Origin of the sequence: Serratia sp. CC22-02 (assembly GCF_900182895.1) — a bacterium.
Classification (GTDB): domain Bacteria; phylum Pseudomonadota; class Gammaproteobacteria; order Enterobacterales; family Enterobacteriaceae; genus Serratia; species Serratia nevei.
The window spans coordinates 1,225,333-1,336,853 of record NZ_FXUD01000001.1 but is presented as its reverse complement, the minus strand read 5'-3'; the positions used below and the strand labels follow the sequence as shown (position 1 = coordinate 1,336,853).

At 59.6% G+C, this 111,521-nt stretch carries 112 protein-coding genes and 1 tRNA gene (2 of these 113 only partly in view); 86 read left to right on the top strand and 27 right to left on the bottom strand.

The genetic code is table 11. From position 1 onward, the window contains the following. The 8 genes from QOL81_RS06380 to hxsA all read left to right on the top strand — a co-directional run. On the top strand, positions 1 to 740 hold the 3' portion of the coding sequence (locus tag QOL81_RS06380; RefSeq protein WP_169318651.1) for a hypothetical protein. 232 nt of this gene lie to the left of the window's left edge; the window shows 740 of its 972 coding nt (coding positions 233–972); its start codon lies off the left edge, out of view; its stop codon occupies positions 738 to 740. A 1-nt stretch (position 741) separates the two neighbouring features. Next, a complete protein-coding gene (locus QOL81_RS06375; RefSeq protein WP_004936288.1) occupies positions 742 to 963 on the top strand; it encodes a hypothetical protein in 222 nt (73 codons plus the stop codon). Between the two features lie 694 nt (positions 964 to 1,657). Further along, entirely contained in the window at positions 1,658 to 2,458 is an 801-nt protein-coding gene (locus QOL81_RS06370; RefSeq protein ID WP_060419953.1) for a helix-turn-helix domain-containing protein, read from the top strand. Positions 2,459 to 2,478: 20 nt separating this feature from the next. After that, on the top strand, positions 2,479 to 3,753 hold the full coding sequence (locus QOL81_RS06365) for a lactonase family protein (protein ID WP_283439726.1): 1,275 nt from the start codon (positions 2,479 to 2,481) through the stop codon (positions 3,751 to 3,753). A gap of 196 nt (positions 3,754 to 3,949) precedes the next feature. After that, complete coding sequence (hxsD, locus tag QOL81_RS06360) at positions 3,950 to 4,225, top strand: His-Xaa-Ser system protein HxsD (protein ID WP_087763453.1); 276 nt, start codon at positions 3,950 to 3,952, stop codon at positions 4,223 to 4,225. Then, on the top strand, positions 4,222 to 5,616 hold the full coding sequence (hxsB, locus tag QOL81_RS06355) for a His-Xaa-Ser system radical SAM maturase HxsB (protein WP_197757791.1): 1,395 nt from the start codon (positions 4,222 to 4,224) through the stop codon (positions 5,614 to 5,616). The genes hxsD and hxsB overlap by 4 nt, the downstream gene beginning before the upstream one ends. Further along, positions 5,609 to 6,721, top strand: a complete 1,113-nt coding sequence (hxsC, locus tag QOL81_RS06350) for a His-Xaa-Ser system radical SAM maturase HxsC (RefSeq protein WP_102984320.1) — start codon at positions 5,609 to 5,611, stop codon at positions 6,719 to 6,721. Before hxsB ends, hxsC begins: the two co-directional genes overlap by 8 nt. Beyond that, the gene (gene hxsA, locus QOL81_RS06345; RefSeq protein ID WP_072270026.1) at positions 6,718 to 7,347 is read left to right on the top strand and encodes a His-Xaa-Ser repeat protein HxsA; all 630 of its coding nucleotides are present in this window, start codon (positions 6,718 to 6,720) and stop codon (positions 7,345 to 7,347) included. Before hxsC ends, hxsA begins: the two co-directional genes overlap by 4 nt. A 76-nt stretch (positions 7,348 to 7,423) precedes the next feature. Here hxsA and QOL81_RS06340 read toward each other — a convergent pair whose 3' ends face one another. From QOL81_RS06340 to QOL81_RS06325, 4 genes are all read right to left on the bottom strand, one after another. Next, a complete protein-coding gene (locus QOL81_RS06340; protein WP_102984321.1) occupies positions 7,424 to 8,308 on the bottom strand; it encodes an MBL fold metallo-hydrolase in 885 nt (294 codons plus the stop codon). Between the two features lie 23 nt (positions 8,309 to 8,331). Beyond that, a complete protein-coding gene (locus tag QOL81_RS06335) occupies positions 8,332 to 8,937 on the bottom strand; it encodes a hypothetical protein (protein WP_087763427.1) in 606 nt (201 codons plus the stop codon). A gap of 435 nt (positions 8,938 to 9,372) precedes the next feature. Then, positions 9,373 to 9,447 (bottom strand) — tRNA-Arg (locus QOL81_RS06330). A gap of 129 nt (positions 9,448 to 9,576) precedes the next feature. Continuing rightward, a complete protein-coding gene (locus QOL81_RS06325; protein ID WP_283439725.1) occupies positions 9,577 to 10,503 on the bottom strand; it encodes a formate/nitrite transporter family protein in 927 nt (308 codons plus the stop codon). A 229-nt stretch (positions 10,504 to 10,732) separates the two neighbouring features. On the opposite strand from QOL81_RS06325, the gene ccmA reads away from it, so the two are divergent. From ccmA to mlaA, 10 genes are all read left to right on the top strand, one after another. After that, positions 10,733 to 11,365, top strand: a complete 633-nt coding sequence (ccmA, locus tag QOL81_RS06320) for a cytochrome c biogenesis heme-transporting ATPase CcmA (RefSeq protein WP_100396441.1) — start codon at positions 10,733 to 10,735, stop codon at positions 11,363 to 11,365. Then, complete coding sequence (ccmB, locus tag QOL81_RS06315) at positions 11,365 to 12,024, top strand: heme exporter protein CcmB (protein WP_197757789.1); 660 nt, start codon at positions 11,365 to 11,367, stop codon at positions 12,022 to 12,024. The genes ccmA and ccmB overlap by 1 nt, the downstream gene beginning before the upstream one ends. A gap of 120 nt (positions 12,025 to 12,144) precedes the next feature. Continuing rightward, on the top strand, positions 12,145 to 12,882 hold the full coding sequence (locus tag QOL81_RS06310; protein ID WP_004936270.1) for a heme ABC transporter permease: 738 nt from the start codon (positions 12,145 to 12,147) through the stop codon (positions 12,880 to 12,882). Further along, a complete protein-coding gene (gene ccmD, locus QOL81_RS06305; protein WP_004936267.1) occupies positions 12,879 to 13,115 on the top strand; it encodes a heme exporter protein CcmD in 237 nt (78 codons plus the stop codon). Before QOL81_RS06310 ends, ccmD begins: the two co-directional genes overlap by 4 nt. Beyond that, positions 13,112 to 13,606, top strand: a complete 495-nt coding sequence (ccmE, locus tag QOL81_RS06300; RefSeq protein WP_130017813.1) for a cytochrome c maturation protein CcmE — start codon at positions 13,112 to 13,114, stop codon at positions 13,604 to 13,606. The genes ccmD and ccmE overlap by 4 nt, the downstream gene beginning before the upstream one ends. Then, positions 13,603 to 15,573 (top strand): heme lyase CcmF/NrfE family subunit, encoded by a 1,971-nt coding sequence (locus tag QOL81_RS06295; protein WP_039564915.1) that lies wholly within the window; start codon positions 13,603 to 13,605, stop codon positions 15,571 to 15,573. Before ccmE ends, QOL81_RS06295 begins: the two co-directional genes overlap by 4 nt. Continuing rightward, positions 15,570 to 16,121 carry a DsbE family thiol:disulfide interchange protein gene (locus tag QOL81_RS06290; RefSeq protein ID WP_033653726.1) on the top strand — a complete coding sequence of 184 codons (552 nt, stop codon included), beginning with the start codon at positions 15,570 to 15,572 and terminating at the stop codon, positions 16,119 to 16,121. Before QOL81_RS06295 ends, QOL81_RS06290 begins: the two co-directional genes overlap by 4 nt. Then, entirely contained in the window at positions 16,118 to 16,585 is a 468-nt protein-coding gene (locus tag QOL81_RS06285) for a cytochrome c-type biogenesis protein (protein WP_060419972.1), read from the top strand. The genes QOL81_RS06290 and QOL81_RS06285 overlap by 4 nt, the downstream gene beginning before the upstream one ends. Then, positions 16,585 to 17,799 carry a c-type cytochrome biogenesis protein CcmI gene (ccmI, locus tag QOL81_RS06280; RefSeq protein ID WP_049270556.1) on the top strand — a complete coding sequence of 405 codons (1,215 nt, stop codon included), beginning with the start codon at positions 16,585 to 16,587 and terminating at the stop codon, positions 17,797 to 17,799. The genes QOL81_RS06285 and ccmI overlap by 1 nt, the downstream gene beginning before the upstream one ends. Before the next feature lie 28 nt (positions 17,800 to 17,827). Continuing rightward, positions 17,828 to 18,586: a phospholipid-binding lipoprotein MlaA gene (mlaA, locus tag QOL81_RS06275; protein WP_049200138.1), complete on the top strand. Its 759-nt coding sequence runs from the start codon at positions 17,828 to 17,830 to the stop codon at positions 18,584 to 18,586. A gap of 116 nt (positions 18,587 to 18,702) precedes the next feature. Here mlaA and fadL read toward each other — a convergent pair whose 3' ends face one another. Continuing rightward, on the bottom strand, positions 18,703 to 20,025 hold the full coding sequence (fadL, locus tag QOL81_RS06270; protein ID WP_060419975.1) for a long-chain fatty acid transporter FadL: 1,323 nt from the start codon (positions 20,023 to 20,025) through the stop codon (positions 18,703 to 18,705). Positions 20,026 to 20,429: 404 nt separating this feature from the next. On the opposite strand from fadL, the gene QOL81_RS06265 reads away from it, so the two are divergent. From QOL81_RS06265 to sixA, 4 genes are all read left to right on the top strand, one after another. Further along, a complete protein-coding gene (locus QOL81_RS06265; protein WP_072145088.1) occupies positions 20,430 to 20,726 on the top strand; it encodes a YfcZ/YiiS family protein in 297 nt (98 codons plus the stop codon). A gap of 197 nt (positions 20,727 to 20,923) precedes the next feature. Beyond that, on the top strand, positions 20,924 to 22,234 hold the full coding sequence (fadI, locus tag QOL81_RS06260) for an acetyl-CoA C-acyltransferase FadI (RefSeq protein WP_033653729.1): 1,311 nt from the start codon (positions 20,924 to 20,926) through the stop codon (positions 22,232 to 22,234). Next, a complete protein-coding gene (gene fadJ, locus QOL81_RS06255) occupies positions 22,234 to 24,399 on the top strand; it encodes a fatty acid oxidation complex subunit alpha FadJ (protein ID WP_283439747.1) in 2,166 nt (721 codons plus the stop codon). Before fadI ends, fadJ begins: the two co-directional genes overlap by 1 nt. Before the next feature lie 388 nt (positions 24,400 to 24,787). Then, positions 24,788 to 25,270, top strand: a complete 483-nt coding sequence (gene sixA / locus QOL81_RS06250; RefSeq protein ID WP_004936230.1) for a phosphohistidine phosphatase SixA — start codon at positions 24,788 to 24,790, stop codon at positions 25,268 to 25,270. Between the two features lie 67 nt (positions 25,271 to 25,337). Here sixA and smrB read toward each other — a convergent pair whose 3' ends face one another. Further along, a complete protein-coding gene (smrB, locus tag QOL81_RS06245; RefSeq protein WP_004936226.1) occupies positions 25,338 to 25,868 on the bottom strand; it encodes an endonuclease SmrB in 531 nt (176 codons plus the stop codon). A gap of 170 nt (positions 25,869 to 26,038) precedes the next feature. Here smrB and prmB point away from each other — a divergent pair, with 170 nt between their 5' ends. From prmB to QOL81_RS06215, 6 genes are all read left to right on the top strand, one after another. After that, a complete protein-coding gene (prmB, locus tag QOL81_RS06240) occupies positions 26,039 to 26,971 on the top strand; it encodes a 50S ribosomal protein L3 N(5)-glutamine methyltransferase (RefSeq protein WP_060420842.1) in 933 nt (310 codons plus the stop codon). Between the two features lie 65 nt (positions 26,972 to 27,036). Further along, the gene (gene aroC / locus QOL81_RS06235) at positions 27,037 to 28,122 is read left to right on the top strand and encodes a chorismate synthase (protein WP_033635387.1); all 1,086 of its coding nucleotides are present in this window, start codon (positions 27,037 to 27,039) and stop codon (positions 28,120 to 28,122) included. Positions 28,123 to 28,127: 5 nt separating this feature from the next. Next, positions 28,128 to 28,955: a penicillin-insensitive murein endopeptidase gene (gene mepA / locus QOL81_RS06230; protein WP_038876512.1), complete on the top strand. Its 828-nt coding sequence runs from the start codon at positions 28,128 to 28,130 to the stop codon at positions 28,953 to 28,955. A gap of 3 nt (positions 28,956 to 28,958) precedes the next feature. Continuing rightward, entirely contained in the window at positions 28,959 to 29,765 is an 807-nt protein-coding gene (locus QOL81_RS06225; RefSeq protein ID WP_025303718.1) for a sulfite exporter TauE/SafE family protein, read from the top strand. Positions 29,766 to 29,854: 89 nt separating this feature from the next. Beyond that, entirely contained in the window at positions 29,855 to 30,403 is a 549-nt protein-coding gene (locus QOL81_RS06220) for an elongation factor P hydroxylase (protein ID WP_169318894.1), read from the top strand. A gap of 32 nt (positions 30,404 to 30,435) precedes the next feature. Continuing rightward, complete coding sequence (locus QOL81_RS06215) at positions 30,436 to 30,717, top strand: YfcL family protein (protein WP_016926855.1); 282 nt, start codon at positions 30,436 to 30,438, stop codon at positions 30,715 to 30,717. Between the two features lie 41 nt (positions 30,718 to 30,758). On the opposite strand, the gene mnmC is transcribed toward QOL81_RS06215, so the two are convergent. Continuing rightward, entirely contained in the window at positions 30,759 to 32,780 is a 2,022-nt protein-coding gene (gene mnmC / locus QOL81_RS06210; RefSeq protein ID WP_197827378.1) for a bifunctional tRNA (5-methylaminomethyl-2-thiouridine)(34)-methyltransferase MnmC2/FAD-dependent 5-carboxymethylaminomethyl-2-thiouridine(34) oxidoreductase MnmC1, read from the bottom strand. 170 nt (positions 32,781 to 32,950) lie between these two features. Between mnmC and fabB the strand changes: the two genes are divergently transcribed. Then, the gene (gene fabB, locus QOL81_RS06205) at positions 32,951 to 34,171 is read left to right on the top strand and encodes a beta-ketoacyl-ACP synthase I (RefSeq protein ID WP_016926857.1); all 1,221 of its coding nucleotides are present in this window, start codon (positions 32,951 to 32,953) and stop codon (positions 34,169 to 34,171) included. 212 nt (positions 34,172 to 34,383) lie between these two features. Continuing rightward, the gene (locus QOL81_RS06200) at positions 34,384 to 34,605 is read left to right on the top strand and encodes a putative periplasmic lipoprotein (protein ID WP_004936201.1); all 222 of its coding nucleotides are present in this window, start codon (positions 34,384 to 34,386) and stop codon (positions 34,603 to 34,605) included. A gap of 62 nt (positions 34,606 to 34,667) precedes the next feature. On the opposite strand, the gene apbE is transcribed toward QOL81_RS06200, so the two are convergent. After that, entirely contained in the window at positions 34,668 to 35,699 is a 1,032-nt protein-coding gene (gene apbE / locus QOL81_RS06195; protein ID WP_070915272.1) for an FAD:protein FMN transferase ApbE, read from the bottom strand. A gap of 154 nt (positions 35,700 to 35,853) precedes the next feature. Between apbE and QOL81_RS06190 the strand changes: the two genes are divergently transcribed. Continuing rightward, a complete protein-coding gene (locus QOL81_RS06190; protein ID WP_283439724.1) occupies positions 35,854 to 36,966 on the top strand; it encodes an SLC13 family permease in 1,113 nt (370 codons plus the stop codon). Here QOL81_RS06190 and pepT read toward each other — a convergent pair. Next, a complete protein-coding gene (gene pepT, locus QOL81_RS06185) occupies positions 36,963 to 38,210 on the bottom strand; it encodes a peptidase T (protein ID WP_283439723.1) in 1,248 nt (415 codons plus the stop codon). The genes QOL81_RS06190 and pepT overlap by 4 nt on opposite strands. A 217-nt stretch (positions 38,211 to 38,427) precedes the next feature. Here pepT and QOL81_RS06180 point away from each other — a divergent pair, with 217 nt between their 5' ends. After that, complete coding sequence (locus QOL81_RS06180; RefSeq protein WP_142110291.1) at positions 38,428 to 39,324, top strand: endonuclease/exonuclease/phosphatase family protein; 897 nt, start codon at positions 38,428 to 38,430, stop codon at positions 39,322 to 39,324. A gap of 27 nt (positions 39,325 to 39,351) precedes the next feature. Here the strand turns inward: QOL81_RS06180 and pdxR (QOL81_RS06175) are convergent, their stop codons facing one another. Continuing rightward, the gene (gene pdxR / locus QOL81_RS06175; protein WP_197757788.1) at positions 39,352 to 40,785 is read right to left on the bottom strand and encodes a MocR-like pyridoxine biosynthesis transcription factor PdxR; all 1,434 of its coding nucleotides are present in this window, start codon (positions 40,783 to 40,785) and stop codon (positions 39,352 to 39,354) included. A gap of 93 nt (positions 40,786 to 40,878) precedes the next feature. On the opposite strand from pdxR (QOL81_RS06175), the gene QOL81_RS06170 reads away from it, so the two are divergent. Further along, positions 40,879 to 41,334 (top strand): rhodanese-like domain-containing protein, encoded by a 456-nt coding sequence (locus QOL81_RS06170; RefSeq protein WP_060420003.1) that lies wholly within the window; start codon positions 40,879 to 40,881, stop codon positions 41,332 to 41,334. A 4-nt stretch (positions 41,335 to 41,338) separates the two neighbouring features. Here QOL81_RS06170 and flk read toward each other — a convergent pair whose 3' ends face one another. Continuing rightward, the gene (gene flk, locus QOL81_RS06165; protein WP_060420006.1) at positions 41,339 to 42,367 is read right to left on the bottom strand and encodes a flagella biosynthesis regulator Flk; all 1,029 of its coding nucleotides are present in this window, start codon (positions 42,365 to 42,367) and stop codon (positions 41,339 to 41,341) included. Between the two features lie 205 nt (positions 42,368 to 42,572). Between flk and QOL81_RS06160 the strand changes: the two genes are divergently transcribed. The 4 genes from QOL81_RS06160 to QOL81_RS06145 are packed head-to-tail and all read left to right on the top strand — an operon-like array spanning position 42,573 to position 46,227. Continuing rightward, a complete protein-coding gene (locus tag QOL81_RS06160) occupies positions 42,573 to 42,935 on the top strand; it encodes a hypothetical protein (protein ID WP_047730175.1) in 363 nt (120 codons plus the stop codon). 49 nt (positions 42,936 to 42,984) lie between these two features. After that, entirely contained in the window at positions 42,985 to 45,021 is a 2,037-nt protein-coding gene (locus QOL81_RS06155; protein ID WP_060432135.1) for a protein-disulfide reductase DsbD family protein, read from the top strand. Continuing rightward, a complete protein-coding gene (locus QOL81_RS06150) occupies positions 45,018 to 45,734 on the top strand; it encodes a DsbA family protein (protein WP_038876482.1) in 717 nt (238 codons plus the stop codon). The genes QOL81_RS06155 and QOL81_RS06150 overlap by 4 nt, the downstream gene beginning before the upstream one ends. Continuing rightward, entirely contained in the window at positions 45,727 to 46,227 is a 501-nt protein-coding gene (locus QOL81_RS06145) for a protein disulfide oxidoreductase (protein ID WP_060420008.1), read from the top strand. The genes QOL81_RS06150 and QOL81_RS06145 overlap by 8 nt, the downstream gene beginning before the upstream one ends. Here the strand turns inward: QOL81_RS06145 and pdxR (QOL81_RS06140) are convergent. Then, positions 46,224 to 47,690 (bottom strand): MocR-like pyridoxine biosynthesis transcription factor PdxR, encoded by a 1,467-nt coding sequence (gene pdxR, locus QOL81_RS06140; protein ID WP_169318643.1) that lies wholly within the window; start codon positions 47,688 to 47,690, stop codon positions 46,224 to 46,226. The genes QOL81_RS06145 and pdxR (QOL81_RS06140) overlap by 4 nt on opposite strands. A gap of 172 nt (positions 47,691 to 47,862) precedes the next feature. Here pdxR (QOL81_RS06140) and QOL81_RS06135 point away from each other — a divergent pair, with 172 nt between their 5' ends. Further along, positions 47,863 to 48,858, top strand: coding sequence for a DMT family transporter (locus QOL81_RS06135; RefSeq protein ID WP_049200152.1), 996 nt, complete (start codon positions 47,863 to 47,865; stop codon positions 48,856 to 48,858). A gap of 155 nt (positions 48,859 to 49,013) precedes the next feature. After that, on the top strand, positions 49,014 to 49,643 hold the full coding sequence (locus tag QOL81_RS06130; protein WP_060420011.1) for a CatB-related O-acetyltransferase: 630 nt from the start codon (positions 49,014 to 49,016) through the stop codon (positions 49,641 to 49,643). A gap of 34 nt (positions 49,644 to 49,677) precedes the next feature. On the opposite strand, the gene QOL81_RS06125 is transcribed toward QOL81_RS06130, so the two are convergent. The 3 genes from QOL81_RS06125 to QOL81_RS06115 are packed head-to-tail and all read right to left on the bottom strand — an operon-like array spanning position 49,678 to position 52,634. Next, positions 49,678 to 51,195, bottom strand: coding sequence for a tripartite tricarboxylate transporter permease (locus QOL81_RS06125; protein ID WP_016926872.1), 1,518 nt, complete (start codon positions 51,193 to 51,195; stop codon positions 49,678 to 49,680). Positions 51,196 to 51,206: 11 nt separating this feature from the next. Beyond that, positions 51,207 to 51,638, bottom strand: coding sequence for a tripartite tricarboxylate transporter TctB family protein (locus tag QOL81_RS06120; protein ID WP_019453755.1), 432 nt, complete (start codon positions 51,636 to 51,638; stop codon positions 51,207 to 51,209). A 15-nt stretch (positions 51,639 to 51,653) separates the two neighbouring features. Continuing rightward, a complete protein-coding gene (locus tag QOL81_RS06115; protein ID WP_033635359.1) occupies positions 51,654 to 52,634 on the bottom strand; it encodes a Bug family tripartite tricarboxylate transporter substrate binding protein in 981 nt (326 codons plus the stop codon). A 308-nt stretch (positions 52,635 to 52,942) separates the two neighbouring features. Here QOL81_RS06115 and tctD point away from each other — a divergent pair, with 308 nt between their 5' ends. Together tctD and QOL81_RS06105 are read left to right on the top strand one after the other, a co-directional pair. After that, entirely contained in the window at positions 52,943 to 53,617 is a 675-nt protein-coding gene (gene tctD, locus QOL81_RS06110) for a transcriptional regulator TctD (protein WP_038876462.1), read from the top strand. Beyond that, a complete protein-coding gene (locus tag QOL81_RS06105) occupies positions 53,604 to 55,022 on the top strand; it encodes a sensor histidine kinase (protein ID WP_060420013.1) in 1,419 nt (472 codons plus the stop codon). The genes tctD and QOL81_RS06105 overlap by 14 nt, the downstream gene beginning before the upstream one ends. Here the strand turns inward: QOL81_RS06105 and QOL81_RS06100 are convergent. Further along, positions 55,019 to 55,939, bottom strand: coding sequence for a DMT family transporter (locus QOL81_RS06100; protein ID WP_055311859.1), 921 nt, complete (start codon positions 55,937 to 55,939; stop codon positions 55,019 to 55,021). The two genes, QOL81_RS06105 and QOL81_RS06100, sit on opposite strands and share 4 nt — an antisense overlap. A gap of 117 nt (positions 55,940 to 56,056) precedes the next feature. Between QOL81_RS06100 and QOL81_RS06095 the strand changes: the two genes are divergently transcribed. The 15 genes from QOL81_RS06095 to hisP all read left to right on the top strand — a co-directional run bounded on the left by QOL81_RS06095 (position 56,057) and on the right by hisP (position 70,365). Then, a complete protein-coding gene (locus QOL81_RS06095) occupies positions 56,057 to 56,830 on the top strand; it encodes an AraC family transcriptional regulator (protein ID WP_038876456.1) in 774 nt (257 codons plus the stop codon). A gap of 53 nt (positions 56,831 to 56,883) precedes the next feature. Continuing rightward, positions 56,884 to 58,005 (top strand): 4-phosphoerythronate dehydrogenase PdxB, encoded by a 1,122-nt coding sequence (gene pdxB / locus QOL81_RS06090; protein WP_060420017.1) that lies wholly within the window; start codon positions 56,884 to 56,886, stop codon positions 58,003 to 58,005. A 110-nt stretch (positions 58,006 to 58,115) separates the two neighbouring features. Next, complete coding sequence (locus QOL81_RS06085) at positions 58,116 to 59,126, top strand: aspartate-semialdehyde dehydrogenase (RefSeq protein WP_060420019.1); 1,011 nt, start codon at positions 58,116 to 58,118, stop codon at positions 59,124 to 59,126. Continuing rightward, positions 59,126 to 59,947 (top strand): tRNA pseudouridine(38-40) synthase TruA, encoded by an 822-nt coding sequence (gene truA / locus QOL81_RS06080; protein ID WP_060420021.1) that lies wholly within the window; start codon positions 59,126 to 59,128, stop codon positions 59,945 to 59,947. The genes QOL81_RS06085 and truA overlap by 1 nt, the downstream gene beginning before the upstream one ends. Before the next feature lie 78 nt (positions 59,948 to 60,025). Beyond that, positions 60,026 to 60,688 (top strand): DedA family protein, encoded by a 663-nt coding sequence (locus QOL81_RS06075; protein ID WP_019453745.1) that lies wholly within the window; start codon positions 60,026 to 60,028, stop codon positions 60,686 to 60,688. 232 nt (positions 60,689 to 60,920) lie between these two features. Beyond that, the gene (accD, locus tag QOL81_RS06070; protein ID WP_025303691.1) at positions 60,921 to 61,829 is read left to right on the top strand and encodes an acetyl-CoA carboxylase, carboxyltransferase subunit beta; all 909 of its coding nucleotides are present in this window, start codon (positions 60,921 to 60,923) and stop codon (positions 61,827 to 61,829) included. Between the two features lie 191 nt (positions 61,830 to 62,020). Next, positions 62,021 to 63,286 carry a bifunctional tetrahydrofolate synthase/dihydrofolate synthase gene (gene folC, locus QOL81_RS06065; RefSeq protein WP_047730185.1) on the top strand — a complete coding sequence of 422 codons (1,266 nt, stop codon included), beginning with the start codon at positions 62,021 to 62,023 and terminating at the stop codon, positions 63,284 to 63,286. Next, positions 63,287 to 64,036 carry a cell division protein DedD gene (dedD, locus tag QOL81_RS06060; RefSeq protein WP_038876445.1) on the top strand — a complete coding sequence of 250 codons (750 nt, stop codon included), beginning with the start codon at positions 63,287 to 63,289 and terminating at the stop codon, positions 64,034 to 64,036. It abuts the gene before it with no gap. 234 nt (positions 64,037 to 64,270) lie between these two features. Continuing rightward, positions 64,271 to 64,771 carry a colicin V production protein gene (gene cvpA, locus QOL81_RS06055; RefSeq protein WP_004936119.1) on the top strand — a complete coding sequence of 167 codons (501 nt, stop codon included), beginning with the start codon at positions 64,271 to 64,273 and terminating at the stop codon, positions 64,769 to 64,771. Positions 64,772 to 64,792: 21 nt separating this feature from the next. Continuing rightward, the gene (gene purF, locus QOL81_RS06050) at positions 64,793 to 66,310 is read left to right on the top strand and encodes an amidophosphoribosyltransferase (protein ID WP_049200165.1); all 1,518 of its coding nucleotides are present in this window, start codon (positions 64,793 to 64,795) and stop codon (positions 66,308 to 66,310) included. Positions 66,311 to 66,441: 131 nt separating this feature from the next. After that, positions 66,442 to 67,014, top strand: a complete 573-nt coding sequence (locus QOL81_RS06045; protein WP_060420024.1) for a UbiX family flavin prenyltransferase — start codon at positions 66,442 to 66,444, stop codon at positions 67,012 to 67,014. Positions 67,015 to 67,317: 303 nt separating this feature from the next. Further along, positions 67,318 to 68,100, top strand: coding sequence for a histidine ABC transporter substrate-binding protein HisJ (gene hisJ, locus QOL81_RS06040; protein WP_019453740.1), 783 nt, complete (start codon positions 67,318 to 67,320; stop codon positions 68,098 to 68,100). Positions 68,101 to 68,182: 82 nt separating this feature from the next. Then, positions 68,183 to 68,869 carry a histidine ABC transporter permease HisQ gene (locus QOL81_RS06035; protein WP_060439354.1) on the top strand — a complete coding sequence of 229 codons (687 nt, stop codon included), beginning with the start codon at positions 68,183 to 68,185 and terminating at the stop codon, positions 68,867 to 68,869. After that, the gene (locus QOL81_RS06030) at positions 68,866 to 69,570 is read left to right on the top strand and encodes an ABC transporter permease (protein WP_038876436.1); all 705 of its coding nucleotides are present in this window, start codon (positions 68,866 to 68,868) and stop codon (positions 69,568 to 69,570) included. Before QOL81_RS06035 ends, QOL81_RS06030 begins: the two co-directional genes overlap by 4 nt. A 21-nt stretch (positions 69,571 to 69,591) precedes the next feature. Next, complete coding sequence (hisP, locus tag QOL81_RS06025; RefSeq protein ID WP_038876434.1) at positions 69,592 to 70,365, top strand: histidine ABC transporter ATP-binding protein HisP; 774 nt, start codon at positions 69,592 to 69,594, stop codon at positions 70,363 to 70,365. 7 nt (positions 70,366 to 70,372) lie between these two features. Here the strand turns inward: hisP and QOL81_RS06020 are convergent, their stop codons facing one another. The 3 genes from QOL81_RS06020 to yfcG form a co-directional block, all read right to left on the bottom strand. Continuing rightward, complete coding sequence (locus tag QOL81_RS06020; protein ID WP_087763410.1) at positions 70,373 to 71,287, bottom strand: TIGR01777 family oxidoreductase; 915 nt, start codon at positions 71,285 to 71,287, stop codon at positions 70,373 to 70,375. Between the two features lie 16 nt (positions 71,288 to 71,303). After that, the gene (gene folX / locus QOL81_RS06015; RefSeq protein ID WP_025303682.1) at positions 71,304 to 71,675 is read right to left on the bottom strand and encodes a dihydroneopterin triphosphate 2'-epimerase; all 372 of its coding nucleotides are present in this window, start codon (positions 71,673 to 71,675) and stop codon (positions 71,304 to 71,306) included. A gap of 111 nt (positions 71,676 to 71,786) precedes the next feature. Next, entirely contained in the window at positions 71,787 to 72,416 is a 630-nt protein-coding gene (gene yfcG / locus QOL81_RS06010) for a GSH-dependent disulfide bond oxidoreductase (protein WP_055317045.1), read from the bottom strand. A 233-nt stretch (positions 72,417 to 72,649) separates the two neighbouring features. On the opposite strand from yfcG, the gene yfcE reads away from it, so the two are divergent. Next, the gene (gene yfcE, locus QOL81_RS06005) at positions 72,650 to 73,201 is read left to right on the top strand and encodes a phosphodiesterase (protein WP_033648055.1); all 552 of its coding nucleotides are present in this window, start codon (positions 72,650 to 72,652) and stop codon (positions 73,199 to 73,201) included. A gap of 99 nt (positions 73,202 to 73,300) precedes the next feature. Next, positions 73,301 to 73,846, top strand: coding sequence for an NUDIX hydrolase YfcD (yfcD, locus tag QOL81_RS06000; protein WP_004936086.1), 546 nt, complete (start codon positions 73,301 to 73,303; stop codon positions 73,844 to 73,846). A gap of 54 nt (positions 73,847 to 73,900) precedes the next feature. On the opposite strand, the gene QOL81_RS05995 is transcribed toward yfcD, so the two are convergent. After that, positions 73,901 to 74,920: a LacI family DNA-binding transcriptional regulator gene (locus tag QOL81_RS05995; protein ID WP_038876425.1), complete on the bottom strand. Its 1,020-nt coding sequence runs from the start codon at positions 74,918 to 74,920 to the stop codon at positions 73,901 to 73,903. A 310-nt stretch (positions 74,921 to 75,230) separates the two neighbouring features. Between QOL81_RS05995 and QOL81_RS05990 the strand changes: the two genes are divergently transcribed. From QOL81_RS05990 to QOL81_RS05955, 8 genes are all read left to right on the top strand, one after another. After that, positions 75,231 to 75,674 (top strand): PTS sugar transporter subunit IIA, encoded by a 444-nt coding sequence (locus QOL81_RS05990; protein ID WP_060420033.1) that lies wholly within the window; start codon positions 75,231 to 75,233, stop codon positions 75,672 to 75,674. Positions 75,675 to 75,766: 92 nt separating this feature from the next. Further along, positions 75,767 to 76,048: a PTS sugar transporter subunit IIB gene (locus QOL81_RS05985; protein WP_025303676.1), complete on the top strand. Its 282-nt coding sequence runs from the start codon at positions 75,767 to 75,769 to the stop codon at positions 76,046 to 76,048. Positions 76,049 to 76,071: 23 nt separating this feature from the next. Further along, entirely contained in the window at positions 76,072 to 77,451 is a 1,380-nt protein-coding gene (locus QOL81_RS05980; RefSeq protein WP_004936074.1) for a PTS ascorbate transporter subunit IIC, read from the top strand. 13 nt (positions 77,452 to 77,464) lie between these two features. After that, a complete protein-coding gene (locus tag QOL81_RS05975) occupies positions 77,465 to 78,316 on the top strand; it encodes a transketolase (RefSeq protein WP_060420036.1) in 852 nt (283 codons plus the stop codon). Then, a complete protein-coding gene (locus QOL81_RS05970; protein WP_060420040.1) occupies positions 78,309 to 79,283 on the top strand; it encodes a transketolase family protein in 975 nt (324 codons plus the stop codon). Before QOL81_RS05975 ends, QOL81_RS05970 begins: the two co-directional genes overlap by 8 nt. Before the next feature lie 208 nt (positions 79,284 to 79,491). After that, on the top strand, positions 79,492 to 79,968 hold the full coding sequence (locus tag QOL81_RS05965; RefSeq protein WP_230200951.1) for a putative T6SS immunity periplasmic lipoprotein: 477 nt from the start codon (positions 79,492 to 79,494) through the stop codon (positions 79,966 to 79,968). A gap of 132 nt (positions 79,969 to 80,100) precedes the next feature. Continuing rightward, positions 80,101 to 80,493, top strand: coding sequence for a polymorphic toxin type 44 domain-containing protein (locus QOL81_RS05960; RefSeq protein WP_072265427.1), 393 nt, complete (start codon positions 80,101 to 80,103; stop codon positions 80,491 to 80,493). Next, positions 80,471 to 80,917, top strand: a complete 447-nt coding sequence (locus tag QOL81_RS05955; protein WP_072265426.1) for a hypothetical protein — start codon at positions 80,471 to 80,473, stop codon at positions 80,915 to 80,917. Before QOL81_RS05960 ends, QOL81_RS05955 begins: the two co-directional genes overlap by 23 nt. A 111-nt stretch (positions 80,918 to 81,028) precedes the next feature. Here the strand turns inward: QOL81_RS05955 and pta are convergent, their stop codons facing one another. Next, complete coding sequence (gene pta, locus QOL81_RS05950) at positions 81,029 to 83,188, bottom strand: phosphate acetyltransferase (protein WP_049203683.1); 2,160 nt, start codon at positions 83,186 to 83,188, stop codon at positions 81,029 to 81,031. Positions 83,189 to 83,262: 74 nt separating this feature from the next. Beyond that, on the bottom strand, positions 83,263 to 84,465 hold the full coding sequence (gene ackA / locus QOL81_RS05945; protein ID WP_055312511.1) for an acetate kinase: 1,203 nt from the start codon (positions 84,463 to 84,465) through the stop codon (positions 83,263 to 83,265). A gap of 358 nt (positions 84,466 to 84,823) precedes the next feature. Between ackA and yfbV the strand changes: the two genes are divergently transcribed. The 4 genes from yfbV to QOL81_RS05925 all read left to right on the top strand — a co-directional run bounded on the left by yfbV (position 84,824) and on the right by QOL81_RS05925 (position 88,521). After that, entirely contained in the window at positions 84,824 to 85,279 is a 456-nt protein-coding gene (gene yfbV / locus QOL81_RS05940; RefSeq protein WP_004936061.1) for a terminus macrodomain insulation protein YfbV, read from the top strand. 143 nt (positions 85,280 to 85,422) lie between these two features. Next, positions 85,423 to 85,917 carry a YfbU family protein gene (locus QOL81_RS05935; protein ID WP_016926898.1) on the top strand — a complete coding sequence of 165 codons (495 nt, stop codon included), beginning with the start codon at positions 85,423 to 85,425 and terminating at the stop codon, positions 85,915 to 85,917. Positions 85,918 to 85,934: 17 nt separating this feature from the next. After that, positions 85,935 to 86,591, top strand: coding sequence for a sugar phosphatase (locus QOL81_RS05930; protein ID WP_060420045.1), 657 nt, complete (start codon positions 85,935 to 85,937; stop codon positions 86,589 to 86,591). A gap of 79 nt (positions 86,592 to 86,670) precedes the next feature. Beyond that, on the top strand, positions 86,671 to 88,521 hold the full coding sequence (locus tag QOL81_RS05925) for an SLC13 family permease (RefSeq protein WP_072270997.1): 1,851 nt from the start codon (positions 86,671 to 86,673) through the stop codon (positions 88,519 to 88,521). Positions 88,522 to 88,548: 27 nt separating this feature from the next. On the opposite strand, the gene yfbR is transcribed toward QOL81_RS05925, so the two are convergent. Both yfbR and QOL81_RS05915 read right to left on the bottom strand, forming a co-directional pair. Further along, positions 88,549 to 89,148 (bottom strand): 5'-deoxynucleotidase, encoded by a 600-nt coding sequence (gene yfbR / locus QOL81_RS05920; protein WP_025303666.1) that lies wholly within the window; start codon positions 89,146 to 89,148, stop codon positions 88,549 to 88,551. 107 nt (positions 89,149 to 89,255) lie between these two features. Beyond that, positions 89,256 to 90,470 (bottom strand): pyridoxal phosphate-dependent aminotransferase, encoded by a 1,215-nt coding sequence (locus QOL81_RS05915; protein ID WP_283439722.1) that lies wholly within the window; start codon positions 90,468 to 90,470, stop codon positions 89,256 to 89,258. Positions 90,471 to 91,326: 856 nt separating this feature from the next. Here QOL81_RS05915 and lrhA point away from each other — a divergent pair. The 14 genes from lrhA to nuoN all read left to right on the top strand — a co-directional run bounded on the left by lrhA (position 91,327) and on the right by nuoN (position 108,045). Beyond that, positions 91,327 to 92,271 carry a transcriptional regulator LrhA gene (gene lrhA / locus QOL81_RS05910; protein WP_004936045.1) on the top strand — a complete coding sequence of 315 codons (945 nt, stop codon included), beginning with the start codon at positions 91,327 to 91,329 and terminating at the stop codon, positions 92,269 to 92,271. Positions 92,272 to 92,978: 707 nt separating this feature from the next. Further along, positions 92,979 to 93,416 carry an NADH-quinone oxidoreductase subunit NuoA gene (gene nuoA, locus QOL81_RS05905; protein WP_025303663.1) on the top strand — a complete coding sequence of 146 codons (438 nt, stop codon included), beginning with the start codon at positions 92,979 to 92,981 and terminating at the stop codon, positions 93,414 to 93,416. 15 nt (positions 93,417 to 93,431) lie between these two features. Beyond that, positions 93,432 to 94,106 carry a NuoB/complex I 20 kDa subunit family protein gene (locus QOL81_RS05900; protein WP_004936039.1) on the top strand — a complete coding sequence of 225 codons (675 nt, stop codon included), beginning with the start codon at positions 93,432 to 93,434 and terminating at the stop codon, positions 94,104 to 94,106. Between the two features lie 96 nt (positions 94,107 to 94,202). After that, on the top strand, positions 94,203 to 95,999 hold the full coding sequence (gene nuoC / locus QOL81_RS05895) for an NADH-quinone oxidoreductase subunit C/D (protein WP_004936036.1): 1,797 nt from the start codon (positions 94,203 to 94,205) through the stop codon (positions 95,997 to 95,999). A gap of 2 nt (positions 96,000 to 96,001) precedes the next feature. Next, positions 96,002 to 96,553, top strand: coding sequence for an NADH-quinone oxidoreductase subunit NuoE (gene nuoE, locus QOL81_RS05890; RefSeq protein ID WP_015378580.1), 552 nt, complete (start codon positions 96,002 to 96,004; stop codon positions 96,551 to 96,553). Further along, the gene (nuoF, locus tag QOL81_RS05885) at positions 96,550 to 97,896 is read left to right on the top strand and encodes an NADH-quinone oxidoreductase subunit NuoF (RefSeq protein ID WP_015378579.1); all 1,347 of its coding nucleotides are present in this window, start codon (positions 96,550 to 96,552) and stop codon (positions 97,894 to 97,896) included. Before nuoE ends, nuoF begins: the two co-directional genes overlap by 4 nt. Positions 97,897 to 97,972: 76 nt before the next feature. After that, a complete protein-coding gene (gene nuoG / locus QOL81_RS05880; RefSeq protein ID WP_080480343.1) occupies positions 97,973 to 100,711 on the top strand; it encodes an NADH-quinone oxidoreductase subunit NuoG in 2,739 nt (912 codons plus the stop codon). Next, complete coding sequence (nuoH, locus tag QOL81_RS05875) at positions 100,708 to 101,685, top strand: NADH-quinone oxidoreductase subunit NuoH (RefSeq protein WP_004936022.1); 978 nt, start codon at positions 100,708 to 100,710, stop codon at positions 101,683 to 101,685. Before nuoG ends, nuoH begins: the two co-directional genes overlap by 4 nt. Positions 101,686 to 101,699: 14 nt before the next feature. Then, positions 101,700 to 102,242, top strand: a complete 543-nt coding sequence (nuoI, locus tag QOL81_RS05870) for an NADH-quinone oxidoreductase subunit NuoI (RefSeq protein WP_025160170.1) — start codon at positions 101,700 to 101,702, stop codon at positions 102,240 to 102,242. A gap of 13 nt (positions 102,243 to 102,255) precedes the next feature. After that, complete coding sequence (gene nuoJ / locus QOL81_RS05865; protein WP_019453717.1) at positions 102,256 to 102,813, top strand: NADH-quinone oxidoreductase subunit J; 558 nt, start codon at positions 102,256 to 102,258, stop codon at positions 102,811 to 102,813. Continuing rightward, entirely contained in the window at positions 102,810 to 103,112 is a 303-nt protein-coding gene (gene nuoK, locus QOL81_RS05860; RefSeq protein WP_004936014.1) for an NADH-quinone oxidoreductase subunit NuoK, read from the top strand. The genes nuoJ and nuoK overlap by 4 nt, the downstream gene beginning before the upstream one ends. After that, complete coding sequence (gene nuoL, locus QOL81_RS05855; protein ID WP_019453716.1) at positions 103,109 to 104,956, top strand: NADH-quinone oxidoreductase subunit L; 1,848 nt, start codon at positions 103,109 to 103,111, stop codon at positions 104,954 to 104,956. Before nuoK ends, nuoL begins: the two co-directional genes overlap by 4 nt. 95 nt (positions 104,957 to 105,051) lie before the next feature. After that, entirely contained in the window at positions 105,052 to 106,581 is a 1,530-nt protein-coding gene (gene nuoM, locus QOL81_RS05850) for an NADH-quinone oxidoreductase subunit M (RefSeq protein WP_025303660.1), read from the top strand. A 6-nt stretch (positions 106,582 to 106,587) separates the two neighbouring features. Continuing rightward, entirely contained in the window at positions 106,588 to 108,045 is a 1,458-nt protein-coding gene (gene nuoN, locus QOL81_RS05845; RefSeq protein ID WP_033635324.1) for an NADH-quinone oxidoreductase subunit NuoN, read from the top strand. A 65-nt stretch (positions 108,046 to 108,110) separates the two neighbouring features. Here the strand turns inward: nuoN and QOL81_RS05840 are convergent, their stop codons facing one another. The 3 genes from QOL81_RS05840 to QOL81_RS05830 form a co-directional block, all read right to left on the bottom strand. After that, a complete protein-coding gene (locus QOL81_RS05840) occupies positions 108,111 to 108,476 on the bottom strand; it encodes a helix-turn-helix domain-containing protein (RefSeq protein WP_072022352.1) in 366 nt (121 codons plus the stop codon). A gap of 18 nt (positions 108,477 to 108,494) precedes the next feature. Continuing rightward, a complete protein-coding gene (locus QOL81_RS05835) occupies positions 108,495 to 108,755 on the bottom strand; it encodes a type II toxin-antitoxin system RelE family toxin (protein ID WP_033635320.1) in 261 nt (86 codons plus the stop codon). Positions 108,756 to 108,880: 125 nt separating this feature from the next. Beyond that, positions 108,881 to 109,756: a LysR family transcriptional regulator gene (locus QOL81_RS05830; RefSeq protein WP_070915300.1), complete on the bottom strand. Its 876-nt coding sequence runs from the start codon at positions 109,754 to 109,756 to the stop codon at positions 108,881 to 108,883. A gap of 289 nt (positions 109,757 to 110,045) precedes the next feature. On the opposite strand from QOL81_RS05830, the gene QOL81_RS05825 reads away from it, so the two are divergent. Both QOL81_RS05825 and QOL81_RS05820 read left to right on the top strand, forming a co-directional pair. Next, the gene (locus QOL81_RS05825) at positions 110,046 to 111,281 is read left to right on the top strand and encodes an MFS transporter (protein ID WP_070915302.1); all 1,236 of its coding nucleotides are present in this window, start codon (positions 110,046 to 110,048) and stop codon (positions 111,279 to 111,281) included. Positions 111,282 to 111,411: 130 nt separating this feature from the next. Then, positions 111,412 to 111,521, top strand: the 5' portion of a protein-coding gene (locus QOL81_RS05820) for a DUF1097 domain-containing protein (RefSeq protein WP_070915304.1). It continues 400 nt past the right edge of the window; only the first 110 of its 510 coding nucleotides appear in the window; it begins with the start codon at positions 111,412 to 111,414; its stop codon lies beyond the right edge, outside the window.

Below are 111,521 nucleotides of genomic sequence, written 5' to 3'. Positions count from 1 at the left end.
TCGTCGCCGGCCGCACCGCACCGAATCGCGGCGGCTTGCATGGCCTGCTGAGCTGGGCGATCACCACCTTGCTGACCACCTGGCTGGTGGTTTCATTGGCGAGTGGCGTGGTGGGGCTGGCGGGTAGCGCGGTGGGCAAAGGGCTTTCGCTGGCGGGCAGCGGCCTGGCGGCGGCAGCGCCAAACGTGGGCGAAGGCCTCAAGCAACAGCTGGATAAAAAAGGCATCAGCCTTGACTGGGGAAGCCTGGAAAACCAGTTGAACGCCACGCTCAAGCAGACCGGCAAGCCGGAACTGGATCCGGCTCGGTTGGAACAGAAGGCCGATAGGGCGACCGCCGACGGCAAGCAATCGGCCATGGACGCGGCGGCCGATCCGGCGCGGGCCGCCTCCGAGCTCAAGCAGTGGTTCGACCGCGTCAAGCAGTCCGGTGAGCCGACGTTGAGCGCGGCCGATAAGGGTGCGTTGGTGAATATCGTTGCGGCGCGCACCGGCAAGAGCCGTGATGAAGCGAGCCAAATCGTCGATAACTACGCTCAGGCTTACCAGCAGGCGGTGCAGAAAGTGGAGAAACTCAAGGCTGAGGCCGAGCAGAAAGCGCGTGAAGCGGCCGATGAAGCGGCTAAACAGCTGTCGCGCGCCGCATGGGGGTCGCTGTTGGTGCTGCTGTTGGGCGCCGCGCTGAGCGCCGGCGTGGGGCGGATTGCCGAATCAACTCGCCGCACCCTCGCGGTAAGTTGAGATGAAAAAAAACCTGTCGTGCATTTCGCTGAATTATCGAAAAGTAGCCGGGGCCTCTGCGCCCGTGCTCGTCATCGATTTTTGCAACGAGAACAACGAGCGCTATACCCTGCGCTACAACCTGCCGCCGGATACCCCGGAACGCACCGAGCGGCGGGTGTCTTTGCTGCTGTATCTGTTGCGTAAGCACAGGTCCGCAGAGATCGACAACCTGGCTGATTGAGCAGCCCGTGAATGAAAAGCCCGGCTTTGCGAGCCGGGCTTTTTGCTGCGCTTGGTCAATAAAGCGTGGCACAAGCAGACGCGGCACTGTTACGAGGGAAGGGGAGGCGGTTCAGCGGGGGACCAGTGGCGATCCCATTGACATGGAGGGAAAATAGGGCATCGAACAGGGTGTGTTGAAACGTCGATTCTTCACCGTGCGGGAGAAGATAAAAAAGAAACTCGCAATGACGATCTGCGATTATCGGGCCCGAGGTTAAGATCTTGCGCTTATCCGCCGCATCTTCCTTCGCCACCGTTCATACTTTTTCGTATTCGGCTCAATAGTTTTATCAACCGGCCAAACAATAAAACACGATTTAATTTGTGATGATGAAATTCCTATTCGGCCATGCCCGTGGAGCGTAAAAAAACACTTTAAGATAAAACAATTAACATAAAGTGTGATTCACCCTGGCGGGGCAAATGCATCTTTAATGGATGCACTTTGCGTGGCGCATTTTTTATTCACGGATTTTTCGCAAGCGTATTTATATAACATGATCATTTTCAGTTATTTATATGATGACTTTTCCTATGCCGTAAAAATTGCATTGGCAGGGTGATTTTTTTTAGGATTAATCTTAATGACTTGATTTGAGAGGTTAACGATTTTAATAAAAAGGACACAATCTTTATAAAGGCAGGGAGCGCTCATGGATTATAGAAAGGATATTCTTGTACAGGTCTTGGAGTATATGGAGAAAAATATTATAGAGGGGCTTTCCGTTGAGAAGGTTTCCATTATCTCGGGTTACTCTAAATGGCATTTACAGCGGTTATTTAAACATTATTTTGGCATTACGTTAGGGACTTATATCAGGAATAGAAAGCTGAGCCGGTCCGCTGTCCTGCTCAAACAGCATCAAGGTAACATATTGGATGTTGCCCTGGCATCCGGGTTTGCTTCTCAGCAATGCTACACGCGGGCATTCAAACGTTTCTTTGGCGAAACGCCCAACAGCTTTAGGAACAGCCGGGGATGGGATTTCTCCACCCAGATTCCACCGTATGGCAGCGACAATAAACCCTATTTTTATCATACGGTCATGCCGGATGACATCGACATGTTGAAGCAGTACAAGGCATTGATTTTCCACTCCGTCAGGAAGTACAGAGATGCCAGTGACATTACCCAGACGAATGATAAATGGCTAAGTAAAAATGGGAGGGCTTATAGCGTAGAAAAAAGAAAAGGGGGGCGGCCGCATGCCAACGGCAAGGAGCAAGAGGTTTTTCATTCCATATTTAACTTCTATATACCCATGGGGAAATATATTGTCATTCCCTTTATCGGGGAGCTGCCTGAGTATATTGCCTTTTTTGAGGGTATCTATGACGCCCATCTGCCGGCTATTAATGTCAAAATGAGGGAGAGCTTTTTCATCGAATTATACAGGCACGAGCATTTAAACAGTAAGATCATCAATGTCGATATACTTATTCCTGTGGCGTAGTGTTGAGGAAAGGAGGCATCATGAGTAAAGAAAAATCCTCTGGCTCGATTAATAAACACCGCCGCGCGCTCTTTATGCTACCTTTAACGTTGCCTGCCTTTGGCAGAGTGAACGTTAAAGGTTTAGCCAGGCAGGCTATTCAATTAGCGCTGGCATTAACGCTCTTCATGTTTTCAGGAAATGCGATGGCAAATAATCGGGAACAGCATCAAATAGCGTTAGTCGGCACCTGGACCCATATTCCGGATGCGCCAACGGTGCAGAAACCGACGCGCCCCAGTGAAGGGCTCTATCGTCTGGCGGTTAATGGCGACGGCACGTTAACGCTGCTCGATGTCATTAAAATGAAAAGCCCGTCGTGGATCGTCACATCCCGCGATGGCCGCTTCGCCTATGCTACCAATGAGGAGGACGCGGGAACGGTGACCGCCTTGGCGATAGACCAGGCTGGCAGCCTGCGGGTGCTGAATACGGTGAGCAGCGCGGGTCGGCAGCCGACGCATGCCACCCTCAGCCCGGACGGCAAGTTTCTGTTGGTCGCCAACTATTCCGTCGCCAAAGGCGGCGCGGGAGTGACGGTATTGCCGATTGGCAGCGACGGCAGGCTGGGTGAACGCGTACAGCATTATCCGTTTACGCCCGGCTCCGGCATCGTGCAGGGGCGCCAGGAAGGCGGGCATGCGCACTCCACCACCTTCAGCCGCGATGGCCAATACCTGTACGCGGCGGACCTCGGCGGCGATAAGCTGCACGCCTACCGCTATCGTTCGGATAACGCGCAGCCGTTGCAGGCGGATGCTTCGCGCGATGTCGCCTTTGCGCCCGGCGCCGGCCCAAGGCACATGGTGTTCTCGCCGGCAGGCGACTATGCCTATGTCATCACCGAAATGGCGGGCGAGATCGAGGCGTTTGCCGTTAACGACAATCGATTGACGCGGCAAGGGAAAGTGAAACTGAACGGCGGCCTCGATTCGGCGGAGGCGAAAAGCGGTGGGGCCATTATCCTGAGCCCGAGCGGCAGATATCTTATTGCCACCCATCGCGGTACCGATAACCGCCTGCTGGTATTAAAAATAGGCAGGGACGGTCTGCCAGGCGTGCCGACGCGCTATGAGGCCGGCGGCATTGAGCCGCGTGCGCTCGCTTTCGATGCCGGGGGTAACCATCTCTATGTGACGAATGTATTCACCAATAGCGTGACGCTGTTCGATTTCGATGATGAGAAGGGCGAATTGCAGGCCAGAGGTGAAGCTGCGGCGATTTCAACGCCGACGGATATTAAGTTTTTTTACTGATGCCAACTGGGTACCTGAAATATCTGGCGGGTTTGATTATATTGCTTTTGACATGATACCAATTAGAGGGAGGGCATGAGTTATTTTTATCGAGCTGGATGAAAAACGCCAATCTGCAATGTATAATTGTCATAAAAATAAACGTTGTATTTAAAATTATTTCTTGTTGTTATTATTTTTTTGGCAGGTACTACACATGTGGCAAAAAAAAATTCTAAAAGAGCGGTGTTCAGAGTGGGTGATTCGAAGCTCTCTCTATTGGATAACGGCATATACACGCTGGAAACTTGATGAAGATGAGCTGAATTGGGTTATCACATTTGATGTTTTTACCGAAGAGAGCCAGTTCGAGTTTGAGCGGTTGCTGAATGACTATAAGATCAGGGAGTCACTTCAAAGACAAACTGGCCAAGTTAGGGCGTCGATCATAGATAACGTATTGAACAGTATCGATAAGAGGTTAGCGGAATGAAGCTCATGCCGTTCAACTTCGACCGGATAAACGATGATACGGTGTTCTTAAGCAACCTTGCAGGCTTTCATCAGCTCATTTCTGAGGACAGTTTCTCGCAACTTGTCAGACACTCACTTCCAGAAGACAAGAGTCTTGCTGATGCCCTTGAAAGTAAGCTCTTCATTTCTGAGGATGATGAACAGGCGTTTACAACTTCTGTTCTGAGTTCGGGCTTTGCAAAACGGATTATGAGTGATTTGGCCGTAAATCCAATCTTTATGATCGTTCCAACATTGAGATGCGATCACACCTGTAAGTATTGTCAGGTAAGCCGTGCTGCTGTTGGCGCAAATAATTATGACCTCGACCCCGCTCTAATTCCCGCAATCGTAAACCAGATCAAAAAGCTATCAGTTCCACCGTATAAAATTGAAGTGCAGGGTGGTGAGCCTCTACTACGCTTTGATCTCGTGAAATTACTTTATGAGCAATGCGAAGAGAATTTGGGCGCTGATGCATTTGAAATGGTTATTGCTACAAGCCTATCGTTACTTGATTCATCGATCCTAACTTGGGCGAAAGAGCGTAATATCACCTTTTCTGTATCATTGGATGGCAGCGAAACTATTCACAACAAGAACCGTGTGCTGACTGGCAATGAGTCGCATTCAAAAGCTGTGGAGGGGATTCGGCGAATTAAGGAGGATTTGGGCAATAGTCGAGTTTCTACGGTAACGACCGTAACGAAAGAACTTATTAAAAATCCATCTTCTATCATCGATGCACACCTGGTATTGGGGTTAACCGATCTTTTTGTCAGGCCTGTAAGTCCGTATGGTTTTGCACATAAAGACAATTTTTCATTTTCTATGGATGAGTACTATGGTTTTTATGAAAAACTCATAGAAGACATTGTGGAACATAACAAAAATGGGATACCTGTTGTTGAGCATTCTGCAGCGATACATCTGAAACGGATCTTCAACCCAGGCTTTAGCGGTTATGCCGACCTGAAATCTCCCAGCGGCGTTGTTCTTAACTGTATCCTGTTTAATTATGACGGCCGGGTATATGGAAGCGATGAAAGCCGTATGCTCCAGAAAGTGAATAGCGATGTTGACTTCAGTGCAGGGGAAATCGCCAGTATGTCGTTTTCAAAAAGCGACTACTATCGAACTGTTTTGACTTCGTCATTCAACTTCGCTTTACCTGGATGCGATACTTGTGCTTATCAGCCCTTCTGCGGTTCAGATCCTTGCCAAAATATCAGCATGCAAGGAGAACCTGTTGGAGACAGGAGTAAATCAACTTTTTGCCAATACCATAAAGGGATGTTCCGATTCCTGATAGACAAACTGGCAAAAGGTGGGGAAGTCGCTGATGTATTGAGAGGGTGGGCTTATGTCTGACGTTATCAGGAACGATATTTTCAGATATAATAGTGAAGATGATGTTCCGCCAGGCTTCTATCGTTTATGTAAACAAAAACCAGTGAATCCACAGTTTTATTTACCTAATCTCTTGGTAAGGGAAGAGTTTAAAGCGGAGAACATACTTCCTTGCTATAGCGCTTGCATTGAGAGTCGAGGCCTTTTCAACGCAATTGATGATGGAGACATTGCTGTTGTTAACAATGGTAATATGCTCAGAGTAATTCTGTCTCGCCGGGCTAACCATAACACTGTTTTGGTGACTGAAAGATGCAATAATCTCTGCTTATTCTGCTCACAACCCCCAAAAAAAGCGAATGATGATTGGTTGTTGACTCAATCCGCGTTAGCGATTGCTGCATTCAATCTTGATGGTGTCGTAGGTGTTAGTGGTGGTGAGCCTCTATTATATGGTGATGATTTTCTTGAATTTCTCGATTATGTTGCTGAAAACTCACCTGAAACATCACTACATGTACTCACTAATGGTAGAGCATTTGCAGATGGCAACTTCGCCAAACAAGTAAAGCAACGATGTGATCAGGTTAAAATTACGTTCGGTATTCCTTTGTATTCTTCTCGACAAACTGTCCATGACCAGCTTGTAGGGAGCGATGGAGCTTTCAAAGAAACTGTTTGCGGGTTAATTAATGCAGGGAACTTGGGTATCAATATTGAATTGCGAATAATACCAACGAAAGCCAACTATCTTGAATTACCTGACATTATTGAGTATGTAGGCCGCGTTTTTTCCAATATAAATCAAATATCAATCATGGGATTGGAGTCAATAGGGTGGGCAAGGAAAAACTGGCAAGACATATTCATAGATAATAATGAGGTTGCTAGTTATTTATTGGCGCCGATTGAAGTAGCATCCAGATCTAGGTTAGACGTAGTGATCTTTAATTATCCACTATGCCATTTACCCTATGCTCTATGGAAATATTCGGTACAATCGATTTCTGATTGGAAGAACTACTATCCTAAAGAGTGTGATGCTTGTACTGAAAAAAATAATTGCGCAGGATATTTTAGCTCGTCAAAAGGACGATTTCATCAAGATCCGAGACCAATACTATGAAAAAATTTAATTTCGCAGCATTACTTCCTGGGTTTTTAGCTCTAAATAATTCGGTGTGGGCAAGCGATTCCGCTATGGACATAGGGGATATCTCCAATATGTCCGTGAAAGATAATAATCTTATACTAGCGCCTCTGAATACTGATGTTCCGTTCTATATTGCTGGGCATCGTAGTCATAGTTCCCACAGAAGTCACAGTTCACATCGTTCGTCTTCAGGTGGTGGTTATTATAGCTCGCCGTATTACCCAAAGACGACAAGTTCATCATCAACGACTCGCAGTGGAAATTCATCTTCATCAAACTCGAATTCAGGAACATCTTCGTCTGTACGTTCATTCAGTTCTAGCAATGAAGCATCAAACGCTGGGGCGTCTAGATCTACAGCTACAACATCAGTAATGGGTACGGTAACAGCGGATAAAGAAAAACGGCGTAGATTGATAATGCGGGTTCAATTCGCCCTCTTCGATAAAGGCTATTATGATGGTGTAATTGACGGGGTTATGGGGCCAGCTACTAGAACATCAATAAGAAGCTTTAGAGTTGATAAAGGACTGGCACTTCCTCCATCTGAAACATTAGATGCGCAATTACTTAATGCTTTGGGTGTCATGGCTCGTTGATAGACGTAACATTAATGAATGAAAGTTTATGGAGGGGGATTTCCCCTCCTTGGGTGCTTGCTAAAGACAATGAGTCTTATACGGTAATGGATCCGATATAAAATCCAAGCTCTGTATCTTGAGCGTTTTCGTTATCAAACTTATTATTTGGATAATTTTCACTGGAAACATAGAAGTGAACTTTATTGCCGACGCAATCCATAGTGATATCACCGGCACGATTCTGCGTGATTTTCTTGTAGCCCGTGTAGTAGTTTAAATTACGGGAGGGGGCCTCGCCGATAATGATCACTTTAGGTTTGATTTTATCTAGCCAGGAGTTGGGTATTTTCCCCGAATCTCTACCATGATGAGACGCGAAAACGACGGTGGTTTCCTGTAATTCTACATCATTAATGATGTTTTCCATAAACTCTGTTTCCAGATCGCCGAGCCACATCACGCTGGCACCATCGTTCAGTTTATAGCGCACGACCGCCGAAATATTATTGTAACTTTCACCGCGCTCGCTGGCGTTCAATGCTTCAGCAAAATGCGGGTTGTCTATTTTTGGCCAAAGAATAGACAGGCCTGAGCTATCTCGCTGATCATCGCTAACGTTCATCCACTTGCGTGAACAGTCTTGTGATATATAGAACGCTTTCTCACCGTCTCGTAATGTACAGTATCGTTCAAATGAAGGGGTGCTATCCTCTTTGATGGCTTTGTTCTTGACCACATAGAAGTTGTATATCTTCATTGCGTCGTCGAGAAGATGAATTCCGCCGAAGTGATCCTCGTCAGGGTGCGTGCTGATAAATCTACTGATCCCTTTTCCTTTAGCCTGTGCTTGCATTTCTTTGATGATCGCATCTGCATTATCTTCGTTGATATAGCAGTCAATTATCGTGAAGTTATCACTGTTGTGTTTTATATAAAACATGTCGCCATTGCTGACGGAGAAGCTCTTTATTAATGACATGGACGTTCCTTTTTCCTGTAGGGTTATTTTTTCGAGGCCTCAATCGCCAGCGCCGTGCAGACCAGGCGGATGCCCATCTGCTGAGCGGCGATTGCGCTCATGAGATATTGAATCAGAAAGACGAGAATAATCGGCCAGACCGTCACTTCCGTATGGGTAGCGCGCAAGATCAATGGCAGAATAATGAGAAATAAAAACGATATTGTCGCCAGGTCGCGAAAAAGCAGAAAGCGTTTATTGATATCCTGAATGGCACCTTCATTATGATGCTTTCTGTAAATTCTATACCACTCAACATTTTGCTCTCTGGCTGTGGAAGGCAAGGGGATGATGTTTTCTCGCAGCCATCGGTCATCAATACGATTGTCACTATGCATATATTTGCTGAATGCCCGATGGCCCGGCAAGGCATGTTTAAGCCGCCAGAAGGCGAGTGATGCCTTGGCGTTCGGTGGGATCACCGTGGATAGCAAAAGCAATAAGGGCGGCGCTAAGAATGTACTGGCTATTTTGGCTATCTCTATACTTTCCGATAGCGAAACTTGTTGTAGCATGACTGAAGCCAATATGCTGATATCAAAGGCTAGGAATGCGCCAAGCCAGCCAATGAGTCCTTTCTTGATCGACATTTAAATACCAATGGTGTTTTAATGGGGGATATTTATTGCGGGAATATATCAGCGGGGCGTTTTTTTTCAATGAAATAAATCAGGTATTTTAAATTAAGGATTTAATTTTATCGCGGCCGTTTTTGGCTTGTTGTTAAATTTGGTTTTTAGCCGTTTGCTTTAGATTTCGACTATTTTTTATGGTGAAGGTGAAACTTAATTTTTTCTTTATGTTTTATTTGTCATGGTTAATTTGTTAATTAATTTTAAATTATTATGCTGTTCTCTTATTTATTATCTTGGTTTATTTTTCTGCCGTGAAATCATCGGCAATTTTAATGTTTTTTTCGTTAGCCTGATGTACGGTGAATTCTCTAAGGGGTATGTGTGGGCAGTATACGCCGGGATGCAGAGTGGTGATGGCCAGACCAGGGAATGGAAGGGGTATGGCAAGAATGGTGTCCCCGACTGGAATCGAACCAGTAACTAGCCCTTAGGAGGGGCTTGTTATATCCGTTTAACTACGGGGACGCTGCGGGCCGGCAACTGAAGCTGCCGGGGCATTATACCTTTTTTTACCCGCAGAATAAGCGCTTAGCGGCGCGTTTGCTCAATACCTCGCCAGTTCACGCCGAAATTTCCTCGGCTAACCGACCGCGATCACGGTTTTTCCCCGCCGTGGCGCCGCTTTTCCTCTTGCCGACGCGCGGCCTGGTTTTTGGCGCTCAAATCGTTGCGGATCTGCGCGTGGCTTATCAGCGCAAAGATAAAGGTGCCGCCGATGATGTTACCCGCCAGCGTCGGCAGAGCGAACGGGTAAATGAATTCTTGCCAGCCAATCGCGCCGTTGAACACCAGATACAGGATCTCGACCGAACCGACCACGATATGGGTCAAATCGCAAATCGCCACCAGGTAGGTCATCAGCACGATCACCCAGATTTTCGCCGCGCCGGCGGCCGGGAACATCCACACCATGGTGGCGATGATCCAGCCGGCCAGGATGCCGTTGGCGAACATTTCCCGCGGCGTATGGCGCATCACCTCTTCGCCCAGGCTGACGAAGGCGCCGCGCGTTTCGGTGTCGAACAGCGGCATATGGGTAAACGCCAGCGCCGCCAGCCCGGTGCCGATCAGGTTGCCGAGCAGCACCACGCCCCACAGGCGCAGCAGGATCAGCAGGTTGCGCGGCGTGGGCTTATGCATGATTGGTAATACCGCCGTGACGGTGTTTTCGGTAAACAACTGCTGGCGCGCCATGATGACAATGATGAAACCGAAGGTATAGCCGAGGTTCTCGATGAAAAAGCGGCTGGGATCGTCCGGCAGGCGGGCGTGGAAAATGCCTTTTGCCGCCAGCGAGGCGCCCATCGACAGCCCGGCGGCGATCGCCGACCACAGCAGCGCCAGCCCGTCGCGCTCCAGCTCTTTTTCGCCTTCCATCCGGATCTGTTCATGCACCGCCGCCGCGCGCGACGGCAGATTCTCTTCCCTGACTTCGATTTCGCGCTTGCCCTGTTCCTGCTCCTCGCTCTCTACCTGCATCGTCTCATCCGGCTCGTGATCCTGGCGTTGCTGCTCGCTCATGCTGTAGCTCCTGCTCATTAAAGGTGAGTTCACGTTATTAAGCGTAGTTGCCCGGCCCAAATGCGGCGAAATACAGAAAAAAGTAACAAGAGTTAAAATCCGCCGATTTTTTCCACGCATTCTTGATCCTGCTCGCCATATTGGTCCGTCGGCGCGCCCGCCGCGGGCTGCGTGCGGGGAAAGGCTTATGCTATGATTCGCTATCCCAAAGAAAAATATGAGTTCCCCGATGCTGGAAGCCAAAAGTCTGAGTTGCGTGCGCGATGAGCGCATCCTGTTTAGCGAGCTAAGCTTTTCAGTTCAGCCGGGCGATATCATTCAGGTAGAAGGGCCGAACGGCGCGGGTAAAACCAGTTTGCTGCGCATTCTCGCCGGCCTGGCGCGGCCGGACGGCGGCGAGGTGTGCTGGCGTGGGCGCAGCACGCTGCGCGATCGTGCGGGTTACCAGCAAGATTTGCTGTTTATCGGCCATCAGCCCGGCATCAAAGCCGTATTGACGCCCTTCGAAAATCTGCAGTTTTATCAAGCGGTGCGCGGCACAACCGATCATCCGGCCATCTGGCGCGCCCTGGAGCAGGTGGGGCTGGTGGGCTACGAAGATCTGCCGGTGGCGCAGCTGTCCGCCGGGCAGCAGCGGCGCGTGGCGCTGGCGCGGCTGTGGCTCAGCGCGGTGCCGCTGTGGATCCTCGATGAGCCGCTGACGGCGATCGACAAACAGGGCGTAGCCGAGTTGATTAGCCTTTTTGAACAACATGCACAGCGGGGCGGCATGGTATTGTTGACCACCCATCAGGATTTGGCCGGCGTCAGCCAAACGGTAGGTAAAGTTCGTTTGGCGGAACATGACGCGGGGAGCCTGTGATGTTTTTGACCCTGGTGCGCCGCGAACTGAAGATCGCCTGCCGTAAAGGTTCGGATATCGTCAACCCGCTGTGGTTTTTCCTGATTGTGATCACGCTGTTTCCGTTGGGGATTGGCCCGGAGCCGCAGCTGCTGGCGCGCATTGCGCCGGGCATCGTGTGGGTGGCGGCGCTGCTGGCCTCGCTGCTGTCGCTGGAGCGGCTGTTTCGCGACGACTTCCTCGACGGCTCGCTGGAGCAGCTGTTGCTGCTGCCGACGCCGCTGCCGATGACGGTGCTGGGCAAAGTGTGTGCTCACTGGGTCGTGACGGGTCTACCGCTGCTGATTCTGTCGCCGCTGGTGGCGCTGCTGCTGTCGCTCGATATGCAGACCTGGCTGGCGGTGGCGGGGACGCTGCTGCTCGGCACGCCGACGCTGAGCCTGATCGGCGCTATCGGCGTGGGGCTGACCGTCGGCCTGCGCAAAGGGGGCGTGCTGCTCAGCCTGCTGGTGCTGCCGCTGTATATCCCGGTGCTGATCTTCGCCACCGGCGCGATCGACGCCGCCTCGATGGGCATGCCGATCGACGGTTACCTGGCGATACTCGGCGCGATGCTGGCGGGCAGCGTGACATTGGCACCGTTTGCCACCGCGGCGGCGCTGCGAGTGAGCGTGCACTAGCTAACGTATTGAATGAACAGACGGGGCAAGGCCGACAAGAGCGTACCCCGCAGAAGATTTTCGCCGTTTCGATCGCTCGGGGCGGCCGACGCATAAAAATTACCGTGAGCACTGACGACAATGTGGAAATGGTTACATCAACTGGCGCGGCCTGAACGGCTGTATCACGTCTGCGGCCGCTTTATCCCCTGGCTGGGGCTGGCGGCGGCGGCCTGCCTGCTGCTTGGCTGGGCATGGGGCTTTGGTTTCGCGCCGAAGGATTATCAGCAGGGCGACAGCTTCCGCATCATTTATATTCACGTGCCGGCGGCCATGTGGTCGATGGGCATCTACGCCTCGATGGCGGTGGCGGCGTTTATCGGCCTGGTGTGGCAGATGAAAATGTCCGATACCGTGGTGGCGGCGATGGCGCCGATCGGCGCGGTGTTCACCTTTATCGCGCTGGTGACCGGCTCCGCCTGGGGCAAGCCGATGTGGGGCACCTGGTGGGTGTGGGATGCGCGTCTGACCTCCGAGCTGGTGCTGCTGTTCCTTTATATGGGCGTCATCGCGCTGTACAACGCCTTTGAAGACCGCCGTCTGGCGGGCCGCGCCGCCGGGATTCTGGTGCTGGTGGGCGTGGTGAATATCCCTATCATCCATTTTTCGGTCGAATGGTGGAATACGCTGCATCAGGGCTCGACCAATATGCAGCAGTCTATCGCGCCAAGCATGCGCACCCCGCTGCGCTGGGCGATCCTCGGTTACCTGCTGCTGTTCGTCACGCTGACGCTGATGCGCCTGCGCAATCTGATCCTGTTCCAGGAGCGCCAGCGCCCGTGGGTCGCCGGGCTGGTGAATAAGGAGCGTCAGTCATGAATGCCGCGTTCGATTCCTGGTCGGCGTTTTTCGCCATGGGCGGTTACGCCTTCTATGTTTGGCTGGCGGTCGCCGCCACGCTGATTTCGCTGTTGGGGCTGGTGGCGCACACCGTCTGGCAACGGCGGCAGTTGCTCGCCGAGATCGGCCGCCGTCAGGCGCGCGAGCGGCGCATTCGCCATGCGCAACAATCAAAACAAAAATCCGCCGCACCGCGGGAGAAATCATTGTGAATCCACGTCGTAAAAGCCGCCTTTATCTGGCGATCGTTGTGCTGATCGGCATCGCGCTGACCGCGACCCTGATGCTGTACGCGCTGCGCTCCAACATCGATCTGTTCTATACCCCGGGTGAAATCCTGCAGGGCAAGGGTGAAAATCATGAGAAGCCCGAGGTCGGCCAGCGGCTGCGCATCGGCGGCATGGTGATGCCGGGCTCGGTGAAACGCGATCCCAATACGCTGCAGGTCAGCTTCAAGATTTACGACGCGCGCGGCGCGATCGGCGTGACCTACACCGGCATTCTGCCGGACCTGTTCCGCGAAGGGCAGGGCGTGGTGGCGCAGGGCGTACTGGGCGAGGGCAACGTGGTCAATGCGCGCGAAGTGCTGGCCAAACACGACGAGAAATACACGCCGCCGGAAGTGGCCGACGCGATGAAAGAGAACCACAAAGGCCCGGCGGAAGCGTATAACGCGCCGCAGGCAGAGGGCACCAAGTCATGATGCCGGAACTGGGCAGTTTTCTGCTGTGCCTGGCGCTGGCGATTGCGCTGCTGCTGAGTATTTACCCGCAGTGGGGCGCGGCGCGGCAAGACAGCCGCATGATGGCGGTCGCCCGCCCGCTGACCTACGGCATGTTCGCCGCGATTGCGCTGGCGTTCCTGTGCCTGGTGCACGCCTTCGTGGTCAACGATTTTACCGTCGCCTACGTGGCCACCAACTCCAATACCCAACTGCCGGTGTATTACCGCATCGCCGCCACCTGGGGGGCGCATGAAGGTTCGCTGCTGCTGTGGGTGCTGCTGCTGAGCTGTTGGTCGCTGGCAGTGGCGTTGTGCAGCCGGGCGATGCCGCAGGATGCGGTGGCGCGGGTGCTGTCGGTGATGGGGATGATCACCGCCGGTTTCCTGCTGTTCATTATCATGACCTCCAACCCGTTCACTCGCACGCTACCGAATTTCCCGATCGACGGCAGCGATCTCAACCCGCTGCTGCAGGATATCGGCCTGATCTTCCACCCGCCGCTGCTGTATATGGGCTACGTCGGCTTCTCGGTCGCCTTCGCCTTCGCCATCGCCTCGCTGATGGCCGGCCGGCTCGACACCGCCTGGGCGCGCTGGTCACGCCCGTGGACCACCGCGGCCTGGGTGTTCCTCACGCTCGGCATCGTGCTCGGATCGGCCTGGGCCTACTATGAGCTGGGCTGGGGCGGTTGGTGGTTCTGGGATCCGGTGGAGAATGCCTCCTTTATGCCGTGGTTGGCCGGCACCGCGCTGATGCACTCGCTGGCGGTGACCGAAAAACGCGGCACGTTCAAAGCCTGGACGGTGTTGCTGGCGATCACCGCCTTCTCGCTGTGCCTGCTGGGCACCTTCCTGGTGCGCTCCGGCGTGCTGGTCTCGGTGCACTCCTTCGCCTCCGATCCGGCGCGCGGCATGTTTATCCTCGCCTATCTGGTGATCGTGATCGGCGGTTCGCTGCTGCTGTACGCGGTCAAGGGCGGCCAGGTGCGCAGCCGGGTGCAGCACGAGACCTTCTCGCGCGAGACCTTCCTGCTGGGCAACAACGTGCTGCTGATCGCCGCCATGCTGGTGGTGCTGTTGGGCACGCTGCTGCCGTTGGTGCACAAACAGCTGGGGCTGGGCAGCATCTCGATCGGCGAGCCGTTCTTCAACACCATGTTCACCTGGCTGATGGCGCCGTTGGCGCTGCTGTTGGGCATCGGGCCTTTGGTGCGCTGGCGCCGCGATGAGCCGAGCAAGCTGTGGCGCCGCCTCGGCGTGGCGCTGTTGGCGACGCTGGTGCTGTCAATCCTGCTGCCGTGGCTGCTGCAGGACAGCATCGCCGGCATGACGGTGGTGGGCCTGATCATGGCGCTGTGGGTGATCATCCTGACGCTGATGGAGCTGCATGAGCGCGCTACCCACCGTCACGGTTTCTGGCGCGGCCTGCGCCAGCTGTCCCGCAGCCACTGGGGTATGGTGCTCGGCCACCTCGGCGTGGCGGTGACGGTGATCGGCATTGCCTTCAGCCAGAACTACAGCGTAGAGCGCGACGTGCGGATGAAGGCCGGCGACAGCGTGGATATTCACAACTATCACTTCGTGTTCCGCGACGTGCACGACATTCGCGGCCCGAACTACAGCGGCGGCGTCGGCATCATCGACGTCACGCGCAACGGCAAGCCGGAGGCGACGCTGCACGCGGAGAAACGCTACTACAGCGTGGCGCGCAGCATGATGACCGAAGCGGCGATCGACGGCGGTTTCAGCCGCGATCTGTACGCGGCGCTGGGCGAGGAGCTGGAGGACGGCTCCTGGGCGGTACGCCTGTATTACAAACCCTTCGTGCGCTGGATTTGGTTCGGCGGCGTCTTTATGGCGATCGGCGGCCTGCTGTGCATCCTCGACCCGCGTTACCGCATGAGCAAAAAACTCAAGCGCGAAGGCAAGCTGGAGGCGCAACCATGAATCGTAAGCTGCTGTTTATCCCGTTGGTCCTCTTCCTGCTGCTGGTGGCGGCGCTGATGGTGCAACTGACGCGCAACGCCGGCGGCGAAGATCCGACCATGCTGGAATCGGCGCTGATCGGCAAACCGGTGCCGACCTTCAGGCTGGAGTCGCTGGATCAGCCCGGCAAAACCTACGATCAGGCGGTGCTGCGCGATGGCAAGCCGATATTGCTTAACGTCTGGGCCACCTGGTGCCCGACCTGCCGCGCGGAACACCAGTATCTCAATACGCTGGCGGCGCGTGGCGTGCGGGTGGTTGGCCTGAACTATAAAGACGATCGCGCCAAGGCGGTGACCTGGCTGAATTCCCTCGGCAATCCCTATGCCCTCAGCCTGTACGACGGCGACGGCATGCTGGGGTTGGATCTCGGGGTCTACGGCGCGCCTGAGACCTTCCTTATCGACGGCCAGGGGATTATTCGCTATCGCCACGCCGGCGACATGAATGAGCGCGTTTGGCAGCAGGAAGTGCTGCCGCTGTATAAAAAGTACGGGGGTGAGGCATGAGGCTGATTGTCCTGCTGTGCGCCGCGCTGCTGAGCTGGAGCGCTGCCGCGGCGATCGATACCTATCGCTTCAACTCCGTCGAGCAGGAGCAGCAGTATCGCGAGTTGACCGAACAGCTGCGCTGCCCGAAATGCCAAAACAACAGCATTGCCGATTCCAATGCCATCATCGCCGCCGACATGCGCACCAAGGTGTACGAGCTGATGATGCAGGGGCAAAGCAAGCAGCAGATCATCGATTACATGGTGGCGCGCTACGGTAACTTTGTCACCTATGAGCCGCCGGTAACGCCGGCGACGCTGATCTTGTGGATCGGCCCGCTGCTGTTCGTGCTGATCGGCGGGGCGGTGGTGATCCTGCGCACCCGTCGCCGGCCTGGCGCGGTGGTGGACGATGAATTCTCCGAACGGGAACGGCAGCGCCTGGCGGCGCTGTTGCAAGAGACTGACAGGAAGAAACCCTAATGGCTTTTTGGCTGATTATTTGCGTGTTGCTGGCCGGCGCCGCCGCGTTGCTGGTGGTGCCGGCGATGCGCCACGGCAAGCAGAGCGCCGCCACGCGCGATGCGTTGAACAAGGCATTTTATCAGGATCGCCTCAGCGAGCTGGAGCAGGACGAGCAGCAAGGCGTGGTGGCCGAGCGCCCGGAGCTGGTGAAAGAGCTGCAACAAAATCTGCTGAACGACATTCCCGTCGAGCAGGCGGCGCAGGCGAAGCCGATCAATCGCTGGGCGCTGGTGCCGGGCGTGCTGTTATTGCTGGCGGTGACCGTTGGCTTTTATCTGAAAACCGGCGGGTTGGCGCAGGTGCTGGACTGGCGCCTGGTGCAGGCGCAAATGCCGGAATTGCGCGAGCGCGTCGCCAATGAGCGCGCCAAACCGCTGAGCATGGAAGAGATCGCCCGCCTCGGGCTGGGGCTGCGCACCGCGCTGCAGCAGGACGATCGCAACATCAACGACTGGATGATGCTGGGGCGGGTCGGCATGGCGCTGAACAACGCCACCACCGCCACGCAGGCGTTTGCCCATGCTTATCAATTGGATCCGAATAGTCTGGAAGTGCGGCTCGGCTATGCCGAGGTCTTGACGCGATCCAACGATCCGGAGGATAACAAGCAGGCGACGCAGCTGTTGCGGCGCATGATCGCGGAAAATCACGGCGATCCGCGGGTGCTGAGCCTGCTGGCGTTCAATGCCTTCGAACAGGGCGACTTCAAGCAGGCGATAGGCGCCTGGCAGGTGATGCTGCAGCTGCTGCCGGCCAACGATCCGCGCGCGGAAGTGATAAAGCGCAGCATTGCACAAGCAAAAGCCCAGGCCGGCGGAGAAACTGTTAAACTGAATGTGACCGTTTCGCTGTCACCGCAGGCGGCGAAAGCCCTGCCGACGCAGGGGACGCTGGTCATCTCGGTGACCGACGGCGTCAGCCCGGTGCCGGTGGCGGTAAAACAATTGCCGCTGAGCCGTTTTCCGCTGTCTTTCTCTCTGGATGACAGCAACGCCATGATGCCCGAGCGTCTACTCTCGGCACAGCATCAGGTGCAGGTGCGTGTGCGCCTCTCACAGGACGGATTGGCCACGCCGCAGCCGGGAGACTGGTTCGGCGAAAGCTCGCTGCAGACATTCAGCGGTAAAGAGCAGGTTAGCGTTCAGATAAACAAGCAGGTCAATGAAAAATAAGACCGAACGTGTTTTTATGGAGAAAAATATGAACTTTCGCCTGACTGGGGTGGCATTCGCAACGGTATTACTGGTGGGCTGTGCCAGCGCGCCAGACAAAGATCCGCAAGGGCGTTCCGATCCTTTGGAAGGATTTAACCGGACGATGTTCGACTTCAACTACAACGTCCTGGATCCTTATATCCTGCGCCCGGTCGCGGTGGCCTGGCGCGACTACGTGCCGATGCCGGCGCGTAACGGCATCAGCAACTTCACCTCTAACCTGGAAGAGCCGGCCAGCATGGTCAACGCCTTCCTAAAGGGCGATCCTTACCGCGGGATGATCCACTTCAACCGTTTCTTCCTGAATACCCTGCTCGGGATGGGCGGCCTGATCGACGTGGCCGGCATGGCCAACCCGAAACTGGCGCGCGAAGAACCCAACCGCTTCGGCAGCACGCTGGGCCATTACGATGTGGGTTACGGCCCGTACGTGATGTTGCCGGGCTACGGCAGCTTCACGCTGCGTGACGAAGGCGGCGACTTTGCGGATACGCTGTATCCGATGCTGAGCTACCTGACCTTCTGGATGTCGGCGGGCAAGTGGGTGGTCGAGGGGATCGAAACCCGCGCCCAGCTGCTGGATTCCGATGGTCTGCTGCGCAACTCTTCCGATCCTTACATCATGGTGCGCGAAGCTTACTTCCAGCGCCACGATTTCATCGCCAACGGCGGTTCGCTCAAGCCGGAAGAGAACCCGAACGCCAAGGCGATTCAGGGCGAACTGGACGAGATCGACTCGCAGTAATCACGGGCGTTACGCCAATGAAAACCCGCCGTCAGGCGGGTTTTTTTATGCCGGCGGCAAGCGGCGGGCAAAAAAAAGCGCCCCGAGGGGCGCTTTGGCTTCTTTCTCAAGCGAGATTAGAAGCGGTAGTTGAAGTTGGCGCCGTACAGCCAGGCCTTGCCTTCGGAAGTGAAGGTGTAAGGGCCTTCGTTGATGGTGACTTTTTGGCCGTGCATGTAGGACACGCCGACGTCGACCGACGCATCTTTGTTGAACGCATAGGTGGTACCGGCACTCAGCCAGAAACGGTCCTGATCCGGAATGGAGATCGAACGGTTTTGGGCGGGCACCGGGCTGTCATCGAAAGCGATACCGGTACGGAAGGTCCAGTTGTCGTCGTAGAAGTAGGTGGTGCCCAGCGCGATGCGGTAAGCGTCTTTGAAGCCTTCATGCTTCTGGAACAGGGTCTGGCCGTTGTTGCCGGTGGCTTTCAGCTCCTGGAACTGGCTCCAGCTGGTGTAGGCCAGGCTATAGTGGATAGCCCACTGCGGCGCTACTTTGTTGTAACCGGACAGCTCCCACATTTCCGGCAGATGCAGGCTCAGAGAACCCGGAATGGTGGTGCCGTTGGTACCCCACGGAAGACCTTGAGAGGCCAGCAGCGGGTTGAAGGCTGAAGGCAGACTGCTTTTGTAATCGCCGTCGAAGTCGATTTTCACTTCTGAGCGATAGGTGAAGCCGTAACGGTTGTTTTCATCCACTTCGTACAGAATACCGGCGTTCCAGCCGAAGCCCCATTCGTCGCCTTTCAGGTGAGAAATTTGAGTATCTGCCGGGATCTGCGAAACCGGGCCGGCCAACTGTGGCGGCAATTTGCCTGAACCGGCGATCAATTTTGGCAGGTCGCCGGCATAACGTTCGAGTTTAGCCTTGGCGTAGACGGCGTCAAAACCCAGACCGAAGCTGAAGTTTTTGTTCAGGCGATAAGCGCCGCTCAGATTCAGGTTCAGGGTTTCCAGATCGGTTTTGCCGCCCATGGAACCCGCCGCATAACCGTTGTTGTATTCGGTCGCCAAACCAAAGTTGCTGGTGACCGAGCCGCCTACGGCGAATTGATCGTTAATCGGGTGAACATAATGCAGGTTCGGCACCCAGGCGGTCGGCGCGATGTTTTTCGCATCCAGGCTGGCGCCGGAAGGGGATTGGCCACTGATATCGACGTCCGGATCGATGAAGACTGCGCCGAAAGAGAGTTCCGGACGGGTATACATCATCAGCAACGCCGGGTTGCGGCTCGCGGAGGCCGCCGTATCCGCCATGGCGCCTTCGCCAGAATACGAACGTCCTAAACCAGCTGATGAGAACTCATTCAGCTGGAATCCTGCGGCAGACACGTTTGAAGAAATAATTGCCACTGCAGCTGCGAGAGCTGATTTAGTCAATAGGTTTTTCTGGCTCATGACCAAAACCTCATTATGTGTTTATTATTTAAACTATGTTACGCAAGGTAACAAGGAGCGCGGGATTGTAGGGTCCGTTATCATTCAGACAAATCAGACCAGTGGCTGAAGTATAGGTCTGACCTGTGAAAATGTTGCAAGTTTGTTTTTGAAATATTTCCAACCTGATATCAAAAAAGAGATCTGCTTAACAAAAAGCCAGCGGTAAATAACAAAATTCTTACCATTCCTTAGCAGGCGCTCATTTTTATTTGTGATTTCCATCACTTAAAACACCCAGTAAAAGTAAGTGCTAGTGATTGCTGGCGCGGAAGCGTAAAATACCTGCAGAATTTTGTGGCTTTGTGCCGGTGAGTAAAACGGCAATTTGGGCTGATAACCGAGGCCCTTGAGGAGAACCAATCATGTCAGATGCAATTAATAAATGCAGCGCCCAGGAAACCGCCGCGTGTTGCTGCGTGGATGTCGGCACCGTGATGGATAACACCGATTGCACCGCGTCCTACAGCCAGGTGTTCAGCAATCAACAAGATGCGGAAGCCATGCTGGCCGCCCTGAGCGAAAAGGCGCGCGCGGTAGAATCCGACCCTTGTGACATCAGCAGTAGCATTAAACCGGTTGACGGCGGCGTGCAGTTGGAGGCCGATTTCACCTTCGCCTGCCAGGCGGAAACCCTGATCTTCCAGCTCGGCCTGCGTTAATCCCCGCTTTACCCCCGGCGCCGCCTGCCGCGCGTCGGGGATTGCCTTCCCTACATCGCCCCCCGATAGAAAGTGCGCCTGCTCGCAGTTTTGATCTCTGCCGGTTTGCCAAATGTAACCGTTTGGTTAACAATGACCTCATCAGGTCAGACCTCTTTCTGCCCATTGCGCTGACGTTATTTTCTTCAGGAGCATTTATGAGTAAGGCACTGCCGTTGGTGACCCGTCATGGTGACCGCATTGCGATTGTGAATGGACTACGTACCCCCTTTGCCAAACAGGCGACTGCCTATCACGGCATTCCGGCGGTGGATTTAGGGAAAACGGCGGTGAGCGAGCTGTTGGCGCGCAGCGGTATCGATCCGCAGCTTATCGAACAGCTGGTGTTCGGCCAGGTGGTGCAAATGCCCGAGGCGCCGAACATCGCGCGTGAAATCGTGCTGGGCACCGGCATGAGCGTCCATACCGACGCCTACAGCGTGTCGCGCGCCTGTGCCACCAGCTTCCAGGCGATCGCCAACGTGGCGGAGAGCATCATGGCCGGCAGCATCAGCGTCGGCATCGCCGGCGGGGCGGACTCTTCTTCCGTCTTGCCGATCGGCGTCAGCAAGGCGCTGGCACGCACGCTGGTGGACGTCAACAAGGCGCGTACGCTGTCGCAGCGTCTCAAACTGTTCAGCCGGCTGAAATTCCGCGATCTGATGCCGGTGCCACCGGCGGTGGCGGAGTATTCCACCGGGCTGCGCATGGGCGATACCGCCGAGCAGATGGCGAAGAGCCACGGCATCACCCGCGAGGCGCAGGATGCGCTGGCGCACCGTTCCCACGAGCTGGCGGCCAAGGCCTGGCAGCAGGGGTGGCTGCGCGACGAGGTGATGACCGCCTACGTGCCGCCTTACCGCGCGCAGCTTTCTGAAGACAATAACATCCGCAAAGACTCCAGCCTGGCGTCCTACGCCAAGCTGAAACCGGCGTTCGATCGCAAGCACGGTAGCGTCACCGCGGCCAACAGCACACCGTTGACTGACGGCGCGGCGGCGGTGTTGATGATGAGCGAGTCGCGCGCCAAAGAGCTGGGGCTGCAGCCGCTGGGCTATTTGCGCAGCTTCGCCTTCGCCGCCATCGACGTGTGGGAAGACATGCTGCTGGGGCCTTCCTACGCCACGCCGCTGGCGCTGGATCGCGCCGGTATCGGCCTGGCCGATCTGACGCTCATCGACATGCATGAAGCCTTCGCCGCGCAAACGCTGGCTAACCTGAAGATGTTCGCCAGCGAAGAGTTCGCCCGCGAGAAGCTTGGCCGCAGCCAGGCGATCGGCGAGGTGGACATGGACAAATTCAACGTTCTGGGCGGTTCCATCGCCTATGGCCACCCGTTCGCCGCCACCGGCGCGCGCATGATCACCCAGACGCTGCATGAGCTGAAACGCCGCGGCGGCGGGCTGGGCCTGACCACCGCCTGCGCCGCCGGCGGGTTAGGGGCCGCGATGATCGTGGAGGTGGAATGATGAGCTTTGAAAACGCATTGCATGAACAGCGCGCCAAACCGTCGGCCTTTCAGCTGACGATTCGCCCCGACAACATCGGCGTGATCGCCATCGACGTACCGGGCGACAAGGTGAATACGCTCAAGGCCGAGTTCGTCGAACAGGTGAACGACGTGCTGATCCGGGCGCAACAGCATACCGCGCTGGAAGGGTTGGTGATCGTTTCCGGCAAGCCGGACTCGTTTATCGCCGGCGCCGACATCACCATGATTGCCGCCTGCACCAGCGCCAAAGAGGCGGAAACGCTGGCCAAGAAAGGGCAGAGCACGCTGGCGCAGATCGCCGCGTTCCCGGTGCCGGTGGTGGCGGCCATTCACGGCGCCTGCCTGGGCGGTGGGCTGGAACTGGCGCTGGCCTGCCACGGCCGCGTCTGTTCTCTCGATGACAAGACCGCGCTTGGGCTGCCGGAAGTGCAGCTGGGCCTGCTGCCGGGCTCCGGCGGTACGCAGCGCCTGCCGCGCCTGGTCGGCGCTGCCAAGGCGCTGGACATGATCTTGACCGGCAAGCACATTCGTGCCCGCCAGGCGCTGCGCATGGGGTTGGTGGACGACGCCGTGCCGCAGTCGATTCTGTTGCAGACCGCTATCGAGCGGGTGAAACAGGGCTGGAAACATCAGCGCGAGCTGCCGTGGCAGGATCGCCTGCTCAACGGCCCGCTGGGCAGAAATCTGCTGTTCAGCATCGTGCGCAAGAAAACGTTGGCGAAAACCCACGGCAACTACCCGGCGGCGGAGCGCATCATTCAGGTGGTGCGCACCGGGCTGGATCACGGCAGCGCCAGCGGTTATGAGGCCGAAGCGCGCGCCTTCGGCGAACTGGCGATGACGCCGCAGTCGGCGGCGCTGCGCAGCCTGTTCTTCGCCTCCACCGCGCTGAAAAAAGAGCGGGGCGGCAATGCTCAGCCGCGCGCCCTGCACCGCGTCGGCATTCTCGGTGGCGGTCTGATGGGCGGCGGCATCGCCTGCGTCACCGCCACCCGCGGCGGTTTGCCGGTTCGCATCAAAGACATCAATGAAACCGGCATCAATCACGCGCTGAAATACAGCTGGGACGTGCTCGGCAAGCGGGTGCGCAGCAAGCGCATGCGCCCGGCCGAGCGGCAAAAACAGATGATGCTGATCTCCGGCTCTACCGATTACACCGGCTTTGAACAGGTGGATGTCGTGGTCGAGGCGGTGTTTGAAGATTTGGCGCTGAAGCAGCAGATGGTGGCCGAGGTCGAAGCAAACTGCGCGCCGCATACCGTGTTCGCCTCCAATACCTCCTCGCTGCCTATCGGCCGCATCGCCGAAAAAGCCCAGCGGCCGCAGCAGGTGATCGGCTTGCACTACTTCAGCCCGGTGGACAAGATGCCGCTGGTGGAAGTGATCCCGCATGCCGGCACCAGCGAAGAGACCATCGCCACCACCGTGGCGCTGGTGCACAAGCAGGGCAAGACCGCCATCGTGGTGGGCGACAGCGCCGGTTTTTACGTCAACCGCATCTTGGCGCCGTACATCAACGAAGCGGCGCGCTGCCTGCTGGAAGGCGAACCGATGGAGTCGCTGGACAAGGCGCTGGTGGACTTCGGTTTCCCGGTTGGCCCGATCACCCTGCTGGATGAAGTGGGCATCGACGTCGGCACCAAGATCATCCCGGTACTGGTCGAGGCGCTGGGGCCGCGCTTCGCCGCGCCGGCTGCGTTCGATGCGGTGCTGAAAGACGGGCGCAAAGGGCGCAAGAACGGCCGCGGCTTCTATCTCTACCCGAGCGAAGGGCAGCAGCGGCAGCGGCGCAAACGTGCGGATACCTCATTGTATACGCTGCTCGGCGTCACGCCGAAGGCGCACATGCTGCCGGCGACCGTCGCTCAACGCTGCGTGATGATGATGCTGAACGAAGCGGCGCGCTGCCTGGACGAAGGCGTGATCCGCAGCGCGCGCGACGGCGACATCGGCGCAGTGTTTGGCATCGGCTTCCCGCCGTTCCTCGGCGGCCCGTTCCGCTATATGGACGAGCTCGGCGCCGAGAAAGTGGTGAAGACGCTGGACTACCTGCGTCAGCAGCACGGCGAGCACTTCGCCCCGTGCGAACGCCTGCAGCGCATGGCGCAGCAGGGCGAGCGCTTTTACCCGCTGGGGAGCTGAACGCAGGGCGGCCCGATTTGCACTATAGTTGCAACAGGGCCGCGTTGTGATCGCCATCACTCCTTGCAACAGCGTCAGCCGGTGAGGCTGTACAGCAAGGCGCAGGCAGCGGTAAGTTAGCTTGACCGCCATCAATAAATTTCATGGCGGCAAGGTTAAAATTTAACCCGTTGAATTGCTTGTTCTGTGAGCAATCGAGGTTTGCCCGGAGAGGATTGCTGTAAAAAACAGCGTTTTCTTTACGCAAACTTTCAGGCAAAATGCCCGGCCGCCATAAAGAGACGGCGCGTTATCGTTTTAAAGCTTTGGCTTTGGGTTGTAAAACTCGGCGGTACAGCACGCACGGCGTTTCTGTATAGCGTTACTTTGTCAACAACAGCGGTGCAATATGCAAGTTTTGATTATGCGTCACGGAGAGGCGGCGCTCGAGGCAGCCAGCGATGCGGTAAGGCCCCTTACCCTATGCGGCCGCGACGAGTCCCGTCAGATGGCGGCCTGGTTGAACACCAAGTCTGTGGATATTGAACGCGTGCTGGTCAGCCCCTATCTGCGGGCCGAACAGACGCTGGCGACGGTGCGTGAAGCCTTGACGCTGCCGGAGGGCGAAGAAGTGCTGCCCGAGCTGACGCCGGGCGGCAACGCCGAACAGGTCGGCAGCTACCTGCAAGCGCTGGCGATGCAAGGGGTGAGCTCGGTGCTGATCGTGTCGCACCTGCCTCTGGTGGGCTATCTGGTGGCCGAACTGTGCCCGGGTGAGTGCCCGCCGATGTTCGCGACCTCGGCGATTGCCAACGTCGATCTGCCGGCGGACGGCAGCTACGGCAAGTTTGAATGGCAGGTCAGCCCGTCGCAGGTGATGGCCAAAGTGTGAGCCGCGGATGCGGTGCGGAATAAACTCAGGGCGATGTCTGACATCGCCCTGAGTCGTTTCTGCGGGTCTACTCGGCCAGCTCCACCAACAGCAGGATGGCGGCGTTGCCGCCCCATTCCTTCGGCGCCTGGTGGAACGCCAGCACGTCGGGATGCTGCGCCAGCCACAGCGGCGTTTGCTGTTTGAGAATGTGCTTGCCGTGCCCGTGCATCACGCAGGCGCAGTGCACGTGTTCGCGTTTGCAGGCGGCGATCAGCGCCCCCAGCTCCTGCTTGGCCTGCAGCTGGGTCAGGCCGTGCAAATCGAGAAACAGCTCCGGCGAATAATCGCCGCGTCGCAGCTTCTTCAGCTCATACGGGCTGCTGCCGGGGCGCACGTAGCGCGTCGGGCCTTCCTCTTCCAGCTGCGGCTGGTATTCATCTGAAAAATAATAGCTGGCATCGACCTGCTCCTGCAGCAGCCGCTGCGGGGCAATCTGTTTGACCTTGGGTTTCGGCGGGCGGTGGACGATGGTGTCCTGGCGCAGCTTTTTCGCGCCCGCCACCGACTCTCTGAAGAGCTGTTGTTCGTCTTTGCTCAGAGGGGGCTTGTTCTTCATGCTTCATTCACCGGAAATCGTTTATTTCGCTAGTTTACCTTGTGAACGAGCGCTGTCGACGCAAAACTCGGGCCAGAATGAAAAGCGCGAGGGGCAAGCGTGATTTGTCGCGGGCTTCATGGCAAACTATGCGGCTAAATCATGAAACACAGCGCCTGCCGGAGGGCAAATTGGACAAAATTTTCGTCGACGAAGCAGTGAACGAACTGCACACCATTCAAGATATGCTGCGCTGGACGGTAAGCCGTTTCAACGCCGCCAATATCTACTATGGTCACGGAACCGATAATCCGTGGGACGAAGCGGTGCAATTGGTGCTGCCAAGCCTGTTCCTGCCGTTGGATATTCCGGAGGACATGCACACCGCCCGTCTGACCTCCAGCGAGCGCCATCGCATCGTTGAGCGCGTGATCCGCCGCGTCAACGAGCGCATCCCGGTTGCCTACCTGACCAACAAGGCCTGGTTCTGCGGCATGGAATTCTACGTCGACGAGCGCGTACTGGTGCCGCGTTCGCCGATCGGCGAGCTGATCAACGATCGCTTCAGCGCGCTGATCCCACACCCGCCAAGCCATATCCTCGACATGTGCACCGGCAGCGGCTGTATCGCCATCGCCTGCGGCTACGCTTTCCCGGAGGCGGAAGTGGACGCGGTGGACATCTCCAGCGAGGTGCTGGCGGTGACCGAGCGCAACATTCAGGCGCACGGCGTCGAACATCAGGTGATCCCGATCCGTTCCGATCTGTTCCGCGACGTTCCCGCGATCCAGTACGATCTGATCGTCACCAACCCGCCGTACGTCGATGCGGAAGACATGTCCGATCTGCCGCAGGAGTTCCGCTTTGAGCCGGAGCTGGGCCTGGCGGCGGGCAGCGACGGCCTGAAGCTGGTGCGCCGCATCCTGGCCTGCGCGCCGGACTACCTGACCGACGACGGCGTGCTGATTTGTGAAGTGGGTAACAGCATGGTACACCTGATGGATCAATATCCGGACATTCCGTTCACCTGGCTGGAGTTCGAAAACGGCGGCGACGGCGTGTTCATGCTGACCAAACAGCAGCTGGTGGATTGCAAGGAACACTTCAGCCTCTACCGCAGCTAAACCGCATTTCCAGGGCCCGCACGGCGGGCCTCATAACGATAAAAGACTAACGGTAAGGAGCCGTGATGGCAGGAAACAGTATTGGGCAGATTTTCCGCGTCACCACCTTCGGTGAATCTCACGGGGTGGCGCTGGGTTGTATCGTCGACGGCGTGCCGCCCGGCATTCCGCTCACCGAAGCCGATTTGCAACACGATCTGGACCGCCGTCGTCCGGGCACCTCGCGTTACACCACCCAGCGCCGCGAACCGGATCAGGTGCGCATTCTCTCCGGCGTATTCGAAGGCGTGACCACCGGCACCAGCATCGGTTTGATCATTGAGAACACCGATCAGCGCTCGCAAGACTACAGCGCCATCAAAGACGTGTTCCGTCCCGGGCATGCCGACTACACCTACGAACAGAAATACGGCCTGCGCGACTATCGCGGCGGCGGCCGTTCTTCGGCGCGTGAAACCGCCATGCGCGTCGCGGCGGGCGCTATCGCCAAGAAATACCTGCAGCAGAAGTTCGGCGTGCAGGTACGCGGCTATCTGGCGCAGATCGGCGACGTGACCTGCGAGCTGAAAGACTGGGATCAGGTCGAGCAGAACCCGTTCTTCTGCCCGGATCCGGACAAGCTGGAAGCGCTGGACGAACTGATGCGCGCGCTGAAAAAAGAGGGCGACTCCATCGGCGCCAAGGTCAGCGTGATCGCAGAAAACGTGCCGGTTGGCCTGGGCGAGCCGGTATTTGACCGTCTCGACGCCGATCTGGCGCACGCGCTGATGAGCATCAACGCGGTGAAAGGCGTTGAGATCGGCGACGGGTTTGCCGTGGTGACCAAACGCGGCAGCGAAAACCGCGATGAAATCACCCCGGAAGGCTTCCAGAGCAACCATGCCGGCGGCATTCTCGGCGGCATCAGCAGCGGCCAACCGGTGGTGGCGCATCTGGCGCTGAAGCCGACCTCCAGCATCATGGTGCCGGGCCGCACCATCAATCGCCAGGGCGAAGCGGTGGAAATGGTCACCCGCGGTCGCCACGATCCGTGCGTGGGCATCCGCGCTGTGCCGATCGCCGAAGCGATGATGGCGATCGTGCTGATGGATCACCTGCTGCGCCAGCGTGCGCAAAACGGTGATGTGGTTTCCGACGTGCCTCGCTGGTAATCGCCATGAAAAACTGGATGTTGGGCCTGGTGGCCCTGACGGCCTCCGCCTCCGCCATGGCGCTGACGCCGTGGCAGAAAATCGATCACCCGGTGGCCGGCGCGCCGCAGGCGGTGGGCGGTTTCGCCAACGGCTGCATCATCGGCGCGCAGCCGTTGCCGCTGAACTCACCGAACTACCAGGTGATGCGTACCGACCAGCGCCGCTATTTCGGCCACCCGGATCTGCTGGCGTTTATTCAGCGCCTCAGCAGCCAGGCGAACCAGAAAGCGCTGGGCACGGTGCTGATCGGCGACATGGCGATGCCGGCCGGCGGCCGCTTCAGCAGCGGCCACGCCAGCCACCAGTCGGGGCTCGACGTCGACATCTGGCTGCAGCTGCCGCGCCAACGCTGGAGTGCGCAGCAATTGCTGAAACCACAGCCGATCGACCTGGTATCAGGGGACGGCAAACAGGTGGTGGCCAGCCAATGGCAGCCGCAAATTGAGTCGCTGATCAAGCTGGCGGCGCAGGACGCGGAGGTGACGCGCATCTTCGTCAACCCGGCGATCAAGCAGCGCCTGTGCCTGGATGCCGGCGCCGATCGCGCCTGGCTGCACAAGGTGCGCCCGTGGTTCGGCCATCGTGCGCACATGCACGTGCGCCTGCGTTGCCCGGCCGGCAGCCTGGAGTGCCAGGAGCAGGATACGCCGCCGCCGGGTGACGGCTGCGGGGCCGAACTGGCGAGCTGGTTCGTGCCGCATCAGCCTAACGCCAAGCCGGGCAAATCCGTGCCGCCGCCGTTACCGCCGACCTGTCAGGCATTGCTGGATCACCATTTCTCAGCGGAATAACACATGGACTGGTTTGTCATTGGCCCCGAGATGCTCGGGGTGTTGTTTGCGGTAGCGCTGCTGGCGGGGTTTATCGACTCCATCGCCGGCGGCGGTGGGTTGCTGACGGTACCGGCCCTGCTGGCGGTGGGGGTTCCCCCGGCGCAGGCGCTGGCCACCAACAAGCTGCAGTCGGTCGGCGGCTCCTTCTCCGCCAGCCTGTACTTTATTCGTCGGCGCGCGGTGAACCTCAATGACCAAAAGCTGACGATATTTCTGACGCTGATCGGTTCGATCGCCGGCGCCATTCTGGTGCAGCATATGCGCGCCGATTTGCTGCGGCAGATGTTGCCGTTGCTGGTGATCGGCATCGGCCTCTATTTCCTGCTGATGCCGCGGCTGGGTGAGGAAGATCGTCAACGCCGCCTCGGGGCCTTGCCGTTTGGGCTGGTGGCCGGTGGCTGCGTCGGGTTTTACGACGGTTTCTTCGGCCCCGGCGCCGGGTCTTTCTACGCGTTGGCCTATGTGACGCTGTGCGGTTTTAACCTCGCCAAGTCCACGGCGCATGCCAAGGTGCTGAACTTCACCTCCAACGTCGGCGGGTTGGCGCTGTTCATCATCGGCGGCAAGGTGGTGTGGAGCATCGGTTTGGTGATGCTGGTGGGGCAGGTGCTGGGGGCGCGTCTGGGGGCGCACATGGTGCTGACCCGCGGGCAGAAGCTGATTCGGCCGATGATCGTGATCGTCTCGCTGGTGATGAGCCTCAAGCTGCTGTACGACAATCACGGCGCGGAAATTCAGCAGTGGTTGACCGCCCTGGTACACGGTTAAAGATGAAGAGGGGGCGTTGCTTACGCGCCCTGTCTTATCGGGTATAATGGCCTCTTTATTTTTGTGGTTATAGAGTTTTTATGTCAGACATGCAGACCCGCTATCACTATGAACAGCTGATCGAGATCTTCAATCAGTGCTTCAGCGATGATTACAACACCCGCCTGGTGAAGGGCGACGACGAGCCTATCTACCTGCCGGCCGACGACGAACTGCCGTATCACCGCATCGTGTTCGCCCATGGCTTCTACGCCAGCGGCCTGCACGAAATCTCGCACTGGTGCATCGCCGGCGAAGCGCGCCGCCAGCTGGTGGACTTCGGTTACTGGTATTGCCCGGACGGGCGCGACGCGCAAACCCAGAGTGAATTCGAAGCGGTAGAGATCAAACCGCAGGCGCTGGAATGGATGTTCTGCGTGGCGGCCGGTTTCCCGTTCAACGTCAGCTGCGACAACCTGAACGGCGACTGCGAGCCGGATCGCATCGCGTTCCAACGCAAGGTGCGCGCCCGGGTATTGGCGCTGCTGGAGCAGGGAATACCCACACGGCCTGCGCGCTTTATTCAGGCGTTGCAATCGTTCTACAATACGCCACCGTTGGCGGCCGAGCATTTTCCGTACCCGGAAGATCTCAACTGACGCCACAGCCCGCTATTTAATGAGGAAATTTGATGATCGCAGAATTCGAAGCGCGCATTTTGGCGCTGATTGATGACATGGTAGAGCACGCCAGCGATGATGAACTGTTTGCCGGTGGCTACCTGCGCGGTCATCTGACGCTGGCGGTGGCCGAAGCGGAAGAGCAGGGTGAGCACACTGCCGAAGCGCTGAAGGCGCGGGTGGAAGAGAGCCTGCACAAGGCGATCGCCGCCGGGGAACTCTCGCCGCCGGATCAGATCCTGGTGCGCGGCATGTGGGAAAACCTCTATCAGGCCGCCACGCCTGCCGCCTGACCGCCATGCCGGGGCGCATCACCGCGCCCCTCATTCATGAATTAAACCGCACGCCCTTTCAGCAGCTTTCGTACCCACATCCGATTCGGATTCAACGCCGCCAGCAGACGCGCATCGCCCGGTAACGGTTCGCCGAACAGCTGCGCCGCCAGAATTTCCGCTGCGAGCGGCGCCGAGCACAGCCCGCGCGATCCCAACCCGCCGATAGCAAACAGGCCGGGATAGACCGGCGCATCGGCGACGGTTTCGCCGCGCTGGTTCTGCCGCTGCAAATCCTGATACTGCGTCACCGTGGCCTGATAGTCCGGCAGCGCGCCGACCATCGGCAGATGATCGCGGGTGGCGCTGCGCACGCCGCAGCGCGCCAGGCGAGCGCTGACGTCCACCTGCTGCGGCCAGGCCTGTTCCGGCAGGCAGCGCAGCAGGCGCTCGCGGTTTTCCTGTTGCTCCTGCTCGCGGTAGTCGGTGGCGGTGTCGCCACGCTGGTAGCTGGCGCCGATGCAGTGTTGGCCGTTGTTGGCGTTGACCGGCGTCAGGTAGCCGTCGTAGCACAAGACCTGTTTCAACTGACCGAGGGCCGGCGAGCTTGGGATGTGCGACACCTGCCCGCGCACCGAGTACAGCGGCAGGGCTTGCGTCGGCGCCAGCTCGGCCAACCGGTGCCCGTTGGCCAGGATCACCGTCGCATGGCGGTGGCTTTCGCCGTGGGTGAAGTCGATACGCCAGCCGTTTTCTTCACGCGCCAGCGCCTGCGCATCGTGCCGGTAGCGGCAGACTAGACCCTGCCGCTGCGCCAGCGCGATAGCGCCGCGCGTCAGCTCGGCCGGGCAGAGCCAGCCGCCCTGCGGGTAGGTGATGCCGCCAAAGCCGGTATCGACGCCGCACAGTTCACTGAGCGTCTCGCGGTCGGCCGCCATCGCCAGCGCCGGCGGCCAGTCGGTTTTCAGCATATTGGCGATCTTGGCCCCACTCTTTTCGTCGTAGGCCAGCTGGCTGACGCCGCACCACTGGTGATCAAAGGTGACGCCTTGTTGCAAGAGGGTGTCGTATTGACGACGGGCGAAGGGAAACGCGGCGCTGAAGAAACTCTCCAGCGCGTCGCCGCTGCCGTTCAACAGAGGATAAATCGCCCCCTGACGGTTGCCGGAAGCGCCCTCGGCCGCCTGCTCGTCGGCGCAGTACAGCGTGACGCTGGCGCCGCGCCGCAATAAGGCCAATGCGGTGAGCGCGCTGGCGACGCCGCCGCCGATCAGGGCGATGTCGGCGGTGTTGTCCGCCGCCGGACGCCGATACCAGGGCGCCGGGTGGGGTGTAGGCTGCGTATCGGCCGGCAGACCGCCGGCGAGCATCTCACGTTTTTGGCCAAAGCCTTTGCAACGGTTGACCTGAAAACCGGCCTGCTGCAAGCCGCGGCGCACGAAGCCGGCGGCGGTAAAGGTGGCGAAGCTGCCTTCTGGCCGGGCGAAACGCGCCATGGCGGCGAACAGTTGCTCGGTCCACATGTCGGGATTTTTGGCCGGTGCGAAGCCGTCGAGGAACCAGGCGTCGACCTGGTTATTCATGCTGGCGTCGAACTGAGGCAGCAATTCGTTGACGTCACCGAACCACAGATCGAGCGTAATGCGGCCTTCGGCCAACAGCAGGCGATGGCAGCCCGGCAGCGGCAGCGGCCATTGGGCGCGCAGCTCGTCGGCATAGGGAGCCAGCTCCGGCCAGCGCGCATGCGCCGCCGCCAGATCGGCCTGCTGAAGGGGGAATTTTTCAAAGCTGATAAAGTGCAGGCGTTGCAGCGCGGCGTCCGGCTCGGCCTGGCGGAAGCCCGCGAAGGCCTGCCACAGCGTAAGAAAATTGAGCCCGGTGCCGAATCCGGTTTCCGCCACCACCAACAGCGGGCGCGGGTGAGTGGCGAAACGCTGCGGCAGCCGGTTGCCGTGCAGGAAGACATAGCGGGTTTCTTCCAGCCCATCCTGATTGGAAAAATAGACGTCATCAAACTGTTTCGAAACAGGTGTACCCTGTTCGTTCCAGGTTAGCGTTGCGGTTTGGATGGGGGCGTGGTTCACGGTCAATAGCTCGAAATTCAAGGGATGCCGCGAATTCTAACGGCGCTGGCGCCCAGGCGCAAACTGGACAACAATAAAGCTGAAAAACGCTGATCGGACTTGTTCGGCTTACATCTGTACGCTAAAGTGCGATGCAAAATCCCGTAGGTAAATAGTGGAAGAGGTATTGAATGAAACGTGCAGTGATTACTGGCCTGGGAGTTGTCTCCAGCATTGGTAATAACCAGCAGGAGGTCCTGGCGAGCCTGCAGGAAGGACGTTCTGGGATCACTTTCTCCCAGGAACTGAAAGATTCCGGCATGCGTAGTCACGTATGGGGGCAAGTTAAGCTCGACACGACCGGCCTGATCGACCGCAAGGCGGTGCGTTTCATGAGCGATGCTTCCATCTATGCCTTCCTGGCGATGCAAGAAGCGATCGCTTCTTCCGGCCTGAAGGAAGAAGAGTATCAAAACAACCCGCGCGTGGGCCTGATCGCCGGTTCCGGCGGCGGTTCTCCGCGCTTCCAGGTGTTCGGCGCCGATGCGATGCGCAGCCCGCGCGGCCTGAAAGCGGTTGGCCCGTACGTGGTCACCAAAGCCATGGCTTCCGGCGTTTCCGCCTGCCTGGCGACGCCGTTCAAAATCCACGGCGTAAACTACTCCATCAGCTCCGCTTGCGCGACCTCTGCACACTGTATCGGTAACGCGGTTGAGCAAATCCAGCTGGGCAAACAGGACATCGTGTTCGCCGGCGGCGGCGAAGAGCTGTGCTGGGAAATGGCCTGCGAGTTCGACGCGATGGGCGCGCTGTCCACCAAGTACAACGACACGCCGGAAAAAGCCTCCCGCACCTACGACGCCGATCGTGACGGTTTCGTCATTGCCGGCGGCGGCGGTATGGTCGTGGTTGAAGAACTGGAGCACGCGCTGGCGCGCGGTGCGCACATCTATGCAGAAATCGTTGGCTACGGCGCAACGTCCGACGGCGCCGACATGGTTGCGCCATCGGGCGAAGGCGCAGTACGCTGCATGAAGATGGCGATGCAGGATCTGGATGCGCCTATCGACTACATCAACGTGCACGGCACCTCCACGCCGGTAGGCGACGTGAAAGAGCTGGGCGCGATTCGCGAAGTGTTCGGCGACAATACCCCGGCTATCTCCTCCACCAAGGCGATGACCGGTCACTCGCTGGGCGCCGCAGGCGTGCAGGAAGCGATCTACAGCCTGCTGATGCTGGAGCACGGCTTTATCGCGCCGAGCATCAACATCGAAACCCTGGATGAGCAGGCGGCCGGCATGAACATCGTGACTCAGCCGACTCAGCGCGAGCTGACCACGGTGATGTCCAACAGCTTCGGCTTCGGCGGCACCAACGCCACCCTGGTGATGCGCAAACTGGCGAAATAATTCCGCCTGAGCTTCATCTCGCCATCAAGCCCGCGTTTTCGCGGGCTTTTTACCGTTCAAAGCCCGCCGGGCGAGCGCTCGGAGTTTTCCCAAATCACATCCCCTGACACATCATTACCTCGCCATTACACGCGTTGGGCATACAATAGCCAGGTAGCGTGATTATCGCTCGGCGTGGCTTTCTAAAGTGATCGAACATTGAGGCAAGAAGTATGAAAAAGTTAATTGCGGTTGGGTTACTGTCGGCCGTGTTGGCCGGATGCGCCACTGATTCTCCCTGCGTTCCGGTCTACGATGACCAGGGGCGTCTGGTGCACACCAACACCTGCATGAAGGGCACCACTCAGGATAACTGGGAAACCGCGGGCGCGATCGCCGGCGGCGCGGCGGCAGTGGCCGGTCTGACCCTCGGCATCATCGCGCTGACCAAGTGATCGGCGCGGCGCCTGCGGGCGCATGCAACCAGCCCGGCCATTGCGTGCCGGGCTTTTTTATTTCACTGCACCAAAAACGCCTTGAACTGCGGCGTCATCACGGCGCTAAAGCCGTCGTCGGTTTTACTGATCAGGTAGACCGCCAGCCCTTTCTCTTCAGCAAGTTTCAACGCTTTCTCCGTGCCCAGCACCATCAGGCCGGTATCCCAGCCGTCGGCCTCGAGCGCGGTGGGGGCGATCACCGTGGCGGAAACCAGCCGGTGGTTGATCGGCCTGCCGGTGGTCGGATCGATGACATGGGAGTAGCGCTGGCCGTTTTGTTCAAAGTAGTTGCGGTAGCTGCCGGCGGTGCTGATGCCGTAACCGTGCAGATCCACCAGCGCCTGCACCGCGTTTTCACGGTCGGTTGGCTTTTGGATTGCCACCCGCCAGGGTTTGCCCTGGCCGTTGACGCCGCGTGAAGAGACCGCGCCGCCGACCGATACCAGGTAGTTGGTAATGCCGTTGCGGTTCATCAGGCGCACCAGTTCATCGGCACCGTAGCCTTCGCCCAGCGTCGAGAGATCGACGTACATGTCCGGCAGATCTTTTTGCAGCCACTCCCCGCGATTGTCGCTGATAAGCTTCAGGTGCTGCAGGCCGATGCGCTGCTTCGCCGCGTCGATCTGCGCCTGTTCCGGCACCTTGACCGGGTGCTTGTCGGGGCCGAATCCCCACAGGTTCACCAGTGGGCCAACGGTGATGTCCATGGCGCCGCCGGTATCGCGGCCGATGCGCTGGGCCATCAGCACGATGTCCGCCATGCCGCGCGGGATCGGCTGCGGTTCGAGGCTGGCGCTACGGTTAAATTGCGACAGCACCGAGTCGGCGCGGTAGGTGGAGATATCGTCGTTGGCCCGTTCGAGCACCGCGTCGATCTGCCGCTGCAGTTCTTGCTTGCCGATCGCGACGTCACCGCTGACTTTAACGCTGTAGAAGGTGCCCATGGTCTTGCCGTCGATAGCGATTTGCGGGCGGGAGGAGGCATCGTCGCAGGCGGCGAGCAGGGCGCATAAGGCGCTGAGCAACGCCCCTTTGGCGAACAGGGAAGCCATAACATGTCCTTTGAAAACGAGAAAGCCGCTACAAATAAAGTAAAGCGCGGCAAATGGAAAGCGGATAAAGGTAAAATAGCATTTTGCTGGCGTTGCGGCTGCGCCTGAGCTAACGTCTCGCTCATGCTTTTCGCTGAGGTTTCAAGCTGCCACCATGAGTGCAACCGCCATTTCCCGGCTTATCCATCCCTTTGTCAAAGACCGTTTCCTGCATGCGCTGTTGCTGGCCGGCGTGGCGATGTTCGCCTTTCATCCGCAGCCGCTGGCGGCGCTGGGCGGGTTTATCGACGGCCGCACCCTCATTACCCTGTTGGGGCTGATGCTGCTGACCAAAGGCGTCGAGGTCAGCGGCTACTTCGACTTCGTTGGCCGCAAGATTATCAACCGGCTGCATAGCGAACGGCGGCTGGCGCTGTTCCTGGTGTTTTCCGCCGCGCTGCTGTCGTCGTTTCTGACCAACGACGTGGCGCTGTTTATCGCCATTCCGCTCACCATCACGCTGAAAAAGCTGTCGGCGCTGCCGGTTGGCCGTTTGATCATCTTTCAGGCGCTGGCGGTGAACGCCGGTTCGCTGCTGACGCCGATCGGCAACCCGCAAAATATCCTGCTGTGGAGCCGCTCCGGCCTTTCTTTCCTCGGCTTCATCGGCCAGATGGCGCCGTTTGGCGCCGCGATGATGCTGAGCCTGTTGGCGTTGACCTGGTTCAGCTTCCCAGCGCGCGACATCGTGAAAACGCCGAATACCGAGGGCTACCCCTATCAACGGCCGCTGTTGCTGAGCTGCGTGGGGTTGTATGCGATCTTCCTGCTGTGCCTGGATATCGGTTTGCCGCTGTATGGGCTGCTGGCGGTGTTCGCCGGCTTTTTGTTGCTGGCGCGCCGGGTGCTGTTGCAGATCGATTGGAGCCTGATTTTCGTGTTCGCCGCCATGTTTATCGATGTTGGCCTGTTTACCCGCCTGCCGCCGCTTCAGCCGGCGTTTGCTGCTATCGCCGGGCTGAGCGACGGCGGGGGGTATGCGCTGGGCGTCGGGCTGTCGCAGATCGTCAGCAACGTGCCGGCCACCATTTTGCTGCTCAACTATGTGCCCTCCAGCGCGCAGTTGGCCTATGCGGTCAATGCCGGCGGCTTTGGGTTGGCGATCGGCTCGCTCGCCAACCTGATTGCGCTGCGCATGGCGGGGGAGCGCAAGATCTGGTTGCGCTTCCACTATTACTCGCTGCCGCTGCTGGCTTGGGCCGCGCTGGTCGGCTGGCTGTTGAGCTAGCCCGGATTACCGCTCTGCCGGGCGGCCAACAGGCAAATGCTGCGGGTTACCTGGTAGGATTTCACAAAGGCGCTGACGGGTAAAAACTCGAAGCGCGAGTGGAAGTTATGCGCGCCGGTGAAGTAATTGGGCGTCAGGATGCCGCGGCTCGAGAGCGCCGCGCCGTCGGTGCCGCCGCGCATCGGGATCACCTTCGGCGGGATGCCGTGGGCGGCAAGGGCGCCAAAGATCAGATCGATGGCGCGCCGATCTTCGCCGATGGCGTTGCTGATGTTGCTGTAGATGTCGCTGATGCTGCAGCTGACGTTGGCGCGCGGATAGTTGCCCGCCACCTGACGCACCGTCTCCTCAAGGCGGGTTTTGCGCGCCTCGAAGGTGGCGCGATCGAAGTCGCGAATCGACACCTTCAGCGTCGCCTGATTGGCATTGGCGGCCAGATCCGTGAACCAGAAATAGCCCTCGCGCCCGTCGGTGTGTTCCGGGGTATCCTGCACGTCGAATCGGTTGATGATGTCGTTGGCGATGCGTATCGGGTTGATTAACACGTTTTTCGCCGACATCGGGTGGGCGGTTACCCCTTCGATGCGGATCTCCGCCGCCGCCGCGTTGAAATTCTCGTAAACCACTTCACCCAGTTCGCAGCAGTCGATGGTGTAGGCGAAATCGACGGCGAAACGCTGCAGATCCAGCGCCTTGGCGCCGCGCAGGCCGATCTCTTCATCCGGCACGAATGCCACCACGATATCGCCGTGGCGATCGGCGGCGGTCAGGTTGGCCAGCAGCGTCATCACCACGGTGACCGCCGCCTTGTTGTCGGCGCCCAGCACGCTGGTGCCGTCGCTGAACAGGATCTCTTCGTTCCGGTAGGGCAGGATCTCCGGGTGCTCGGCGGTGCGCAGCCAGATATCTTGCTCGGCGTTCAGGCATAAATCTTCGCCGGTGAAGCGCAGGCGCTGCGGGCGAATTTCGGGCGACAGGCCGACGTCCACGGTGTCGATATGGGTGATGAAGCCGATGCGCGGCGCGCCGGGTTGGGTGCCGGGCTTGCGGGCGGTGACGGTGGCGTGGTCGTCTATCTGCACGTCGGCCAGGCCGAGCCGGCGCAGCTCTTCCGCCAGCAGCTGTGCCATCTCATGCTGCCCCGGCGTGCTGGGCAGGGTGGTTACGGCGGCGTCGCTCTGGCTGGTCACCGCCAGATAGCGGAAGAAACGTTCGGTGAGCTGTTCGGCAATCGGGCTGGTCATCGGAACTCCTCGCGGTTGGCAATCTACCGGTTTTAAAACGAAATCAGCCGTTTGTCCAACGATGCAATGCGTAAACCGCCAGAATGCGAAGCATCGCGCAGAAACAAAAAATAGCGGTGAAACTAGGAAATCGTCGCAGGTTTCTGCGGCAAAATCGGTGTTAGCTGTGGGCCGGGAAGCGCCCGCATAACACTTATCTGTTCCTCAAGGAGAATTCATGCACACCGGTCACGCTCTGCTTATCACCATACTGTCCCTTGGCCTCTCTCCCAGCGCCTGGTCCTCTGCCGACACCGGACATGCCAACAGCAACGCCAACAGCCGCGAAGTGGCCAGCGCGCTGGGCGGCCTGAAAAACAAAACCTACGAACTGGAACAGGCGCCGAAGATCCGCGTCGCCAGCTTCAATATCGCCGCCGGCAAGGTCAGCGACATGACCGCCATCGCCAAGGCGATTCGCGCGATGAACGTCGACGTGGTGGCGCTGCAAGAGGTGGATAAGCTCACCGCCCGCAGCGGCCGCGTCGATCAGGCGGCGGAGCTGGCGAAGCTGACCGGCATGCAGGCGGTGTTCGGCCGGGCGATCGACTTCGACGGCGGTGAATATGGCCTGGCGTTTCTCTCCAGGTATCCGCTGCACGACGCCGTGATCTATCCGCTGCCGTCCGGCCAGCGCGAACAGCGCATTGCCTTCAGCGCCAAGGTCGACGTGCCGGAGTTCCCGGCGCCGATCACCCTGTTCAACACCCACCTCGATACCAAGGAAGACCCGACAATGCGCCTGGATCAGGTGCGGGAGCTGAACGATCGCACCATAGAAGTGCGCGGTATCAAGCTGCTGTTCGGCGACATGAACGATGTGCCGGGCAGCGTGACCTGGCTGGAATTGAGCCGCTATTGGAACGACATCATGCCTAACGGGCAGGATGGCCGCAGCTGGCCGGCGGAAAACGCCGAGATCAAGGTGGATTACCTCTTCACCGGCAACGCGCAGCGCTGGCATCTGGACAGCCTGACGGTACCGAACGCCAGCGGCGACTGGAACGGCGTGCATTGGCCGGCGGTGAGCGACCACCTGCCGCTGGTGGCGGAAATGCGCCTGACCGAGCAATAAGCCGGTCGGCATTCCGTTGGGGCCGGGCTAAGCCACGGCGATCTGCGCCAGCCGCTCGACGGCGCTGCGGATCTCGCCCGGCGTCAGGGCCGAAAAGCCCAGCAGCCAGCCGTCGCGCTGCGCCTGAGCCGTCTGGTATTGTGCCGTCAGCCGGGGCGTGAGGATGCCGAGTCGCTGCGCCTGTCGGCTGAGCGCCGCCTCCTGGCCGGGCGGCAGCCAGACGCTGAGCTGCAGGCCGCCGGCGGCGGGAGCGGGCGTGGCGAAGTGGCCGAGTTTTTCGCGAACTTCCGCCAGCAACACATCGCGCCGGCTGCGGTAGAGCTGGCGCATATAGCGGATATGCGCGGCAAAGTGCCCCTGGCGGATGAATTCGGCGGTGACCGCCTGCATCAGCTGCGCGCTGTGGCCGTCATACACCGTGCGCGCGGTGACGAACGCGTCAACCAGCGTGGGCGGGACGATCAGGTACGCCAACCGCAGCGAAGGGAACAGCGATTTGGAGAAGGTGCCGAGGTACAGCACCCGGCCACGGCGATCCAGGCCCTGCATCGCCGGTATCGGCAGGCCGTCGTAATGAAACTCGCTGTCGTAATCGTCCTCGACGATCCAGGCCTGCTGCCTGTCCGCCAGCGCCAGCAGCGCCAACCGGCGTGCCAGGCTGAGCGCTGCGCCGGTTGGGTATTGGTGCGAGGGCGTCAGATAAATCAAACGAGGGTCGGGCAAGGAGGGGTCAGCGCGCAGGCCGTCGCCGTCCACCGCGACCGGCGTCAGGGCGGCTCCGGCGCTGATAAAGGCGTTTCTTGCCCCGGTGTAACCCGGTTCTTCCATCCAGACGCTGTCGCCGCTGTCCAGCAGCAGCGTGGCGATCAGCTGCAGCGCCTGCTGCGAACTGGTCAGCACGATAACCTGCCGTGCATCGCAGATCACGCCGCGCGTTTGATTGACGTGGGCGGCAATCGCTTCACGCAGCGGCAAATAGCCCTGCGGGTCACCGTAGCGCAGCAGGCTTTCTCCCTGTAGCCGCAGGCGCTGTGCGGTCAGTTGCTTCCACAAGGCCAGCGGAAACGCGCGCAGATCCGGCGAACCGGCGGCAAACGCCCGTGGCTGCTGCGGATCGCGGCAGCCGCCGGTTTGTACGATCTGTTGGCCGCGCTGCGAAAGGCGCGGTATGCCGGCAGCGGTCGCCGGCGGCGGTGATTTGGCGATGATAATCGCCACAAAGGTGCCCTGGCCGACGCGGCGCTGCAGATATCCCTCCGCCTCCAACTGACCGTAGGCCGCTTCGACGGTCACTCGCGAGAGGCCCAGATCGCTGGCCAGCACCCGGCTGGAAGGCAGGCGTTGCCCCACGCTCAATGCCCCTTGGTGGATGGCCTGCCGTAATGCGCCGCACAGGCGATCGCGCAGCGTGCCGGCGGTGTGGGGCGATTGCTGAAACAACGTGACCAGCGAGTGCCGCATAATGGGTCTTATCACGGTTGGAAAATGGGTATCAATCATAAGACCAAAATGGGGCACTATTGTCATCTGTCTTGATGCACGGGAGTGAATGGTATGTCGAAAGAATCATTGGTGCTGGCTTTTTCTCCGGCGGCGCCGGAAGAGAGCCTGGCCTACCTGGCGGCCAAACTGAGCCGCTATGCGGATGCCTGGGACGTGGCGGAGGATCTGCGCAATGGCGTGGAGGGGGTGATAGTGATCGACACCCGCGCGGAGGCGATGTACGCCGCCGGGCATATTCCCGGTGCGCTCAGTTTGCCGCATCGTCTGATGGATGAAGCCAGCACGGCGCAGCTGGATCGCGAAAAAGTGTATGTGACCTACTGCGACGGCATCGGCTGCAACGGTTCCACCAAGGGCGCTTACAAGCTGGCGAAGCTGGGATTCCGGGTGAAGGAGCTGATCGGTGGGCTGGACTTCTGGCTGCGCGACGGCCATCCGTTGGCCATCGGCGAACAGCCGGGATCGTTGCGCGATCGGGCGGCTGTTGAGGACTGCGGCTGCGCCTGAGGCGTTAAAACACCAGCGCCAGCACGACGGCCAGCGCCAACAGCAGCAGGATCAGCGCGACGGCGGGTTTGCTGAGCGCTTTTTGCAGCGGCAGCGGCAGGGCGGCGATCAGCGGGTTGAGCAGCGGCTGCGGATCGACAGGGTGGCTGACGATAGCCTGAGCCTGGCCGGCTTTTTCCAGGCGGCGGGCAAACAGTTGATGAATGGCGTCGCTCATTTGCGGATGCGTCAGCGGCGCATTGGCACCGCAGTTGAAGCGCGCCTGGCAGTAGTCGTTCATCTGCTGCAGCTCTTGCTCGTCCGCCGGCTGCTTGAGCGCCGCCAGCAGATTGTTCAGCGTCGGCGCGCTCTGCGGGCTGAGGGCCACCTTCACTTGCAAGAATTGGTTTAACAGCTGGAAGTGGCGCGCCGGCAGCGGATCGTTGGTTTTCACGCCCGCCAGATCAAACAGCGTTTGCCAGATTTTAGCCGGCGCTTCACCGGTGGCCGCGCTAAGTTTGGTGATCTGCTGCTGCAGGCTCTGATGCTCTGCGGGCAGCAGCGGGCGATCGCTGGTAGCGGTTTGCTGCGGCTGAGGAATGGTCAGGCCGCCGGTCTGCAACAGATTCAGCACCTGCTGCAGCTGTGGTGGGCTCAGCTGGCTCAGTACCGTGTGGCCGAACTGCTGGCGAATAAAGTCGCTGACCGCCTGGCGGTTGTTGCCCTGCGGCAGCAATTCGGCCAGCTGTTGCAACAGCTGGCGCCCGGCGTGGTTTTGCTGCGCCTGCGTCAGGCGCGTTTGCAGCAGCTGTTCCGCCGGTTGAAAATGGCGCGCCAGCAGTTCACCGCCGTTGTCGGCGCCGAGCTCGTGGCGCAGAGTCGCCCAGATCTCCGCCGATTTTGCCGGGCTGAGCGTCATGATTTTCACGATCAGCTTTTCCAGCGTCGTGCGCTGTGCCGGAGAAAGGGGTTGATCGTCAGTGGCCGCCGTTTTGCCCGGGGAGGGAGGGCGTTCGCCGGCGATTGGGGTGCCCGGCCCACTCAAAGGTTGCATATCACCAGTCCTTCGCTGTGTATCCCCGCAGAATGCCTGGAGGAGAGAATCATCATCGTACCCGGCGAAAAGCGCAGGCTTACCCGCTATGATACCTGTAAATTGCCGCCATCAATACCGCCGCTCAGACATTTCTTTACCGACAAAACGTTGCTAATCGCGCCCGCGTCGCTAAGATAACCCCAGACCCGAACATGAGGATGGCATGGTTAAACGGCAGCGGATTGCAAAATGGTTTTTATGCCTGGCTTGCCTGGTGGTGCTGACGTGCATGACCCAGCGCATGGCGGGCCTGCATGCGCTGCAGCAAACGCTGGGGATCCCGGCCGCCACCGCCGTTCAGTCCAGTGACACCGCCGCCGAAGCGCAGCCGACGCCCTGTGAACTGAGCGCCAAATCATTGCTGGCCGCGCCGCCGGTGATGTTCGAAACCGTACTGTTCGGGCTGGGCCTGCTGCTGGCGCTGTTGGCGCCGACCATTGCCGCGCGCCTGCGTATTCCTCCTCCTCGCGCCATTTCACCGCCCACCCTCAGGGTGCACCTTCGATTATGCGTTTTCCGTGAATGAGTTAATCGCCCGTTTTTCGCGGTGAATTAATCATTTATGGAGAATTAACATGTTGAAAATTATCAGGCTGGCCTGCGCTTGCCTGTTTATGCTGTGGCTGCCTGCCTTGCAGGCGGCGGACAGCGGCTGGCTGCAAAACCCGGCCAACGATCATGCCAAGGTGCGGCTGCGTGCCGACACGTCACAGCCGGGGGAGACCCGCCTGCTGCTGTCGGTCGAGCTGCAAAAGGGCTGGAAAACCTACTGGCGTTCCCCAGGCGAAGGCGGCATCGCGCCGGCTATCGTCTGGCAGGGCAACCCGCCGCCAGCGACCTGGCACTGGCCGACGCCGCAGCGTTTCGAGGTGGCCGGCATTTCCACCCAGGGCTATCACGATCGGGTCACGCTGCCGATCGTGATGTCAGGCCAGGTATCCGGCCCGCTGGCGGGCACCCTGACGCTATCCACCTGCAGTAACGTCTGCATTCTGACCGACTACCCGTTCAGCCTGGATCTGACGACGCCGAACGATCCGCAGTTTAACCACGACTTCGCGCAGGCGATGGGACAGGTGCCGATCGCCGCCGGGGTGGCGGAGGGCGTCAAGGCCGGTTACCGCAACGGCGAGCTGCAGATTTCCGCCGAGCGCGCCGCCGGTTGGCAGCAGCCCGCGCTGTTCTTCGATACGCTGGCGGATGCCGATCTCGGCAAGCCGCAGGTTGAGACCGACGGCGCTCAGCTGTTGGCGCGAGTGCCGGTCAGCGATGGCTGGGGCGATGCGGCGCCGGATCTGCGCGGCAAAACGCTGACGCTGGTGATCGACGACGGCGGCATGGCGCAGCAGATTACGCTGCCGATTGGCGATCCGCTGGCCGCGCCCGCCGGTGCGGCGTTCCCGCTATGGCAGGCGGTATTGATGGCGCTGGCGGGCGGGTTGATCCTCAACCTGATGCCGTGCGTGCTGCCGGTGCTGGGCATCAAGCTCGGCTCCATCCTGCAGGTGGAACGGCGCGATCGGCGCAGCGTGCGTTTGCAGTTCCTGGCGTCGTCGTTGGGTATCGTCGCCTCGTTTATGGCGTTGGCCTTGCTGATGACGCTGCTGCGGCTCGGCAACCATGCGCTCGGCTGGGGTATTCAGTTCCAGAATCCGTGGTTTATCGGTTTTATGGTGCTGGTGACGCTGCTGTTCAGCGCCAACCTGTTTGGCCTGTTCCATCTGCGCCTCTCGTCCGATCTGAATACGTCGCTGGCGACCCATAATGGGCACGGTCTGAGCGGCCATTTCTGGCAGGGCGCGTTTGCCACGCTGCTGGCGACGCCGTGCTCGGCGCCGTTTCTCGGCACGGCGGTGGCCTTCGCGCTGGCGGCGTCGCTGCCGGTGCTGTGGGGCATGTTCATCGCGCTCGGTATTGGCATGAGTCTGCCGTGGCTGCTGATCGCCGCCTGGCCATCGCTGGCGCTGCGCTTGCCGCGCCCCGGCCGCTGGATGAATACCGTCAAGCTGGCGATGGGGCTGCTGATGCTGGCGTCGTCGCTGTGGCTGCTGAGCCTGCTGAGCAACCATATCGGCGTGCAGGCCACGCTGTGGCTGGGGGCGTTGGCGCTGCTGACGTTGCTGCTGGCGGTGTGGCGTCAGCAGGGCCCACGGTTGGCGGCCAAGCTGGCGGCGGGCACGTTGGTGCTGGCGGGCGTGGCCTTGCTGGCCGGATCGCTGACCGCCGGCCTGTGGCGCCAGCCGTTGCAGGATCGGGTGCAGTGGCAACCGCTGAGCGAGCAAGCGATTACCGAGGCGCTGGCCCAGCATAAGCGGGTGTTCGTCGACGTGACCGCAGACTGGTGTGTGACCTGTAAAGCCAATAAATTCAATGTGCTGCTGCGTGATGACGTACAGCGCGCGCTGAGCGCCGACGACGTGGTTGCGCTGCGTGGCGACTGGAGCCGCCCGTCGGCCGACATCAGCGCCTTCCTGCAAAAGCGCGGCAGCGTCGCCGTGCCTTTCAACCAAATCTATGGCCCCGGCAGCCCGGACGGCGAGGTGTTATCCCCGCTGTTGACCCGTGACGCCGTGCTGCAAACGCTTTCCCATGCCAAAGGAACCGAACAATGAAAAAGCTACTGATTTTACTGATGATCATCGCCGCCCCGGTGTGGGCCGCCGAGCCTTTCACCCCGGCACAAGAGGCGCGTATCAAAGAGATGATCCGCGAAACGCTGGTGTCCAACCCGGACATTCTGGCGCAGGCGGTGGACGCCTGGCAGCAGCAAACCGCCGGCCAGCAAATCAGCCAGGCTATCAAGCAGAACGCCAAAACGCTGTACCAGGATCCGGCCAGCCCGCGCCTCGGCGCCGCCAACGCCAAACTGACGCTGGTGACCTTTACCGACTATAACTGCCCGTACTGCAAGCGTTTTGATCCGATGCTGGAGAAGATCGTCAAGCAATACCCGGACGTGGCGCTGGTGGTGAAGCTGTTGCCGTTCAAGGGCGAAAGCTCGGTCAGTTCGGCGCGCGTGGCGCTCACCACCTGGCAACAGCACCCGGATCAATTCTGGGCCCTGCACCAGCGGCTGATGGCGAAAAAGGGCTTCCACGACAACGCCAGCATCGCCGCCGCGCAAGAGAAAACCGGCGTCAAGGCGGTGGCGCCCAGCGAACAGAGCATGACCACGCTGCGCACCAATATGGAGCTGGCGGAACAGCTGGGCGTGCAGGGGACGCCGGCGACGCTGATCGGCGATCGGATGCTGCCGGGGGCGGTGTCGTATGAAGAGCTGGAAGCGATGGTGAAGCAGCAGCTGGCGAAGGCCAACCATGGCTAAGCTCAAGCGCTGGGGGCGCGAGTTGCTGCTGCTGGCGCTGATCGCGCTGGCGGTGGTGACGGTGATGGATTGGCTGAACGCGCCGCAGGCGCCGCCGGCCTTCGATGCTCAGACGCTGACCACGCTGGACGGCGAGCGCGTGTCGTTGGCGCAGCTCAGCCATGAGCGGCCGCTGCTGGTTTACTTCTGGGCCAGCTGGTGTGGCGTCTGCCGCTTCACTACGCCGGACGTCGCCCGTTTGCAGGCGGCAGATGGCAACGTGCTGACCGTCGCGCTGCGCTCGGGCGACGATACCCAGGTGAAACACTGGCTGGCGCGCAAACGGCTGGCGCTGCCGGTGGTCAACGATCCGGCCGGTACGCTCTCGGCGCAGTGGCAGATTGGCGTGACGCCGACCTTCGTGGTGGTTTCGCAGGGCAAGGTGGTGCAGAGCACCACCGGCTGGACCAGCTACTGGGGGATGAAGCTGCGGCTGTGGTGGGCCGCCGTCTAACCGGTGTTTTTCTCCGTTATCACCTCCTCAATCGCCCGGCACAGCCGGGCGATACCTTCTTCAATCTGCGGCGGTGAGTTGGCGGCGAAGTTCAGCCGCAGGCCGTGCGCGCCCAGCTGTTCCTGCGCATAAAAGCATTCGCCGCGTGCGAAGGTCACGCCGTGCCGCCAGGCGACCGGCATCAGTTCGGTGGTGGTCACCGTCGCCGGCAGCGTCAGCCAGATAAATAAGCCCCCCTGCGGCGTTTCGAAGCGGCACCCCGGCGGTAGCCGCCGTTGCAAGGCATCAATCATCACCTCCAGATGGCGGCGGTAGACGCGCCCGGCGCGCCGCAGCTGCTTGTCGTAACGGCCGACGGTGACGAACGCGTCCAGCGCCCGCTGGATCAGGCTGGAACTGGTGAAGCTGTCGACGTGTTTCAGCCTGGCGAAACGCTGATAGTGTTCGCTGTCCGCCACCAGATAGCCGATGCGCATGCTGGGCAGCAGCATTTTGGAGAAGGTGCTGACGTAGATCACCGCGCCCGGCCGCGCCAGCGCGCGCAGCGACGGCAGCTGTTTGCCCTGGTAACGCAGATCGCCGACGAAGTCGTCTTCCAGGATCACCACGCCGGCCTGTTGGGCGACAGTCAGCAGGCGTCGCCGCCGCGCCTCGCTCAGGCAGCGGCCGGTCGGGTTGTGGAAATTGGGGATGGTGTAGATCAGTTTGGGACGGTGGCGTTCCAACAACTCCGGCAGCAAATCCACCCGCATGCCGTGGCGGTCGCCCGGTACGGTGACGATATTGATGCGGTGCTGGCGCAGCAGGCCCAGCGCTTCGGCGTAGGTCGGTTCTTCGACGATCACCGTATCGCCCGGCGCCAGCAGGCTTTGCACCACCAGACTGATGGCGTGCTGCGAGCCGTTGGTGATCAGCACCTGTTCCGCCTGCGTGGGGATGCCCTGCGCGCTGAGAATGCGGCTCAGCGTATCGCGCAGCGGGTAGTAGCCGCAGTATTCGCCGTAGCTGAAGGCCTCTTCTGCATGGCGGCTGAGCACCGACAGCAGCACTTTGCGAAACGCCTCCAGCGGAAACACCTTAGGGCTGCCGACGCCGGCGGCGAAGTTGATCAGCCCCTCCGGCAGCGGGGCGTCGGCGTAGCCGTCCAGCCGCGAGGTGAGGGTGGTGAAGCTCTCCAGCGGGAATGGGGCATCGCTGCTCGGCCGGGCCGGGCGCGCCTGCGCTTGCGGGTGCGCGACATAGGCGCCGCTGCCGCGCCGCTGATGCAAAAAGCCCTTGGCCGCCAGTTCGGCGTAGGCGTTATCCACCGTTAAACGGCTGACCGCCAGTTCGGCCGCCAGCGTGCGCGTCGAGGGCAGTTTGTCACCATCGACGAACACGCCGGTGAGGATGGCGCGCCGCAGCGCTTCTTCGATCTGTAAATAGAGCGGAACGTCCTGCTCGCGATCCAACGGGATATGCATGCGAAATTGGCCCGGTTATGGAGAGTGATTTTTACTATACCCCATGTCAACAGGGCTTCAAGCGCAGAAAAGTGGCCTGCATGACAACGCCGTAAAGTGGCTATAGTGAGAAAAAATGGCCGCGTTACACTGTCCGCCTGAGCATTAACGTCGCCATTTCTCCGAGGATCTCATGTCATTACCGTCAGGCGTTTCCGCCCGGCCGGCGTTGCCCGGCGCGCGCCTCTTTCAGGGCAGCCACCAGGGGTACGTCATCGCCATTATCAGCGCCATGCTGCTGGCCTTTACCGCCATCATCATTCGCGCGCTGACCGAGTACTATCACCTGCCGACCTTCGTGCTGGCGTTCTGGCGCGCGGCGCTGGTGGCGCTGGTGCTGTTGCCGCTGCTGTTGCTGGTGAAACCGCAGTGGGCGCGCCTGCGCCGTGAACAGGTGGTGTTCTACGCGCTTTACGGGCTGCTGCTGGCGCTGTTCAACAGCCTGTGGACGCTGTCGGTGGCGCTGAACGGCGCGTCGGTGGCGACCATTCTGACCTACTGCTCGGTGGGCTTTACCGTGTTCCTCGGCTGGGTGATGTACAGCGAACGCCTGACGCTGCGCCAATTGCTGGTGATCGCCATCAGCCTGGGCGGTTGCTTCCTGGTCAGCAACGGCGACAGCATGGGGAACAGCCACTTCGATCTGCTGGGGCTGCTGGTCGGGATGCTGTCGGGCATCGGTTATACCCTGTATACCCTCGGCGGGCGGGTGGCCAGCGAACGCGGCTATCCGGTGTGGAACACCATCCTGTACGTGTTCGGTTTTTCGGCGCTGTACCAGCTGGTGTTCAACGCGGCGCTGACGGCGTTCCCGCTGGCGGCGTTCCACGGCATGGCCGGCTCTCTGTGGTTCCTGTCGCACGGCGCACAGGGCATCCAGTGGAGCGGCTGGCTGTTGCTGCTGGCGCTGGCCGCCGGGCCGACGCTGCTGGGCTTCGGGCTGTACAATATCAGCCTGAAAACGCTGCCGCTGGCGGTGGCCAACCTGATCCTGTCGCTGGAACTGGTGTTCACCGCGGTGATCGCCTATTTCCTGCTGGGGGAGAGCATGAATCAGCTGCAGCTGCTGGGCAGCGCGCTGGTGATGGGCGGGGTGCTGCTGTTGAAAAGCAAGACCGCCGAGGCGTGATCGGCTACCATTACGCCTCGCAAGAGAGGCCGTAAGATGAATAACCCGAGATTGAAACGAGCGCTTATCGCTTGAATGGCCGTGTTGAGTGAACGACAACACGGCCACAGACATTCCGTTCCGTGGCTTTTATTCCCGTAACAAGAGAATACGCCATGTCCGAAAAACACTGGTCCAAAACCGAGCTGCTGCATCAGACGGTGACCAACCCGAATATCATCATCAAAGGCACCCACAGCTACTACAGCGACTGCTGGGATAACGGCTTCGAGCGCTCGGTGGTGCGCTATCTGCACGGCGACGCGGTCAGCCGGCAATGGCAGCCGCTGGGCGAAATAGACCGCCTGCTGATCGGCGATTATGTGTGCATCGCGGCCGAAACAGTGATCCTGATGGGCGGCAACCACACCCATCGTATCGACTGGCTGAGCCTGTATCCGTTTATGGCAACCATCAAACGGGCGTACCGCCCCAAAGGCGACACCCGGCTGGGGGACGGTTGCTGGATTGGCATGCGGGCGATGTTGATGCCGGGAGTCTCGATAGGCGAGGGGGCGATCGTCGCCGCCGGCAGCGTGGTGGTCGGCGATGTTGAGCCTTATGCCATCGTCGGCGGTAACCCCGCGCGGTTTATCCGTTGGCGGTTCGCGCCGGAGGTCATCGCGCGGTTGCTTGCCTTGCGCCTCTATGACTTGTCCGAGGCGGACTTTGCGGTGATTCAGCCCCTGCTCGCCGATGACGATATCGAGGCGTTGGAAAGGGGAATTGCGGCCCTACGCCGTTAAACACAACGGGCGGGGGATCCCCGCCCGTTTCGCGTTACTCGGCTTTGGCCTCGGCCGCCGGTTGGCGGCGTTTGCGCATCAGGCGCAGCAGCGGCGGCAGCGCCAGTACCGCAACCGCCAGCACCAGCAGCGTTTGCGCGATGCTGCTGCTCCACAGAATGCCGAACTCGCCGTTGCTGATCGACAGCGCGCGACGCAGATTCTGCTCCAGCATCTCACCCAGTACGAAGCCCAGAATCAGCGGCGACATCGGGAAGTGCATTTTGCGCAGGATGTAGCCGAACACGCCCAACCCGACCATCAGCAGCAGGTCGAAGGTGGTGCTGTGCACCGCATAAACCCCCACCGCCGACACCGCGGCGATCGCCGGCACCAGGAACCACAGCGGGATGGTCAGCATGCGGGTGAACAGGCCGACCAGCGGCAGGTTCATGATCAGCAAAATGACGTTGGCGATCAGCAGCGCGGCGATCAGTCCCCAGACGATGTCCGGCTGTTCGGTGAACATTGCCGGGCCGGGGGTGATATTGTACAGCGTCAGCGCACCCATCATCACCGCCGTGGTGCCGGAACCCGGCACCCCCAGCGTCAGCATCGGAATGAACGAACCGCAGGCCGAGGCGTTGTTGGCCGCTTCCGGCGCCGCTACGCCGCGGATGTCGCCCTTGCCGAAGGTGTCGCTGTTGCCGCTGATTTTCTTCTCGGTCATGTAGGTCAGCGCACTGGCGATAGTGGCGCCGGCGCCTGGCAGAATGCCGACGAAGAAGCCGATCACCGACGAGCGCAGGGTAGGGCCTGCGCACTGCGCCGCCTCTTTGCGGTTGAACAGCAACCGGCCGGTTTTACGCACCAGCTTTTGCCCGGCGCTGGTGCTTTCCAGCATCAGCAGGATTTCGCTGACCGAGAACAGGCCGATCACCACCACGATAAACTGCACGCCGTCGGAGAGGTGCACGCTGTCAAAGGTAAAGCGGTAAACGCCGGTGTTGGCGTCGACGCCCACCGTCGCCAGCCCCAGGCCGATCAGCGCCGCCAGCAGCGATTTCAGCGGGTTTTGGCTCATCATGCTGCCGAGGCAGGCGATGGCGAACACCATCAGAGCGAAATACTCCGCCGGGCCGAAGGCCAGTGACCAGCGGGCCAGCAGCGGCGCGAACAGGATGATGCCGCCGATGGCGATCATCGATCCAACGAACGAACTGACCGCCGAGATGGACAACGCCACGCCTGCGCGCCCCTGCTGCGCCATCGGGTAGCCGTCCAGCGCGGTCATGATCGCCGCCGCGTCGCCCGGTACGTTAAGCAGAATCGACGAGATGCGCCCGCCGTACTCGCAGCCGATATACACCGTCGCCAGCAGGATCAGCGCCGATTCGGCCGGCAGCTTGAGGGCAAACGCCAGCGGCAGCAGGATCGCCACGCCGTTGATCGGCCCGAGGCCCGGCAGCAGGCCGACGATGGTGCCGACGAAGCAGCCGATCAGGGCGATAATCAGGTTCTGCGGCACCAGCGCCACTTCGAACCCTTGGGTCAAATACATCCAGGTATCCATCATCGCTCCCGTTAGCTCAGCCAGGCGCCGAGCGGCAGTGTGACATCGAGAAGTTGGTCAAAGGCGTAATACAGCGCTGCACCCATGACGACGCCGGAGATAGCCGCCGCCGGCAGGCTGGCTTGAAACAGCAGGCCGATGCTGAACGTCAGCAGCGCGGTCGCCAGCGGGAAGCCCAGCCATTCAAAACCCCAGGCATACAGCACCAGGGTGATCACCAGCACCAGCAGCCGCTGCAGCACCTTGTTGTGCGGCCACTCCACCGCCTGCGGGCGGCGCAGCAACAGCAGGGCCGCGCACAGCGCCATCAGGCTGAGGATCGCCAGCGGAAACGGGCGCGGCCCCAGCGGTTCATAGCTGTATTCGCTTTGGATGCCCCAGCCGATGAACAGCCCGCCGATACACAGCAGCAGCCAGAAGCCGGCAAAAATACGATCGCTCATGGTTTTCCCCTGCGGTTATTTGGCCAGGCCGAACACTTTTGCCTGCTCACGGTATTGGGCAACCTGATTCTTCACGTAGGCGTCCAGCTCTTTGCCGGTCATGTTGAATTCGAACAGGCCGCGCAGATCGCGCTGTTGCTTGAATTCGTCGGTCGCCATCATTTTCTGGAAGGTGTCGATCCACCACTGATACTCTTCATCGCTGACTTTCGGCCCGACGTAGAAGCCGCGAATGATCGGCCACACCAGGCTGTATCCCTGCTCTTTGGCGGTGGGAATGTCGGCCAGCTGGCCCGGCAGACGTTGCTCGGCATACACCGCCAGCACGCGGATCTTGTCGCCCTGCAGATAAGGCACCATCTCGCTCAGGTCACCGGAGACCGCCTGGATATGGTTGCCGAGCAGCGCGGTTACCGGCTCACCGCCGCCTTCGAATGCCACATAGCGCATCTTGCGCGGATCCACGCCGACTTCGCGCGCCAGCAGCGCGGTTTTCATCCAGTCCTGGCTGCCGATGGAGGCGCCGGCGCCGAACACCACGCTGTTGGGATCTTTTTGGAAGGCGTCCATCAGGTCTTTCAGGGTTTTGTAAGGCGAGTCGGCGCGCACCGCGATCATGCCGTAGTCGGTACCGACCGCCGCCAGCCATTTCACGTCGTCTACGTTATAGCGGCCGAACTTGCCCTGGGCCAGATTGAGCAGCGAGCCGCCGGAGAAGGCCACCACGGTGCCGAACTCCGCCGGGCGCTGCGCGACGATGGCGTTGTAGGCCACTGCGCCGACGCCGCCGGGCATATAGGTGACGCGCATCGGCTTATCGATGGCCTTGGTGTCCTGCAGCGACACCTGAATCAGCTTGCAGGTCAGATCGAAGCCGCCGCCGGGCTTGGCCGGCGCGATGCATTCGGTGCGTTTGGGCGCTTCCACGGCAAAGGCCTGATTGGCCGCCAGCAGCAGGGCGGCGGCGGTAAAGGTACGGGTCATTATTTTTTTCATTGTGACTTGCCCTCGGTATTGTTCTGGTTGTGAAATCCCGCCGGGTGCGGTTGCAGGATTGTTAAAACAACAACCTTTCATTTACCTTTCAGCGGCCGGAAAAGTTTCCAGTCTGTGATTGGGGTCTCTCGATAACGCTGAAACAGAGGAGGTACGCGCGGTACACCACATAATTGTGTGCCAGCTCCCAAAACGGGCGGCGCGGCGCTCTTTTATCCCCTTATTTTCCATGCCATTCTCTGTTATCGGCCTGTTAACGGACGCCGTGTCGGCGCCAGGTTGTTCAGGTAAATCAATGGAATGGAAACATGCGACTGTTATTGGTTGAAGATCACCCCGAGCTGTCTCACTGGTTGCAAAAGGCGCTGACCGGCGCCGGCTTTGCCGTCGACGTCGCCCCGGACGGCGTGGCGGCCGATCATCTGTTGCTCAACGAACGCTATGCGCTGGCGGTGTTGGATGTAGCGCTGCCGCGTTTGAACGGCCTGGATTTGCTGGCGCGCCTGCGCAAGCGCGGGCAGGATCTGCCGGTGCTGCTGCTGACGGCGCGCACCGACGTGGCCGATCGGGTGAAGGGCCTGAATCTGGGGGCGGACGATTACCTCACCAAGCCGTTCGAACTGGACGAGCTGGAAGCGCGCATTCGGGCGCTGCTGCGCCGCAGCGTCGGCGCCGCGCAGCCGGCGTTACAGTACGGCGCGTTGACCTATCACGACGAAGGCTATTTCCTGCTGGAAGGCAAGCCGCTGGCGCTGACGCCGCGCGAACTGGCGGTGTTGACCGCGTTGATGCACCGCCGCGGCCGCCCGGTGGCCAAGCAGCAGCTGTTTGAGCAGGTGTTTACGCTGTCCGACGAGGCCAATCCGGAGAGCATCGAGCTTTACGTACACCGTTTGCGGAAAAAGCTGCAGGGCAGCGACGTGGCAATCATCACGCTGCGCGGTCTGGGTTACAGCCTGGAGCGGTGCAATGCGGTGGTTTAACGCGCCGCGTTCGTTGTTCTATCAACTGCTGCTGTTTTTTGGCCTGCCGCTGGTGGCGTTGGGCGGCATCTCGATCTACACCCACTATTTCAGCGCCATGAGCGCCGCCACCCTGGCTTACGATCGCACGCTGCTGGCGTCGGCGCGCACCGTGGCGGAGCGGCTGGTGGTGCGCGATGGCAAGCTGGCGGTCGATGTGCCCTATGTGGTGCTCGACAGCTTCGAGCGCAACATGAACGATCAGCTCTATTACGAGGTGATCTCGCCGCAGGGGAAAAGCATTTCGGGCTATGACGATTTGCCGTCGTTGCCGCCCCATATCCCGCGTTCCACGCTCTACCCGGCGCTGGTGCATTTTTACGATGCGGAATACCTCGGCCGGGCGATCCGCGTGGCGGCGCTGTTTCAACCGATCAACGAGTCGGGCGTGAGCGGCATGGCGACCATTCTGGTGGCGGAAACCCTGGAGTCGCGCCGTTACCTGGCGCGACAGATGATGATCGCGGCGCTGTTGAGCCAGGGCACGGTGGTGGTGTTGACCCTGATTCTGGCGTTCGCGCTGCTCAAGCGGGTGTTGAAGCCGATGCGCAAGCTCTCCGGCATTATGCTGCGGCGCGATCCGGGCGAGCTGACGCCCCTGCCGCGGGTATTGCCGTGGTCGGAGATGCAGCCGCTGCTGGTGGCGTTCAATCGCTATATCGAACGGCTGCGGCTGATGGTGGCGCGCCAGGAGCGTTTCAGCGCCGATGCTTCGCACCAACTGCGCACGCCGCTGGCGGTGTTGAAGACTCAGGTTGGGGTGGCGCTGGCCAGCGACCGGCCGCAGCAATGGCGCGAAAGCCTGCAGGCGATGAGCGCGACGCTGGATAATACCGTGGCGCTGACCGACCGCCTGCTGCAGCTCTCACGCCTGAAGGCCAGCGAGCACCAGGCCGAACGCCAGCTGCAGCCGGTCAATCTGGCGCAGGTGCTGCGCGACGCCTGTTTTTCCCGCTTGCCGCAGGCGCGCAGTAAACAGATCGATCTCGGATTTGAAGGCGAGGCGGCGTGCCAGGTGGCGGGGGAACCGCTGCTGTTGGCCGAACTGTGCGCCAACCTGCTGGACAACGCGCTGAAATACACGCCGCGTCAGGGCGTGGTGACCGCGCGCCTCACTCAGGATCAGGCGGCAGGGGAAGGCGTGCTGGAGATTGAAGACAGCGGCCCCGGCATCGCCTTGCAGGACAAGGCGCTGGCGCTGCAGCCGTTTCATCGGCTGGACAACGTGGGCGATCAGCCGGGCGCCGGCCTGGGGCTGGCGCTGGTGAAGGACATCACCGCGTATCACGGCACCCGCCCGGAGCTGCTGAGCTCCGCCGCGCTGGGCGGCCTGTTGGTGCGGGTGCGTTTCAGGCTGCTGCCTTAGGCCTGTTCTTTGCAGGATTCGACGTCGGCCGCCGGGGCTTTGGCTTTACGCGTCAGCGGCGTGCGCAGCCGCTGCGACAGAATAACGCCCAGCAGGGTGATGCCGCCGCCGATCAGGTGGTAACCGTGCAGCTGCTCATGCAGGAACAGCACGGCGATAGCGGCGGTAAACACCGGCGCCAGGTTCATAAAGATCGAGGCGGTATTGGCGCCCAGGCGCATCACGCCCTGGATCCACAGGAACGGAGCGATAATCGAAGCCGGAATGCCGGCGAACAGCACCAGCGGCAGGTTATGGCCGTTCAAGCCGACATCCTGCGCCATCAGGAAATTAGGCAGCAGCAACAGAACGCCGAACAGGATCTGCACGTACAGCGATTGCCAGTTCGGCAGCGCGATGGCCCAGCGTTTGGTCAACACGCCATACAGCGCGTAAGAGGCGGTGGCGAGCAGCATCATCAATTCCCCCTTGCCGATACCGTGCTGCAGCAGCACGCCGGGCTGACCGCCGCTGACCAGCCAGATCAGGCCGCAGAAGGAGAGTATGCTGCCGAGCAGCACGCCGACGGTTGGTGCAATGCGCAGCAGTACGATGCTGATCAGGATGGTCAGCAGCGGGATCAGCGATACGATGATGCCCATAAACAGCGCGCTGACGCTGTGTGCGGCGTAATACGCCAGGCTTTGGTACAGCACCATGCCCAGCAAACCGAGGATCATCAATTTCCACCAGTTGGCGCGCACCTGCGCCCAGTTGCGCAGCACGCCCGGCAGCACGAACGGCGTCAGGGCAATCAACGCCAGCAGCCAGCGGTAGAGCGAGATGGCCGCCGGATCGATGGCGGTGGCGGAGAGTTTGCTGACGACGGCGTTAATCGACCAAATCAGCACGGCCAACAGCGGGAAAAGCATATTCATGATAATTATTCTCAATAACGTCCAACATGCTGGCTAGTCTACGCGTGTCCGGTTTATCATATATAGCGATATCCAGACAAAAATCGGCGTAAACAAGACAAATCACGGGACGAAACCATGCCAGAAATCCGCCATTTCCCCGAGTCGCTGATCCCGGCGCCGAAGCCGGTGCAGTTCCGCTGCGAGGAGTTCAACGCGCGCACCGAATTCCAGCCGCACAGCCACACCTGGGGCCAGTTGATGTGGGTCAAAGCCGGGGTGATGGTGCTGCGCATCGGCGGGCAGCGCTTTCTGGCGCCGCCGGAGTTCGTGCTGTGGGCGCCGGCCGGCATCGAACACTCCTGCTATAACCAGCGGCTGGCGCAGTGCCGCATGGTGGACATTACGCCGGCGCTGTGTGCCGGCATGCCGGCCGACCCTTGCCTGGTGAGCGTGACGCCGATATTCCGCGCCATCGCCGAGGATTTCTATGCGCGTAAGCAGTACATTCCGCAAACGGAAGAGGATTTGCGCCTGTGCCAGGTGCTGATCGACCAGCTGCGCCTGTCGCCGCGCCAGCAAACCTATCTGCCGTCGTCGGACGACAAATTTTTGGCGCCGGTGCTGGAAGCGCTGGAGCACTGCCCGGCGGACAACACCTCGCTGGCGGCGTGGGCGGCTCGGGTCTACACCACCGAGCGCACGCTGTCGCGCCGCTGCCAGCAGGATCTGGGCATGTCGTTCAGCGAATGGCGCCAGCGCCTGCGTTTCCTGCATGCCGTGTCGCTGCTCGAGCAGGGCAAGACCGTGCAGGACGTGGCGCTGGACGTCGGCTACAGCTCCGCGTCGGCGTTTATCGTCATGTTCCAGCAGATCGCCGGCACCACCCCTGAGCGCTTTCGCCGTGCCTGATTCAGTGGCACACTATTTCGCAGACAAATAGCCGTAAACCGTCGGAGAACGCAGTGAAAATTCTGGTTGATGAAAATATGCCGTACGCGGCCGAGCTGTTCAGCCGCCTGGGCGACGTGCAGGCAGTGCCGGGCCGCCCGATCCCGCGTGAGGCGCTGGCGGATGCCGATGCGCTGATGGTGCGTTCGGTCACCAAGGTCAATGAAGCGTTGCTGGCCGGCAGCCGCATCGGCTTTGTCGGTACCGCCACCGCCGGCACCGATCACGTCGATGACGCCTGGCTGCAACGGCAGGGCATCGGCTTTTCCGCCGCACCGGGCTGCAACGCCATTGCGGTGGTCGAGTATGTGTTCTCTGCCTTGATGCTGCTGGCCGAACGCGATGGCTTCCATCTGCGGGATAAAACCGTCGGCATCATCGGCGTGGGCAACGTCGGTTCCCGCCTGGACGCGCGCCTCAAAGCGCTGGGCGTGCGCACGCTGCTGTGCGATCCGCCGCGTGCCGATCGCGGCGACGCCGGGGAGTTTTGGCCGCTGGAGAAGCTGGTGGCCGAGGCCGACGTGCTGACCTTCCATACGCCGCTGAATAAATCCGGCCCATACCATTCGCTGCATCTGGCGGACGCCGATCTGTTGGCGGCGCTGCCGGACAACCGCATTCTGATCAACGCCTGCCGCGGGCCGGTGGTGGATAACGCCGCGTTGTTGCAGGCGCTGGAAAAGGGCAAAAAGCTGAGCACGGTGCTGGACGTGTGGGAACCGGAGCCGGATCTCTCCTTGCCGCTGCTGGCGCGGGTGGATATCGGCACTGCGCACATCGCCGGGTATACGCTGGAAGGCAAGGCGCGCGGCACCACTCAGGTGTTCGAAGCGTTCAGCCGCCATCTGGGGCAGCCGCAGCAGGTGGCGCTGGCCTCGCTGCTGCCGGTGCCGGAGTTCAGCCAGATCCGCCTCAACGGGCCGCTGGATGAAGCGCGGTTAAAACGATTGATGCACTTGGTGTATGATGTGCGCCGCGATGATGCGCCGCTGCGCAAAGTCGCCGGGCAACCGGGCGAATTCGATCGCCTGCGCAAGCACTATCAGGAACGCCGCGAGTGGTCGTCGCTGGCCGTGCAATGCGATGACAGCGCCAGCGCCGAGCTGCTCGGCAAGCTGGGTTTCAGCGTGGCATAGCGCGTAAGGTTGTCTTAAGCCAACGCCGCTACAGTGAGCGGCAAAGATTATCGGGCGGTGATTGCACTGCCCGTCTGCTTTTATGAATGAAATACTCTGGAGAAAACCCGATGTCTGACGGCTGGAATATCGCGCTGCTCGGCGCCACTGGCGCGGTAGGTGAAGCGTTGCTGGAATTGTTGCAGGAACGCCAGTTCCCGGTGGGTGAGCTCTATCCTCTGGCAAGCGAACGCAGCGCGGGCGCCAATGTGCGCTTCAACGGCAAGTCTCTTCTGGTGCAAAACGCCGAAGAGTTCGACTGGTCACAGGCGCAGCTGGCCTTCTTCGTCGCCGGCAGCGAAGCGTCCGCGCGCTATGCCGAAGAAGCCGGCAACATGGGCTGCCTGGTGATCGACACCAGCGGCCTGTTCGCCATGGAGCCGGATGTGCCGCTGGTGGTGCCGGGCGTTAACCCGCAGGTGCTGGCGGATTACCGCAACCGCAATATCGTGGCGGTGGCCGACAGCATGGTCAGCCAGCTGCTGACGGCGATCAAGCCGCTGACCGAACAGGCGGGGCTGTCGCGTCTGCACGTCACCACGCTGATGTCGGTATCGTCGCGCGGCAAGGTGGCGGTGGACGATTTGGCCGGCCAGAGCGCGCGCCTGCTGAACGGCATTCCGGCCGAGGAAGGCGTTTTCGGCAAGCAGCTGGCGTTCAACCTGTTGCCGCTGATTGCCGACGAGCAGGGTAGCGTGCGCGAAGAACGCCTAATCGTCGATCAGGTGCGCAAGGTGCTGCAGGATGAAGGGCTGCCGATTTCGGTGAGCTGCGTTCAGTCGCCGGTGTTTTACGGCCACGCGCAGGTGGTGCACCTGGAAGCGCTGCGCCCGCTGTCCGCCGAAGAGGCGCGCAGCGAGCTCGAAGAGATCGAGGACATTCAGCTGAGCGAAGAGGACGATTACCCGACTCAGGTCACCGACGCCTCCGGCAGCGATGCGCTCAGCATCGGTTGTCTGCGTAACGATTACGGCATCCCCGAGCTGTTGCAGTTCTGGACGGTGGCGGACAATGTGCGCTTCGGCGGCGCATTGATGGCTATCGAAACCGCCGAGCGTTTGGTGCAGGAGCAGATGTACTGATGTCTGAGGTGGTCTCGCCCGTTCAGCCAACGCTGAAAATTGCGCTGGGCATCGAATATGACGGCAGCCGATACTACGGCTGGCAGCGGCAGCAAGAAGTGGCCAGCGTGCAGCAACGCCTGGAGCAGGCGTTGAGCAAGGTGGCGGATGCGCCGATTAGCGTGCTGTGCGCCGGGCGTACCGACGCCGGGGTGCACGCCACCGGGCAGGTGGTGCATTTCGAAACCACCGCGCGCCGCAAGGACGCCGCCTGGACGATGGGGGTAAATACCCATCTGCCGCCGGATATCGCGGTGCGTTGGGTGAGCCCCGTTGCCGACGATTTTCACGCGCGTTTCAGCGCCACCGCGCGCCGCTACCGCTATATTATTTTCAACCATCGCTACCGGCCGGCGGTGCTGCAACAGGGGGTGACGCATTTTTATCACCCGCTGGACGCCGATCGCATGCATCGGGCGGCGCAGGCGCTGCTGGGCGAAAACGACTTCACTTCGTTCCGCGCGGTGCAATGTCAGTCGCGCACCCCGTGGCGCTGCGTAAAACACGTTAAGGTTACGCGCTACGGCGAATATATTGTGGTAGATATCAAGGCGAATGCCTTCGTGCATCACATGGTTCGCAACATCGTCGGCAGCCTGATGGAGATCGGCTGCGGCAATCAGGATGAGAACTGGATGGCCGAGTTGCTGGCACTGAAAGATCGCAACCTGGCGGCGGCGACGGCGCGAGCGGAGGGGCTGTATCTGGTTTCCGTGGACTATCCCGACCACTTTGGCATACCGCGGCCGCCGATGGGGCCGCTGTTTTTACCCGACGATTAAACGCCGGCACGCCTGAAAGCGTCGCTCCCTTGTGCTTCTGCCGGGTGACTGAAACACCCGGCATCAATGAGAGAATTTATGGACATCATCAAGTTTATTATTGATTTCATTCTGCATATTGATGTGCACCTGGCCGAACTGGTCGCACAATACGGCATGTGGGTCTACGCTATTCTGTTCCTGATCCTGTTTTGCGAAACCGGTCTGGTGGTGACGCCGTTCCTGCCGGGGGATTCTTTGCTGTTTGTCGCCGGTGCGCTGGCGGCGTTGCCGACCAACGATCTGAACGTGCACACCATGGTGGCGTTGATGGTGGTGGCGGCGATCCTCGGCGATGCGGTGAACTACACTATCGGGCGGTTGTTCGGCGAGAAGCTGTTCAGCAACCCGAATTCGAAAATTTTCCGCCGCAGCTATCTGGACAAGACGCACCAGTTCTATGAGAAACACGGTGGGAAAACGATTATTCTGGCGCGATTCGTGCCGATCGTGCGTACTTTTGCGCCGTTCGTCGCTGGTATGGGGCATATGTCCTATCGCCACTTCGCCGCCTACAACGTGATTGGCGCACTGGTTTGGGTGCTGCTCTTCACTTATGCTGGCTACCTGTTCGGCGATCTGCCGGTGGTGCAGGAGAACCTGAAACTGCTGATCGTCGGGATCATCATCGTTTCGATTCTGCCGGGCGTGATTGAAATTTGGCGCCACAAGCGCGCGGCCGCCCGCCAGCAAAAACAGTAAAAACATTGTTTAACCTGTCGGTTCGACCAGTTTTTTGTCCACAGCGTCGGGCCGATATGGTTTAATGAGCGACATTATGGTCTGTTCCTGCGAACAACCCTGAAGCCGATGCCTCAGTCGCCGCGCTTGCCGCGCCGCGAACGGGCATTTTTTCATTGGGGTGTTTTCGGGGGGATTGTTAAAGCATGAACAGCGGACTGGCGTGTGCCAGGTTCAAACAGAAAGGTCATCGATGAGCTGGATTGAACGAATTCTTAACAAGAGCAATATCACACAAACCCGTAAGGCGAGCATTCCTGAAGGGGTCTGGACCAAATGCGACAGCTGCGGCCAGGTTCTCTACCGCGCCGAGCTGGAGCGTAATCTGGAAGTGTGTCCGAAGTGCGACCACCACATGCGTATGGGCGCGCGCGCGCGTCTGCATACCCTGCTGGACGAAGGCAGCGAAGTGGAGTTGGGCAGCGATCTGGAGCCGAAAGACGTTCTGAAATTCAAGGATTCCAAGCGCTATAAAGATCGCCTGGTCGCCGCACAGAAAGCGACCGGCGAGAAAGACGCGCTGGTGGTGATGAAGGGCACGCTGTACGGTATGCCGATCGTCGCGGCCTCCTTCGAATTCGCCTTCATCGGCGGCTCGATGTCTTCCGTGGTCGGCGCGCGCTTCGTGCGTGCGGTTGAGCAGGCGCTGGAGGACAACTGTCCGCTGGTGTGCTTCTCCGCCAGCGGCGGCGCGCGCATGCAGGAAGCGCTGATGTCGCTGATGCAGATGGCGAAAACCAGCGCGGCGTTGGCCAAAATGCAGGAGCGCGGCTTGCCGTACATCTCCGTGCTGACCGACCCGACCATGGGCGGCGTTTCTGCCAGCCTGGCGATGCTGGGCGACATCAACATCGCCGAGCCGAAAGCGCTGATCGGTTTTGCCGGCCCGCGCGTCATCGAGCAGACCGTGCGCGAGAAATTGCCGCCGGGCTTCCAGCGCAGCGAGTTCCTGATCGAAAAAGGCGCGATCGACATGATCGTTCGCCGTCCGGAAATGCGCCAGACGTTGGCGAGCATTCTGTCCAAGCTGACCAACCAGCCGCAGCCGCATTTCGATGAGGCCGCGCCGGTCATTGAGCCGGAGCCGCAGGCCGACGCCTGAGGCAAAGACAGATCCCGCCCGGGTTCAGCCGCCACTTTGTGGCTAAGTGACGGCTGATGTCCGTTCCCTGCCGGCCGCAGCCCATCTCGCTGCGGTTTGCAGGCTGGCGGCAGTCACGAAGCGCATCGCCTTTACCGCGGTGAGGGTGGTGCCCTGATGGATTAATGAACCCAAGTTCAGTGATGGGACTCATGCAAAACCACCAAATTCCCCAAGCCACGTCGCCATTGAGCTCGTGGCTTTATTATCTGGAACGTCTGCACAGCCAGGCGATCGAACTCGGCCTTGAGCGCGTACAGCGCGTCGCGGCGCATCTGGATTTACTGACCCCCGCTCCCACGGTGTTCACCGTTGCCGGCACCAACGGCAAAGGCACCACCTGTCGTACCCTCGAAGCCATTCTGCTGGCCGCCGGCCTGCGCGTCGGCGTCTACAGTTCGCCGCATCTGGTGCGCTATACCGAACGCGTGCGCATTCAGGGGGAAGAGCTGAGCGAAGCGGAGCACAGCCGCTCGTTCGCCGCCATTGAAGCCGGCCGCGGCGAAACGTCGCTGACCTATTTCGAATTCGGCACCCTGTCGGCGCTGCAGCTGTTCAAACAGGCGCGGCTCGACGTGGTGATCCTGGAAGTGGGGCTGGGCGGGCGTCTCGACGCCACCAACATCGTCGATCCGAGCGTGGCGGTGATCACCAGCATCGCGCTCGATCACACCGACTGGCTGGGCAACGATCGCGAAAGCATCGGCCGCGAGAAGGCCGGCATTTTCCGCAGCGGCAAGCCGGCGGTGGTGGGCGAACCCGACATGCCGGACAGCATTCGTCAGGTTGCCGAAACGCTGGGCGCGCCGCTGTATCGCCGCGGCGAAGCCTGGAGCTTCAGCGAGCAGGGCGATCGCTGGCAGTGGCAGGGCGGCGACACGCTGCTGACCGATCTGCCGACGCCGAACGTACCGCTGGCCAACGCCGCTACCGCGCTGGCGGCGCTGAACTGCTCCCCGCTGGAAATCGACGAACGCGCGATCTTCACCGGGCTGCAACAGGCGACGCTGCCGGGGCGTTTCCAGATCGTGCGGCGGGAGCCGACGCTGATCCTCGACGTGGCGCACAACCCGCACGCCGCCGGCTATCTGGCCGGGCGCCTGGCCAAACTGCCGCGCGACGGCGGCAAGGTGCGCGCGGTGGTGGGCATGCTGTCGGACAAAGACATCGCTGGCACGCTGGCCTGCCTCAGCGAGCAGGTGGATGAATGGTACTGCGCACCGCTCGACGGGCCGCGTGGCGCCAGCGTCGAACAGCTGGCGCAACATCTGACGGAACCGCGCCGCTTTAATGATGTCGAAACTGCCTGGCGGCAGGCTATGCAGGATGCTGATAAACAGGATATTGTGATCGTCTGTGGATCGTTCCACACCGTGGCGCAGGTGATGGCGGCGTTAGACGAGATGCGGGGAGTGTGAGTGGCGAGTAAATTTCAGAACCGACTGGTCGGAACCGTGATTCTGGTGGCGCTGGGGGTAATCATCCTGCCAGGGCTGCTGGACGGCAAAAAGAAGCATTACGAGGATGAATTCGCGGCCATTCCGTTGGTGCCGAAGGCGGGCGATGTCGAAGAGAACGACGTGCTGCCGCCGGTGACGCAGCCGCTGCCGGCACAGCCGCCGGAAGGGGCGGGCGCGCTGGTCGAGCAGCAGGCGGCCAACGAAGCGGCGGCGCAACAGGCGGCGCGGCAGACTGCTCAGCAGCCGACGCAGGTGGCACCACCGCCGGTCGAAACGCGTCCTCAACCGGTGCCGCAGCCCAAGCCGAAACCGGTAGAAACCAAACCGGTAGAAGTGAAGCCGAAGCCGACACCGCAACCGAAGCCGGTGGAAGTGAAGCCGGCGCCGAAGCCGGAACCAAAACCTGAACCGACGCCGAAGCCTGAACCGGCACCGCAGCCGAAACCGGCGGAAGAAAAAGCGCCGGCTGGACAAGCCTATGTCGTGCAGCTCGGGGCGTTGAAAAACGCCGCCAAGGCGAACGAGATTGTCGCCTCGCTGCGCCTCTCGGGCTATCGCGCCTTTACCGTGCCGTCAACGCCGGTGCAGGGGCAGATCACCCGCATCTACGTTGGCCCGGACGCTTCCAAGCAGAAGCTGCAGGCGGCGCTGCCGTCGCTGAACTCGATCAGCGGACTGAGCGGGCAGGTGAAGCCGTACGGCCGTTAAACCCCGCGGGGGCGCAGCACGATGCGCCCCTGAATTAAGGAGTGGTGGAGAGAAAGCGAGAAAAACCGCGCCTTTTACAGGCGAAATCACCTATGTAGGCGCGGCGATTGGGAATTTTTTGATCGCCGCTTTTTATTTGTAACGTGGTAGGAAATCCCCTACGCAAACGTTTTCTTTTTCTGTTAGAATTCGCCGCGAATTGGATGCAGGGGCGATTCATCATTGGAATAGTTCATGGTCTGGATTGATTACGTCATTATAGCGGTGATTGGATTTTCGGCTCTGGTGAGCCTGATCCGAGGGTTTGTTCGCGAAGCATTGTCACTTGTGACATGGGGATGTGCGTTTTTTGTTGCCAGCCATTTCTACTCTTACCTTGCGGTCTATTTCACTCGTTTTGAAGATGAACTGGTGCGAAACGGCATCGCGATCGCGATTTTGTTCATCGCGACCTTGATCGTAGGGGCTATTGTTAACTATGTGATTAGCTCACTGGTAGAGAAAACCGGGTTGTCGGGCACCGACCGCGTGTTGGGCATCTGCTTCGGCGCGCTGCGCGGAGTGTTGATCGTCGCGGCGATCCTGTTCTTCCTGGATACCTTTACCGGCTTCTCACAAAGCGCCGACTGGAAACAGTCGCAGCTCATTCCCCAGTTCAGTTACGTCATCAGGTGGTTCTTTGACTACCTGCAGAGCACGTCGAGTTTCTTGCCGACCCAATTGCCGGGGCGGTAGCGCTGATGAGGAAAAGACAACATGTGCGGTATTGTCGGTATCGCCGGTTTCATGCCGGTAAACCAGTCGATTTATGATGCGCTGACGGTGCTTCAGCACCGTGGCCAGGATGCCGCAGGCATCGTCACCATTGACGCCCACAACGGGTTCCGTTTGCGTAAAGCCAACGGCCTGGTGAAGGATGTGTTTGAGGCGCGCCATATGCAACGCTTGCAGGGCAACATGGGCATTGGCCATGTGCGTTACCCGACGGCCGGCAGCTCGAGCGCCTCTGAGGCCCAGCCTTTCTACGTCAACTCGCCGTTCGGCATTACGCTGGCCCACAACGGCAACCTGACCAACGCCCATGAGCTGCGCCAAAATCTGTTCGAAAGCGGCCGCCGCCATGTCAACACCACCTCCGACTCGGAAATCCTGCTGAACGTGCTGGCCAGCGAGCTGGACCGCTTCCCGCACTACCCGCTGGAGGCCGACAACATCTTTACCGCGGTCGCCGCCATGCATCAGCAACTGCGCGGCGCTTACGCCTGCGTGGCGATGATCATCGGCCACGGCCTGCTGGCGTTCCGCGACCCGAACGGCATTCGCCCGCTGGTGATCGGCAAGCGCACGCTGGAGGATGGCCGCAGCGAGTACATGGTGGCCTCCGAGAGCGTGGCGCTGGATACCCTGGGCTTTGAGTTCCTGCGCGACGTGGCGCCGGGCGAAGCGGTGTACATCACCACCAAGGGCCAGCTGTTCACCCGCCAGTGCGCGGAGAACCCGAAAACCAACCCGTGCCTGTTCGAATACGTTTATTTCGCGCGCCCGGACTCCTTTATGGACAAGATCTCGGTCTACAGCGCCCGCGTGCGCATGGGCCAGAAGCTGGGTGAGAAGATCGCCCGCGAGTGGGAAGATCTGGACATCGACGTGGTGATCCCGATTCCGGAAACCTCCTGCGACATCGCGCTGGAGATCGCGCGCATTCTCGAGAAGCCATACCGCCAGGGCTTCGTGAAGAACCGCTACGTCGGCCGCACCTTCATCATGCCGGGCCAGCAGGCGCGTCGCCAGTCGGTGCGCCGCAAGCTGAACGCCAACCGCGCCGAGTTCCGCGACAAGAACGTGCTGCTGGTGGATGATTCCATCGTGCGCGGCACCACGTCGGAACAGATCGTCGAGATGGCGCGCGAAGCGGGCGCCAAGCGCGTGTACCTGGCTTCCGCCGCGCCGGAAGTGCGCTTCCCGAACGTCTACGGCATCGACATGCCGAGCGCCAACGAACTGATCGCCCACGGGCGTGAAGTGGATGAAATCCGCCAGATCATCGGCGCCGACGGGCTGATTTTCCAGGACCTGGACGATCTGATCGAAGCGGTGCGCGAAGAGAACCCGGACATCACCCAGTTCGAATGTTCGGTGTTCAACGGCATCTACGTGACCAAAGACGTCGACCAAAGCTATCTGGAATACCTGGAGTCGCTGCGCAGCGACGACGCCAAGGCGCTGCGGGTGCAAACCGAAGCGGAAAATCTGGAACTGCACAACGAAGGCTAACCGCCTGCGTTGATCCCTCAGGGTGCATCGCCGCGTCTGCGGCGGTGCACCTTGCTCCTCTGACTTGCTTATCCCTCGCCATTGCGGCAAAGTCTGCCTGATCTTACTTTTTACGGCAGAGGCCATTCTTCATGAAACGACTCATCATCGGCATTTCCGGCGCCAGCGGCGCTGTCTACGGCGTGCGCCTGTTACAGGTTTTGCGCGACGTCGCAGAGGTGGAAACCCATCTGGTGATGAGTAACGCGGCAAGACAGACGCTGGCGCTGGAAACGCCGTACAGCCTGCGTGAAGTGCAGGCGCTGGCCGATGTGGTGCACGACGCGCGCGACATCGCCGCCGGCATCTCCTCCGGCTCCTTCAAGACCCTGGGCATGGCAATCCTGCCTTGCTCGATCAAAACCCTGTCCGGCATCGTCAACAGCTACAGCGACGGGCTGCTGACCCGTGCCGCCGACGTGGTGCTCAAAGAGCGCCGCCGTTTGGTGCTGTGCGTGCGGGAAACGCCGCTGCATTTGGGGCACCTGCGGTTGATGACCCAGGCGGCGGAGATGGGGGCGGTGATCATGCCGCCGGTGCCGGCGTTTTACCACCAGCCGACAAGCGTGGAAGACATCATCGATCAGACCGTCAATCGGGTGATCGATCAGTTTGATATCGAACTGCCGATCGACCTGTTCACCCGCTGGCAGGGTGCTAATTAACAGTTTTATCCCTAAATTGGTACATTTGTGCAACACCGCACTGAATTGGGGCGGAGTATGCACCATAATGATCCCACTTCATCACGCTCACTGTTTCATGGCGCCGCCTTGTCGCGGCTGCCAGTGGCGCGGCCCCGACCGGCCGATTTAATTTTGCGGTTATCGTCCCAGGAAACAGTATTGTGAAGGCCGGAGCCGTTCCCTCCGCCCGTAGCACCGAATGTGGCACGATTACTGCAAATTGATTTGGTGGGGAAAGTAATGCCCGTAGTGGCATCAAAAAAATCAATTTGAGGGTAATTTATGAAAAAGCGGGTTTTGATTTTGCCGTTAGTTCTGGCTTTGAGCGCCGCCAGCAGCGCCTTTGCCGCCATTCCTTCCACGCTGAAGATTGGCACCGATCCGACATACGCGCCGTTTGAATCCAAAAACGCCAAAGGCGAGCTGGTCGGCTTTGACATCGATTTGGCCAAAGAGCTGTGCAAACGCATCAATACCCAATGCACCTTCGTGGAGAGCGACTTCGACGCGCTGATCCCATCCCTCAAGGCGAAGAAGATTGACGCCATTATCTCTTCGCTGTCCATCACTGAAAAACGCCAGCAGGAAATCGCCTTTACCGACAAGCTGTATGCCGCCAACGCGCGTCTGATCGCGCCGAAGGGCTCCAAGCTGCTGCCAACCGCCGAAGCGCTGAAAGGCAAGAGCGTGGGCGTGCTGCAGGGCACGACCCAGGAAGCCTACGCCAACGCCATGTGGCAGCCGAAAGGGGTGACCGTCGTGCCTTACCAGAACCAGGATCTGGCTTATGCCGACCTGGCCTCCGGCCGTATCGATGCCGCCTTCCAGGATGAAGTAGCGGGCAGCGACGGCTTCCTGAAACAGCCACCGGGCAAAGACTATGCGTTCGCCGGCGAATCGGTGAAGGATGACAAGTTCTTCGGCGTCGGCACCGGCATGGGGCTGCGCAAGACCGATACCGAGCTGAAAGCGGCGCTGGACAAAGCCTTCGCCGAGATGCGTAAAGACGGCACCTACGACAAATACGCGAAAAAGTACTTCGACTTTGACGTCTACGGCGGGTAATCCGCTTCCCGTTCCATGCTGTGACTGCGGGGCCGGTGCGCCGGCCCCGATGGTTCGGATCCTAGACCACAGGGTGAAGTAGATGCTGCAAGGCTATTCCCAACTGATTTTCGAGGGGGCTCTGGTGACGTTGGAGCTGGCCCTCAGTTCCGTGGTGCTGGCGGTGGTGATCGGTCTGATCGGCGCCGGTGGCAAACTGTCTCATAACCCCTTAATCTCCGGCCTGTTCGGTGCCTATACCACGCTGATCCGCGGCGTGCCCGATCTGGTGCTGATGCTGCTGATCTTTTACGGTTTACAGATCGCGCTGAACAACATCACCACGCTGCTGGGCTTCGCGCAGATCGATATCGATCCGCTCGGCGCCGGCATCATTACCCTCGGCTTTATCTACGGCGCTTATTTTACCGAGACCTTCCGCGGCGCCTATCTGGCGGTGCCGAAAGGGCAGATCGAAGCGGCGACGGCCTACGGCTTCAGCGGCGCGCAGATCTTTCGGCGCATTCTGTTCCCGGCGATGATGCGTTTCGCCTTGCCGGGCATCGGCAACAACTGGCAGGTGATCCTGAAGGCGACGGCGCTGGTGTCGATCCTCGGCCTGAACGACGTGGTGAAAGCCACGCAGCTGGCGGGGAAAGGCACCTATCAGCCGTTCTTCTTCGCCATCGTGGCCGGCGTGGTTTACCTGATCTTCACTACCGTTTCCAACGGCGTGCTGCTGTGGCTTGAACGGCGTTACTCACTGGGCGTCAAGAGGGCCGAGCTATGATTGAGATCCTGCAACAGTATTGGCAGTCGCTGCTGTGGAGCGACGGCTACCGCTTCACCGGCGTGGCGGTAACGCTGTGGCTGCTGATCGCCTCGGTGGTGATGGGCGGGCTGCTGGCGATCCCGATGGCGGTGGCGCGCGTCTCTTCCATCCGCTGGGTGCGTTTCCCGGTGTGGCTCTACACCTATGTGTTTCGCGGTACGCCGCTGTACGTGCAGCTGCTGGTGTTCTACTCCGGCATGTACAGCCTTGAGATCGTGCGCGGCAGCGAGTTTCTCAACGCGTTTTTCCGCAGCGGGCTCAACTGCACCATCCTGGCGCTGACGCTCAACACCTGCGCCTATACCACCGAGATCTTCGCCGGGGCCATCCGCTCGGTGCCGCACGGTGAAATCGAGGCCGCCAACGCCTACGGTTTCTCGCGCTTCAAGATGTATCGCTGCATCATTTTACCTTCGGCGCTGCGCACCGCGCTGCCGGCTTACAGCAACGAAGTGATCCTGATGCTGCACTCCACCGCGCTGGCGTTTACCGCCACCGTGCCGGATCTGCTGAAGATCGCGCGCGACATCAACGCCGCGACCTATCAGCCGTTCTACGCCTTCGGCATCGCGGCGGTGCTGTACCTGATCATCTCCTACGTGTTAATCAGCCTGTTCCGCAAGGCTGAAAGACGCTGGATGGCACACGTTAGTCACTGATAAATGACGGGAAGAAAAACCATGTCTGAGAATAAATTAGCCGTCACGGAACTGCATAAACGCTATGGCGACCACGAAGTGCTGAAGGGTGTCTCGCTGGCGGCCAACGCCGGGGATGTGATCAGCATCATCGGCTCCTCCGGCTCCGGCAAAAGTACCTTTCTGCGCTGCATCAACTTCCTCGAGAAGCCGAGCGAAGGCTCGATCAGCCTGAACAACGAAGACATTCGCATGGTGCGCGACAAAGACGGCCAGCTGAAGGTGTTCGACAAGAAGCAGCTGCAGCTGCTGCGCACCCGCCTGACCATGGTGTTCCAGCATTTCAATCTGTGGAGCCACATGACGGTGCTCGAGAACGTGATGGAGGCGCCGGTGCAGGTGCTGGGGCTGAGCAAGGCCGAAGCGCATGAGCGCGCGGTTCGCTATCTGGATAAGGTGGGCATCGATGAGCGGGCGCGCGGCAAATACCCGGTGCACCTGTCGGGCGGCCAGCAGCAGCGTGTTTCTATCGCCCGCGCGTTGGCGATGGAGCCGGAAGTGCTGCTGTTTGACGAGCCGACGTCGGCGCTGGATCCCGAGCTGGTGGGCGAGGTGCTGCGTATCATGCAGAAGCTGGCGGAAGAGGGGAAAACCATGGTGGTGGTGACGCACGAAATGGAGTTTGCGCGCCACGTTTCCAACCACGTGATTTTCCTGCACAAAGGGTTGATTGAAGAGCAGGGGCCGCCGGCCGAGCTGTTCGGCAACCCCAAAAGCCCGCGCCTGCAGCAGTTCCTGTCCGGCGCGTTGAAGTAACTTCAGATCAGCGGGCTTCGGCCCGCTGATTAATCACGTCATCCAGCGCCTGTTCCAGCTCCAGATAGCGGAAGTGGAAGCCGGCCTCCTCCAGCCGCTTCGGCACCGCCCGCTGGCCGCCGAGCACCAGCACCGCCGCTTCCCCCATCAACAAACGCATGACGAACGCCGGCACCCGCAGAAACGCCGGGCGATCGAGCACGTTGGCCAATTGGGCGGCGAACTGTTCGTTATGCACCGGGTAGGGAGCGACCATGTTGAACGGGCCGGTCAGCGTGGCGTGATCCAGCAGATAAATAATGGCGTTGACCATGTCTTCGAGATGGATCCACGGCAGGTATTGGCGACCGTCGCCGATCGGGCCGCCCAGCCCGAAGCGGAACGGCGGCAGCATTTTAGCCAGCGCGCCGCCCTGTGGCGCTAGCACCACGCCGGTGCGCAGCAGGCAGACCCGGGTGGCGTCGCTCTGCGCCTGCAGCGCCAGCGCTTCCCAGCGTTGGCACAGCTGGTGGGTGAATTCGTCGTGCGGCGGCTCCTCTTCGGTGACCACCGCCTGCCCCTGGTCGCCGTAGTAGCCGACGGCGGAACCGGAAATCAGCACGCCGGGCGGCGTGCTGCCGGCCTTGATAAGCTGCGCCAACCGCTCGGTCAGATCCCAGCGGCTATGGCACAGCCGCTGTTTCTGCTGTGCGCTCCAGCGCTTGTCGGCGATAGGTTCGCCGGCCAAATTGATCACCGCATCGAAGTCATCCAGCGACTGCCGGTCGTCCAGCGTTTGCCAATAGCTCGGTTGGTCGCCCAGCCTGGCCCGGGCTCGCCGTTCGTCTCGCGTCAGCACCGTAATGTGGTGAGAAAGCGCCAGCAGCCTGGCCGTCAGGCTGCTGCCTATCAATCCCGTTGCGCCGGTGATCAGGATCCGCATGGTCGACCTCCCTGAGTTAGTCCCGGCGGTAGCTCATGGTCATGGAGACCGAATCGGCGTAGCGCAGGGCCAGAAGTTTATCTATCTCCACTTCAGCATAGGTTACCCAGGCATGTTCTTTTACGATATCGAGCACATCCTGCGTTAATTTTTCCAGCAGCGCGAAACGGTTATCTTCCACATGGCGGATGATCGCTTTGGTGATGGTGCGGTAGTTGAGCGCGTCGGCGATGTCTTCGCTGTTGCGCGCCTTGTCCGCCGGGTAGTGGATCACCACGTTAATCAGGACGTCCTGTCGGTTGTTGATTTCTTCTTCCTTGATACCGATGAACGTGCGCAACCGCAGATTTTTAATGCGAATAACGGCGTCGGGTTGACTGAAAGACATCAGAGATTCTCCATAGGTCTGATTATTGGCGTTCAGAATACACGGAAAGTAGGGAAATGATAACGCAGGGGCGATGTGACTCCCCGGCGGCGGGGAGTCGGGGAGCGGGGGTTAGCCCTGTTCAGCCAGCTTATAGGCGCGCTCGGTCGCCGGGCGGTTGCTGATGCGCTCGAACCAGTTGCGCACCGCCGGGTAATCCGCCAGATCGATGCGCTGGCGCGGATGCGACACCACCCACGGGTAGGTGGCGATATCGGCGATGCTGTAGTTGTCGCCGCCCAGGTACGGGTGTTTTTGCAGTTCGGCTTCCAGCACGCCATACAGCCGCTTGGTCTCCAGCTGATAGCGCTCGATGGCGTAAGGCACCGGCTGCGGCGCGTAGTGGTTGAAGTGGTGATTCTGCCCGAGCATCGGCCCGAAACCGGCCACCTGCCAGAACAGCCACTGCAGGGTGGCGGCGCGTTCGCGCAGGCCCTTGCTCAACAGCTTGCCGGTTTTCTCCGCCAGATACAGCAGGATTTCCCCGGACTCGAACAGGCTGATTGGCGCGCCGCCGTCCACCGGTTGCTGATCGACGATCGCCGGGATTTTGTTGTTGGGAGAAATGCTCAGAAAGTCCGGTTTGTACTGCTCGCCGGCGCTGATGTTTACGCGATGGATACGGTAGGGTAAGCCGACCTCTTCCAAAAACAAGGTGATCTTGTGACCATTGGGAGTAGGCGCGTAATACAGGTCAATCATGTTGCCTCCTGCGGTAAGGTGATCTGTAATTCATTACACGTTGCTGCGGTCTTCGCCGCGCACAAAGGTATATCAGAGATCCAACAATAGCAGCTAAGGATAGCAGGCTATGTGGGATTCGTCCGATGCTATCTGCGCGGTTGGATCACAATTCTCCACCGGGGCGGACGGCGGTTTGCCGCACGGCGCCGGCGCGGTAAAATGGCGCTTATTTCCCTCTATAGGACAAGGTTATGAAGCTGATGTTCGCCTCGGATATCCACGGCTCGCTGCCGGCCACCGAACGCGTGCTGGAATTGTTCGCACAAAATGGCGCCGACTGGTTGATTCTTCTGGGTGATTTGCTGAATCACGGCCCGCGCAACGCGCTGCCGGCCGGGTATCAGCCCGCTCAGGTTGCCGAACGATTGAATCGCTATAGCGACAAGATCATCGCCGTTCGCGGCAATTGCGACAGCGAGGTCGATCAGATGCTGCTGACGTTTCCCATCGAGGCGCCCTGGCAACAGGTTTTACTGCAAAAAAGACGATTGTTTTTGACCCACGGTCACCTTTATCATCCCTCGGCACTGCCGCCGTTATCCCGCGGTGACGTCCTGGCCTACGGCCATACGCATCTGCCGCAGGCGGAGCGGCAGGGTGAGATCTATTGCTTCAATCCGGGCTCGGTCAGCATTCCCAAAGGGGGCTTTCCGGCCAGCTACGGCATGTTGGATCGGGGCACTTTGCGCGTGCTGACGCTCGACGGCGGCAAGGTCGTCGCGGAAGTGGCGTTAACACGCTAAACGCACTAATTTATACACACACAATAAAAATCTTTGAAAAACACTCATTGATTAACCAGCGCGCGGGATGCATCGCGCCAAAATAGAAGGTTTTAGAGGATGGCGGAACAGGGTCAGGCTGCAGATACCGAATGGGTTGATATCGTCGACGAGCAAAACGAGGTGATCGCGCAATCCAGTCGTCAACAGATGCGGGCGGAGCGGCTGCGCCATCGTGCTACCTATATTGTGGTGCATGATGGGATGGGAAAAATTCTGGTGCAGCGTCGCACCGAGATCAAGGACTTCTACCCGGGCTGGTTGGACGCAACGGCGGGTGGCGTAGTGCAAAGCGGTGAAAACGTGCTGGATTCGGCGCGCCGCGAGGCGGAAGAAGAGCTGGGCATCGCCGGTGTGCCTTTCGCCGAACACGGTCTGTTCTACTTCGAAGAAGAGCAGTGCCGGGTGTGGGGCGCGCTGTTCAGCTGCGTATCGCACGGCCCGTTCGCGCTGCAGGAAGAAGAAGTGGCCGAGGTGTGCTGGCTGACGCCGGAAGAGATCACCGCGCGCTGCGACGAGTTTACCCCGGATTCGCTGAAGGCGCTGTCGCTGTGGCTGACGCGCAACAACGAACAGGATTACGGTAAGCCGCTCGACAACCACTGAGACGCCAACGCGTGAGAAAGCCGGTCATCGACCGGCTTTTTTTATGGCGCGGATTCAGCAGCTGTCGCGGCGGCACAGCGTGGCGGGCAGGGAGCCTGCCGGCAGCCAGGGCTGCTCGTTCAGGCGCGCCAGCAGCGCCTGGCCGGCCTGAATGCCGATGTCGCGATGCGGAATGGTCATGGTGGTCAGCGGCGGCTGGCAGACCCGGCTGAACTCGCTGTTGCCGAACCCCACCACCGCCAGATTGTCCGGCACCTTGATGCGCCGTCGCTGGCATTCATACAGCGCGCCGCCGGCCAGTTCGTCCGAGGCGCACACCAATGCGTCCAGTTCCGGCCAGGCCAGCAGGAATTCCGGCAGCTGCTGCGCGCCGGTGCTGAAGCTGGCGGGCTGTGCGGCGTTGATCACCCGATGCGGCGACATATGGTTGCGCAGCAGCGCCTTGTGCCAGCCCTGCAGGTGCTGCTGGAAGATCCACTGTTCCTGATTGGCGCACAGCAGCCCGATGTTCTGATAGCCGCTGGCGATCACCGTTTGCGTCAGCTGATACATGGCCGCCACGTAGTCGATGCCGATGCTCATGTCGATCGGATCGGCGCGCACGGCGCCGATCTCCACCACCGGAATGTTGGCGGCGATCAGCGCGTTGCGGGCGTTTTGCGAATGCTCGACGCTGAGCAGCACCGCCGCCGCCAGGTTGTAAGAGAGCAGGGTCTCCAGCAATTTCTCTTCGCGCTCCAGATGGTGCTGCGACTCCGCCAGCATGATGTGATAACCGGCCGGCTGCAGCACTTTCTGCAGGCCGGCGAACATCTCGGCGCAGCCGGATTCGGACAGGCTGGGCACCACCATGGCGATGGTGTAGGACGAGGCCGACGCCAGCGAACTGGCGGCCAGGTTGGGCAGATACCCCAGTTCGCTCACCGCGGCTTCAATCTTCTCGCGCAGTTTGTCTGAAACCTGCTCCGGCGTGCGCAGCGCGCGCGACACCGTCATGGTGCCGACGCCCGCCAGCTGCGCTACGTCAGCCAACGTCACCCTGCCCGTGCTGCGTCGTTTTTTACCGATCGACATGCCTAATCCCGACTGAAATGCGCGCGCGGCGCATAAAAATGGTGAGGGTGGGAAGCCGACGGCGCGGCTTCGACGATCCCCGTATGCGGCACATTCTACCCCGTTACCCGAAAGAGCGAGAAAAAATTGTGGTTAACGCCATGCCGCGGCGCGGCGTTTTGATAGCGCTATCACAGATCTGCATGATAGCGCTTTGGTAGCGCTATCTTTGTGATATCCATCACTGTGTGGCCGGGTGGGGTTGATTAAAGTTTTACCGTCGTCGGTGAATTAATCACCGGCCGAAACCATCAACCTTTAGGAGGGTAACGTGCTGAAAGAGTGGCTGACCGCCGATCATATACAGCTGTGCGAACGGGTGGAGGACTGGCGCCAGGCGGTAACGCTGAGCGCGCAGCCGCTGCTGCAAGACGGCGTGATCACGCCGAATTACCTGACGGCCATCTTTCATCAGCAGGAGAAGCTCGGGCCTTACTTTGTCCTGGCGCCGGGCATCGCCATGCCGCACGCCCGGCCCGAAGAGGGCGCCAACGCGTTGGGATTATCGCTGTTGAAGATCCATCAGGGGGTGAACTTTCATTCCGCGGATAACGATCCGGTTCAGGTGGTGGTGATGCTTTCGGCGCCCGACGGCGACAGCCACATCGAATTGATTTCGCAACTGGCGGAATTATTTTCAGACAATCAGGCCATGGAGGCGTTATTTTACGCCAAAGATAAACGGCAAATCGAGGATATTATCGCCCGCTATTAACGCTTAATCACCAGGAACACTATTAATGCTAACAACGCCGGGAATATGACCGGCGGCGCTACCCTACACGCTAAATTCAACAGGTGGATATTATGAAAATCATGGCGATTTGCGGTTCCGGTCTCGGCAGCAGTTTTATGGTGGAAATGAACATTAAAAAGGTGCTGAAAAAGATGGGCGTGGAGGCCGAGGTCGAACACTCCGATCTGTCGTCCGCCACCCCCGGCGCCGCCGACGTGTTCGTGATGGCGAAAGACATCGCCGACAGCGCCAGCGTACCGGCCGAGCAGCTGGTGGTGATCAGCAACATCATCGACATTAATGAGCTGGAAGCCAAGCTGCGCGCTTACTTCGAAGCCCACTCAATCATCTGAATAAAACGATTGGCGAGGTGGATATGTTTATCCAGGAAACGCTTAAGTTTGTGGTGGATATATTAAAGGTGCCTTCGGTATTGGTCGGGCTTATTGCGCTGATCGGTTTGCTGGCGCAAAAAAAATCGTTTTCCGACGTGGTGAAAGGCACGGTAAAAACCATTCTCGGCTTTATCGTTTTGGGCGGCGGCGCCACGGTATTGGTCGGATCGCTCAATCCGCTGGGCGGCATGTTCGAACACGCGTTCAATATTCAGGGCATCATTCCGAATAACGAAGCCATTGTCTCCATCGCGCTGGAGAAATACGGCGCCTCCACCGCGCTGATCATGGCGTTCGGCATGGTGGCGAATATCGTGGTGGCGCGCTTCACCCGGCTGAAATACATCTTCCTGACCGGCCACCACACCTTCTACATGGCCTGCATGATCGGCATCATCCTAACGGTGGCGGGCTTCGAGGGCGTGCAGCTGGTGTTTACCGGCGCGCTGACCCTGGGGCTGGTGATGGCGTTCTTCCCGGCGATCGCCCAGCGCTATATGCGCCGCATCACCGGCAATGACGATATCGCCTTCGGCCACTTCGGCACCCTGGGCTACGTGCTGTCCGGCTGGATCGGTTCGAAGGTGGGCAAAAACTCGCGCTCGACCGAGGAGATGAACCTGCCGAAAAACCTCAGCTTCCTGCGCGACAGCTCCATTTCGATCTCGATGACCATGATCGTCATCTACCTGATCCTGGCGATCTGCGCCGGGCGGGCCTATGTGGAAAGCGAGCTCAGCGGCGGCCAGAACTACCTGGTGTATTCGATCATTCAGGCCATCACCTTCGCCGCCGGGGTGTTCATCATCCTGCAGGGCGTGCGTTTGATTCTGGCGGAAATCGTGCCGGCGTTCACCGGCTTCTCGGAAAAGCTGGTGCCGAATGCGCGGCCGGCGCTGGATTGCCCGGTGGTCTATCCCTATGCCCCCAACGCGGTGCTGATCGGCTTCCTGTTCAGCTTCCTTGGCGGATTGGCCGGGCTGTTCCTGCTGGGGCAGCTGAAGATGGTATTGATCCTGCCCGGCGTGGTGCCGCACTTCTTCACTGGCGCTACCGCCGGGGTGTTCGGCAACGCCACCGGCGGGCGGCGCGGCGCGATGCTGGGCGCCTTCGCCAACGGGCTGCTGATCACCTTCCTGCCGGTATTGCTGCTACCGGTGCTGGGGGCGCTGGGCTTTGCCAACACCACCTTCTCCGACGCCGACTTCGGCGCGATCGGCATCCTGCTGGGCAATATGGCGCGCTTTATGTCGAAGGAGATGATCATGCTGGCGATCGTCGCCGTGTTCGCGCTGCTGGTGGCGCATAACTTCCTGGGAAAACGCAAAGGCGCGCCGGCCGCTGACCGCGTCGAGAAATAACGAGGGCAGACTGATGAACTACACAACGAGCGAAACGGAAATTGAAGAGCTGCATACCCTGGCGCGGGCGATCCGCCTGGAAACGCTGAAAGCGCTGACCGGGCTGGGCTTCGGCCACTACGGCGGCTGCATGTCGGTGGTGGAGACGCTGGCGGTGCTGTATGGCAGCGTGATGCGCATCGATCCGGCGGATCCGGACTGGCCGGAGCGCGATGACTTCGTGCTGTCGAAAGGGCACGCCGGCCCGGCGCTGTACAGCACGCTGGCGATCAAGGGCTACTTCCCGCTGGCGGAGCTGAAGACCCTCAACCAGAACGGCACGCGTCTGCCGAGCCACCCGGACCGGCTGCGCACGCGCGGCGTGGACGCCACCACCGGCTCGCTGGGGCAGGGCGTATCGATCGCCGCCGGCATGGCGTTGTCCCATCGGCTGGCGGGGCGCCGCAATCGGGTGTTCAGCATCCTCGGTGACGGGGAACTGAACGAAGGGCAGTGCTGGGAGGCGTTCCAGTTTATCGCCCACCACAATCTGAACAACCTGACGCTGTTCATCGATTACAACAAGCAACAGCTGGACGGCGCGCTGGACGAGGTGATCCAACCGTTCGATCTGGCCGCCAAGTTCCGCGCCTTCGGTTTTAAGGTGCAGACCATCAAGGGCGATGACATCGCGGCGCTGCTGGCGGCGGTGGCGCCGGCGCGCGGCGGCGAACAGCGGCCGCTGGCGATCGTGCTCGACAGCATCAAAGGGCAGGGCGTGGCCTATCTGGAAAACCTGTCGAACTCTCACCACCTGCGCCTGACGCCGGACGTGCAGCAGGAAATCGAAAAAGCCATCGCCGAACTGGAGGCCGCCCATGTTTAACGTAGTGACGCAGTTGGAAAACGACGCCGTCGAAATGCGCAAAGTCTACGCCGGCGCGGTGCGTCGGCAGATTGAGGCGGGCGCGCCGATCATCGCGCTGGAGGCGGATCTGATGAGCTCGATGGCGATGGATGGCGTGCACAAGGATCACCCGCAGCACGTGATCAACTGCGGCATCATGGAGGCCAACGTGATCGGCGTCGCCGCCGGGCTGTCGCTCACCGGCCGGGTGCCGTTCGTGCATACCTTTACCGCCTTCGCCAGCCGCCGCTGTTTCGATCAGCTGTTCATGTCGCTGGATTATCAGCGCAACAACGTCAAGGTAATCGCCTCCGACGCCGGGGTGAGCGCCTGCCACAACGGCGGCACCCACATGTCGTTCGAGGATATGGGCATCGTGCGCGGGCTGGCGCATTCGGTGGTGCTGGAGGTAACCGACGCCACCATGTTCGCCGATATTCTGCGCCAGCTGATGGATCTGCGCGGCTTCTACTGGGTGCGCACCATTCGCAAGCAGGCGACGCGCATCTACCAGGAGGGCTCGCGCTTTACCATCGGCAAGGGCAACCTGCTGCGCGACGGAGACGACATTACGCTGATTGCCAATGGCATCATGGTGGCGGAGGCGCTGAAGGCGGCGCAGATGCTGGCGCAGCAGGGCGTCAGCGCGGCGGTGATCGATATGTTCACCCTCAAGCCTATCGACCGTGAACTGATCAAAACCTATGCGGCCAAAACCGGGCGCATCGTCACCTGTGAAAATCACAGCATTCATAATGGGCTGGGATCGGCGGTGGCGGAGGTGCTGGCGGAAGAGTGCCCGACGCCAATGCGGCGCGTGGGGGTGAAGGAGCGTTACGGCCAGGTGGGCACCCAGGCATTTCTACAGCAGGAGTACGGTCTGACCGCCGAGCATATTCTGGAGGCTGCCGGGCAGCTGCTGCAAAAACAGTTCTCGAGTCAATAACAACTGCTGTAACGAATGAGGTCTGGTGCTCTGGATAAAGCACATACCTTCCTGACCAGTATCTGAGTTATGACTCACACGTTATCAACTGAGAAGCCCCTTAAGGGGCTTTTTGTTTTTAATGGATAATAGATGGCCAATGCTAGGGTAAAAAGAGATAATAAAAATAGTTCAATAAATACAATAAGTTATATTCATGGAGTGAATAATGATAACAACAAGAGGCTCGTTCAGAAGGCTGACGCTAGGCGAGATCACGCTATCCCGCTCTTTCTATACCCTCATCATGATGATGTTGCTCAGTGGCTGTATCCTTGAAAAGCAACGTTTTTACGCTGCGGATATTACGCTGCGGGGAAATGATCTCTGTTTCTCTTTACCACAAACCTACCCAACACAGAGTGGCAGGGTCAGTCTGGTCAGTATCGCTATTGAACAACGGTTGGATAGCCAAACGCATGAACTCTGGCGCAGGAGCACTCTACCACTGAATCCCGTTGAGACGATTACGCCCGGCCAATGTATCCCATACTCGTTCAAGGCATTTGAGAGCAATGTGCCATACACCGTGGCAATCAGTACCGTGGATCCTCAGGATGCAGATTCCAAACGTTTCTGGCAGCGTAGTTTCTCGCTGAAAATCAGCGACGGCCAGATTTTGCAGGTTATTGCCAGCGCGGAGTAATAAAGCCAAAGAGGGATGAATGAAATGACAAGGACGGCAATGTGTGTGAAGCGAAGTGATAGGCATAACGCTTGAGAGAGTGCCGTTGGGTTTCTGCACCATAAATTACATTCGGCTCTCAAGGAGGAGATTATGGCCGTGATTCCATTACTGCCGCCAGGCGGTTTTACTGTTCTTGCCAGAAACTTGCGTGAGGCGCGCAGGCAGGGGCAACCACGCAACATGGCGTTGCCTGGTACTTACTATTGGTTCTACCATCAGGTAAAAAATCGGGGCCCTTGGGATTACAAGCAGCAAAATCGCGCATTGGCTAACTTTGGTAATTTCAATTATGGTGCAACCGGTACTGCGGCTGGAATTCCCGCAGATATTTTGTTGATGGGCGCTGGATTTGCTCAGTCACGGGCAGGAACATCGCGGCCAGAATGGAGTCATTGGTATCAACGCCCGCCGTATGGTGATGACCCTCAGGATCAATATTGGATCAAGCAAGGAATTGATTATGCAAATCGGCATGGTTACTAAATGGGCTCATCGGCTGCTGACGGCAATTTTGTTGGTTATTGTCGTCGGATTGGCGGGGTACTGGTATGCCACCCGCGATACTTATGACGATAAGCTCTATAGCAAAAAGCAGTTGACCGACGATATTTGGCTCTACATCACCGAGTACCAGAATGCGGGGGCTACCGACACGGATGTGTATCGTTACTATTTGAACAGAAGCCTGGATGGGGACCCTATCAAAGTGCTGGGGCAAAGTGCGCCAATCTTGACGGCGGATCGGGCTGATGCAACTATCCGTGGTGAGGGTAACCGCATCACCATCAATTTTTCCGGCAAGGTGTATTCCTTTACGAATTCGGCATTTTTCTATGCCACGAACAGCCAAACACCCATCATGCCTACCATTGATTTTTCTGCACGGGGCGTCAACGCCTGGCGATGATGGTGGGTGCAGCGGATTTGGCGGGTATTGTCTAAAACAGCATAATCACCAAGAATATCAGGCATAAAAAAGCCAGTCAGGATTACCTGACTGGCTTTTTTTAACGGTTTATTACGCCTTGGCGGCAGCGTCAGCCTGGGAAGACTGGATCGCCGTCAGCGCAACGGTGTAGACGATATCGTCAACCAGTGCACCGCGCGACAGGTCGTTCACCGGCTTGCGCATGCCTTGCAGCATCGGCCCGATGGAGACCAGGTCAGCGGAACGCTGTACCGCTTTGTAGGTGGTGTTGCCGGTGTTCAGATCCGGGAAGATGAACACGGTCGCCTGGCCGGCTACCGGTGAGTTCGGCGCCTTGGACTTGGCAACGTCGGCCATGATGGCGGCGTCGTACTGCAGCGGGCCGTCGATGATCAGGTCCGGGCGTTTTTCCTGCGCCAGACGGGTCGCTTCGCGCACTTTCTCGACGTCGCTGCCCGCACCGGAGTTGCCGGTGGAGTAGGAGATCATCGCTACGCGAGGCTCGATGCCGAAGGCCGCGGCGGAATCCGCAGACTGGATGGCGATCTCAGACAGCTGCTCGGCGGTCGGATCCGGGTTGATCGCGCAGTCGCCGTAGACCAGTACCTGGTCAGGCAGCAGCATGAAGAACACGGAGGACACCAGCGAGCTGCCCGGCGCGGTTTTGATCAGCTGCAACGGCGGACGGATGGTGTTGGCGGTGGTGTGAACCGCGCCGGAGACCAGACCGTCGACTTCGCCTTGTTCCAGCATCAGGGTGCCGAGCACCACGTTGTCTTCCAGCTGCTCGCGCGCGACCACTTCGGTCATGCCTTTGCTCTTGCGCAGCTCAACCAGACGCGGCACGTAGTTTTCACGTACGGCGACCGGATCGACGATTTCGATGCCTTTGCCCAGCTCAACGCCTTGCGCTGCCGCGACGCGCTGGATCTCGTCCGGGTTGCCGAGCAACACGCATTCCGCGATGCCGCGTTCGGCGCAGATGGCTGCCGCTTTCACGGTGCGCGGCTCGTCGCCTTCCGGCAGCACGATGCGTTTGCCGGCTTTACGCGCCAGCTCGGTCAGCTCGTAACGGAACGCCGGTGGAGACAGACGGCGTGAACGTTCGGAGGTGGCGGTCAGCGAGTCGATCCACTCGGTGTTGATGTGGCTGGCCACGTAGTTCTGCACTTTCTCGATGCGCTGGTGGTCGTCCGCCGGCACTTCGAGGTTGAAGCTCTGCAGGCTCAGCGAGGTCTGCCAGGTGTTGGTGTCGACCATGAACACCGGCAGGCCGGTCTGGAAGGCGCGTTCGCACAGCTTCTTGATCGGCTCGTCGATGGCGTAGCCGCCGGTCAGCAGGATGGCGCCGATTTCCACGCCGTTCATCGCCGCCAGGCAGGCGGAGACCAGCACGTCAGGACGGTCTGCGGAGGTCACCAGCAGAGAGCCCGGGCGGAAGTGTTCCAGCATGTGCGGGATGCTGCGCGCACAGAAGGTCACGGACTTCACGCGGCGAGTCATGATGTCGCCTTCGTTGACCACGCGGGCCTTCAGGTGGCGAGCCATGTCGATGGCACGGGTGGCGATCAGATCGAAGCTCCACGGCACGCAGCCCAGAACCGGCAGCGGGCTGTTGGCGAACAGCTGCGCAGGATCGACGTGGGCGATGCTGGCTTTGGTGGAGTCGTCGAAGATTTCGGACAGGTCAGGACGGGTGCGGCCCTGATCGTCGACCGGTGCGTTCAGCTTGTTGATGATTACGCCGGTGATGTTTTTGTTCTTGCTGCCGCCGAAGCTGGTGCGCGCCAGTTCGATGCGCTCTTTCAGCTGCGCCGGCGAGTCGTTGCCCAGCGCCAGCACGAAGACGATCTCGGCGTTCAGGGTTTTGGCGATCTCGTAGTTCAGCGCGTTGGCGAACTGATGCTTGCGGGTCGGCACCAGGCCTTCGATCAGCACCACTTCCGCGTCTTTGGTGTTCTCGTGGTAGCGCGCCACGATCTCTTCCATCAGCACGTCTTGCTGGTTGGAGCTCAGCAGGCCCTCAACGTAGTCCATGCGCAGCGGTTCGGCCGCCGTAATGGTGGAGTTGCTGCTGCGGATGATGGTGGTGGTCTGGTCGAGCGCGTTGTCGCCGGTGCGCGGTTGAGCGATAGGCTTGAACACGCTCAGACGAACGCCTTTTTGCTCCATGGAGCGGATGACACCCAGGCTGACGCTGGTCAGGCCGACGCTGGTGCCGGTGGGGATCAACATAATAGTACGTGACACAGAATAGTCCTCTTCACGATTAACATGAGGCTAAAACAACACCGTCAGCCTGGGCTGACGGTGTTTTGAGAGCATTACGCGGTCAGGCGGGATGCGTCCTGCGCGATGACCAACTCTTCGTTGGTCGGGATCACCAGCGCCAGGCGGCTGCCGTCTTTGGTGATGGCGCCGGATTTGCCGAAGCGAGCGGCCATGTTGCGGTCGTGGTCGATTTCGAAGCCCAGCAGGCCCAGTTTGTTCAGGGTCAGCTCACGCACCATGCCGGCGTTCTCGCCGATGCCGCCGGTGAAGATCACCGCGTCCAGACGGCCTTCCATCAGGGCGCTGTATGCGCCGATGTATTTGGCCAGACGGTGGCAGAACACGTCCATGGCGCGTTTGGCGTCGGCTTTGCTGTCGTAGTTGTCTTCAACGTAACGGCAGTCGCTGGTGACTTCGGTCAGGCCCAGCAGGCCGGATTCTTTGGTCAGCATCTTGTTGATCTGGTCAACGCTCATGCCCAGAGAATCGTGCAGGTGGAAGATGATAGCCGGATCGATGTCACCGCTGCGGGTGCCCATCACCAGGCCTTCCAGCGGGGTCAGACCCATGGAGGTGTCAACGCACTGGCCGTTGCGCACTGCGGTAACGGAACCGCCGTTGCCCAGGTGGCAAGTGATCACGTTCACTTCTTCTACCGGCTTGTTCAGCATCTTCGCGGCTTCCTGAGTCACGTAGAAGTGGCTGGTGCCGTGTGCGCCGTAGCGGCGAACGCCGTGGTCGCGGTACAGGCTGTACGGCAGGGCGTACAGGTAAGATTCTTCCGGCATGGTCTGGTGGAACGCGGTGTCGAACACGGCAACGTTCTTGTCGGCCAGGTTAGGGAAGGATTTCAGCGCTTCCGCGATGCCGATCAGGTGAGCCGGGTTGTGCAGTGGTGCAAACGGCACGGAATCTTTGATACCCTGCAGAACTTCGTCGTTGATCACGGCGGAAGCGGTAAACTTCTCGCCGCCGTGCACGATGCGGTGGCCGATAGCGGTCAGCTGCGCAGAAAGCTCTGGTTTTTGTGCCAGAATAGTATTAACAATGAAGTTCAGCGCTTCGCTGTGTGCAGCGCCGGCCCCCAGGGCAGCTTCGTGTTTGGCGCCGTCCATTTTCCACTTGATGCGAGCTTCAGGCAGGTGGAAACACTCGGCCAAACCGGAGAGGAATTCGTCGCCGTTAACGGCATCGATGATGGCGAATTTCAGAGAAGAACTGCCGCAGTTAAGAACCAGTACTAGCTTACTCGACATGGAAGTACCTACTTAAATAGTCGTGTTGTTAAAAGAAAATCGAAAACACGTGGTGAATTAATCGTCAATCAGACAACAAGCGTAGCGCATAGTGCCGATGACATTTATGATTAACATCATGTGAAGTGCACAAATCACAGGATGATGGAAAAACCGATGATTTCTCAGCGGTTTAAATAATCTTGATTTTTATAGGGCTAAAAGTTGACAAAATTTGCGTCATCTTCTACCGGCCACAAGGCCGGCTTAGGATACCGATAGCCCGGTGCAAACACAAAATAAATTTAAAGCTTCAAATTTTTTAGTATGGTCTCTGGCAGCACGCTTTTAGTTTCTTTACGTGACGTTGAGGTACGCAATGACGAGCAAACCGTCCGGTTCCGTAAGCTGGTTTCAGGTCTTCCAGCGCGGGCAGCATTATATGAAAACCTGGCCGTCGGACAAACGTCTGGCACCGGTCTTTCCGGAGAACCGCGTTGCGCGTGCCACCCGTTTCGCTATCCGTTTCATGCCGCCGTTGGCGATTTTCACGTTGACCTGGCAGATCGCGCTCGGCGGTCAGCTCGGCCCGGCGATCGCCACCGCGCTGTTCGCCTGCAGCCTGCCGATGCAGGGACTGTGGTGGCTGGGGCGCCGTTCGGTCACGCCGCTGCCGCCGACGCTGCTGCAATGGTTCCATGAGGTGCGCAACAAGCTGACGGAAGCCGGGCAGGCGGTCGCGCCGCTCGAAGGCACGCCGACCTATCAGACGTTGGCCGATCTGCTCAAACGTGCTTTTAAGCAGCTGGACAAAACCTTCCTCGACGATCTGTAACTGAGAAAAGGCCGCGTTGATGCGGCCTTTTTCGTCAAAGCGCTAATAACCCCGGTTTAAATCAAAGAACGGTCGAGTTGTGATTTCCTGCGTTCTTGCGCTGTGCGATGCTCCCGCCATCACACAGAAATGAGGAAATCCTGATGGAAATGACCAACGCCCAGCGGCTGATCCTGTCGAACCAGTACAAGATGATGACCCTGCTCGACCCGGACAACGGCGACCGTTATCGCCGGCTGCAAACCATCGTCGAACGCGGCTTCGGGTTGCAAATGCGCGAACTGGATCGCGACTTCGGCGAACTGAGCGAAGAGGTGTGCCGCACCATCATCAACGTGATGGAGATGCACCATGCGCTGCAGGTTTCCTGGGGCAACCTGAAAGAGAAGCAGGATCTGGACGAGCGCCGCCTGGCGTTTCTCGGCTTCGACGCCGCCACCGAAGCGCGCTACCTGAGCTACGTGCGTTTCCTGGTCAGCACCGAGGGGCGTTATACTCACTTCGATTCCGGCAGCCACGGTTTCAACGCCCAGACCAAAATGTGGGAAAAATACCAGCGTATGCTGGCGATCTGGCTGGCCTGTCCGCGCCAGTATCACCTGAGCGCCGTTGAGATAGCGCAAATCATCAATGCTTGATTAAGAAGAGGTTTTCTGTGGAGTGTAAGGGTTTTCTGTTCGATCTTGATGGCACCCTGGTGGATTCATTGCCGGCGGTAGAGCGCGCCTGGACGCACTGGGCCGAGCGCCGCGGTGTCAACCCGCAAGCGGTGCTGGATTTCATTCACGGTAAACAGGCCATTACTTCTCTGCGCCACTTTATGCCGGGCGAAAGCGAAGCGGAAATTCAGCGCGAGTTCGAGTTGCTGGAGCAGGCCGAAGCGCAGGATACCGACGGCGTTCGCGCGCTGCCGGGCGCGATTGCGCTGCTGGAGCGCCTGAACGCGCTCGGTATCCCTTGGGCGATCGTCACCTCCGGTTCGGTGCCGGTGGCCGGCGCTCGCCGCCAGGCCGGCGGTTTGCCGCAGCCGGAGGTGTTCATCACCGCCGAGCAGGTTAAACACGGTAAGCCACAGCCCGACGCCTATCTGCTGGGCGCCGAGCGCCTGGGGCTTGCGCCGCACGAGTGCGTGGTGGTTGAAGACGCGCCGGCCGGCATTCTCTCCGGCCTGGCGGCGGGCTGCCAGGTGATTGCGGTCAACGCGCCGGCGGATGCGCCGAAGCTGGAGCAGGTCGACCTGCGGCTGGATTCGCTGGCGCAGATCGCCGTCGATAAAACGGCGCAGGGCGCGATCGTTCGCCGGCTGGCCTGAGCGGCATTATCTTCACCCTAATTGATTAGACCCCGCTTCGGCGGGGTTTTTTTATGCTATTTTTTAGACCCTTGGACATTTGCCGGATGAGGCCGTTTTGAACAGCGAATTACTGTGGGTGCTGAGTTTACTGCTGATTGCCATCGTGCTGTTTACCACCAACAAGCTGCGCATGGACGTGGTGGCCCTGTTGGTGATCATCGCCTTCGTGCTGAGCGGCACGCTCAGCCTGCAGGAGGCGACGGTCGGTTTCAGCGATCCCAACGTGATTTTGATCGCGGCGCTGTTCGTGATCGGCGAAGGGCTGGTGCGCACCGGCGTGGCCTATCAGGTGGGGGACTGGCTGGTGAAAGTGGCCGGCAGCAGCGAAACCAAAATGTTGATGCTGCTGATGGTGACGGTCGCCGGGCTGGGGGCGTTCATGAGCTCGACCGGCGTGGTGGCGATCTTTATCCCGGTGGTGCTCAGCGTGACGGCCAGAATGAAGATCGCGCCGGGGCGGCTGATGATGCCGCTCAGCTTCGCCGGGCTTATCAGCGGCATGATGACGCTGGTGGCCACGCCGCCCAACATGGTGGTCAACAGCGAGCTGGTGCGAGAAGGCATCCATGGTTTCGGTTTCTTCAGCGTGACGCCCATTGGCCTGGTGGTGCTGGCGCTGGGCGTCGGTTACATGCTGATCGCCCGGCGTTGGCTGGGCAGCGGTGAAACGGGCAAAGCCGGCGATGACTGGCAGCGCCGTACCTTCCGCGATTTGATCCGCGACTACAAGCTGACCGGTCGCGCGCGGCGGCTGGCTGTCCGCAGCGCTTCGCCGCTGATCGGGCGTTCGCTGGATGAACTGCACCTGCGTGCGCGTTATGGCGCCAACGTGGTGGGTATCGAGCGCTGGAAACGCTTCCGGCGGGTGATGGTCAGCGCCTCTGGCAGCACCGAGCTGCGCGAGGGCGACGTTCTTTTGATCGACATGTCGGACAGCCAGGTCGATCTGCGCGAATTCTGCGGCGAGCAGCGGCTGGAGCCGATGGTGCTGCGCGGCGATTACTTCTCTGAACAGTCGCGCAACGTCGGCATGGCGGAAGTGTCGCTGATCCCGGACTCGGCGCTGCTGGGCAAAAGCCTGCGCGAAGCGGCGTTCCGCAGCCGCTACGATCTCAACGTGGTGGGCATCCGCCGCCACGGCGAGACGCTGGGCGGCAAGCTGGTGGACGAGCCGCTGGAGCTGGGCGACATTTTGCTGGTGATCGGCGACTGGAAGGCGATCCGTCAGCTGCAGGCCAAAACCCACGACTTTATCGTGCTCAACTTGCCGGCCGAGGTGGACGAAGTGGCGCCGGCGATCACGCAGGCGCCGCACGCGCTGTTTTGCCTGGCGCTGATGGTGGCAATGATGTTGACCGACGAAATCCCCAACCCCATCGCGGCGCTGATCGCCTGCCTGCTGATGGGCAAGTTTCGCTGTATCGATATGGAGAGCGCCTATAAATCGATCCATTGGCCGAGCATTATTTTGATCGTCGGGATGATGCCGTTTGCGCAGGCGCTGCAAAAGACCGGCGGGGTGGATCTGATCGTCAGCGGGCTGATGGACGTCGCCGGCGGCGCGGGGCCGCGCGTGATGCTGCTGTGCCTGTTCGTCTTGTGCGCCACCATCGGCCTGTTTATTTCCAACACCGCGACGGCGGTGCTGATGGCGCCGATCGCCATCGCCGCCGCGCGCGAAATGGGCGTCTCGCCATACCCGTTTGCGATGATTATCGCCATCGCCGCGTCCGCCGCCTTTATGACGCCGGTCTCTTCACCGGTCAACACGTTGGTGCTGGGGCCGGGCAATTACAAGTTCGGCGATTTCGTGCGTCTCGGCGTGCCGTTCACTCTGCTGGTGATGGCGGTCAGCGTGATTGTGGTGCCGTGGCTCTACGGCTTTTAACGGCGCAGCGAGGCTGCGCCGGCGGGGTTACAGCGAACTGTCGAGGCTGATTTCGTCCAATGACAGGCTGAAGCTGGGAATGAACACGTCCATGAAGTAGTCCATTTCCGGGCTGCGGCGCTGTTCCAGGGTTTTATCCAGCCGCGCCTTGGCCAGGGTGAATTCGTTGTTGCCGGCAGAGAGTTCCTCCAGGCATTTCAGGTAGGCGCACAGCGCGTCTGCCTGCTTCACTACCTGCTTTTCATCTTCGCTGTAGTAGTGCTCATCGAGAATGGTGCGGAAATCGTTGCGCAGCTCCGCGGGGATCATGTCCAGCAGCTTTTGCTGGGCGATCTTTTCGATCTTCTTGTATTCATGGGCGATCTGCGGATTGTAGTACTTGATCGGCGTCGGCATGTCGCCGGTGATCACTTCGCTGGCGTCGTGGTACATCGCCAGCAGCGCAACGCGGTCGGCGTTGAGGTTGCCGTTGAATTTGCGGTTCTTGATCACCGCCAACGCGTGGGCGACAAAGGCCACCTGCAGACTGTGTTCGGAGACGTTCTCGGTACGCACGTTGCGCATCAGCGGCCAGCGGTTGATCAGTTTCAGGCGGGACAGATGGGCGAAGAAATGGCTCTGGCTCATGGTGCTCTCTTTAACGGCAAGTGAGGGCCCCATTGTGAAGCAGTGACGGCGAATTTTGCAACCGGGCAATGAGAGAAGGGCGCAGCAAGGCGCTGCGCCCCAGGCGATTACTGGTGGTAACCTTCCAGGAAGCGGCCCAGCTTGCCGACCGCCATTTCCAGTTCATCTACGCGCGGCAGGGTGACGATACGCACGTGATCCGGGTAAGGCCAGTTGAACGCGGTGCCCTGCACCAGCAGCACTTTTTCCTGCAGCAGCAGGTCCAGCACCAGCTTCTGGTCGTCGTGGATGTTGAAGCGCTTGGCGTCGATGCGCGGGAACATATACAGCGCGCCCTGTGGCTTCACGCAAGAGACGCCCGGGATGTCGTTGAGCAGTTCCCAGGTGCGATTGCGTTGTTCGTACAGGCGGCCGCCAGGCTGAATGAATTCGCTGATGCTCTGATAACCGCCCAGCGCGGTTTGAATGGCGTGTTGCATCGGCACGTTGGCGCACAGGCGCATCGAAGCCAGCATCTCCAGCCCTTCGATATAGCCTTTGGCGTGTTTCTTCGGCCCGTTCAGCACCATCCAGCCCTGGCGGAAGCCCGCCACGCGGTAGGTTTTCGACAGGCCGTTGAAGGTCACGGTCAGCAGATCCGGCGCCAGCGCGGCGATCGAATGGTGCTCGGCTTCGTCATACAGGATCTTGTCGTAGATCTCGTCGGCGAAGATGATCAGGTTGTGTTGACGGGCGATCTCGACGATCTGTTCCAGCAGCGCTTTGCTGTAAACCGCGCCGGTCGGGTTGTTCGGGTTGATGATCACGATGCCGCGGGTGCACGGGGTGATCTTGCTGATGATGTCGTCCAGATCCGGGAACCAGCCGGCCTGCTCATCGCACAGGTAGTGCACGGCCTTGCCGCCGGACAGCGATACCGCGGCGGTCCACAGCGGGTAGTCCGGCGCCGGCACCAGCATTTCGTCGCCGCTGTTGAGCAGCGCCTGCATGGATTGGACGATCAGCTCCGAGACGCCGTTGCCAATGTAGATATCCTCAACGGTCACGTCACGCATGTTGCGCGCCTGGTAGTGCTGCATGATCGCTTTACGCGCCGAGAAGAGGCCTTTGGAATCGGAGTAGCCTTGCGCCGTGGGCAGATTGCGGATCACGTCGACCAGGATTTCGTCCGGGGCGTCGAAACCGAACGGGGCAGGGTTGCCGATGTTCAGTTTCAGGACTTTATTGCCTTCTTCTTCAAGACGTTTAGCTTCTTTAAGCACCGGGCCGCGAATGTCATAGCAGACGTTGTCCAGTTTGCTGGATTTCTCAATGGGGGACATAAAAAGTTGAGCCTTTTGCTGGGATAGGGGCGCTCCTACCGTGGGACGCCGCAACCCGCCCAATGTACTCCTGGCGTAGTTGCTTTTGAAGGGTTTTGCACGCCTTTGGTGCAAATGCATGTCGTAACGGGGGATTTTAGTTATGATAAGCAAAGGTAAAGTTATTTTGTGGTCCATAATTTCATGAACTATAATTTTACTAGGGTTTTGTTCTGTAAAATCCCGCCTCGATAAACGCGACGTGCCGGCGATCGTGGCTGGCAGCAGTGAACTGATAAGCCGAAAGGGAGAATAGGCTTCAATAAACTGTAAAGGAACGATAATACCGGAGTTGTCTGATAGCGGGGTGTCAGTTAGCGCACCACACTAAGAAAAATGACATATTTACATTAGCTTTACTTTATATTTTACCTTAAGCATTGTTTATGTGGTTATAGGATTATTATTTAAAGCAAAAATCTTACTGATTGAATTTATTAAATTCATTGAGTGGTAACACGAAGTCGGTACCGTTAATTATTTATCTTTTTTGCTCTGTAATGCAGTCTGAACGCCGGTTGATAAGGGTTCTCAGTAGCACGAATGGAGTGGAAATTAGGCAGTATGAATGAGTAAAATCTCAGGTTCGGTGGGGGTTTTCCCTTTTCACCGGTATTCAGTCCCCCGCGTTCTATAAGCACCATCGATAGATCGCATTTTAAAAAGCGATAGAGGTAACGAATCATAAGTAATTTTTTTGCCCTCCACTTATGAGTGGGGTACTGTCATAACAGGCTCCGTCCTTTTCAACGGCGTCTGAGAAACACACCAGGGTAGTAGTTCGTAAATTAGAATTTAAAAAAGTGAAGAATACACTATGACAACTGCAAATCGTCCGATACTTAATCTCGACCTCGATCTGCTAAGAACCTTTGTTGCGGTTGCTGATTTGAATACCTTTGCGGCGGCGGCGGTTGCCGTATGCCGTACTCAATCAGCCGTCAGTCAACAAATGCAGCGATTAGAGCAACTGGTCGGCAAAGAACTGTTTGCCCGCCATGGGCGTAACAAACTCCTGACTGAGCATGGTATTCAGCTTCTCGGTTATGCCAGGAAGATCCTGCGCTTTAACGACGAAGCCTGTACCTCGCTGATGTACAACAATATTAAAGGTGTTCTGACCATCGGCGCTTCCGACGACACCGCCGATACGATTCTGCCTTTCCTGTTGAACCGCGTGACCGCCATCTATCCGAAGCTGGCCATTGACGTGCGCGTAAAGCGCAGCACGACGATGGTCGATCTGCTGGAAGAGGGCGAGATCGATCTGGCGGTGACCACGGCCGATCCGGCCGGACATCCGCATATCGTGCTGCGCACATCGCCGACGCTGTGGTACTGCGCCGCCGATTACCACTATCAGGCGGGCGAACCGATCCCGTTGGTGGTGATGGATGAGCCAAGCCCGTTCCGCGCGCTGGCGATCAAGCAGCTGGACGAAGCCGGTATCCCGTGGCGTATCGCCTACGTCGCCTCCACGCTGTCCGCGGTGCGGGCGGCCTGTAAGGCCGGCCTGGGCGTGACCGCGCGGCCGATCGAGATGATGAGCCCCGATCTGCGGGTGCTGGGGGCGGTGGAAGGTTTGCCGCCGCTGCCGGATACCCAGTATGCGCTGTGCAAAAACGCGCAGTGCAGCAATGAGCTGGCGATGGCCATCTTCAGCGCAATGCAGGGCGGCAATGACGGTTATGGCTTCAACGGCGCGGAAGCCGGTCTCCAGGGCGATCAGGATGACGCCAGCCTGGTGGACGAAGAAGAATAACGCCGCGGCGTTAGATCTGATGAAAACCTCTGCTTCGGCGGAGGTTTTTTTTGCCCTTTTTTTGGCGATTTTTACTGTTATAGGGATTTAATGACGATTTTGTTATGAGTTGGCTGTTTTATTAACTTTTAAGCGTTACTGAAAAGAGAGTTTGGCCGGGTTTAAGACGCTGAGTTTGTTTTTTGAGCAATAAGATTGAATGGGTTAAAGGCATGGTAATAGCAGGGTTATTTTGTTAGCTTATAGCGGCCGTTTTTGCGGCTTAATTTGAGGAAAATTGTTAAAGGGCCACACTTTTTTTGAGGATTTATGCTGAAAACGTGTCCTGGATCAAAAAAATACCCCTAGGTAGTGAGTGGAAGAACAGGGAATTCCTGAGACAATGGTATAGTAAAACTGAAATGTGCACGTTGGTTTATATCTATCTGTTTCTACACAAAAATTAACTGACACGATTTAGCCAGCCCCTGGCGCATCAAATGTTAATCAAATGATACGTATGTAAACTAGTGTGTAGATACTTTTGTCAAAGTTGACAAAAGGTTATAGAAAGGAGTAAAAAGCCCACAGAAAAACGCTGCCTAACTCGCTGTAAAAGCAGTTTGTTTGTGTGGTTATTTATCCTTCCCTTAAATCGATGTGGCGCACTAACTGCCGGTGACAAGAGCAGCGCGATCGACGCCACTTTTGATGAGTAAGCATAGAGTATGTCAACAACCACTGAAGTTATCGCTCATCACTGGGCGCTCGCCGTATTTCTCGTCGTGGCTATCGGGCTTTGCGGCTTAATGCTGCTGGGTGCGTTCTTCTTGGGCGGGAGAGCCCGGGCGCGCGCCAAACACACCCCGTTTGAATCAGGCATCGACTCGGTCGGTACGGCGCGCATGCGCTTGTCCGCCAAGTTCTACCTGGTGGCCATGTTCTTCGTTATTTTCGACGTTGAAGCCTTATACCTGTATGCCTGGTCGGTCTCGGTTCGCGAGAGCGGTTGGGTAGGCTTTATCGAAGCCGCCATTTTCATTTTGGTGCTATTGGCCGGTCTGGTTTATCTGGTGCGCATCGGCGCGTTGGATTGGACTCCGGCGCGTTCCCAACGCCGCAGCAAACCGAGCACGATCACTAACACCAACAGTCATCCGCAGTAACAGCGAGGCATTAAGATGGACTATACGCTCACCCGCATAGACCCGAACGGTGAGAACGACCGTTATCCCCTGCAAAAACAGGAGATCGTCGCCGATCCCCTGGAACAACAGGTCCACCGCACGGTTTACATGGGTAAACTCGAACATGCGCTGCATGACATGGTGAACTGGGGGCGTAAAAACTCTATTTGGCCGTATAACTTCGGCCTTTCGTGCTGTTACGTGGAGATGGTGACGTCGTTTACCGCCGTTCACGACGTGGCGCGTTTCGGTGCGGAAGTACTGCGCGCCTCCCCGCGTCAGGCTGACCTGATGGTGGTGGCCGGTACCTGTTTCACCAAGATGGCCCCGGTCATCCAACGCCTGTACGAGCAGATGCTGGAGCCTAAGTGGGTGATCTCGATGGGCGCCTGCGCCAACTCCGGCGGCATGTACGACATCTATTCCGTGGTGCAGGGCGTGGACAAGTTCCTGCCGGTCGACGTGTACATTCCCGGCTGCCCGCCGCGTCCGGAAGCCTACATGCAAGCGCTGATGCTGCTGCAGGAATCCATCGGCAAAGAACGTCGCCCGCTGTCGTGGGTTGTCGGCGATCAGGGCGTTTACCGCGCCAATATGCAGTCTGAAAGAGAGCGTAAACACGGCGAACGCATCGCGGTGACCAACCTCCGGACGCCTGACGAGATTTAAGACGTTCATTTAACGTCCATCTTAGTGCGCTATTGGTTAACACAGCGAAAAGTGAAACTTGCGGCGAATAACCCTTTAGTGTGGTGAAAAAAAATTATGACAGATTTGACGACGCACGACGCCTTGCCTGCCTGGCAGACCCGAGATCACCTTGACGACCCGGTGATCGGCGAACTGCGCAACCGTTTTGGGCCGGAAGCCTTTACTGTTCAGGCCACCCGTACCGGCATGCCCGTGGTATGGGTTAAACCTGACCAGTTGCTGGAAGTAATGACGTTCCTGAGAAAACAGCCGAAGCCGTATGTCATGCTGTTCGATCTGCATGGCGTGGACGAACGTCTTCGCACCCACCGCGACGGCCTGCCCGCTGCGGATTTCTCCGTTTTCTACCATCTGATTTCCATCGAACGCAACCGCGACATCATGCTGAAGGTGGCGCTGTCTGAAAAAGACCTGCACGTGCCGACGGCGACCAAGGTGTTCCCGAACGCCAACTGGTACGAGCGCGAAACCTGGGAAATGTTCGGCATCACCTTCGACGGCCACCCGCACCTGTCGCGCATCATGATGCCGCAGACCTGGGAAGGGCACCCGCTGCGCAAGGACTACCCGGCGCGCGCCACCGAATTCGATCCTTTCGTGCTGACCAAGCAGAAAGAAGATCTGGAGATGGAAGCGCTGACTTTCAAGCCGGAAGACTGGGGCATGAAGCGCGGTACCGAGAACGAAGACTTCATGTTCCTCAACCTCGGCCCGAACCACCCGTCCGCGCACGGTGCGTTCCGCATCATTCTGCAGCTGGACGGCGAAGAGATCGTCGACTGCGTACCGGATATCGGCTATCACCACCGCGGCGCCGAGAAGATGGGCGAGCGTCAATCCTGGCACAGCTACATTCCGTACACCGACCGTATCGAGTACCTCGGCGGCTGCGTGAACGAAATGCCTTATGTGCTGGCGGTCGAGAAGCTGGCCGGCATCAAGGTGCCTGAGCGCGTCGACACCATCCGCGTGATGCTGTCCGAGCTGTTCCGCATCAACAGCCACCTGCTGTACATCTCCACCTTCATTCAGGACGTCGGCGCGATGACCCCGGTGTTCTTCGCCTTTACCGACCGTCAGAAAATCTACGATCTGGTGGAAGCGATCACCGGTTTCCGTATGCACCCGGCCTGGTTCCGCATCGGCGGCGTCGCGCACGATCTGCCGCGCGGCTGGGATCGCCTGCTGCGTGAATTCCTCGACTGGATGCCGAAGCGTCTGGACTCCTACGTGAAAGCGGCGCTGAAGAACAGCATCCTGAAAGGCCGTTCCATCGGCGTAGCGTCTTACAACGCCAAAGAAGCGCTGGAGTGGGGCGTGACCGGCGCCGGCCTGCGTGCCACCGGCGTCGAGTTCGACGTGCGTAAATGGCGTCCGTACTCCGGCTACGAGAACTTCGACTTCGAAGTGCCGGTCGGCGACGGCACCAGCGACTGCTACACCCGCGTGATGCTAAAGGTGGAAGAGCTGCGCCAGAGCCTGCGCATTCTCGAACAGTGCCTGAACAACATGCCGGAAGGCCCGTTCAAGGCCGATCACCCGCTGACCACGCCGCCGCCGAAAGAGCGCACGCTGCAGCATATTGAAACGCTGATCACCCACTTCCTGCAGGTTTCCTGGGGCCCGGTGATGCCAGCCAACGAATCATTCCAGATGATTGAAGCCACCAAAGGGATCAATAGCTACTACCTGACCAGCGACGGCAGCACCATGAGCTACCGCACCCGGGTACGTACGCCGAGCTTTGCGCACCTGCAGCAGATCCCATCGGTCATCCGTGGCAGCCTGGTTTCCGACCTGATCGTCTATCTGGGTAGTATCGATTTTGTAATGTCAGATGTGGACCGCTAACTATGCATGATCAAAAAGACAATCACGCAGTCAATGATGCGCTCGAGCCCATCAACGCAGCCGCTCCTCAGAGCGGCGTTGATGCATTTGTACTGAGCGCGGAAGAACGTGATGCGATCGAGCACGAAAAGCACCATTACGAGGATCCGCGCGCCGCTTCCATCGAAGCACTGAAAATTGTGCAGAAGCAGCGCGGCTGGGTTCCGGACGGTGCGATTTACGCCATCGCGGAAGTGCTGGGCATCCCCGCCAGCGACGTAGAAGGCGTGGCCACGTTCTACAGCCAGATTTTCCGTCAGCCAGTAGGACGTCACGTGATCCGTTATTGTGACAGCGTTGTTTGTCACATCACCGGTTACCAGGGCATTCAGGCCGCTATCGAGAAGAAGCTGAACATCAAGCCGGGTCAAACCACCTTTGATGGCCGCTTCACGCTGTTGCCGACCTGCTGTCTGGGCAACTGCGATAAAGGGCCGACCATGATGATTGATGACGACACTCACAGTCAGCTGAAGCCTGAAGATATCGAGACGCTACTGGAGCAGTATCAATGACCAAGCACATTGTACGCACTCCCGAAACGCATCCGCTGACCTGGCGTCTGCGCGATGACAAGCAGCCGCTGTGGCTGGACGAGTACCGCAGCAAAAACGGCTATGCCGGCGCAGAAAAGGCCCTCAAAGGCCTGGCCCCGGACGAGATCGTCGGCCTGGTGAAAGACTCCGGGCTGAAGGGCCGCGGCGGCGCGGGCTTCTCCACCGGTTTGAAGTGGAGCCTGATGCCGAAGGACGAATCCATGAACATCCGTTACCTGCTGTGTAACGCCGATGAAATGGAGCCGGGCACTTATAAAGACCGCCTGCTGATGGAGCAGCTGCCGCATCTGCTGGTGGAAGGCATGTTGATCTCCGCGTTCGCGCTGAAAGCCTACCGTGGGTACATCTTCCTGCGCGGTGAGTACATCGAAGCGGCGGCGCACCTGCGTCGCGCCATCGCGGAAGCCACCGAAGCCGGCTATCTGGGCAAGAACATTCTCGGCACCGGGTTCGATTTCGAGCTGATCGTGCACACCGGCGCCGGCCGTTACATCTGCGGCGAAGAAACCGCACTGATCAACTCGCTGGAAGGCCGCCGCGCCAACCCGCGTTCCAAGCCGCCATTCCCGGCCAGCGCCGGCGTATGGGGCAAGCCGACCTGCGTCAACAACGTCGAAACGCTGTGCAACGTGCCGGCCATTTTGGCGAACGGCGTGGAGTGGTACACCGGCATCTCCGGCAGTGAAGACAAAGGCACCAAGCTGATGGGCTTCTCCGGCCGGGTGAAAAATCCGGGCGTCTGGGAGTTGCCGTTCGGCACCACCGCGCGCGAGATCCTGGAAGACTACGCCGGCGGCATGCGCGACGGTCTGCGCTTCAAAGCCTGGCAGCCGGGCGGCGCGGGGACCGACTTCCTGACCGCCGATCACCTCGATCTGCCGATGGAATACGGCGCGATCGGCAAAGCCGGCAGCCGTCTCGGCACCGCGCTGGCGATGGCGGTAGACCACGAGATCGGCATGGTGCCGCTGGTGCGTAACCTGGAAGAGTTCTTCGCCCGCGAGTCCTGCGGCTGGTGTACGCCATGCCGCGACGGCCTGCCGTGGAGCGTGAAGATCCTGCGTGCGTTGGAAAACGGCGAAGGGCAGCCGGGGGATATCGAAACCCTCGAACAGCTGTGCCGTTCCCTCGGCCCGGGCAAAACCTTCTGCGCCCACGCGCCAGGTGCCGTAGAGCCACTGCAAAGCGCGATTAAATATTTCCGTGAAGAGTTCGAGGCGGGCATCGCCGTGCAGCACTTCGGCAACGCCCATGCGATTGGCGGCATTCAGCCGAACAATCTGCTGAAGCAGCGCTGGTAAGCCGACTCGCCCGAACACGGCCAGAATTTTTGATTAACGCCTGCCGCAAGGCAGGCCACTTGGAAGCATGCTGACTATGGCTACGATTCATGTAGACGGCAAAGAGTATGAGGTAGACGGAGCGGACAACCTGCTGCAGGCTTGTCTTTCCCTCGGCCTTGATATTCCTTACTTTTGCTGGCATCCGGCGCTGGGAAGCGTCGGCGCTTGCCGCCAATGTGCGGTAAAGCAATACCAAAACGCGGAAGATACGCGCGGCCGTTTGGTGATGTCCTGTATGACCCCGGCATCCGACGGCACCTTCATCTCCATCGATGACGGTGAAGCGAAGCAGTTCCGTGAAAGCGTGGTCGAGTGGTTGATGACCAACCACCCGCACGATTGCCCGGTCTGTGAAGAAGGCGGTAACTGTCACCTGCAGGATATGACGGTAATGACCGGCCACAGCTTCCGCCGCTACCGCTTCACCAAGCGCACCCACAACAACCAGGAGCTGGGGCCGTTTATCTCGCACGAGATGAACCGCTGCATCGCCTGCTACCGCTGCGTGCGTTACTACAAAGACTATGCGGACGGCACCGACTTCGGCGTGTACGGCGCGCACGACAACGTCTACTTCGGTCGCCCGGAAAGCGGCACGCTGGAAAGCGAGTTCTCCGGCAACCTGGTGGAAGTGTGCCCGACCGGCGTATTCACCGACAAAACGCACTCCGAACGCTACAACCGTAAATGGGACATGCAGTTCGCGCCGAGCATTTGCCAGCAGTGCAGCATCGGCTGTAACACCAGCCCGGGCGAACGCTATGGCGAGCTGCGCCGTATCGAAAACCGTTACAACGGCAGCGTGAACCACTACTTCCTGTGCGACCGCGGTCGTTTCGGTTACGGCTACGTCAACCAGAAAGATCGTCCGCGTCAACCGCAGCAGCTGCGCGGCGATGACTGGATCACCCTGAACGCCGAGCAGGCGATGCAGGGCGCGGCGGACATCCTGCGTCAGGCGAAGAAAACCATCGGCATCGGCTCCCCGCGCGCCAGCCTGGAAAGCAACTTCGCACTGCGCGAGCTGGTCGGCGCCGAGAACTACTACACCGGTATCGCTCAGGCGGAGCAATCACGCCTGGCGCTGATGCTGAACGTGCTGAAAAACGGCGGTGTCCATACGCCGGCGCTGCGTGAGATCGAAGATTACGACGCGGTGCTGGTGCTGGGCGAAGACCTGACGCAAACCGGTGCGCGTATCGCGCTGTCCGTGCGCCAGGCCGTCAAGGGGAAAGCCCGTGCGATGGCGGCGGCGCAACGCGTGGCCGACTGGCAGATCGCGGCGGTGCAGAACATCGGTCAGCACGCCAAGTACCCGCTGTTCACCACCAACGTCGACAACACCCGTCTGGACGACATCGCCGCTTGGAACTACCGCGCGCCGGTGGACGAGCAGGCGCGCTTCGGCTTCGCCATCGCTCACGCGCTGGACAGCGCGGCGCCGGCGGTGAACGATCTGGCTGAAGGCCTGAACAAGAAAGTCGATATCATCGTGCAGGCGCTGACCGGCGCACGCAAACCGCTGATCGTGACCGGCAGCAACGCCGGCAGCGAAGCCATCATCGAAGCGGCGGCCAACATCGCCAAAGCGTTGAAGGGCCGCGGTTCCGATGTCGGCATCACCTTCGTGGCGGGCGCAGCCAACAGCATGGGCCTGGCGATGATCGGCGGCGGTTCGCTCGATCAGGCGCTGGAACAGCTGGCGAGCGGCGCAGCAGACACCGCCATCGTGATGGAAAACGATCTCTATCGTCATGCGCCGGCGGCGCAGGTGGATGCGGCGTTGGCCAAGGTCAACAATCTGATCATCGCCGACCACCAGCGCACTGCGATCATGGACAAAGCCAACCTGATCCTCTCCTCGGCCAGCTTCGCCGAGAGCGACGGTACGCTGATCAACCAGGAAGGCCGCGCGCAGCGCTTCTTCCAAGTATACGATCCGGCTTACTACGACGACGCCAAGAAGAATCAGTTCACCGTGATGCTGGAAAGCTGGCGCTGGATGCACTCGCTGCACTCCACCTACACCAGCCGCCACGTGGACTGGACCCAGCTCGATGACGTGATCGCCGCTTGCGTTGCCGCGTTGCCGCAGCTGCAGGGCATCGTCGACGCTGCGCCGGACGCGACTTTCCGCATTCGCGGTCAGAAGCTGGCGCGTTCGCCGCACCGCTCCAGCGGCCGTACCGCCATGCGCGCTAACATCAGCGTGCACGAGCCGCGTCAGCCGCAGGATAAAGACACCATGTTCGCCTTCTCGATGGAAGGGAACAACAGCCCGCTGGCCGATCGTCAGCAGATCCCGTTCGCCTGGGCGCCAGGCTGGAACTCACCGCAGGCATGGAACAAGTTCCAGGCCGAAGTGGGCGGCAAACTGCGCCACGGCGATCCGGGCGTGCGCCTGATCGAAGCGGGGGAGGGCAGCCTCGGTTACTTCGATCGCGTGCCTGCCGCGTTCAATCCGGTCGACGGTTGGCGTGTCGCGCCTTACTACCACCTGTTCGGCAGCGACGAAATGTCGCAGCGCTCTCACGTGATCCAGCAGCGCATGCCGGAAGCCTACGTGATGGTCAACCCGGCCGACGCGGCGACGCTTGGCGTCAACGCGGGCAGCCTGGTGGAGTTCAGCTGTGCGGGACAGACCCTGCGTCTGCCGGTGCGTCTGAGTGAAACCCTGACCCAGGGCCAGGTTGGTTTGCCGCTCGGCTTGCCAGGGATCCCGCCGATCTTGGTGGGTACTAAGGTAGACAATCTGCGGGAGGCAGCACGATGAGCTGGTTTACCCCTGAGGTGATCGACATTCTGATCGCCATTCTTAAAGCGGTCGTGATCCTGTTGGTGGTCGTGGCGTGCGGGGCATTCATGAGCTTCGGCGAACGCCGTCTGCTCGGCCTGTTCCAGAACCGCTACGGACCGAACCGCGTAGGCTGGGGCGGCTCGCTGCAGCTGGTCGCCGACATGATCAAAATGTTCTTCAAGGAAGACTGGGTACCGAGATTCTCCGACCGGGTGATCTTCACCCTGGCGCCGATGATCGCCTTTACTTCCCTGTTGCTGGCATTTGCCATCGTTCCGGTCAGCCCGACCTGGGCGGTGTCCGATCTCAACATCGGTATTCTGTTCTTCCTGATGATGGCCGGCCTGGCGGTGTACGCCGTGCTGTTCGCCGGATGGTCGAGCAACAACAAATACTCGCTGTTGGGCGCGATGCGCGCCTCCGCGCAAACCCTGAGCTACGAAGTGTTCATCGGCCTGTCGCTGATGGGCGTGGTGATGCAGGCGGATTCGTTCAACATGCAGGCCATCGTTGAATCCCAGGCGCACGTCTGGAACGTCATTCCGCAGTTCTTCGGCTTCGTGACCTTCGCGATCGCCGGCGTGGCGGTGTGCCACCGTCACCCGTTTGACCAGCCGGAAGCCGAGCAGGAACTGGCCGACGGTTACCACATCGAATATTCCGGCATGAAGTTCGGTCTGTTCTTCGTGGGGGAATACATCGGTATCGTCACCGTGTCCGCCCTGATTGTGACGTTGTTCTTCGGCGGCTGGCAGGGTCCGTTCCTGCCGCCATTCATCTGGTTCGCGTTGAAAACGGCCTTCTTCATGATGATGTTCATCCTGATCCGTGCCGCGCTGCCGCGTCCGCGTTATGACCAGGTGATGTCCTTCGGCTGGAAAGTGTGCCTGCCGCTGACGCTGCTGAACCTGCTGGCAACCGCCGCGGTCATTTTGTACAACGCTCAATAAGGGGTGAATAAACCATGACATTGAAAGAGTTAGTGGTTGGTTTCGGCACCCAGGTGCGCAGCATTTGGATGATTGGCATGCATGCCTTCGCCAAGCGCGAAACCCAGATGTATCCGGAAGAACCGGTTTACCTGCCGCCGCGCTACCGTGGCCGCATCGTGCTGACGCGCGATCCGGACGGCGAAGAGCGCTGCGTCGCCTGTAACCTGTGTGCGGTGGCCTGCCCGGTCGGCTGTATCTCGCTGCAAAAAGCGGAGCAGAAAGACGGCCGTTGGTATCCGGAGTTCTTCCGCATCAACTTCTCGCGCTGCATTTTCTGTGGCCTGTGCGAAGAGGCTTGCCCGACTACCGCTATCCAGCTGACGCCGGATTTCGAACTGGGTGAGTACAAGCGTCAGGATCTGGTATACGAAAAAGAAGATCTGTTGATCTCGGGGCCGGGTAAATATCCGGAATATAACTTCTACCGGATGGCCGGTATGGCGATTGACGGCAAAGCCAAAGGCGAAGCCGAAAACGAAGCCAAACCGATCGACGTCAAAGGTCTGTTGCCCTAAGGAGCCAGCAAGCATGGAAATTGCATTTTACCTGGCAGGTTTGATTGCGGTGGCCGCGACGATTCGCGTGATCACCCATACCAACCCTGTACATGCGCTGCTGTATCTGATCGTCTCGTTATTGGCGATCTCGGCAGTCTTCTTCTCGCTCGGCGCCTACTTTGCCGCCGCGTTGGAAATCATCGTCTATGCGGGCGCCATCATGGTGCTGTTCGTGTTCGTGGTGATGATGCTGAACCTCGGCAACGTGCAGCAGCAAGAGCGCGACTGGATGAAGCCAACGGTGTGGATCGGGCCTGGCCTGTTGTCGCTGGCGCTGCTGGTGGTATTGATCGTCGCGATCCGCAGCGTATCCGACCAGGGTATCAGCGGCGAGATGGTCGACGCGAAGGCGGTGGGCATCAGCCTGTTCGGGCCTTACGTATTGGCGGTTGAGCTGGCCTCAATGCTGCTGTTGGCGGGTCTGGTTGTCGCCTTCCATATCGGCCGCGAGCACAAGCCTGGCGAGGTGCTGAGCAACGCGCCGGCGAGTGGCGAAATGGCGAGAAGAAAATCGGAGGAGCAAGCATGATCCCTCTTCAACACGGCCTGATCCTGGCGGCTATCCTGTTTGTGCTCGGGCTGACCGGGCTGCTGGTGCGCCGCAACCTGCTGTTTATGCTGATCAGCCTGGAAGTGATGATCAACGCTGCGGCGTTGGCGTTTATCGTGGCGGGAAGCTACTGGGGCCAGGCGGACGGTCAGGTGATGTACATCCTGGCGATCAGCCTGGCGGCAGCCGAGGCCAGTATCGGCCTGGCGCTGCTGCTGCAGCTCTACCGTCGTCGTCATACCCTGAATATTGATACTGTCAGTGAGATGCGCGGATGAACCTATTATATTTAACAATTCTGCTACCGCTGATCGGGTTCCTGCTGCTGGCATTTTCCCGCGGTCGTTGGTCTGAGAACACGGCGGCTACCGTCGGCGTGGGCTCTATCGGCCTGGCTGCGCTGGTCACGGTGTATGTGGCGATGGATTTCTTCGCCCAGAAAGCCGCCGGCGTGCAGCTGTTCGAGCAAAGCCTGTGGACCTGGATGGCCGTCGGCAACTTCAATATCGGCGTGACCCTGGTGCTGGACGGCCTGTCGCTGACCATGCTGTCGGTGGTCACCGGCGTCGGCTTCTTCATCCACATGTTCGCCTCCTGGTACATGCGCGGTGAAGAGGGCTACTCGCGCTTCTTCGCTTACACCAACCTGTTTATCGCCAGCATGGTGGTCTTGGTGCTGGCGGACAACCTGCTGCTGATGTATCTGGGTTGGGAAGGCGTGGGCCTGTGCAGCTACCTGTTGATCGGTTTCTACTACAAAGATCCGGCCAACGGCGCGGCGGCGATGAAAGCCTTCATCGTGACCCGCGTGGGTGACGTGTTCCTGGCGTTCGCGCTGTTCATCCTCTACAACGAGCTGGGCACGCTGAATATCCGCGAGCTGATGATCCTGGCACCGCAGAAACTGGCGGTGGGCGATACGGCCATCACTTGGGCGACCCTGATGCTGCTGGGCGGCGCGGTCGGTAAATCGGCGCAGCTGCCGTTGCAAACCTGGTTGGCGGACGCGATGGCGGGCCCAACCCCGGTTTCCGCACTGATCCACGCGGCGACCATGGTGACCGCGGGCGTCTATCTGATCGCCCGTACGCACGGCCTGTTCCTGATGGCGCCGGAAGTGCTGCACCTGGTGGGCATCGTCGGTGCGGTCACTCTGCTGCTGGCCGGCTTCGCCGCACTGGTGCAGACCGACATCAAGCGCGTGCTCGCTTACTCCACCATGAGCCAGATCGGTTACATGTTCCTGGCGCTGGGCGTGCAGGCATGGGACGCGGCGATCTTCCACCTGATGACCCACGCGTTCTTCAAGGCGCTGCTGTTCCTGTCGTCCGGTTCGGTGATCCTGGCTTGCCACCACGAGCAAAACATCTTCAAGATGGGCGGCCTGCGCAAGAGCATCCCGCTGGTGTACGTCTGCTTCCTGGTGGGTGGCGCGGCGCTGTCTGCGTTGCCGCTGGTCACGGCCGGCTTCTTCAGTAAGGACGAGATCCTGGCGGGCGCGATGGCCAACGGCCACATCAACCTGATGGTGGCCGGCCTGGTCGGCGCGTTCATGACCTCGCTGTACACCTTCCGTATGATTTTCATCGTGTTCCATGGCGAAGAGAAAATCAAAGCGCATGCCGGTAAAGGCATCACTCACCATCTGCCGCTGCTGGTTCTGCTGGTGCTGTCCACCTTCGTCGGCGCGATGATCGTGCCGCCGTTGCAGGGCGTGCTGCCGGATACGACCGAGCTGGCGCACGGCAGCGTGCTGACGCTTGAAATCACCTCCGGCGTGGTAGCTATCGTCGGCATTCTGCTGGCGGCCGCGCTGTGGCTGGGCAAACGTAGCCTGGTCAACAGCATCGCCAACAGCGCGCCGGGGCGTTTCTTCTCGACCTGGTGGTTCCATGCCTGGGGCTTCGACTGGCTGTATGACAAAGTGTTCGTCAAGCCGTACCTGGGCATTGCGAAGCTGCTGCAGCGCGATCCGCTGAACTCGCTGATGAACCTGCCGGCCGTCTTCTCCCGCTGGGGGAACCGCGGTCTGACGGTGAGCGAGAACGGTCAGGTGCGTTGGTATATAGCGTCTATGGGTGTGGGTGCAGTGGTCGTATTGGCTCTGTTGATTTTGGTTTAATTGAATAATTTAAACAGACGCATTTTTCGGGCGTAGCGCCGGGCAGGCGCTACGTACAAAGTTTGAAATTATTCGTATAAGGGACACAAAACGCCATGCTATTACCTTGGCTAATTCTTATCCCCTTTATCGGCGGTCTGCTGTGCTGGCAGCTTGAGCGCTTCGGTACTAAGGTGCCGCGCTGGATAGCGCTGATCGCAATGGGGCTGACGTTGGCGCTCTCTCTGCAGCTGTGGATGCAGGGCGGCTATACCTTGACCACGCCGAAAGGCATTCCGCAGTGGCAGAGCGAATTCCTGCTGCCGTGGATCCCGCGCTTCGGCATCTCCATCCACCTGGCGCTGGACGGCCTGTCGCTGCTGATGGTGGTGTTGACCGGTCTGCTGGGCGTGCTGGCGATCCTCTGTTCCTGGCGTGAAATCCAGAAGTATCAGGGCTTCTTCCACCTCAACCTGCTGTGGATCCTGGGCGGCGTTATCGGCGTGTTCCTCGCCATCGACATGTTCCTGTTCTTCTTCTTCTGGGAAATGATGTTGGTGCCGATGTACTTCCTGATCGCGCTGTGGGGCCACAAGGCGTCGGACGGTAAAACCCGTATCACCGCAGCGACCAAGTTCTTCATCTACACCCAGGCCAGCGGTCTGGTGATGCTGATTGCGATCCTGGGCCTGGTGTTCGTGCACTACAACGCGACCGGCGTGTGGACCTTCGATTACGAAGACCTGCTGCAAACGCCGATGTCCCACAACGTGCAATATCTGTTGATGCTGGGCTTCTTCATCGCCTTCGCGGTGAAAATGCCGGTGGTGCCGCTGCACGGCTGGTTGCCGGACGCGCACAGCCAGGCACCGACCGCAGGTTCCGTCGACCTGGCGGGCATCTTGCTGAAAACGGCGGCCTACGGCCTGCTGCGTTTCAGCCTGCCGCTGTTCCCTGAGGCTTCGCACGAGTTTGCGCCAATCGCCATGTGGCTGGGCGTGATCGGCATCTTCTACGGCGCCTGGATGGCGTTCGCGCAGACCGACATCAAGCGTCTTATTGCCTACACCTCGGTTTCGCACATGGGCTTCGTGCTGATCGCCATCTACACTGGCAGCCAGCTGGCTTACCAGGGCGCGGTGATCCAGATGATCGCGCACGGTCTGTCCGCCGCCGGTATGTTTATCATCTGCGGCCAGCTGTATGAGCGTCTGCATACCCGCGACATGCGTCAGATGGGCGGCCTGTGGGGGCGTATCAAGTTCATCCCTGCGCTGTCGCTGTTCTTCGCCGTGGCTACGCTGGGGATGCCGGGTACCGGTAACTTCGTCGGCGAATTCATGATTCTGTTCGGCAGCTACCAGGTGGTGCCGGTGATCACCGTGATTTCTACCTTCGGTCTGGTGTTCGCTTCGGTTTACTCGCTGATCATGATGCAGCGCGCTTATTACGGTGCGCCTAAATCCGACCAGCCGCTGCAGGGCATGACCGCGCGCGAGCTGTTCATCATTCTGCTGCTGGTGGTGTTGCTGGTTCTGCTGGGGGTTTACCCGCAGCCGATTCTGGATACTTCCAACGCGGCGATGAGCAACGTGCAACACTGGTTTGGTTCGTCAGTTTCAGCAATTTCAACAACAAGGCCGTAATTCGCCATGACAATAACTCCTCAACAACTGATCGCACTGCTGCCGCTGTTGATCGTCGGATTGACGGTGGTGGTTGTGATGCTAGGCATTGCGTGGCGACGCGACCACTTTATCAACGCCACCCTGACCGTGATCGGTCTCAACCTGGCGCTGCTTTCGCTGTACTTTGTCGGCCAGGCAGGCCCAATGGACGTCACCCCGCTGCTGCGGGTTGACGGTTACTCGATGTTCTACACCGGGCTGGTGCTGCTGGCGAGTCTGGCGACCTGCACCTTCGCGTATCCGTGGCTGGTCGGCTATCCGGATAACCGCGAAGAGTTCTACCTGCTGGTGCTGATCGCCGCCATGGGGGGCATCCTGCTGGCGAGCGCCAACCATCTGGCTTCGCTGTTCATCGGTATCGAGCTGATCTCGCTGCCGCTGTTCGGCCTGGTGGGCTACGCCTACCGCCAGAAGCGCCCGCTGGAAGCCGCCATCAAGTACATGCTGCTGTCCGCCGCCGCGTCGTCGTTCCTGCTGTTCGGCATGGCGCTGCTGTATGCCGAGTCCGGCGATCTGTCGCTGGCCGGCCTCGGCAAGAGCCTGCAGGAAAACATGATGCACCAGCCGCTGATCCTGGCCGGTATGGGCATGATGATCGTCGGTCTGGGCTTCAAGCTGTCGCTGGTGCCGTTCCAACTGTGGACGCCGGACGTGTATCAGGGCGCGCCTGCGCCGGTCTCGACCTTCCTGGCGACCGCCAGCAAGATCGCGATCTTCGCGGTCGTGATGCGTCTGTTCCTGTATGCCCCGGCCGCCGACAACGAAGCGCTGCGCATGGTGCTGTCGATCATCGCGTTCTGCTCTATCTTGTTCGGTAACCTGATGGCCATCAGCCAGACCAACATCAAGCGTCTGCTGGGCTACTCGTCGATCGCTCACCTGGGCTACCTGCTGGTGGCGCTGATTGCGGTGCAAACCCATCAGCTGTCGCTGGAAACCGCCGGCGTTTACCTGGCCGGTTACCTGTTCAGCAGCCTGGGCGCCTTCGGCGTGGTCAGCCTGATGTCCAGCCCGTACCGCGGCCCGGATGCGGATTCGCTGTTCTCTTACCGTGGTCTGTTCTGGCACAAGCCAATCTTGTCTGCGGTGATGACGGTGATGATGCTGTCCCTAGCCGGTATCCCGATGACGCTGGGCTTTATCGGTAAGTTCTTCGTGATCGCGATGGGCGTCAGCGCACACCTGTGGTGGCTGACCGGCGCAGTCGTGGTAGGCAGCGCCATCGGCCTGTACTACTACCTGCGCGTGACCGTCAGCCTGTTCCTCAGCGCGCCGGAATCGCTGCAGCGCGATACCCCGAACAACTGGGCGTTGACCGCCGGTGGCGTCGTGGTGCTGATCTCAGCCGCGCTGGTGCTGCTGTTGGGCGTCTATCCGCAGCCGCTGATTTCGCTGGTGCAGATGGCTCAGCCGACGTTCTGATAACGCTTCAGACGGTAAAAAGGTCGCTTCGGCGACCTTTTTTTATGTGCAGGGGAAAGAAGCTATTACAACGTCATTTGTGCCGGTTGGCAGCGATAGAGGACAGCCAGCTTTTCCCGGGTTTTCTTTTGTGGTTTTGAGTGAGGGGCTTCCCATTGGGAAACGGCGGATTGTGTCGTGCCCAATTTTTCCGCTACATCGTATTGCGAGAGGCCACGGAAAATTCGCCAAGCGGCAATCAAGCTGACGTCTTGATCCAGCATGATGGAAACGACTTCATGGGGGACGGTTTCATCATCATGCTTATCGGCATGGTAGGGAAGAGGCTCGTAGTCCTCTTGCTGTCTCACAAGCCTTTTATACTCATCGAGCGGCAATACCACATAGAGCGGCTGGCCGGAGTCATCATGGATATACTGTAACTTCGCCATTCGGCATACCTCTGACTTTCAATAAGTTGTCGATGTTCTGCGTTTTACCTGCTGAATCAGGCACACGACAGGTTCATCATCGACGATCTCAAAAATAATGCGGTAGTTCCCTGCGCGTAGACGGTACTGGTTATCGGTACCGTGCAGCTTTTTAATGTCCAGTCTGACGGTCGGGAAAGTGCCCAAGAGTTCAACCTTGTGCGCAATGGCCAACCGGTTCTGAGAAGGCAGTGTCATCAATTGTTTCAGTGCTTTACGTGACCAGCTGATCTTTGCCATTGTTCCCTCGGGCCGAATGCACGTCCTGTGCAGTGATTAGATAATAAGCTTTATATCTTATTATTTCAATCTTGGACGAAGAAGGATACGTGAGACATCAGCGATGTTTCTCCACGTGTCGGCACTCAACCGTAATGGGCGCTAAACGACGTTTCCAGCGCTTGTACCACCGCGCGCACGCGGGCGGCGCGTTGCAAATCGGGATGCAGCACCAGCCAGATATCCACCCAGTCTTTGTTCTCCGGGAGCAGGCGCACCAGCTCCGGGTCTTTGTCCGCCAAAAACGCGGAGAGCAGGCCGATGCCCAGCCCGTTGCGGGTGGCGGAGCGCAGCAGCAGCTGTGAATTGCATTGCAGCACGACGTTGGGCTCGTGCAGGGCCTCGCCGCAGAAATTGTTCCAGTGGCGCGGCACCAGCTCGCGCGGGAACATCAGCAGATCGTGGCCGCGCAGCTGCTCGCCCCTGACCGGCATGCCGCGCCGCGCCAAATAGTGCTGGGTGGCATACAGGCCCATTTCGATGGTGGCTAACCGTTTGATGATCAGCTCATCGTCATCGGGGCGGGCGCCGCGGATCGCCAGATCTGCGCCGTGGTAAGAAATATCGGCGATGTTGACCGCCGTCAGCAGCGTGACGGTGATGGCCGGATAGCGTTCCCGCAGATCTTGCAGTGCCGGTATCACGAAGGCTTCGGCCAGGGTGTCGGTGGTGGCGATGCGCACGTTGCCGCACAGGCTTTCGTCACCGCTGGCGGCTTTACGGTTGATCGCCTGCACCGCATTTTCCATCTTCATCACGTCCGCCAGCATTTCCTCCCCCAGCGGGCTGAGGGCGAAGGATTTCGGCGTGCGGATAAACAGCTTGGAGCCGAGCGCATCTTCGAAAGCGGACAGCCGTCGACCGACGGTCGCCTGATCGACATGCAGCTGGCTGGCGGCTTTGCGTAGCGTGCCGCAGCGCGCAACGGCCAAAAAGAAGCGCGCGTCGTCCCAATTCATCATGCCATTTCCTCTCTGCAGATTTGTCGGCGCCGTGGGGCACGGGCCGGTGCGGGCGAACGATAACGGTTTCTATCATAAAGTGTTGTTCCGCCCGGGGGGAGACAAAGACGGTTAACGGCCTGCACATCGGCGGTTATTTCTCCGGTGATGCAAGAATGCATCAGGGTGATTCATTCTTGACGATACTTCGCCCGTCGCCGTAACGCTATGATAAGCGCCGTTCCCGGCTCGTCGGGTGAGGAAAAACGTCGATGGCAGGCCGCCACCTGCCGACTTTGGGAGTTAAAGCATGTCAGAAAATACCGCCATCCAGGACACGGTGCCGAAAAACGCGCAGGCATCGCGCATGGGTATTCTATTGTTCCTGGCATTGGCACTGATGTCGGCATTGCTGAACAGCAGTGCGCCGACGCCGCTGTATCCGCTGTATCAGCAGCAGCTTGCGCTGAGCTCCGTCAGCCTGACCGTTGTTTACGGCGCTTACGCCGCCGGCGTGCTGATCGCTTTGTTCGGCGTCGGCAATCTGGCCGGCAAAGTGAAGGATTTGCGCAGCATGATCGTGCCGGCATTGCTGGTGGTGTTGAGCGGTGCGCTGCTGTTCGCGCGGGCTGATACCTTTGCCATGATGCTCATGGCGCGACTGTTAGCCGGGGTGGGCACCGGGGCATTGACCGGTGCGGCAAACATCGCGTTGGTGCGTTTTGGGTCACGAGACGGCGGTAAAAACGCCGCGCTGATCGCCACGTTGTCCTTTACCACAGGATTGGCGCTGGGCCCGATCTTCAGCGGCATCGCTTTGCAGACCGGTTTTCATCCCACGACGCTGCCGTTCGTTTTCATCATGGTCATTGCCGCCGTGGCTGCGTTGGGCGTGATGTTCTCGTGGCCGCGTGGCGTGGTTACGGCGCCGACCCATGCTGCGCCGGCTGCGACAGAAAAAAGCTCGCTGCTCGATGGCCTGCGCGCCACCGGCGGTAAATTCTATGTCTGTGCCGGGGCGCTGTTTATCTGTTGGGCCCTGGCCGCCAGCATTTTGGCTATCGGCCCCAGCGTGGCGGAAACGCTGTTAGGCCTGCACGCTCGAGGCGTCTTTGGCTATGCGATTGCGGTTTATCTGTTGATCGCCGGTATCAGCCAGATCCTGAGCCGCCGCCTTAACGCCCGCCATTCGCTGTTGTTCGGTTGCCTGGCGCAGGTGCTGGCGGCGGTGGTATTCGCCGTGGCGATCCAGTGGCATTCACTGTGGCTGGCGGCTGCGGGGCTGGTGGTGGCCGGCTATGCTTACGGCGCCATTTTCGTTGGCAGCGCGACCCTGGTAAACCTGATTTCGCCGCCGGCCAGCCATGCACGTTTGCTTTCGCTGTTTTACGTTATCGCTTATATCGCCAACTGGGTGCCTATCTTGCTGGGGATCGTGGTTGACCGTGTCGATCTACAGCAGGCAACCCATCTGCTGTTCCTGAGCAGCACCACGGTATGCCTGTTGTTGGCATGGATGACGGTACGTGCTGGGTTCCCACGTTAATAGTTTTGTGATTGAAGTCTCTTTTATTTAATTAATTATTCTTTAATTGCATTTATATTGTGATTTTAATCACATGAAATGACCGGCTTTCGGGTAAACTGCGCGCTTTCTTTTTGCCGCGGGTCACTTTATGAACGTTCTTTTCGCCATTGCCGTTACTACCGGGATCCTCTCCGGCGTGTGGGGCTGGGTTGCCGTCAGCCTGGGGCTGATCGGTTGGGCCGGTTTTCTCGGCTGCAC

Excerpts from the sequence above, each read along its gene's own strand:
- QOL81_RS06100 (WP_055311859.1), bottom strand. The coding sequence starts at position 55,939 with ATGAATATGCTTTTCCCGCTGTTGGCCGTGCTGATTTGGTCGATTAAC.
- QOL81_RS05825 (WP_070915302.1), top strand. The coding sequence starts at position 110,046 with ATGTCAGAAAATACCGCCATCCAGGACACGGTGCCGAAAAACGCGCAG.
- QOL81_RS06155 (WP_060432135.1), top strand. The coding sequence starts at position 42,985 with ATGTTGAAAATTATCAGGCTGGCCTGCGCTTGCCTGTTTATGCTGTGG.
- aroC (WP_033635387.1), top strand. The coding sequence starts at position 27,037 with ATGGCAGGAAACAGTATTGGGCAGATTTTCCGCGTCACCACCTTCGGT.
- fadL (WP_060419975.1), bottom strand. The coding sequence starts at position 20,025 with ATGAGCCAGAAAAACCTATTGACTAAATCAGCTCTCGCAGCTGCAGTG.
- ackA (WP_055312511.1), bottom strand. The coding sequence starts at position 84,465 with ATGTCGAGTAAGCTAGTACTGGTTCTTAACTGCGGCAGTTCTTCTCTG.
- QOL81_RS06200 (WP_004936201.1), top strand. The coding sequence starts at position 34,384 with ATGAAAAAGTTAATTGCGGTTGGGTTACTGTCGGCCGTGTTGGCCGGA.
- mlaA (WP_049200138.1), top strand. The coding sequence starts at position 17,828 with ATGAACTTTCGCCTGACTGGGGTGGCATTCGCAACGGTATTACTGGTG.
- yfcG (WP_055317045.1), bottom strand. The coding sequence starts at position 72,416 with ATGATTGACCTGTATTACGCGCCTACTCCCAATGGTCACAAGATCACC.
- QOL81_RS06120 (WP_019453755.1), bottom strand. The coding sequence starts at position 51,638 with ATGAGCGATCGTATTTTTGCCGGCTTCTGGCTGCTGCTGTGTATCGGC.
- QOL81_RS06290 (WP_033653726.1), top strand. The coding sequence starts at position 15,570 with ATGAATCGTAAGCTGCTGTTTATCCCGTTGGTCCTCTTCCTGCTGCTG.
- pdxR (WP_197757788.1), bottom strand. The coding sequence starts at position 40,785 with ATGCGGCACTCGCTGGTCACGTTGTTTCAGCAATCGCCCCACACCGCC.
- nuoG (WP_080480343.1), top strand. The coding sequence starts at position 97,973 with ATGGCTACGATTCATGTAGACGGCAAAGAGTATGAGGTAGACGGAGCG.
- QOL81_RS06325 (WP_283439725.1), bottom strand. The coding sequence starts at position 10,503 with ATGAGCGAGCAGCAACGCCAGGATCACGAGCCGGATGAGACGATGCAG.
- QOL81_RS06310 (WP_004936270.1), top strand. The coding sequence starts at position 12,145 with ATGTGGAAATGGTTACATCAACTGGCGCGGCCTGAACGGCTGTATCAC.
- nuoM (WP_025303660.1), top strand. The coding sequence starts at position 105,052 with ATGCTATTACCTTGGCTAATTCTTATCCCCTTTATCGGCGGTCTGCTG.
- hxsB (WP_197757791.1), top strand. The coding sequence starts at position 4,222 with ATGAAGCTCATGCCGTTCAACTTCGACCGGATAAACGATGATACGGTG.
- accD (WP_025303691.1), top strand. The coding sequence starts at position 60,921 with ATGAGCTGGATTGAACGAATTCTTAACAAGAGCAATATCACACAAACC.
- QOL81_RS06365 (WP_283439726.1), top strand. The coding sequence starts at position 2,479 with ATGAGTAAAGAAAAATCCTCTGGCTCGATTAATAAACACCGCCGCGCG.
- QOL81_RS05900 (WP_004936039.1), top strand. The coding sequence starts at position 93,432 with ATGGACTATACGCTCACCCGCATAGACCCGAACGGTGAGAACGACCGT.
- QOL81_RS06190 (WP_283439724.1), top strand. The coding sequence starts at position 35,854 with ATGAGTGCAACCGCCATTTCCCGGCTTATCCATCCCTTTGTCAAAGAC.
- purF (WP_049200165.1), top strand. The coding sequence starts at position 64,793 with ATGTGCGGTATTGTCGGTATCGCCGGTTTCATGCCGGTAAACCAGTCG.
- folX (WP_025303682.1), bottom strand. The coding sequence starts at position 71,675 with ATGTCTTTCAGTCAACCCGACGCCGTTATTCGCATTAAAAATCTGCGG.
- cvpA (WP_004936119.1), top strand. The coding sequence starts at position 64,271 with ATGGTCTGGATTGATTACGTCATTATAGCGGTGATTGGATTTTCGGCT.
- QOL81_RS06160 (WP_047730175.1), top strand. The coding sequence starts at position 42,573 with ATGGTTAAACGGCAGCGGATTGCAAAATGGTTTTTATGCCTGGCTTGC.
- hisJ (WP_019453740.1), top strand. The coding sequence starts at position 67,318 with ATGAAAAAGCGGGTTTTGATTTTGCCGTTAGTTCTGGCTTTGAGCGCC.
- QOL81_RS05835 (WP_033635320.1), bottom strand. The coding sequence starts at position 108,755 with ATGGCAAAGATCAGCTGGTCACGTAAAGCACTGAAACAATTGATGACA.
- tctD (WP_038876462.1), top strand. The coding sequence starts at position 52,943 with ATGCGACTGTTATTGGTTGAAGATCACCCCGAGCTGTCTCACTGGTTG.
- sixA (WP_004936230.1), top strand. The coding sequence starts at position 24,788 with ATGCAAGTTTTGATTATGCGTCACGGAGAGGCGGCGCTCGAGGCAGCC.
- ccmD (WP_004936267.1), top strand. The coding sequence starts at position 12,879 with ATGAATGCCGCGTTCGATTCCTGGTCGGCGTTTTTCGCCATGGGCGGT.
- QOL81_RS06170 (WP_060420003.1), top strand. The coding sequence starts at position 40,879 with ATGTCGAAAGAATCATTGGTGCTGGCTTTTTCTCCGGCGGCGCCGGAA.
- nuoH (WP_004936022.1), top strand. The coding sequence starts at position 100,708 with ATGAGCTGGTTTACCCCTGAGGTGATCGACATTCTGATCGCCATTCTT.
- nuoF (WP_015378579.1), top strand. The coding sequence starts at position 96,550 with ATGACCAAGCACATTGTACGCACTCCCGAAACGCATCCGCTGACCTGG.
- truA (WP_060420021.1), top strand. The coding sequence starts at position 59,126 with ATGTCTGAGGTGGTCTCGCCCGTTCAGCCAACGCTGAAAATTGCGCTG.
- QOL81_RS06370 (WP_060419953.1), top strand. The coding sequence starts at position 1,658 with ATGGATTATAGAAAGGATATTCTTGTACAGGTCTTGGAGTATATGGAG.
- pepT (WP_283439723.1), bottom strand. The coding sequence starts at position 38,210 with ATGACCAGCCCGATTGCCGAACAGCTCACCGAACGTTTCTTCCGCTAT.
- QOL81_RS06085 (WP_060420019.1), top strand. The coding sequence starts at position 58,116 with ATGTCTGACGGCTGGAATATCGCGCTGCTCGGCGCCACTGGCGCGGTA.
- QOL81_RS06180 (WP_142110291.1), top strand. The coding sequence starts at position 38,428 with ATGCACACCGGTCACGCTCTGCTTATCACCATACTGTCCCTTGGCCTC.
- nuoE (WP_015378580.1), top strand. The coding sequence starts at position 96,002 with ATGCATGATCAAAAAGACAATCACGCAGTCAATGATGCGCTCGAGCCC.
- yfcD (WP_004936086.1), top strand. The coding sequence starts at position 73,301 with ATGGCGGAACAGGGTCAGGCTGCAGATACCGAATGGGTTGATATCGTC.
- QOL81_RS06030 (WP_038876436.1), top strand. The coding sequence starts at position 68,866 with ATGATTGAGATCCTGCAACAGTATTGGCAGTCGCTGCTGTGGAGCGAC.
- QOL81_RS05960 (WP_072265427.1), top strand. The coding sequence starts at position 80,101 with ATGGCCGTGATTCCATTACTGCCGCCAGGCGGTTTTACTGTTCTTGCC.
- nuoI (WP_025160170.1), top strand. The coding sequence starts at position 101,700 with ATGACATTGAAAGAGTTAGTGGTTGGTTTCGGCACCCAGGTGCGCAGC.
- QOL81_RS06225 (WP_025303718.1), top strand. The coding sequence starts at position 28,959 with ATGGACTGGTTTGTCATTGGCCCCGAGATGCTCGGGGTGTTGTTTGCG.
- nuoJ (WP_019453717.1), top strand. The coding sequence starts at position 102,256 with ATGGAAATTGCATTTTACCTGGCAGGTTTGATTGCGGTGGCCGCGACG.
- QOL81_RS06035 (WP_060439354.1), top strand. The coding sequence starts at position 68,183 with ATGCTGCAAGGCTATTCCCAACTGATTTTCGAGGGGGCTCTGGTGACG.
- hxsC (WP_102984320.1), top strand. The coding sequence starts at position 5,609 with ATGTCTGACGTTATCAGGAACGATATTTTCAGATATAATAGTGAAGAT.
- fabB (WP_016926857.1), top strand. The coding sequence starts at position 32,951 with ATGAAACGTGCAGTGATTACTGGCCTGGGAGTTGTCTCCAGCATTGGT.
- yfbV (WP_004936061.1), top strand. The coding sequence starts at position 84,824 with ATGACGAGCAAACCGTCCGGTTCCGTAAGCTGGTTTCAGGTCTTCCAG.
- QOL81_RS05965 (WP_230200951.1), top strand. The coding sequence starts at position 79,492 with ATGATAACAACAAGAGGCTCGTTCAGAAGGCTGACGCTAGGCGAGATC.
- QOL81_RS06105 (WP_060420013.1), top strand. The coding sequence starts at position 53,604 with ATGCGGTGGTTTAACGCGCCGCGTTCGTTGTTCTATCAACTGCTGCTG.
- QOL81_RS06130 (WP_060420011.1), top strand. The coding sequence starts at position 49,014 with ATGTCCGAAAAACACTGGTCCAAAACCGAGCTGCTGCATCAGACGGTG.
- smrB (WP_004936226.1), bottom strand. The coding sequence starts at position 25,868 with ATGAAGAACAAGCCCCCTCTGAGCAAAGACGAACAACAGCTCTTCAGA.
- QOL81_RS05840 (WP_072022352.1), bottom strand. The coding sequence starts at position 108,476 with ATGGCGAAGTTACAGTATATCCATGATGACTCCGGCCAGCCGCTCTAT.
- QOL81_RS05995 (WP_038876425.1), bottom strand. The coding sequence starts at position 74,920 with ATGTCGATCGGTAAAAAACGACGCAGCACGGGCAGGGTGACGTTGGCT.
- nuoL (WP_019453716.1), top strand. The coding sequence starts at position 103,109 with ATGAACCTATTATATTTAACAATTCTGCTACCGCTGATCGGGTTCCTG.
- fadI (WP_033653729.1), top strand. The coding sequence starts at position 20,924 with ATGAGTAAGGCACTGCCGTTGGTGACCCGTCATGGTGACCGCATTGCG.
- QOL81_RS05915 (WP_283439722.1), bottom strand. The coding sequence starts at position 90,470 with ATGTCCCCCATTGAGAAATCCAGCAAACTGGACAACGTCTGCTATGAC.
- hxsA (WP_072270026.1), top strand. The coding sequence starts at position 6,718 with ATGAAAAAATTTAATTTCGCAGCATTACTTCCTGGGTTTTTAGCTCTA.
- nuoK (WP_004936014.1), top strand. The coding sequence starts at position 102,810 with ATGATCCCTCTTCAACACGGCCTGATCCTGGCGGCTATCCTGTTTGTG.
- QOL81_RS06150 (WP_038876482.1), top strand. The coding sequence starts at position 45,018 with ATGAAAAAGCTACTGATTTTACTGATGATCATCGCCGCCCCGGTGTGG.
- nuoN (WP_033635324.1), top strand. The coding sequence starts at position 106,588 with ATGACAATAACTCCTCAACAACTGATCGCACTGCTGCCGCTGTTGATC.
- QOL81_RS06095 (WP_038876456.1), top strand. The coding sequence starts at position 56,057 with ATGCCAGAAATCCGCCATTTCCCCGAGTCGCTGATCCCGGCGCCGAAG.
- ccmA (WP_100396441.1), top strand. The coding sequence starts at position 10,733 with ATGCTGGAAGCCAAAAGTCTGAGTTGCGTGCGCGATGAGCGCATCCTG.
- QOL81_RS06340 (WP_102984321.1), bottom strand. The coding sequence starts at position 8,308 with ATGTCATTAATAAAGAGCTTCTCCGTCAGCAATGGCGACATGTTTTAT.
- QOL81_RS06295 (WP_039564915.1), top strand. The coding sequence starts at position 13,603 with ATGATGCCGGAACTGGGCAGTTTTCTGCTGTGCCTGGCGCTGGCGATT.
- hisP (WP_038876434.1), top strand. The coding sequence starts at position 69,592 with ATGTCTGAGAATAAATTAGCCGTCACGGAACTGCATAAACGCTATGGC.
- folC (WP_047730185.1), top strand. The coding sequence starts at position 62,021 with ATGCAAAACCACCAAATTCCCCAAGCCACGTCGCCATTGAGCTCGTGG.
- QOL81_RS06075 (WP_019453745.1), top strand. The coding sequence starts at position 60,026 with ATGGACATCATCAAGTTTATTATTGATTTCATTCTGCATATTGATGTG.
- QOL81_RS06335 (WP_087763427.1), bottom strand. The coding sequence starts at position 8,937 with ATGTCGATCAAGAAAGGACTCATTGGCTGGCTTGGCGCATTCCTAGCC.
- fadJ (WP_283439747.1), top strand. The coding sequence starts at position 22,234 with ATGAGCTTTGAAAACGCATTGCATGAACAGCGCGCCAAACCGTCGGCC.
- QOL81_RS06020 (WP_087763410.1), bottom strand. The coding sequence starts at position 71,287 with ATGCGGATCCTGATCACCGGCGCAACGGGATTGATAGGCAGCAGCCTG.
- QOL81_RS05970 (WP_060420040.1), top strand. The coding sequence starts at position 78,309 with ATGTTTAACGTAGTGACGCAGTTGGAAAACGACGCCGTCGAAATGCGC.
- yfbR (WP_025303666.1), bottom strand. The coding sequence starts at position 89,148 with ATGAGCCAGAGCCATTTCTTCGCCCATCTGTCCCGCCTGAAACTGATC.
- mepA (WP_038876512.1), top strand. The coding sequence starts at position 28,128 with ATGAAAAACTGGATGTTGGGCCTGGTGGCCCTGACGGCCTCCGCCTCC.
- QOL81_RS06145 (WP_060420008.1), top strand. The coding sequence starts at position 45,727 with ATGGCTAAGCTCAAGCGCTGGGGGCGCGAGTTGCTGCTGCTGGCGCTG.
- QOL81_RS06220 (WP_169318894.1), top strand. The coding sequence starts at position 29,855 with ATGCAGACCCGCTATCACTATGAACAGCTGATCGAGATCTTCAATCAG.
- QOL81_RS05985 (WP_025303676.1), top strand. The coding sequence starts at position 75,767 with ATGAAAATCATGGCGATTTGCGGTTCCGGTCTCGGCAGCAGTTTTATG.
- flk (WP_060420006.1), bottom strand. The coding sequence starts at position 42,367 with ATGCAACCTTTGAGTGGGCCGGGCACCCCAATCGCCGGCGAACGCCCT.
- QOL81_RS05975 (WP_060420036.1), top strand. The coding sequence starts at position 77,465 with ATGAACTACACAACGAGCGAAACGGAAATTGAAGAGCTGCATACCCTG.
- nuoA (WP_025303663.1), top strand. The coding sequence starts at position 92,979 with ATGTCAACAACCACTGAAGTTATCGCTCATCACTGGGCGCTCGCCGTA.
- QOL81_RS06285 (WP_060419972.1), top strand. The coding sequence starts at position 16,118 with ATGAGGCTGATTGTCCTGCTGTGCGCCGCGCTGCTGAGCTGGAGCGCT.
- QOL81_RS06135 (WP_049200152.1), top strand. The coding sequence starts at position 47,863 with ATGTCATTACCGTCAGGCGTTTCCGCCCGGCCGGCGTTGCCCGGCGCG.
- apbE (WP_070915272.1), bottom strand. The coding sequence starts at position 35,699 with ATGGCTTCCCTGTTCGCCAAAGGGGCGTTGCTCAGCGCCTTATGCGCC.
- QOL81_RS06125 (WP_016926872.1), bottom strand. The coding sequence starts at position 51,195 with ATGGATACCTGGATGTATTTGACCCAAGGGTTCGAAGTGGCGCTGGTG.
- QOL81_RS05935 (WP_016926898.1), top strand. The coding sequence starts at position 85,423 with ATGGAAATGACCAACGCCCAGCGGCTGATCCTGTCGAACCAGTACAAG.
- hxsD (WP_087763453.1), top strand. The coding sequence starts at position 3,950 with ATGTGGCAAAAAAAAATTCTAAAAGAGCGGTGTTCAGAGTGGGTGATT.
- lrhA (WP_004936045.1), top strand. The coding sequence starts at position 91,327 with ATGACAACTGCAAATCGTCCGATACTTAATCTCGACCTCGATCTGCTA.
- QOL81_RS05830 (WP_070915300.1), bottom strand. The coding sequence starts at position 109,756 with ATGATGAATTGGGACGACGCGCGCTTCTTTTTGGCCGTTGCGCGCTGC.
- ccmI (WP_049270556.1), top strand. The coding sequence starts at position 16,585 with ATGGCTTTTTGGCTGATTATTTGCGTGTTGCTGGCCGGCGCCGCCGCG.
- QOL81_RS06265 (WP_072145088.1), top strand. The coding sequence starts at position 20,430 with ATGTCAGATGCAATTAATAAATGCAGCGCCCAGGAAACCGCCGCGTGT.
- QOL81_RS06375 (WP_004936288.1), top strand. The coding sequence starts at position 742 with ATGAAAAAAAACCTGTCGTGCATTTCGCTGAATTATCGAAAAGTAGCC.
- QOL81_RS06115 (WP_033635359.1), bottom strand. The coding sequence starts at position 52,634 with ATGAAAAAAATAATGACCCGTACCTTTACCGCCGCCGCCCTGCTGCTG.
- ccmB (WP_197757789.1), top strand. The coding sequence starts at position 11,365 with ATGTTTTTGACCCTGGTGCGCCGCGAACTGAAGATCGCCTGCCGTAAA.
- QOL81_RS05955 (WP_072265426.1), top strand. The coding sequence starts at position 80,471 with ATGCAAATCGGCATGGTTACTAAATGGGCTCATCGGCTGCTGACGGCA.
- pdxR (WP_169318643.1), bottom strand. The coding sequence starts at position 47,690 with ATGCATATCCCGTTGGATCGCGAGCAGGACGTTCCGCTCTATTTACAG.
- QOL81_RS06215 (WP_016926855.1), top strand. The coding sequence starts at position 30,436 with ATGATCGCAGAATTCGAAGCGCGCATTTTGGCGCTGATTGATGACATG.
- nuoC (WP_004936036.1), top strand. The coding sequence starts at position 94,203 with ATGACAGATTTGACGACGCACGACGCCTTGCCTGCCTGGCAGACCCGA.
- QOL81_RS05980 (WP_004936074.1), top strand. The coding sequence starts at position 76,072 with ATGTTTATCCAGGAAACGCTTAAGTTTGTGGTGGATATATTAAAGGTG.
- QOL81_RS06045 (WP_060420024.1), top strand. The coding sequence starts at position 66,442 with ATGAAACGACTCATCATCGGCATTTCCGGCGCCAGCGGCGCTGTCTAC.
- yfcE (WP_033648055.1), top strand. The coding sequence starts at position 72,650 with ATGAAGCTGATGTTCGCCTCGGATATCCACGGCTCGCTGCCGGCCACC.